We start from the raw sequence: 112,894 nt of genomic DNA on the forward strand, positions 1-112,894 counted from the left end.
CACCCTCGACCGCCGCCATCCCAAGGTGGCGGCACACGACATCCCCACAGCCCGATCCGATGTCGTACGCCGCCACCCTCGACCGCCGCCATCCCAAGGTGGCGGCACACGACATCCCCACAGCCCGATCCGATGTCGTACGCCGCCACCTTCCGGCGGACGGCGTTCTCGGGCAGGGTGGGCCGCATGGCAGATCTCGTGGACCTCGGCCCGGCCGGTGAGCGGCTGGTCGCCGTCGCGGCCAACGTCACCGACGACCAGCTCGCCGGACCGACCCCGTGCGACGGGCGTACGCTCGGGCAGCTCGTGCAGCACCTGGTGGGTCTGACGCTCGCCTTCCGGGCGGCGGCGGACAAGGAGCTCGGTCCCCTCACCGACACCAGTCCCGACGCCGCCGGTTGGCCCGAGGTCCAGCCCGGGTGGCGCGAGGCGCTCGCAGCGCAGGTGCCGGCACTCGCAGCGGCCTGGCGCGACCCCGAGGCGTGGGAGGGCATGACCCGCGCCGGCGGCGTCGACCTGCCGGGCCAGGTGGGCGGGCTGGTCGCGCTGGACGAGATCGTCCTGCACGGCTGGGACCTGGCGCGCGCCACCGGCCAGTCCTACGACTGCGACGACGCGACCGCCGAGGCGTGCATGGCCTTCGTCGGCGGGTTCGACGAGGGCGGCACGCCCGGGCTCTTCGGCCCCTCGGTCGGGGTCGGCCCCGACGCCTCCCCCTTCGAGCAGGTGCTCGCCCGCTCGGGCCGTGACCCGCAGTGGGCACCCGCGCGCCTCTGACCGGTCCACGTGTCCAGACCGCTGCGGCGGGCCGGTGACGTCGCGCCGCGCCGGTGGGACGATGCGGCATGGACGCGCTCGCCCGCGCACTCGACGCACTGCCGAAGGTCGACCTCCACTGCCACCTCGAGGGCACGATGCGCCCCGCGACGGTCGTGGACCTCGCCCGCAAGAACGGCGTCGCCCTGCCGACCGAGGACCTCGAGGAGCTCTACACCTACTCCTCGCTCGACGGGTTCCTGGCCGTCTTCTGGCTCGTCCAGTCCACGCTGGCCGACCGTGACGACTGGGCACGCCTCGCCCACGAGGCGGTGATCGACAGCGCCCGCCACGGCGTGGTCCACCAGGAGTGCTTCTTCACCCCGGCCCGCCACCTCGCGCACGGCCAGGCCCTCGCGGACATCGTCGCCGGGCTCGACGAGGGTCTGGCAGCGGCCGAGGCGGAGACCGGGACGACGTGCCGGTTGATCGCCGACATGGACCGCGCGTTCGGTCCGGACGCCGGCCGCCAGCTCGTCGACGAGCTCGTCGCGCTCCGGTCCGCCGGAGCCCGCGGCAGCGAGCGGGTGATCGGCGTCGGCATGGACTCGACCGAGCTGGGAGTCGACTCCACGACCTACGCGCCGGCCTACGACGTGGCGCGCGCCGCCGGTCTCCGACTCACCGGCCACCAGGGCGAGAACTCCACCGCGCAGCAGGTCGCCGCCTGCCTCGACGTCCTCGGCCTCGAGCGGGTGGACCACGGCGTGCCGGTCCTCGACAGCGCCGTGCTGACCGCCCGGATGGTCGACGACCGCATCCCGATCACGGTCTGCCCGACGTCCAACGTGGTCATCGCCCGCTGCTTCGACCGCCTCGAGGACCACGTCCTCCCCCGGATGCGCGCGGCCGGTCTGCTCGCGACCGTCAACACCGACGACCCGGCGTTGAGCGACCTCGACCTCGGGCGGGAGTACGCCGCCGTGGCGGAGGCCTTCGGCTGGGGCTGGGACCGGATGGTCGAGGTCGCCCTCGACGGCATCGAGGCCAGCTGGCTGGACGAGTCGGAGAAGGCGGACCTCCGCACGATGGTGGCGATGACCGACGGACCTAGGTCCTAGAAGAGCGCGTCCTGCTCGAGCTCCAGCAGCTGCTGCTTGCGCTCGAGCCCGCCGGCGTAGCCGGTCAGCGTGCCGTTGGCGCCGATGACGCGGTGGCACGGCACCACGATCGGGATCGGGTTGCGACCGTTGGCCAGGCCGACCGCCCGCGACGCAGCGTTGGTCATGCCCAGCCGACCGGCGATCTGGCCGTAGGACGCGGTCTCGCCGTAGCCGATGAGCCCGAGCTGGGTCCACACCCGCTGCTGGAAGTCGGTGCCGACCGGCGCGAGCGGCAGGTCGAAGTCGGTCAGCTCGCGGTCGAAGTACGCCGTCAGCTGCCGCACGGCCTCGGCCAGCACGGGGTGGGCGTCCGAACGCTCCCCCAAGGGGCGGCCGTCGGTCGGCTGGCGGAACGGCGAGAACTCGATCGCCACGATCGAGCCGTCACGCTCGACGATGCGCAGGTCGCCCACGGGTGAGGGCATCACGGTCCACATGTCAGTTCTCCTCGTCAGCGCGGGACGGCGCGGGGGTGTCGGGCATCAGGGTGTTCCAGAGGTGCATCAGGGCGTAGGAGCGCCAGGGCCTCCACCGCTCGGGGTCGGGCTCGAGTCCTCCGGACTCCGCGAGGTCGGCGAGCAGCCGGCGCACCGCGAGGTCGGTGGGCAGGAAGACGTCGGGGTGGCCGAGCGCCCGCATCGCGACGTAGTCCGCGGTCCAGGGGCCGATGCCGGGCAGCTCCAGCAGCGCGTGGCGTACGTCGTCGCGGTCGGGGCCGCGGTCGAGCAGCACCCTGCCGTCGGCGAGCGCCGTGGCCAGCCCGACGAGCGCCCGGCCCCGCGCTCGTGGCATCGGCAGCGTGACCGGGTCGGCGGCCGCGAGCGTCGCGGCGTCGGGGAAGAGGTGGGTGAGGCCGGGGACGTCGGTCCCGACCGGCCGGCCGTGCTCCGCGACCAGGCGGCCGGCGACCGTGCGCGCTCCGGCGACGCTGACCTGCTGCCCGATCACCGTGCGGATGGCGGTCTCGTCGCCGTCGACCTGGCCGGGCACACGCAGGCCCGGGGTGGCACGCACGAGGTCGCCGAGCGCCGGGTCGGCCGCGAGGTGGTCGTCCACCGCGCGCGGGTCGCAGTCGGCGTCGAGGAGGCGGCGTACGCGCTCGCTCGCGGCCGCGGTGTCGCGCAGGTCCTCGAGCCGGAACTCCGCGAGGACGAAGGCGGTCCCGCCGCCGGCTCGGTCCGACGTGTCGGGCAGGTCGTCCAGCTCCAGGCGCACGGTGCCGCTGCCGTGGGGCAGGTCGAGCGTCCGGGCGTACCAGCCGGGTCCGGCGACCTCCACGCCCGGCACCAGGTGGTGGGCGAGGAAGGCGTGCATCCGCCGCCCGGCGAACGGGGTGCGCACCGGCAGGCGCATGCTGACCGCGCCGGCGCTGCGGGCTCCGGCGCGCCGACCGCGGAGCTCGCTGGGCGAGGACGCGTAGATCTCGCGCAGGGTTTCGTTGAACTGGCGGACGCTGGAGAAGCCGGCTGCGAAGGCCACGTCGGTCAGAGGCAGGTCGGTCGTCTCGATGAGGACGCGCGCACTCTGCGCCCGACGGGCCCGGGCCAGCGCCAGCGGACCCGCGCCGAGCTCCTGGGAGAGCAGCCGGCCGAGGTGGCGCGAGGTGTAACCGACGCGGCGGGCCAGGCCGTCCACCCCCTCGCGGTCCACGAGCCCGTCGGCGATCAACCGCATCGCCCGCCCGGCGACGTCGGCGGCGACGTCCCACTCTGGGCTGCCGGGCGTGGCGTCGGGAAGGCAGCGCTTGCAGGCGCGGTAGCCGGCGGCGTGCGCGCTCGCCGCGGTGGGGTGGAACGTGACGTTGCCCGGCGCCGGGGTCCGCGCCGGGCACGAGGGCCGGCAGTAGATGCCGGTGGTGCGCACAGCGGTGTAGAAGACGCCGTCGAAGCGGCGGTCCCGGCTGCGGACGGCGCGGTAGCAGGCCTCGGTGTCAAGGTGCCCGGTCGGTGTCATGACCCGAGCCTGTCACCCGGGACTCGCGTTCACCAGCGGAAATCGGACACCGCCGTCGGCGGATTCCGGACACGACCGCGCGGAACGTGCTGACCTATCCGGCCGGTCGGTAGCGCCGCTCGGGGCGGCCGGCGCCGCCGTACTGCAGCCGGACGACGGCGTTCCCGCGTGCGACGAAGTGCTCGAGGTAGCGGCGGGCGGAGACGCGCGAGATCCCGACGAGGTCGGCGCACTCCCCCGCCGAGAGCTCGGCGGCGCCGCGCAGCGCGTCCAGCACCGCCTCGGCGGTCTCCGGGCTCAGCCCCTTGGGCAGGCTCGCGGCGGGCGCCGGTCCGGCGGCCGCGGAGCCGAAGACCGCGTCGATGTCGTCCTGGCCGGGCGCGCCCGAACCGGAGAGTGCGAGCTGCGCGGCACGGAAGGTCTCGAGCCGGACACGCAGGTCGTCGTAGTCGAACGGCTTGACGAGGTAGTGGACGGCGCCCCCGGACGCCGCGGCCCGGACGGTGTCGGCCTCGCGGGCGGCCGTCACCACCAGCACGCCGACGTCGTCGCCGTCGGCCCGGAGCCGTCGCAGCACGTCGATCCCGGTCATGTCGGGCAGGTGGACGTCGAGCAGGACCAGGTCCGGTCGCAGGCGTGCGATGTCGTCGAGCGCCGCCTGGCCGTTGGTGGCGACGCCGACCACGACGAAGCCCTCCGTGCGCTCCACGAACTGTGTGTGGATGCGCGCGACCATGAAGTCGTCGTCGACCACCAGCACCGTGAGGTCGTCCGTCCCGCTCACCCGACCTCCGCTCCCGGCAACCGCACCTCGAACACCGCTCCGGTGCCGTCCTCGCCGGCACGGACTCCGACCGCGCCTCCCCGACGCTCGCAGACGACCTGCACGAGCGCCAGCCCGACACCCCGCCCCTCGGTCGTCGGCGCCTTGGAGCTCCATCCGCGGCGGAAGATCCGGCCGACGTCCTCCTGTGGGACACCGGGGCCGGTGTCGGCCACCGTCACCCGGACGACGTCGCCCTCCAGGCAGAGGCGGACCTCGACCGAGGTCCCGCCGACCGACACCGACGCGTCCACGGCGTTGTCGACGAGGTTGCCCAGCACGGTGCCCACGTCGGTGGAGGCCTCCGGGTCCAGCCGGGGCAGGCTGCTGCCGTCGGCGATCCGGAGCTCGACGCCCCGCTCGACGGCGAGGCTCGTCTTGGCGATCAGGAGCGCTGCGACGGCCGGGTCCTCGACGTGGGCCAGCACGGCGTCGGAGATCTCCCGGCGGCGCCGGCTCAGGGTCCCGACGAGGCGGGAGACCTCGTCGTACTCCCCGAGCTGGACGAGCCCGGAGATGGTGTGGAGCTGGTTGTGGAACTCGTGGGTCTGGGCGCGCAGGGTGTTGGTGATCGACTCGCGTGCGCTGAGCTCGCTCTGCAGTGCCAGCAGCTCGGTGCGGTCGCGCAGCGTGGTCACCGCCGCGACGCGGCGCCCGCCCTCGACGACCGGGTTGCGGTTGACCACGAGCACCCGCTCGCCCAGCACCACGACCCGGTCGCGGATCTCGGTGTCGTCGGACAGCAGGTCCCGCACGGCAGGGTCGAGGTCGAGGTCGTCGAGCCTGCGCCCCTCGACGTCGCCGTCGAGGCCGATCAGCTCCCGCGCGCTGTCGCTCAGCACGGTGACGGTGCCGTCGTCGGCCACGGCGACGACGCCCTCGCGGATCGAGTGCAGGAGCGCCTCGCGCTGGTCGGCCAGGGCCGCGATGGCGGCGGGCTCGAGGCCTCGCGTACGACGACGGATCAGCCGCGAGAGCAGGAACGAGCCCGCCACTCCGAGGCCCAGGGCGAACCCGGCGAAGGTGAGCAGGTCCGGCAGCACGCTGCGGGCCCGCTCCGTCCACGGGGGGTACTCCTCGGCGACCATCGAGATGCCGACGAAGTCGCCCTGGTCGTCGATGATCGGCACCTGGGCCGCGATCGACGGCGTACCGAAGTCGTCGACGTCACCGGTCCACGTGCGCAGCTGCTGCACGGTGCTCGAGCCGAGGTCGATGTGCTGGTCGCGGCCTCCGAAGTCGCTGCTGACGAGGACGACGCCGTCGGGGTCGGCGAGGTAGACGCCGCTGGCCTGGACCCTGGTGCGCACCTGCTGGGTGTACGACGTCAGCGTCCCGCGCCTGCTCTCGATCCGGTCCCGCACGAAGGCGTTGCGCACGACCGGGGTGTTGGCCATCGACTCCGCCGCGGACCGCATCCGGGCACCGCGGGTGTCACGGAAGTCGGCGTCGCTCTGCTGGACGGACACGATGCTCGCCAGCGCCACGACGGCGAGGAGCACCGTCAGCTGCAGCACCAGGAACTGGCCGGCGAGCGTCGCCGGCCACCAGCGCGAGCGTGACCACAAGTTCCACAACCTCCATTGCTTACCCAACCGTGACGTCCGCCACAGGAGTCTCCCACCATCGTCACGTCGGTCCGACGACACGGACCGCCGAGAGCCGACAGATGGAGACCACATGCTGCGCCACCGGACGAGGCGGACCACCCGGACCAGGCGGTTCGCGGCCGCGCTGACGGCACTCGCCGCCGTCGTGCTGCTCGCGACCGGCTGTGGGGTGACCCGCGGGCCGCAGACCGCCAGCGACCTCACCATGCTGATCCCCAACAGCCCGGGCGGCGGCTACGACCAGACCGGTCGCACCGCCATCGCGGTGATGGAGAACGCCGACATCAGCCCCGGGTCGTTCGAGGTCACCAACGTGATCGGCGCCGGCGGCTCGGTCGCCATGACACGACTGATGAACGCCGAGGGCGACGAGCGCACCATGATGACCGCCGGGCTCGGCGTGGTCGGGTCGCTCTACTCCTTCGGCGCCCCCTACAAGCTCGACGACGCAACGCCGCTGGCGCAGCTCATCGAGGACCAGGAAGGCGTGCTGGTCCCGGCCGACTCGCCCTTCAAGACGATCGACGACCTCGTCGCGGCCTGGAAGAAGGACCCCGACTCGGTCGTCATCGGCGGCGGGTCGTCACCCGGCGGCCCCGACCACCTGTTCCCGATGCAGCTGGCGACGGCGGTCGGCATCGACCCCCGCGAGCTGCGCTACGTCGTGTACGACGGCGGCGGCCCCCTCACCACGGCACTGCTCGGCAACAAGATCGACGTCGGGTTCTCCGGGGTCGGCGAGTTCGAGGGGCCGCTGTCGTCCGGGGAGCTGCGGCTGCTCGCCGTCTCCGGCGAGGAGCGGCTCGAGGGCGAGGGCGTCAGCGAGTCGCCCACGCTCGAGGAGGCCGGCATCGACCTGGTCTTCACCAACTGGCGCGGCGTGTTCGCGCCCCCCGGCATCAGCGAGCAGCGCCGCGACGAGCTGATCGCGATGCTCGAGGAGATGCACGACACCCCCGAGTGGCAGCAAGCGCTCGAGGACAACGGCTGGATCGACGAGTTCAAGACCGGCGACGACTTCACGACGTTCCTGCAGGAGCAGGACGAGCGCGTCGCCACCACCCTCGAGGAGCTGGACCTGCTGTGAGCACACCACTCGACACCCCCACCCCCGCCGCGGACTCCCCCGGGTCCCCGCAGTCGGCACCCGGTCCCGACCGCGACCTCGCCCAGCTCGGCCTCGCCGCGCTCCTGGTCGTCGTCGGCGCCTACACCTTCTGGGAGGCCACGACGCTGCGCGTCGGCTTCGGCGACCCGGTCGGCCCGCGCGTCTTCCCCTACGTCATCGGCGCCGTCACCGTGCTGCTCGGCGTGCTCCTGGTCATCGCCACCCTGCGCGGCGACGTGCCGGAGGCGGAGGGCGGCGAGGACGTCGACCTGCGCCACCCCGCGGACTGGGTCACCGTCCTCAAGCTGGTCGGCGTCCTGCTCTTCACCGTGCTGACCATCTCGTTCCTCGGCTGGGCCGTGAGCGGCGCACTGCTGTTCGTCGGGTCGGCGTGGTCGCTCGGGAGCCGCACGCTCGTGCGTGACGTCATCGTCGGCCTCGTGCTGTCCGTGTCCAGCTGGTACTTCTTCCACGAGGGCCTGGGCGTCATCCTCCCGGCCGGGATCCTGGACGGGGTGCTCTGATGGACAACCTCGGACTGCTCCTGGACGGCTTCGGGTCCGTCCTCACCCCGGAGAACCTGCTCTACGCCGTCATCGGCGTGCTGCTCGGCACCTTCGTCGGCGTCCTGCCCGGCATCGGACCGGCCATGGCCGTGGCGCTGCTGCTGCCGGTGACGTACGGCCTCGAGCCGATCTCGGCCTTCATCATGTTCGCCGGCATCTACTACGGCGGCATGTACGGCGGCTCGACCACCGCGATCCTGCTCAACACCCCGGGCGAGTCCGCGTCGGTGATGACGGCCCTCGAGGGCAACCTCATGGCGCGGGCCGGGCGGGCCGCGCAGGCGCTGGCGACCGCCGCCATCGGGTCCTTCATCGCCGGCACCATCGGCACGCTCCTGGTCGTCTTCTTCGCCCCGGCGCTGGCGTCGGTGGCGGTCGAGATCGGCGCGCCGTCCTACTTCGCGCTCATGGTGCTGGCGATGGTCATGGTCACCAGCGTGCTCGGCGGGTCGCCGCTGCGTGGCTTCATCGCGCTCTTCCTCGGCCTCACCATCGGGCTCGTGGGGCTCGACCTCAACACCGGCCAGTCGCGGCTGAGCTTCGACCAGCCGCTGCTCGCGGACCGCATCGACGTGGTTGTCGTCGCGGTCGGCATCTTCGCCCTCGGCGAGGCGCTCTGGGTCGCCGCCCACCTGCGTCGCAACCCCGCCCACGTCATCCCGGTCGGTCGGCCGTGGATGAGCCGCTCGGACGTGAAGCGGTCGTGGGGACCCTGGCTGCGCGGCACGGCGTACGGCTTCCCGTTCGGTGCGCTGCCGGCCGGCGGCGCGGAGATCCCGACGTTCCTCTCGTACATCACCGAGAAGCGGATCGCCGCCCGCAAGGGGCACGACGAGTTCGGCAAGGGCGCCATCGAGGGCGTGGCCGGGCCGGAGGCGGCCAACAACGCCTCCGCGGCGGGCACCTTCGTCCCGCTGCTCGCCCTCGGCCTCCCCGTCACGGCCACCTCGGCCGTCATGCTGGCCGCGCTGCAGGGCTACGGCATCGAGCCCGGCCCCGGGCTGATGACCGACCAGCCGGAGCTGGTCTGGGCCCTGCTGGCCAGCCTGCTCATCGGCAACGTGCTGCTGCTGGTGCTCAACCTGCCCCTCGCCCCGGTGTGGGCCAAGCTGCTGCGCATCCCGCGGCCCCAGCTCTACGCGGGGATCCTGTTCTTCGCCGCTCTGGGCGCCTACGCCGCCAACCTGCAGGCCTTCGACCTGTTCCTGCTGCTCCTGCTCGGGCTCCTCGGCCTGATGATGCGGCGCTTCGCGCTCCCGGTCCTGCCGCTGATCCTCGGGGTGATCCTCGGACCGCTGATGGAGTTCCGGCTCCGCGAGGCGATGGCCATCTCCGGCGGCGACGTCTCGGCGCTGTGGAGCGAGCCGCTCGCGATCGTCATCTACGTCGTGGTCTCGATCGCCGTGGTCGCACCCTTCGCGGTCCGCCGGCTGCGCCCGGCACCCGCTGCGGTCGCTGCGGACCAGGGCCTCACTGCCGACGACACCCACACAGAGGAGAAGGTGCGATGAACGACGCTGCGACCGTGATCGTGGTGGGCTGGACGCCCGACGAGTTCGGCGAGGCCGCCCTGCACCGAGGCGTCGAGGAGGCGCGGCTCCGCGCGGGACGTGTCGTGGTGGTCAACGCCACCCGCGGCGATGCGCTGGTGGACGACCGCTTCGCCGACGAGGAGCAGCTGGCCCGCCTGACCAGCGAGCTGTCGACCAGCGGGGTCGAGGTCGACGTACGCCGCTCGATGGGCGCCGACGTGGGCGACCAGGTCCTCGCGATCGCCGACGACGTCTCCGCGGACCTCGTGGTGATCGGCCTGCGTCGGCGCTCGCCCGTGGGAAAGCTGCTCATGGGCAGCGTCGCGCAGCGCATCCTGCTCGGTGCGGACTGTGCCGTGCTGGCGGTGAAGCCCGCCGGCTGACCCGTCGGTCAGGTCGCCCGTCGGGCCCGGACGCCGGCGTCGCTGCAGAACCCCGTGCCGTCGCGCTTGAGGCACAGCAGCCCGAGCAGCCGCCCGCAGTCGTCGACGACGGCCAGGCGCCGGCTCCCGGCCTCGCGCAACGTCCGGCGTGCCTCCTCGGCCGCGACCTCGGCGCGCACCCTCCGCCCGCGCAGGTGCGCGTACGACAGCGCGGTCGCGCCGCCACGCGCCTGCGCCGGCAGGTCGTCGTGGACCACGGTCCCGAGCAGGGGTTCGCCCACGCGTCCGGTGACGGTGAGCACCAGCATGTGGACGTGGGCGCTGGCGAGCTGGGCGCGTGCCTCGTCGACCGTCGTCGACTGCCCGCTGACGTGGGGGCTCACCAGCATCACCTCGCCGACCGTCGGCGACGTCATGGAGCGACGATCAGTGCTTGGGGTGCGGCCTGCTTCATCCGGGTGTCGAGCCACGTGATCTGGCGGGACGTCCGGACGCCGGCGCGCTGGGCGACCTCGAGGAGGTCGCGGTCGCGGAGGCCTTGTGCCCCCTGCGCGATGACCGTCCACGTCGTCTGCACGAGCGACGCGAGCACGTGCAGGTCCTGCAGGTCGCGCAGCAGCCCGATCTCGCCCTCCCTGGTCTCGGCGAGCCCGGCGGCGTGGAGCCGCTCGGGCTCGTCGACGTCGGCCTCGCCGTAGCGCTCGATGATCGGCGCCAGTGCCTCCCGGTCGGCATCCGACCACTCGGCGAGCATCCGGCAGGTGTGGAAGACGTCGGCGACGTGCGCGTGCCCCTCCGCGACGGCGCGGAAGGAGTCCGCCAGGGTCTTCTCGCTGTGGTCGGCGAGGCCGATGTACGTCGTCAGGTGCGGCATCACGGTGCTCCCTGCTGGGCGGGGTCGAGCGGGTAGTCCGGGGTGCTGGCCGGCTGGGTGCTGGTGGTGGGTCGGCCGCCCCGGGTCGCCCGGGGGCGGCGCCGGGGCGGGGCGCGGTCGGCGTCGGGGGCGGACGCGGTGGTCGTCGGTGCCGGGGACGGCCCGTCACCGCCCCGCAACCGGGTCACCTGGCACGCAGCGGTCTTGAAGGTGGGCTGCTTCGAGACCGGGTCCCACACCGTCATGGTGAGCTCGTTGGCCAGCCTGCGACCGGCGTCCTCGTGGCCCCCGCCGACGTCGGCGCCCGGCTCCCAGTGGCCGTAGTGGAACGGCGCGAACACGGCGCCGTCCATGACGCTCCCGACGCGTGCGCGGACCTCGATCGCGCCGCGCGGCGAGGCCACGCGCACCCAGTCCCCCTCCTCGATCCCGCGCGCGGCGGCGTCCGCGGCCGAGAGCTCGACCCATGCGTCCGGCGCCGCGCGGTTGAGGTCGCCGGAGCGGCCGGTCTTCGTGCGGGTGTGGAAGTGGTAGACCGTGCGACCGGTCGTGTAGAGCAGGGGGAAGTCCTCCGACGGCTCCTCGTGGGCGGGTGTGTACGCCGTTCCCTTCAGGAACGCGCGGCCCGCGGGGTTCATCGCCCGGTGCTCGGTCTCGGTGACGGTTCCCCCGGTGGCGAGGTCGTGGCCGAAGGTCTCGCAGTAGTCGGTGTCGGTCGGGAAGACGGCGTCCGCGTAGAGCCGGTCGGTGCCGTCGGGGTGCTCCGCGTTGACCGGCCAGGGGATCCCGCTCGGCCCCTGGAGCCTGTCGTACGACAGGCCCGTGTAGTCGACCGGCCGGTCCGCCGTGATCGCAGCCCACGCGCCGAAGGCCTCCTCCGGCGTGCGCCAGCCGATCAGCGGCTGCCCGGAGCTGTTCGTGAAGCCCATCGCGTCGGCGTACATCAGGAAGATCTCGAGGTCGCTGCGCGCCTCCCCCGGCGGGTCGACGGCCTTCTCGGACAGGTGGACGGTGCGGTTGACGTTGGTGAAGCAGCCGGTCTTCTCGCCCCACCCGGCTGCGGGGAGGACGACGTCGGCGAGCTCGGCGGTCTCGGTGAGGAAGAGGTCCTGCACGACGACGAAGCACTGGTCGCCGCCGAGGATCCTGCGGATCCGCGACGACTCCGGCATGGACACCGCGGGGTTCGTCGCGGAGATCCACAGCAGGCCGATCGTCCCGGCCTCGGCGTAGGAGAAGATCTGCATCGCGTGGGTGGGTGGTGCCCAGTGCGGGATGGTCATCACGTCGACGTCCCAGGCGTCGGCGAGCTGCTGGACGTGGGCGGGGTTGTCCCAGTTCCGGAAGCCGGGCAGGTCGCCGTCGGCGCCGCACTCGCGGTTGTTCTGCGCGGTGGGCTGGCCGTTCATCTGCAGGATGCCGGCGCCCGGGCGCCCGATCATCCCGCGCAGCAGGTGCAGGTTGTGCACGGCGACGGAGGCCGCGGTGGCCTGGTGGGACTGGTAGAACCCCTGCAGCACCGTCGACAGCACGCCCTCGCTCTCACCGAAGATCCGCGCCGCGCGACGTACGTCGTCCGCGGCGACGCCGCAGATCTCGGCGACCTTCTCGGGCGTGCAGGTGTCCACCGTCGAGCGCAGGTCCTCGACGCCCAGCGTGTGCGCGGAGACCCAGTCCTCGTCGACCCAGCCGTTCACGAACAGCTCCCGGGTCAGGCCGTTCATCAGCGCGAGGTTGGTGCCGACCCGCGGCGCGAGGTGCACGCCACCCGTCCGCTCGGCCTCGAGCGCAACGAGCGTCCGTCGCGGGTCGACGCACACGATCGTCGGCGGGTCGTCCCCGCGGGTGCGGTCGAGGATCCGCGTCCAGAGCACCGACTGCGTCTCCGGCATGTTGTGGCCGTAGAGGAAGATCGCGTCGCAGTGCTCGATGTCGGTGTAGGAGCCCGGCTGCCCGTCGGCACCGAAGGACTCCTTGAACGCCGCGGCGCTGGTGGCGGTGCACAGCCGGGTGTTGCCGTCCATGTGGGGAGTGCCGAGCCCGGCCTTCCCGAGCACCGCCAGCGTGTAGTACTCCTCCAGGAACAGCTGGCCCGAGGTGTAGAACCCGTGGCTCAGCGGGCCCTTCTCCTCCAGGAGCGAGCGCGACCTCTCCACGATGCGTCCCATCGCGGTGTCCCAGTCGGTCTCGACCAGCCGACCACCGTCGCGGACCAGCGGGCGGGTGAGCCGGTCCCCCGCGCTCGCCCACGCGGTCGAGCCGTAGAGCCCCTTCGGCCCGAGCCGTCCGTGGTTCACCACGTCGGTGGCGCGGCCGCGCACGCCCACCATGCGTCCGTCCTTGACGGCGATGTCCATCCCGCAGCCGTTGCTGCACAGCAGGCACGCCGACTGCACCCATGCCTCGACGTCCCGCTCCTCCAGCCCGGGATCGAGGTACTGGTCCACGCGGGCCGGCCACACGGACCCCTTCGCGTGCGGCGTCCGCGCCCCGAAGATGTCGGCGATCCGGTCGGTCACGATCTCCTCCTGCTCCACCTCGCGTGCGCCTCCGAGCGCCGGCCCGTGCGCAACCGCACGGACCTCCAGTGCAGCACCGGGGCCACTCCCGAGTCAGACCCAGCGGGGTGAGCCCGCTGGACGAGCCCGGACCGCTCAGCTCGGCTGTCCCCGTGCCGCCCGACGCCGCTGCCGGATGAGCAGCGCGCAGGCCCCGGAGAGCAGCACCACGCCGGCCGGGACGACGACGGCGCGCAGCTCGCTGTCCGTTCCCGACGCTGCGGCGGAGGACCCGTCGGCGCCCGCCCCGTCGTCATCCGTCGCGACCCCGTCGCCCACCTCGAAGTGGATCTCGCCGGCGATCTCGTGGCCGTCGGACGACACGACGTCGTAGGTCATCGTGTAGGTCCCGTCCGGGCCGGCCCAGAGGTTCTGCCGGACCTCGGGCCCGGTCGAGGTGGCGACGCCGTTGGTGACGCTCCCGTCCGGCCCGGTGACGGTGACCTCGTGGACCTCGGCCACCGGTCCGGTGAAGGTCAGGATCGCGCGCGAGGGCAGTGCGGTGAGGACCCCCGACTCGGACGGGTCGGAGGACAGCAGCTCGTCGTGCGCGGAGGCCGGTGGCACGACGGCCCAGCCGACGGCCACCACCACGACCGCGAGCACGAGCCGCGCGGCTCGTCGCCGTGGGTCCGCGCTGCGCGTCATCGTCCGAGCCCCGCGCGCCAGGACACCAGGTCGTCCCACTGCTGGGCCAGGCGGTGCTCGGTGGCCCCGACCGGGTCCTTGAAGAAGAAGGCGAGCTCGGTGAGCGGGCCCGTCCTGCCGGCCGCGTGGGCCGCCGACACCAGTCGAGCCAGGTCGAGGACGAGCGGCGCGGCGAGCGCGGAGTCGCACCCCTCCCAGGTGAGCTGCAGGGTCATGCGGGTGCCGAGGAAGCCGTCGAACCGCACGTGGTCCCACGCCGTCTTCCACTCCCCCAGGTCCTCGACCTGGTCGATGTGCATCGGCCCGGGGACGGGCCGGCCGGCGATGGCGTCGAGACCGCTGCGCTTGGCGACCGTCTTGCTGCGGGCGGCCTCGGGGTCGGCCAGGGTCGCGCCGTCGCCACCGCCGAGGAGGTTGACGGACGTCCAGGACCTCAGCTCGAGGGCGCGCATGACGAACATCGGGGCGAGCGCCGACTTGAGCAGGGTCTCGCCGGTCTTGCCGTCACAGCCGGCCCAGGGCAGCCCGCTGCGCCGTGCGGCCTCGACCACGACCGGCAGTCGCAGGCACGGGCTGGGCGTGAACGACACGAAGGGGGCACCGGCACGGAAGGCCGCCAGGGCGTAGACCGCCCCGACCGGCAGCGTGTCGTCGACGTCGGTCATCGACTCGGGGTCGGACACGGGCGGCTGGGTGCTGGCGACGTCGACGACGACCACGCGGTCGAGCCGGTGCCGGCCGCGGAAGTCGGCGATGTCGTCGGCGAGCCGTTCGACCGCCTCGGCCACGGTTGCAGCGCCGGTGGCGGAGCCGGTGGCGTGGCCGGGGCGCACCTCGGTGTCGACGGTCTCGAGGTGGGCGCGCGCAGCCTCCACGAGGGTGGCCGGCACGACGCCGCCCGCGGCCAGCTCCTCGGCCCGCTTGGGCAGTGAGTGGGAGCTGACGTCGTGACCGCCGAAGACCAGGCCCGCGAGGGGCGGCAGGCCTGCGGGCTGCAGCTCCGGCAGCTCGGTCACGAGAGCGGTGGTCGGTGCGAGGCCATGCGCCACGGCGTACGCACCGACCACCGCTGTGGTGGCCACCGAGCCTCGCGCCCCCACGAACCACACGCCAGTCCTGGCCGTCACCTCGGGCGTGTGGGTCATGGCGTCCTCCTCGGACGATGGGCGGGGGGCACGGCAGACATCAGGGGGCCTCAGGGTCAGGACGAGGTCGAGAACGCCGCGTCGAAGGCCGCGGTCGGCGCGTCGAAGGCGAGCCGCCTCACGAACTCCAGCGCCTCGGGCGCCCCGACGAGGCGGTCCATCCCGGCGTCCTCCCACTCCACCGAGATCGGGCCGTCGTAGCCGATGGTGTTGAGCATCCGGAACGACGCCTCCCACGGCACGTCGCCGTGGCCGGTGGACACGAAGTCCCAGCCGCGACGGGGGTCGGCCCACGCGAGGTGCGAGCCCATGCGACCGTTGCGGCCGTTGCCGACCTGGCGCTTCGCGTCCTTGCAGTCGACGTGGTAGATCCGGTCCTTGAAGTCCCACAGGAAGCCGACCGGGTCGAGGTCCTGCCAGACGAAGTGGGAGGGGTCCCAGTTGAGGCCGAAGGCCTCGCGGTGGTCGATGGCCTCGAGCGCCGCGACGGTGGTCCAGTAGTCGTAGGCGATCTCGGAGGGGTGCACCTCGTGGGCGAAGCGGACACCCTCGCTGTCGAAGACGTCGAGGATCGGGTTCCAGCGGTCGGCGAAGTCCTGGTAACCGGCGTCGACGAGGGCCTGGGAGGCCGGCGGGAACATCGCGACGTACTTCCAGATCGAGGACCCGGTGAAGCCGACGACGACGTCGACGCCGAGCTTGCGCGCGGCGCGGGCGGTCATCTTCATCTCCTCCGCGGCGCGCTGGCGCACACCCTCGGCGTCGCCGTCGCCCCAGATGCGGTCGGGGAGGATGTCGCGGTGGCGCGCGTCGATCGGGTCGTCGCAGACCGCCTGGCCCTTGAGGTGGTTGCTGATGGCGAACACCTGGAGGTCGTGCTTCTCGAGCATCTCGAGCTTGGCCGGGACGTAGGACTCGTCCTCCACGGCCGCCCACGGGTCGAAGTGGTCGCCCCAGCAGGCGAGCTCGAGGCCGTCGTAGCCCCAGCCCGACGCGAGCTTGCACACCTCCTCGAACGGGAGGTCGGCCCACTGGCCGGTGAACAGGGTGACGGGGCGTGGCATGTGTGCTCCTCAGGGTGTGGTGGTGCGTTCGGCTGGTCGTGGTCGTGCTGGTGGTTCTGGTCGTGCTGGTCAGGTGGATCGGGGTGGTCGGGTGGCTGGGCAGCCGCGCGGACCGGTGCCGGGACGGAGCGCCGTGTCCCGGCACCGGCCGCTGGGGGCGGCGCCTCGCGGCGCCACCCCCCGCCCGGACGGGCGCCCGGCCACCGGGCGGACGCAGGGCCGATCCTGCGTCCGCACCGGTTCACCTCACCCGAGGGTGACGTGGTGGCCGAGCCGCCCGCCTTCGGACGTCCTCGTGCTCGGACCGGCGCCTACAGCTGGGACTTCAGCGTCCGCGACAGGCGCTTGAGAGCGAGCTTCACCTCCTTGTTCTTCACCCGCGACGCGAGCCGCTCGAACTTCTTGAGCGACCGCAGGGCCTGGCCCGCGTCCTTGCGCCGTTCGGCACGCTTGGCGGACGTCAGCTCCTTCTTCAGCTTCGCCGCCAGCTTCGGACCCACGCTGCCCTGGTCGTCGAGCCGGTTGACGAGCTTCCTGCCGGAGCCGTAGGACCCGACCACCCGGAAGGTGACGGTCTGCGACGCCTGGTTGCCGGCCGCGTCGAGGGCGGTGACCTCGAGCTCGTGCGTGCCGGGCGACAGGGACATCGCCGCGATGCGCACGGGCGCGCTGACCACCTTGCCGTCGAGCCGGACCACCTGCTCCGCTGCCCCGGACGTCGCGTCCGTGACCGTCACCCGGCCCGTGCGGACCGCGGCGACGTCGAGCTTGGCGCCGTCGGCGATGCCGTCGACGGACACGGTGGGCGCCGAGGCATCCATCTTGACGGTGAGCGTGCCGATCGCAGACGCGGTGCCGGCTGCGTCGGTCGCCCGTGCCTGGACGAGCGTGACACCGTCGGAGGTCACCTTGAACGGCGCGGAGTACGCCGTCCAGGCACCGTTGCCGCCGATGCGGTACTCCAGGTCGAGCGCACCCTTGCCGCCCGCACCCGCGAGGGAGACGGTGACCGGCGAGGTGAACCAGCTGGCACGCCCGTTGGCCGCGGCGGGCGCCGTGGTCAGGCTGACCGACGGCTTGGCCGGCTCGACCGGCTCGCCCGGACCGCTGACGACGACCTCGAGCTGGCCGCCCGCGGTGTTGCCCGCCTTGTCGGCGGCGCGGTAGCGCACCAGGTAGGTGCCCGGCTCGTCGAACGCCATCGGAGCGTCGTACGTGCTCCACTCCGCGGCGTCGCCGATCCGGTACTCGATGCCGGCCACGCCCGAGGTGGCGTCGGTGGCGGTCAGGGTGACCGTCTTGATGGTGCTGCCGGTCTCCGCCGTGGTGACGACCGGGGGCGCCGTGTCGACCTTGACGGTCTGCGACCGCGTGGTCTCCACGTTGCCCGCCGCGTCGGTCGAGCGGTACTCGACCAGGCGCTCGCCCTCACCCGTGACGGGGACCGCCAGGGTGTACGGCGTCCAGTCGCCGCCGCCGATGCGGTACTCGATCGAGGCGATGCCCGACCCAGCCGCACCGTCGGCCGCAGCCAGGGTGACCGACGGACGCGTGGTGTGCCACCCGTCCTGGCCCGTGGCCGTCGGGACGGTGATCGTCGCGGTTGGGGCGACCGTGTCGATCTTCACCGTCAGCGACTTGACCTCCTCCGCGTTGCCGCCCTCGTCGGTCGAGCGGTACTCGACCAGGCGCGAGCCCTCGCCCGTGACCTGGACGGCCCCGGTGTAGGGGGTCCAGGCGCCGCCGGCGATGCGGTACTCGGTCGAGGCGACGCCCGACCCGCCCGCCTCGTCGGTGGCGGCGAGGGTGAACGACGGCCGCGAGGTGTACCAGCCGGCCTGGCCCGTGGCACCCGGGATGGTGATGGTCGTCGTCGGCGCGGTGGTGTCCGTCGGACCACCACCGGGCTCGCAGAGGTCGTCCTCACCGAGGGTGAAGAAGTCGAAGCTGGCGGTGATGCCGGCCCCGGCTGCCTGGTTGGCGGCGGAGAGGAGGCCGATCCGCGGGTTCGTGATGCCGGTCAGGCTGTAGCCGCCCGACATGTTCGTCCACGTGTCCCCGTCGGTGCTGTAGCTGCCGAGGACCTGCTCGCCGTCCTCGCTCGTCAGCCGCAGCCAGACCGTGCTCGGGAACGTGGCTCCCAGCCCGGACGTGTTGGTCTCGACGGCCGTGCCTGCGGTCTCCCGCGCCGTCTGGATGATGTTGGACGCCGCGTTCGGGTCCGAGCTGCGTCCCTGGAACACGTGCTTCAGGTAGTTGTCGTCGTCCCCGTAGATCAGCAGGCCCGCCGACTGGTACTGCCGGTTGACCGGCGCGGTGACCTTGGTGGTCGCCACGAAGGGGCCGTCCGGGAGGTCGGTCAGCACCAGGTCACGAGCGGTGTTCGTGGTCTGGTAGAGGTCGGTGCCCTCCATGGGGATCTTCACCGAGCCGCCGGAGACCGTGAGGTTCCCGCTCGGCCGCACCACCGTCCACGGCGGGGACGTCAACGACTGACCGTTGAAGTCCTCGACGAAGCACGGCTGGGCGCAGGGCTCGGCCGTGTCGTCCGGGGTGATGGTGAAGAAGTCGAACTGTGCGTTGATGGCAGGCGTGGCCGAGGCCGCGGTGCTGCCCAGGGCGAGCAGGCCGACCTTGGGGGCGGTGATGCCCGACAGGTTGCGCGCTGCGGCCGTGGTGCCGTTCGACATGGTGATCGGGAGCCAGGTGTCACCGTCGGTGCTGTACGACGGGGTCACCGTGCTGCCGTCCGTGCTCGACATCCGCAGGTACACGGTGTCGGGGAAGGCCGCACCCAGGTTGGCGGAGTTGGACTCCGACGCCGTCCCGTTCGTCTCCTTGGCGAACTGGATGACGTTGGCCGCCTTGTCGCCGTTGGCGGCGGTGGACCGACCCGAGTAGACGAGCTTCAGGTAGTTGTTGTCGTCGCCGTAGACGATCAGGCCGCCCTGCTGGTAGCCCTTCGTCGCCGGCAGCGTCACCTTGGTCGTCACCTCGAACGCACCGGCCGGCAGGTCCTGCAGGACGATGTTCGGCGCGGTGTTGGTCGTCTGGTAGATGTCGGTCGCGGTGATCGGGATCGTCAGCATCCCGTCGGCCACGGTCAGGGACTGGTTGACCCGGACGTTGCGGTTCCACCTGGTGGTGTCGAGCTCGTTGCCGAGGAAGTCGTCGGACCGCCCGCTGAAGCAGGTGTCGGACGCCCTCCTCACCGTGATCTCGAGCGTCCTGGTGGTCCTGGCGCCCCGCGCGTCCGTCACCGTGAGCTCGACGACGTACTTGCCGGGCGTGTCGTAGGTGTGGCTGGGGTTGGCCTGCGTGGAGGTGGTGTCGTCACCGAACTTCCACGCGTAGGTGACGGGCGTGTCACCGTCCGCGTCGGTCACCGTGCTGCTGAAGGTGACCGGCAGCGGCGCCTCGCCGTTGGTGGTGCTGGCGGAGATGGCCACCGTCGGCGGCTTGTTGTCGGTGACACCGCGCCCGCTGAACTCGAGCCAGTTGACGTTCGCACCACCGGTGGTGGCGACGAAGTAGAGCGGCTGGCTCGTGGTCGTCGCACCGTTGAACGTGGTCGAGACGTTCTGGTACGCCTGCGCGCCACCCGTGTTGGGCACCGTGAGCGTGCCGATGACGGTGCCGGTGGGCGAGCCCTGGCGCACCTCGAACGCGGCTCCGGCCGTGGTCGACGCGGCCCGCATGGTGACCCCGGTGATCCCGGTGAGGTTCATGACGTCCCAGGCGAACCAGTCGCCGGTCTCGACCCCGGTCACGTTCTGGCCGCCGCCGGCGTCGGTGGTGGTCTGCGTCGCGACACCCGAGGCGCCGGCGGTGTTGTCACCGGTGCGACCGGTCTGGTCGAAGAACTCGGCCTCCTTGTGCTTGGTGTGCAGGACCACGCCGTCGACCCCGGTGAGGGCGCCGGCGACGCCGTTGCCCTTGTCGGTGTAGGTGGCCTTGATGGTGCCGAAGATGTTGGCGCCGACGTGTCCGGTGTCACCGGGCAGCGCGAGGGTGCCGGAGCAGCCGTTGTACTGCTCGTAGTCGTGCGAGTGCTGGTCGTGGCCGAGGCCGGGCTGAACGACGACCTTGCTGCAGTCGATCGTCCCGTCCTCCGGGTCGGTGACCTCGACCTCGTACTTGATGTAGTCGTCGAAGTCGAAGAAGCCACCGTTCTGCGGCAGGACCAGCTTGACCGTCGGCGCGGTGTTGCCGACCGTGATCGAGAGGTTGGTCGTCCCACTGCGGCCGTCGACGTCCGTCACGGTCAGCCGGGCGGTGTAGTTGCCGGCGTCCGTGTAGGTGTAGGTGCCGCTCGCCGTCGCCGCGTCGGGGGTGCCGTCGCCGTCGAAGTCCCACGAGTACGTGAGACCGGTGGCGTCACCGGTGTCGGGGTCGAAGGACGCCGTCCCGTCGAACTGCACCGTCAGCGGCGCTGCACCCGACGTCTTGTCGGCGGTGGCGCGGGCGACCGGCGCGCGGTTGCCCTCGACGTAGTCGATCCGGTAGATGCCGGAGTCGGTGTTGTCGCCGTTGAAGCCGCTGCCCCACTCGATCATGTAGAGGGCGCCGTCGGGACCGAACTGCAGCGCGTGCGGACGCCGCATCTGCAGCGGGGCAAGGAAGCGGTTGAGGTCGGTGTAGCCGGTGCCGTCCTGCTTCATCTGCACCGTGAAGAGCCGGTTGTTGTTCCAGTCGGCCCAGATCGCCTTCCGGTCGAAGTACTCCGGCCACTTGCGGTCGGACGCGAGGTCCGGGTCGTAGCTGTAGGTGCCCGAGGTCATCGGCGCGCCGCTCGCACCGATCTCCGGGGTGCCGGTGATCGAGGCGTTGTTGCTCTGCCACATCGTCGCGGCCTTGGCCGCCGGGAGGTTGGTCAGGCCGGTGTTGTTGGGCGAGTCGTTGACCGGGGCAGCGCAGTCGAACGCCGCGCCGGCCGTGCTGCTGGCGAAGTTGTAGTCGTTGTAGGGCGTGTTGTCGCCCACGCAGTAGGGCCAGCCGTAGTTGCCCGGCTCGTCCAGGACGTTCCACTCGACACGACCGTTGGGTCCGCGGGTGGCGCTGACGGAGCCGGCGTCCGGTCCGTAGTCGGCGACGAGGATGTTGTTGTTCTGCTCGTCGAGGCCGATGCGGAACGGGTTGCGGAAGCCCATCGCGTAGATCTCGGGACGGGTCTTCTGCTGGGTGTCGGCCGCCTCGTCGAAGAGGTTGCCGGCCGGGATGGTGTATCCGCCCTCGTCCTTCGGCGTGATGCGGAGGACCTTGCCGTTGAGGCTGTTGGTGTTGGCGGAGGTGCGCTGGGCGTCCCAGGCGCTGCGGTTGGGCCGCTCGTCGATCGGCGAGTAGCCGCCGGAGTCGAACGGGTTCGTGTTGTCGCCGGTGGCGAGGTAGAGGTTGCCGTCGTTGTCGAACTCCATCGAGCCGCCCGCGTGGCAGCACTGGTCACGCTGCGTGGGGACGTCGAGGATCGTCACTGCTGTGCCGAGCTGCAGTGTGTTGCCCGACATGGTGTACCGCGAGATGCGGTCGGTCGGCGTGCTGCCCTGCGGCGAGTAGTAGAGGTAGACCCAGTTGTTCGTGGCGAAGTCGGGGTCGAGGGCGATCCCGAGGAGACCGAACTCCTGTCCCGTGTAGACGGGGATCGTGCCGGCGGTCACCACGTTGCCGTTGGGCAGGATGATGCGCACGGCGCCGTTGCGGTCGATGTAGAACACGCGACCGTCGTCGGCGATCGCGAGCTCCATCGGGTTGGAGGTGTTCTCGTCGAGCGCGACCTTCTCGAAGCTGGAGGGCAGGGTGGCCTTGCAGTCGGAGTCCACGACGCCCGCGGCGGTCTGGATGCCGCCCAGGATGTGGCCGAGGAAGGTCGGGTCGGTGAAGGACGCCTCAGTGTGGCCCATGCCGGTGTACCAGCTGCGGCCGCCGTCGTAGTCCTGGCACCAGGCGATCGGGTGCTCGGCGCCCATCGCGCCACCGCCCGGGGCGTAGGTCGTCTCGTCGAGCGAGGCGAGGACGTGCAGCTTCTCGCGGGGGTTGGCCGGGTTGGACCGGAAGTTGTACCACTCGTCGGTGCGCTGCCAGCGCGGAGTGATGCCCTTCGTGGAGGCGTGCGCCGGGTCCTCGACCTTGACGGTCGCGGTGGGCGTGCCGTTGGGGTGGTTGTTGAAGTACGCGCCGACGAGCTGGCCGTACCAGGGCCAGTCGTACTCGGTGTCGGAGGCCGCGTGGATGCCGGCGTAGCCGCCGCCCGCCTGGATGTAGCGCTCGAAGGCGGCCTGCTGCGAGGCGTTGAGCACGTCACCGGTGGTCGAGAGGAAGATGACGACCTCGTACTGCTCGAGGTTCGCGTCGGTGAAGGCGGTGCTGTCCTCGGTCGCCGTCACCGTGAAGTTGTTGTCGGCCGCGAGCGCCTGGATGGCGGTGGTGGCCTCGTCGATGTTGGAGTGCCGGAACGCGGCGGTCTTGGAGAAGAGGAGCGCGTCGAACGACTCGTCCGCCGCAGCAGCGGCGGAGGCCTTCGCGTCCGCGGTCCACGGGACGGCGTTGCCGAGGGTGCTCTCGGCCTCGGTCGCGGACTTCTCGGACTTCGAAGAGGGCTTCGCCGTGACGTCAGGGGCAGAAGCGGTGGCGGTCGCCGGGCTCGGCGCCGCGGTGGCCGTGGAGGCCAGCCCGATGGTCGCGCCGAGCGGCAACGACACGATCAAGGCCATGGTGGAGCCGACTGCGACGCGGGAGCGCCTCTGCAGCCGCGTGATGAGTCTGTTCATCACGATCCCTTCTCTGGTGACGGATGTGCGCTCCATCGGTTCCGGGGCGGGTCCCCGGGCGTTCGGCCCTTGTCGTGCGGTCGTGCGGTCGTGCGGGTCCAGCGGTGCTGCGGTCGGGGGTGGATCGGGTGGATGGGGCGGTGTGCCCGGCGGGTTCGGCGCCCGCCGGGCCCACGGGACGTGTCAGCGGACTCCCAGCAGGTGCTCCATGGCGAGCTGGTCGAGGGCTTCCAGGCCCACGCTGCGGGTGGCGAGGCCCTCGACGTCGTACGACGCCGCGCGGAGGTCGGCGAGCGACTCGCCCTCGCCGAGGGTCGGGGTGCGCAGCGTGCCGACCTCGGCGGCCTCGAGCGCCGCGACGACGTCGGGGTCCGCGCGGAACGCCTGGACCTTGTCGCGCAGGATCAGGTAGTTGCGCATGCAGCCGCGCGCCGACTCCCAGACACCGTCCATGGCCTCGGCCCGCGGCGGCTTGAAGTCGAAGTGCACGTAGCCGTCGTAGGCCTTGCCCGTGCCGGCACCCAGGAGCGCGTCCACGGTCCAGAACGCGCCGCGCACGTTGCCCGCCCCGAAGCGCAGGTCCTGGTCGAAGCGGGGACCGTGCTGGCCGTTGAGGTCGACGTGGAAGAGCTTGTCGTGCCACAGCGCCTGGCTGATGCCGTGGGCGAAGTTGAGGCCGGCCATCTCCTCGTGGCCCACCTCGGGGTTCAGCCCGACCATGTCCGGGTCGTCGAGCTCGGAGATGAGCGCCAGCGCGTGGCCGATGGTCGGCAGCAGGATGTCACCGCGCGGCTCGTTGGGCTTGGGCTCGAGGGCGAACCGCATGTCGTAGCCCTGCTCCTTGACGTAGGCGCAGAGCAGGTTGAGCGACTCGCTGTAGCGGTCGAGCGCGGCCTGCACGTCCTTGGCGGCACCGTGCTCGGCGCCCTCGCGGCCACCCCACAGCACGAACGTCTTCGCGCCGAGCGACGCGGCGAGGTCGATGTTGCGCAGCGCCTTGGCGAGCGCGTAGCGGCGGACCTCCCGGTTGTTGGCGGTGAGCGCTCCCTCCTTGAACACCGGGTGCCCGAAGAGGTTGGTGGTCACCATCTCGACGGCCAGGCCGGTGTCGGCCAGTGCCTTCTCGAAGCGCTCGAGCACGGCGTCGCGCTTGTCGTCGTCCGGGACGAGGTCGTCGTCGTGGAAGGTGACGGCGGCGGCGCCGAGCTCGGCGAGCTTGTAGGTCGCGTCGACCGGGTCGAGGAGGTCACGGGAGCTGGGCCCGAACACGTCGGTGCCCTGCCATCCCACGGTCCAGAGGCCGAACGAGAACTTGTCCTCAGGGGTCGGGGTGTAGTCGGTCATGCGGGGATCTCCTGCCACGAATCGTTGTCAGAGCTGGTCTCGACCGCGGCCAGGACGCGTTGCACCTGGAGTCCGTCGGCAAAGGATGGGGTGGGGTCGGTGCCGTCCGCGATCGCGCGGACGAGGTCGACGGCCTGGTGGATGAAGCCGTGCTCGTAGCCGATGACGTGGCCGGGCGGCCACCAGGCGCCCACGTAGGGGTGCTCGGCCTCGGTGACGAGGATCCGGCGGAACCCGGCCGTGCCGGCGTCCTCGGTGCCGTCGAAGAAGTGGAGGACGTTCATGTCCTCGAAGTCGAACGCGATGCTGCCGCGCGAGCCGTTGATCTCGATGCGGATCGCGTTCTTGCGGCCGGTCGCGAAGCGGGTCGCCTCGAAGACGCCCATCGCTCCCCCGCGGAAGTCGGCGAGGAAGGTCGCAGCGTCGTCCACCGTGACCTTGCCGGTGCCGGTGCCGGCCGTGCCCGACAGGCCGGAGTGCTCGCTGGGCAGCGGCCGCTCGTCGACGAAGGTGCGCAGCCGGCCGGACACGCGGCTGATGGTGTCGCCGGTGATGAACTGGGTGATGTCGATGATGTGGGCGCCGATGTCGCCGAGCGAGCCGGAGCCCGCCTTGTCCTTCTCCAGGCGCCACGACAGGGGTGCCTGCGGGTCGACGATCCAGTCCTGGAGGTACTGGGCGCGCACGTGGTGCAGGGTGCCGAGGCGGCCCTCGGCGACGAGCTGCCGCGCGAGAGAGATCGCGGGGACGCGTCGGTAGGTGAAGCCGACCATGGCGCGTACGCCGTCGGCTGCCGCGCGCTCGGCTGCGGCGGCCATCGCCTCGGCCTCCTCGACGCTGTTGGCGAGCGGCTTCTCGCAGAGGACGTGCTTGCCGGCTTCGAGGGCGGCGATGACGATCTCGGCGTGGGTGTGACCGGGGGTGCACACGTCGACCAGGTCGATGTCGTCGCGATCCACGAGGGCCCGCCACGACGTCTCGGTGGACTCCCAGCCGAGGCGCTCGGCCGCCGCGCGCACCCCCTCGGGGTCACGACCGGCGACGGCTGTCATGCGGGGACGGAGCGGGAGGTCGAAGAAGCGCGGGGCGGTGCGCCACGCGTGGGAGTGCGCGGCTCCCATGAAGGCGTACCCCACCATGCCGACCGACAGGTCGCGTCGGCCGTCAGGGGCGGCGGGAGTGGTGGTCATCGGACCTCCTCGTGCAGGGCAGGGTGAAGGGAACGGGGCCGGGATGCAGCCTGCTGCGGGCGCAGCTGGGAGACGCCCTGTCGGTCGGACCGGGCGGTGGCTGCGGCGCTGTGGGTGGTGCTGGGTGCCCGTCGGGGCGGTGGCGCCGCGGCGGCTCCGGGTGGGGAGCCGCCGCGGAACCGATCAGGACTCGAAGGCCGAGTCGATGTACTGGTCGACGTTGTCGGACGTGACGACCGGGGCGAAGAGCTGGACGGTGCGGGGCACCTCGACCTCGACGAGGTCGCTCATCGCCTTCTCCTGCACCAGCAGGCGGGCGAGCTTGACGCCGTCGGCGCCCTGGGTGGACGGGTAGATGACCGTCGCCTTGAGCACGCCGTTGTCCTCCTGGATGGCGCGCATCGCGTTGGCCGAGCCGGCGCCACCGATCATGGTGAACTCGTCGCGGCCGGCGTTCTCGATGGCGGCGAGGACGCCGACACCCTGGTCGTCGTCGTGGTTCCAGAGGAAGTCGATCTTCGGCTCGGCCTGGAGCAGGTTGGCCGCGACCTCCTCACCGCTCTCGACGGTGAACTCCGCCGCCTGGCGGGCGTCGACGTCGAGACCGCACTCGGACAGCGCGTCCTCGAAGCCCTGGCTGCGGTCCTGGGTCAGCGGCAGCGAGTCGATGCCGGCGATCTCGGCGACGATGGCGTTCTTGTTGCCGTCGGCCTGCTCGCAGACGTACTGGCCGGCCGAGACACCCATGCCGTAGTTGTCACCGAGGACGGTGACGCGGGCGGCGTTGGGGTCGTCGAACTCGCGGTCGACGTTGATGACCGGGATGCCGGCCTCCATCGCCTTGAGCGCGACGGGCGTCATCGCGGCGCCGTCGAAGGGCAGCAGGACGATGGCGTCGACCTTGTCGTTGATGAAGGTCTCGACCTGGCTGATCTGCAGGTTGACGTCGTTGGTGCCCTCCGCGACCTGCAGGTCGATGTCGGGGTACTCCTCGGCGAGGTCGCGGACGTTGTTGGTGATGGCGGCCATCCAGCCGTGGTCCGCCGCAGGGGCCGAGAAGCCGATGGTGACCTGGTCGCCCTCCTCGTCGTTGCTGCCGGCGGCAGCGGCCGGTGCGGAGTTCGACCCGCCGTTGTCGTCGTCTTCGGCGGCGTCCTGGGCGCTGCCGGTGCAGGCGGCCAGGGACAGGACGGCGACCGCGCCGACCACGAGGCCGGAGTAGCGGCGGCTCTGGTGCCGTCCAAGGGGAGTGCGCAGTCGCATGTGTCGTGCTCCTTGTTCATCTCGGTCTGTTGCGTTGGTTGCGGTGGTGCGGTCGGCGCTCCGTCTGTCGTGGCGGTGCGTCGGCATGGTGGTGCGGTGGTTCCGAGTTCGGGGTGCGAGTGGTCGGCGGCCGTCGGCTACGTCGAGTTCGCGTTGCGGGCCAGGCGCTGCTGGAGCAGCACGGCGACGACGATGATCAGGCCCTTGGCGACCGCCTGGGTCGAGGTGTCCTGGTTGTTGAGCGTGAAGACGTTGCCGAGCGTGGCGAAGATCAGGACACCGACGACGGTGCCGACGATGGTGCCGCGCCCGCCGGTCAGCAGGGTGCCGCCGATGACGACGGCCGCGATGGCGTCGAGCTCCCACAGCGTGCCGTGGGTGGAGCTGCCGGTGGTGGTGCGGCTGACCAGCATGAGGGCGGCGAGGCCGCAGCACAGCCCGACGAGGACGTAGAGCATCACCGTGTGGCGGTTGACGTTGATGCCGGCCAGGCGGGCGGCCTCGGGATTGCCGCCGACGGCGAGCGTGCGTCGGCCGAACGTCGTGCGGTTCAGCAGGACCCAGCCGGCGACCGAGACGAGGGCGAAGATGATGACGAGGAGCGGGACCCCCACGATGTCGGCGGCGAAGAAGTCCTTGAAGCCGTCGACGGTCACGATCTGCGTGCGTCGCTCCGAGATGATCTCGGCGAGACCGCGGGCGGCGGCGAGCATCGCGAGCGTCGTGATGAAGGGGACCACCTTGCCGTAGGCGATCAGGACACCGTTGACGAGTCCGCAGCCTGCGCCGACGGCCAGGGCGGCGAAGACCATGACGATCCAGTGGAAGTCGGTGGCCATCGTCTGGGTGGCGAACGTCGTGGCCCACACGGAGCAGAGCGCGACGATCGCGCCGACCGAGAGGTCGATGCCCCCGCCGGTGATGACGAAGGTCATCCCGATCGCCACCACGCCGAGCGCGGAGGCGAAGCGCAGGACCGTGAGCATGTTGTCGATGCTGGCGAACCGGTCACCGGCGGTGATGACGCCGGCGGCGCAGATGAGCAGCAGCGCCACGACGAGGCCGAGGTTGCGGCCGAACGAGCCGCTCATCAGGCCTCCGCCGCCGCCTCCTCCCGACTCCGCGGCGGCGCGCTCCACCGTGACCGTGTCCTTCGAGGGCGTGACGGTGTTCTCGACCGCTCCCCTGTCCCGGCTCGTGCTCTGCTCGCTCATGCGACCTTTCCTTCCATGACCAGGTCCAGGACGCGGGACTCGTCGATCTCGCCCGCGGGACCTTCGTGCACGACACGGCCCTCACGGACCACGAGGACCCGGTCCGAGAGCCCGAGCACCTCCTCTACCTCGCTCGACACGACCACGACGGCGACGCCGGAGTCGGCCAGCGAGCGGACGAGGGCGTAGATCTCGGCGCGAGCGCCGACGTCCACCCCTCGGGTCGGCTCGTCCAGGAGCAGCACGCGGCAGTCGCGCAGCAGCCACCTGGCGAGGACGACCTTCTGCTGGTTGCCGCCCGACAGGAGGCGCACGAGGCGATCGACCCCTGCCGGACGGACGTCGAGGGACTGCGTGAGCTCGGTGGAGCGCTTGCGCTCGGCGCGGCTGTCGAGCAGCCCGAACCGGCTGAAGCGCCCCAGCGTGGACACGGTGATGTTGCTGTAGACGGCCTGGTCGAGCAGGAGGCCCTGGCTCTTGCGCTCCTCCGGGGCGAGCCCGACGCCGGCCTTGACGGCGGCCGGCACCGAGCCGCGACGCAGCTCCTTGCCGGCGACCCGGACGGTGCCCGCCGAGGGACGGCGCGCGCCGTAGAGGGTCTCGAGGATCTCGGAGCGTCCCGCTCCCACGAGCCCGGCGAGGCCGACGATCTCCCCGGCGCGCACGCTCAGGTCGACGCCAGTGAAGACCCCCGGCAGCTCGAGGCCGATGACCTCGAGGATCGGGTCGCCGGTCACGGGCGGGGCGTCGCCGCGGGGCGGGAAGACGTACTCGATCGAGCGGCCGGTCATCAGCTTGATCAGCTCGTTGGTGGGCGTCTGGTCGACGGCGAGACCGGTGGCGACGGTGCTGCCGTCCTTGAGGACGGTGATCCGGTCGCCGATCTTGCGGATCTCCTCGAGCCGGTGGGAGATGTAGACGACGGCGACGCCCTCGGCCGTGAGGTCGCGGATGACGCGGAAGAGGTTGTCGACCTCGCCCTGGTCGAGCACGGCGGACGGCTCGTCGAGGATGAGGAGCCGGGTGTCCTGGGACAGGGCCCGCGCCATGCTGACGATCTGCTGAGCCGCGGGCGACAGCCGGCCGACCGAGCGGGTGGCCCCGATCTCGGAGTGACCGAGCCGGGCGAGCAGGTCGCGCGTACGACGGAGCGTCTCACCGCGCTGGCTGAAGCCCGCGGTGCTGAGCTCGTGGCCGAGGAAGATGTTCTCCGCGACGCTGAGGTCCGGGACGAGGTCGAGCTCCTGGTAGATCGTGGAGATGCCGAGCTCCATCGCGGCCTGCGGCGTCGACAGGGTGACCGGCCTGCCCTCCCACAGGATCTCGCCCTCGTCGGGCTGGTAGCTCGCGGACAGGATCTTGATCAGCGTCGACTTGCCCGCGCCGTTCTGGCCGAGCAGGCAGTGCACCTCCCCTGCGCGCACCTCGAGCTCGACGCCTCCCAGCGCGAGCACTCCGGGGAACCGCTTGACGATGCCGCGCATGGTGAGCAGCGGGGCGTCGTTCATCACATCACCTCCAGGGTGGGGACCGCCCGGGGCACGAGCGTCGGGTCGTCGTACACGTGGTCGATGGCGACGGCGGCGGCGCCGTGCACCGCCGCAGAGAAGCCGAGGGTCGAGAGCGCGATGCGCGTGCCGCCCGCGTCGGGAGCGAGCACGCCCGCAACGAGCTCCGCCTCGACGTCGGGGCGGATCCACTCGCCGATCTCGCCGAGGTAGCCCGACAGCACGATCACGCCGGGGTTGAGGACGTTGGTGAGGATCGCGGCGCCGATGCCCACCCAGCGGCCGACCTCGTGCAGGGCGGTCAGGGTCCGCTCGTCGTCGGCGGCGGCGCGGCGGCCGATCTCCTCGACCTTGCCCTCGAGGTCGAGGACGGGCGAGCGCAGCAGGTCGTCGTCGTCGGCAGCCGCGAGCTCGATCAGGTGGCTGAGACCGATGACGGTCTCCCAGCACCCCGTGCGACCGCACCCGCACCGGTTGCCGTCGCGGTCGACGACCATGTGGCCGAACTCGCCGGCGTAGCCGCGACGTCCGGCGAACGGCCGGCCGTCGGCGACGATCCCGCCGCCCACGCCGACCTCCCCGTGGATGACGAGGATGTCGCGGCGCTCGGGGTCGCCCGGGATGGCTTCGGCAACGGCGGCGAGGTTGGCCTCGTTGTCCACCTCGAGCAGGTAGGCGGGGTCGCCGAGCCCTGCCTGCAGCAGCGTCGAGAGGTTGACGTCCTGCCAGCCGAGGTTGGCCGCGACCGAGACGGTGCCGCGGTCGTGGTCGACCAGGCCCGCCACCCCCACGACGGCGGAGACCGGGGCGGCGCCGAGGGCGGCGAGGTCCGCCAGCGTGCCCTGGACGAGCTCCACGAGCTGGTCGACCACCTCGTCGGGCTCGAGGCCGCGGGTGTCGACGGAGGTGCGCCGCTCGCTGACGACGGTGCCCGTCAGGTCGACCGCGCGCGTCGAGACGTGGTGGACGTTGATCTCGGCCCCGAGCCCGTAGGCGCCGGCGCCGTCGATCTCGACGATCGTCCCGGGCCGGCCGACGGCACCGCGCTCGGCGCTGCCCTCGCGGACCAGGCCGCGCTCGCGCAGCTCGGTGACGAGGCTGGAGACGGTGGCCTTGTTGAGCCCGAGGTCGGCGGCGAGCCGGGCCCGGGAGCGGGCACCGTCCTCACGGAGGCTGCGGAGCACGAGCGACAGGTTCGCGCGGCGTACGGTGCCCTGGTCGGCACCGCCCGAGCTGGTCGTCGACCAGCCATCCCGCACCTGCGACATCGGTCTCCTCGATCCTGGGTGTGACCTCGGTCACTTCATTAGTTTGACGGACCGCCAAACTAAATCCGTGACCGGCGTCACGTCAAGGATCGCACCACAGAAAGTTCAGGTGGTCTTGTCCAGGTGCCGCGACCGGCCTTCGGCGTAGCGCTCGCGCACCGTCGGCACAGGGTCCGACTGGTAGCGACGGGTGCCCTCGCGCACCCACTCCGGCGGGGCGTCCGCGCCCGACAGGGCCCACGCCGCCTGGCGCGCCGCACCGTCGGCGACGTACTCCCCCGGCGGCGGGACGTCGACCGGCACGCCGAGCACCTCCGCAGCCACCGTACGCACCGCCTCGGACGCGGCGGCGCCTCCCACGAGGAGCACGCGGGACGGGGTGACCCCCGTCGCGACCACGGCATCGAGCCCGTCCGCGAGGCTGCAGACGAGCCCCTCGACGCTCGCGCGGGCGAGCGCCGGCCGGGTGGCGGTGGCCAGGGTGAGCCCGTGCAGCGAGCCGGTCGCGTCGGGCAGGTTGGGCGTGCGCTCGCCCTCGAGGTAGGGCACCAGCACCAGACCGCCGGCGCCCGACGGGGCCTCGAGCGCGAGGCGCGACAACGTCTCGTGGTCGACGTCGAGGAGCCGGGCCGCGGCGTCGAGGACCCGCGCGCCGTTGAGCGTCGCGACCAGCGGGAGGAACAACCCGGTGGCGTCGGCGAAGCCGGCGACGGACCCGGTCGGGTCGACGGCCGGCGCGCCCGTGACGGCCGTGACCACGCCGGAGGTCCCGATCGAGACGACCACGTCGCCCTCCCCCGCGCCCAGGCCCAGCGCGGCGGCCGCGTTGTCGCCGGCGCCGGCGCCGAGGGCAGCACCGTTCGCCGTCGCCGCCACCTCGCCGGGCGCCACGACGCGCGGCAGGAGGGGCACGGCGCCGAAGGCGCGCTCGAGCAGGTCGGTGCGGTAGTCCCCCGTCGCGGCGGACCAGTAGCCCGTGCCACTGGCGTCGCTGCGGTCGGTCGTGAGGTCGCGCAGGTCGGTGCTCCCGGACAGCTTCCAGGTGAGCCAGTCGTGCGGCAGGCACACCGCTGCCGTGCGCCGCGCGTTGTCCGGCTCGTGCTCGGCGAGCCAGCGGAGCTTGGTCACGGTGAACGACGCCACCGGGACGACACCGACCGCCTCGGCCCACGCCCGGCCACCCTCCTCCGGTCCCCCGAGCTCGTCGACGAGGTCGCGCGCGGCGGCGGCCGAGCGGGTGTCGTTCCACAGGAGCGCGGGGCGCACGACGGCGCCGTCCTCGTCCAGGCAGACCATGCCGTGCTGCTGCCCGCCGACGCTGACCGCAGCCACGTCGTCCAGGCCCCCGGCCTGGGCGACCGCCTCCTGCAGCGCGGCCCACCAGTGGTCGGGGTGCACCTCCGTGCCGTCCGGATGGCCGGCGCGACCCTGCCGCACGAGTGCGCCCGTCTCGGCGTCGCGGACGACGACCTTGCAGGACTGGGTGGAGGAGTCGATGCCGGCAACCAGCCGGGGCCCGTCAGTCATGGGCGCGGATGCTAGCCGACCAGCGTGCCGGCACCCCGCGATCGCGGCCCGCGTCTCACGTCAGCCACCGGCCAGGTCGTCGTCGCGGTGCCGCCGGATCCGGGGCCCGACGAGCCGTGGCAGCGCGAACCGCGCACCGAGACGCTTTGCCTCCTGCCGGACCGGCTGCGCCAGGTAGTGACCGAGGATCACCCCGGACGCCAGGGCGACGGCCGTCAGGGCGGCCGTCGCGAGCTCGCTGACGCCGTCACGGCCGTCCGCGAGGAGTGCCAGGCCGCGGTAGATCGCCAAGCCGGGCAGCAGCGGCGCGATCGAGGGCACCACCACCACCAGCGGCGGCACCCGCACCCTGCCGGACACGACGTACGACGCCAGGCCGATCCCCGTGGCCGCCACAGCCGCGCCCCACGGTGCGCCGAGGTCGCGGCTGCTGAACAGCAGGGCGACCCCCTTGGCGACGGCGGCGATCCCGACCACGACCGCGACGGCCCGCATGGGCGCGTACGACGCGAAGGCGAAGGCCCCCGCCGCGATCCCGGCGCCGAGCATCGACGTGGCGGTCCCGGCGAACCCGGCGGCGCCCGGGTGGTAGGTGAGCTCGACGTCCACGAAGGTCGTGAACGTCAGGCCTCCGGCCACCCCGGCGATGATCCCCGTCGTGGCCAGGACGGCGTCCACCAGCCGGGCGCCGGCGGTCACCGGGAAGGACATGATCGCGTCCTGCATGGCTCCGACGAAGCCGACCCCGGCGAGCAGGACGATGATGCCCGCCGTCACGACCCGGGACGGGTTGACGTCGAGCGGAGTCGCAGCGGCAGCGACGGCGATCCCGGACGCGATCAGGCCGCCGGCCACCTGCTGGTAGTACGCCGGGAGCGCCTCGCCCGCCAGACGCACCTGGGTGCGGTCGATGGCGCACGCCGCGACGAATGCCAGCGCACACACGATCGCGTCGCCGCCGAGCGTGAGCGCCACCCCGGCACCCATCACCCCGAGCCCGAGCGTGACGGCCCAGCGCGGCCGGGCGTGCCCGCTCGAGACGATGCGGGCCAGCCGGATGCTGGCGTCGCGAGCGTCCACCGTGCCGTCGGTCAGGTCCTGCACCAGCTCGTCGACCAGGGTGAGCTGCTCGTAGTCGACCGGACGCCGGATCACCCGGCGCACCTGCGTGGCCGCAGGCACGTCGGCGCTCGGCTGGTGGTGCAGCGAGAGGTCGACGAACGTCACGTCCGCCGACACCCGGCGTACGCCACATGCGCGCGTCACGTCGAGCATCGCGGCGGTCACGTCCGAGGCGCCGGCACCCGAGTTGAGCAGCACCTCGCCGACGCGCAGCGCCAGGTCGAGGCTCGAGTAGACCTCGGCCGACTCAGCCGACACGACGGGACGGTCCGATCGCACTGCGCACGGCGCACACGCTAGGAGCCCGGGGACGGCGCGCGCATGGTCCGCAGCGGGTGATGTCGGCGCCCGGTCAGCACCCGAGGATGACCGGCGTGGATGGCTTCGACGTCGTGGTCCGGGTCGCGTCGCTGGCGCTCGCCTCGAGCGCCGAAGGGGTGAGCCTGATGGAGGACTACGTCCGACGGGCGGCGACGGCGTACGGGATCGACGTCGCACTCGTCGTCCTGCCGGAGCAGGTCATGGTGCAGGAGACGTCGACGGTCGCGCCGCGGACGGCCGTCGTCCGGGGCACCCCCGGCATCTTCCGCCTCGACCAGGTCGCCGACCTCAAGCGCGCCCTGGTCGACATCGAGACCGGCATGACCGTCGAGGACGCCTGCCGGCGGCTCGACGCGGTCGCCACCAGCCCACCGCCGTGGCCGTGGTGGGCCCGTGTCATCGGGGTCGCCCTCTTCTCGGCCGGCTTCGCCCCCAGCGTCGTGGCCACCTGGGGCGAGCTGGGCGCGGCCACGGCTCTCGGTCTGCTGATGGGCGTGCTGGTCGTCGCCACCGGCGGCACGCGCCTCGAGGGACTGCTCCCCTTCATCGGAGCGTTCGTCGTCACCTCGGTCGCCCTGGCGCTCTTCCCCGACCTCGTGACCACGAGCGGGGTGGCCCTCCTCGTGCTCCCGTCACTGTTCATCACCGTGCCCGGCGACACCCTGTCCGCGGCGGCAGCCGAGCTGGTCACCTTCCGGCTCGCAGCGGGCGCGATCAGGCTGGTGCTGGGGCTGTTCGTGCTCGGGCTGATCGTCGTGGGGATCGTGGCGGCGACCGAGGTCTTCGGCGAGGTCGACGCCCTCTCGGAGACGCTGCCCCCAGCCGAGCTGCCGGAGCTCGTCGTGCTCGCGGGGTGGGTGGTCTTCAGCGCCGGGCTCGTCCTCGCGTTCAACGCCCGGCCGACGGTCTTCCTGTGGCTCGTGCCGAGCGTGCTGGGGACGTACGCGCTCCAGCAGGGCGGCACCCGCGTCGCGGGGTCGGTGATCGGGACGTTGGTCGCCGGCGTCGCCCTGGGCGTGGTGGCGAACCTTCTCGACTCGGGCGGCGGGCGCCCACCGCGGCTGATCCTGGTCCTCGGCGGGTTCTTCGTCCTCACCGTGGGCGGACTCGGTGTGCGGGGCATCACGGCGGCGTTCGGCGATGACCCGGTGTCGAGCGTGCAGGACCTCGCCGACTTCGGCCTGCAGGTCCCGACCGTCGCACTGGGGCTCGCGCTGGGCGTCGTGCTGAGCGGTGCGTGGCGGACGAGGACGCGACCGGTCGGGCCTTGAGACCCGCTGGCGTACGACGACGAAGGGCCCGGTCTCGCGACCGGGCCCTTCGGGTGCTGTACCCCCGACCGGATTCGAACCGGCGCTACCGCCTTGAGAGGGCGGCGTGCTAGGCCGCTACACAACGGGGGCTTGCAGGTGCTGCTCCGAGGAGCAACGGAGGTGAACTCTAGCGGTGCTGGAGTGACGCTCCAAATCCGGGCCCGAGGGCCTGGATCTTGCTGGGGTACTAGGACTCGAACCTAGAACAACTGAACCAGAATCAGCCGTGTTGCCAATTACACCATACCCCATGGGGGTATCGGATCCTGTCCGATCAACCCACGCGGTCCGACCGTTGATCTCTGCCGAACCGACCCCGAACGTTACACGCGGGGAGGCGGCGCGGCCAAAACGGGGTCGCCCCCAGCGGGCGGCAGCGGTGCTCCCCCGACCGGCGGCCCGGTGTCGACGAGGCCCATCGCCTTGGCCACCCACGTCGCCAGCCCAAGGTAGACCAACGACTGCGTCAGGGTGGAGAGGATCGTCCACCAGCTGCTGCCTCCCTCTGCGTTGAGGGCGGTGGTCAGGTCGCCGAAGGCCAGGGCGAGGCCGAACGCGAGGAAGTTGTTGAGCACGTGCATCGCGATCGGCGCCTCCAGTCCGCCGGTGCGGATCACGAGGATGCCCGCGACGACGCCGAAGGCGAACCGGTCGAAGAAGACCGGCCAGTCCTGGGAGAGCCCGTGGAAGAGCGCGAAGATCAGCGCCGGTCCCAGCACGGCCAGCGTCTGCGAGGCTCGTCGCGCCCACACCAGCGAACCGAACGCCTGGGTGAGGTAGCCGCGGAACAGGTACTCCTCGCCCGCGGCCTGGAGGGGCGTGAGCAGCAGGATGACGACCAGGAAGTCGCGAGTGCGCGTGGTGAAGTCGTTCACCGTGCCGGCCGGCATGTCCCCGCCCTGCACCGGCAGCAGCAGCGCCACCCCGAGCGAGGCGACGAGGGCCACCACCGAGAGGCCGAGGCACACGAGGAGGTAGCGCCACCGCAGGCGTGGCGCCACCGACGACACCCACCGCGGCTTGAGCCGGTGCAGCCACCACGTGACGAGGAAGGTCAACGGGATGGCCGCGGCGATGATGACGTTGAGCAGCGCGAGCCCGGCCGGTGTGGCCTCCTGGGTCACGTCGAGGACGGCGGACGCCTCCTCGGCGGTGCTGCCCGTCCCGAGCAGCGTGACGAACGCGACGCCCCCCGCCACGAGGGGCACCACGCCGAACACCAGGACGAGGAGCAGCACCGCGCCCACGATCGAGCGCCACCAGCCGGGCCGCCCGACCCGGTGGAGCTGGTGGTAGTGCGGCCGGAAGTCGGGCGCCAGCGGTCCGGCCATGATCAGTCGAACATCGCGTCGTGGAGCCGAGCCAGCGACCGCTCGCGACCCAGCAGCTCCATCGACTCGAACAGCGGCGGGCTCACCTTGCGGCCGGAGATCGCGATGCGCACCGGGCCGAAGGCGACGCGGGGCTTGAGCTCGAGGCCCTCGATCAGCGCCACCCGCAGCGCCTCCTCGATGGCCGCGGTGCTCCAGGCGTCGAGCCCGGCGAGGGCGTCGTACGCGGCCTTGACGACGTCCTTGGCGGTGCCGTCGAGCTCCACCTCGCGCGTGAACTCGGCCTCGTCGACGAAGAGGAAGCCCAGCATCGGCGCGGCCTCGGTGAGCTTGTTGATCCGCTCCGCGACCAGCGGCATCGCCAGCTCGAGCATCTGCGCGTCGGCGTCGGTGACCGGGTCACCCACCACGCCGGCCTCCTTGAGGAAGGGGAGCACCCGGTGGGTGATCTCGTCGAGCGGCAGCAGGCGCATCTGCGATGTGTTGATCGCCTCCGCCTTCTTGAGGTCGAAGCGGGCCGGGTTGGGGTTCACGTCCTTGATGTCGAACGCCTCGACCATCTCGGCCATGGAGAAGACGTCGCGGTCCCCGGCGATGGCCCAGCCGAGCAGCGCGAGGTAGTTGAGCAGCCCCTCGGGGATGAAGCCCTGCTCGCGGTAGGCGAGGGCGTGGGCCTCGGGATCGCGCTTGGACAGCTTCTTGTTGCCCTGTCCCATGACGTAGGGCAGGTGGCCGTAGGTCGGGACCGTCTTCGCGATGCCGAGCTCGACGAGCGCCTCGAACAGCGCGAGCTGGCGCGGCGTGCTGGACAACAGGTCCTCACCGCGCAGGACGTGGGTGATCTCCATCATCGCGTCGTCGACCGGGTTGACGAGCGTGTAGAGCGGGTCGCCGTTGGCCCGCGAGAGCGCGTAGTCGGGGACGTTCTCGGTCTCGAAGGTGATGTCGCCCCGCACCGCGTCGTCCCACGTGATGGAGCCGTCGGGCATCCGGAACCGGACGATCGGCGTGCGGCCCTCGGCCTCGAAAGCGGCGCGCTGCTCGTCGGAGAGGTCGCGGCAGAAGCCGTCGTAGCCCTGCACCTTGGACCCGGCGGCCTTGCGGCGGGCGTCGACCTCGTCGTTGCGGCAGAAGCAGTCGTAGGTGTACGACGACTCGCTCAGCCGGGCGAGGACGTCGCGGTAGATGTCGCCCCGCTCGCTCTGCAGGTAGGGGCCGTGCGGGCCGCCGACCTCGATGCCCTCGTCCCAGTCGAGCCCGAGCCAGCGCCACAGCTCGAGGATCGCGTCGTAGGACTCGCGGGTGCTGCGCTCTCTGTCGGTGTCCTCCATCCGGAAGACGATCTGGCCGCCGTGGTGGCGGGCGAAGGCCCAGTTGAACAGGGCCGTGCGGACCAGGCCGACGTGCGGCGAACCGGTCGGCGAGGGGCAGAAGCGGACGCGGACGGGGGTGCTCATGCTGGTGCTCACGCTCTCTTGTTCAGCTGCGGACTGCGACGGGGTTGGTCAGGGCGCCGATGCCGGCGATCGAGATCTCCACCTCGTCGCCCACCTCCATCGGCCCGACACCCTCGGGGGTGCCGGTCAGGATCAGGTCGCCGGGCAGGAGCGTCATGACAGACGACACGTGCGCGACGAGGGTCGGGACGTCGAAGACCATGTCGGCGGTCGAGCCGTCCTGGACGACGTCGCCGTTGAGGAAGGTCTGCACCTGGCGGCCGTCGTTGAAGTCCTGCGGGTCGAGGTCGGTCTCGATCCACGGGCCGACCGGGCAGAAGGAGTCGAACCCCTTCGACCGGGTGAACTGCACGTCGGACCGCTGCAGGTCGCGGGCGGTCACGTCGTTGGCGATGGTGTAGCCGAAGATCACGTCCGTCGCCTGCTCGGCCGGCACGTCGCGGCAGATGCGACCGATCACCACGGCCAGCTCGCCCTCGTAGTGGAGGTTGCTGGTCTGCTGCGGGTAGAAGATCGGGTCGCCCGGGCCGACCACCGACGTGTTCGGCTTGAGGAACATCAGCGGCTCGGTCGGCACCTCGCCGCCCATCTCGGCCGCGTGGGCGACGTAGTTCTTGCCGATCCCGACGACCTTGCTGCGCGGGATGATCGGCGCGAGGAGGCGTACGTCGCTGAGCCGGTGCTCCTCCTCGAGGAGCTTGATCCCGGCGTAGAGCGGGTCGCCGGCGAGGGCCACCACCACCGAGTCGTCGGCCGGCTGGCCGAACTCGTCGACCTCCCCGGTGACGACGCCGAAGCGAGGCTCCTCGCCCGTGCTGAACCGACAGATGCGCATGTCCCGAGGCTATCCAACCGGGCGGAGCGCGGACGACGCCGGGAGAGGTCAGTGACCGGCGGCGCGGTGCAGCGCGGCGAGGCTGGAGGCGACGTCGTCGACGGTCGTCGACCAGTTGCTCACGCTGACGCGGAGCACGGCCTGCCCGTGCCACCGGGAGCCGGTCGTCCAGGCCGTCCCCTCGCCCAGCATCGCCTCGACCACGGCCCGGGTGCGGTCATCGTCGCCGAAGGTCGCGCACACCTGCGTGAAGTCGACGTCGTTGAGCACCTGCGCGCCCTCGATCGCCGCGATCCCCTCGGCGAACGCCGCCGCGTGGTCGCAGAACCCGTCGACGAGCTCGGCCACGCCGTCGCGTCCCAGCGCGCGGAGCACGGCCCACACGGGGAAGGCACGGCCGCGGCGGCTGATCTCCGGGACCTTGTCGAACGGCTCTCCGGCGGCGTCGTGGATCAGGTAGTCGCCGTGCATGCCCATCGCGGCGCGCAGCGCCGCACGGTCGCGCACGATCGCCAGCCCGCAGTCGTACGGCACGTTGAGGGTCTTGTGGGCGTCGGTCGCCCAGGAGTCGGCGCGATCGACCCCCGCGACGAGGTGCCGCCGCCGCGGCGAGGCGCCGGCGAAGAGACCGAACGCCCCGTCGACGTGCACCCACGCTCCTGCGTCGTGCGCGGCGGCGATGGTCTCGTCGAAGGGGTCGAAGGCGCCGGAGTGGACGTTGCCGGCCTGGAGGCACACCAGCGTGGGGCGGCCGTCGCCGGCGTCGAGGGCCGCGGCCAGCGCGGCCGGCTCGATGCGTCCCTGGTCGTCGACGGCCACCGGCTCGGGCGACCCGAGTCCGAGGTAGCGCAGGCTGAGGTCGATGGTGTCGTGGCGTTCCGCCCCCACCAGGACGCGGACGCCCGGCGAGCCGACCAGCCCGCGCTCGGCGACGTCCCAGCCGGCCCGGCGCAGCACCTCGTCGCGGCCGGCGGCGAGGCAGGTGAAGTTGGCCATGGTGCCGCCGGTGACGAAGCCGACGGCGCTGCCCGAGGGGAGGCCGAGCAGGTCGACGACCCATGCCTCCGTGACGTCCTCGACGGCGGAGTGGGCCGGGGTCAGCATCCGCAGGCCGGAGTTCTGGTCCCATGCGCTGACCAGCCAGTCGACGGCGAGCGCGGCCGGATGGGTGCCGCCGATGACGAAGCCGAAGAACCGTCCTCCGGGCATCGCCGTCAGCCCGGGCTCGCACACCTCGGCCAGCTCGTCCACCACCGCGACGGGGTCGGTCGGGCCGTCCTGCAGGTGCCGGTCGAGCCGGTCCAGCATCTGCTCGGCCGTCAGCGCCGGCGGGACCGGGCGCGCGGCGAGCGAGTCGAGCCACCCGAGGGCATGGGCGTGCGCCCGGTCGAGGCCGGCGGTGCGGTCCATGCGGGCAGTGTCCACCAGGCACGACCTCCCGCACTACCCTTGGCGCAGTGCGCGTGCTGTCGACCTCCGAGTGGCGTCCCCTCTCCGAGGCCCACGCCGCCCGCGTCGACGACTTCCTCCGGCCGCACCTCGCCCGTCGCGCCGACCAGGTCAAGCACCCGGTGCACGACTTCCTCTTCACCTACTACTCCCAGCGCCCTGCGCAGCTGCGCCGCTGGCACCCCGGCTTCGGCGTCGGGCTCGAGGGGGCGGAGGAGCTCACGGGCCTCAAGGGCTACGCCGGCGACCCCGCCTCGGTGACCACGACGTACGTCGAGTCGCAGCGTCCGCTGCTCACCCGGCTGCACGCGCTGCTGACCGCGACGGCCGCCCGCCCGCCGCAGTTCGGTTGCTTCGGCCTGCACGAGTGGGCGATGGTGCACCGGTCGGCGGAGCACGGCACGCGGCACGACTGGCCCCTCCGCCTCGGGGCCGAAGGCACGGACGCGGTCGTCGAGTCCCACCGGATCGCCTGCTCGCACTTCGACGCCTTCCGCTTCTTCACCCCCACCGCGCGCCCGCTCAACAGCCTCCAGCCGGGCCGCGACGACCGGCCCGCCTTCGAGCAGCCGGGCTGCCTGCACGCGGGCATGGACCTCTACAAGCACGCGTTCCGGCTCACGCCGATGGTCCCCAGCGACCTGGTGGCCGACTGCTTCGAGCTGGCACGTGACATCCGGGTCCTCGACATGCGCGCCGCCCCCTACGACCTCGCCGACCTCGGCTTCGAGCCGGTGCGGATCGAGACCGTCGAGGGCAAGCGGGAGTACGCCGAGGCGCAGCGCGGGTTCGCCGAGCGCGGGGCGCCCCTGCGGCAGCGGCTCGTCGAGGAGTGCGAGCGGCTGCTCGCCACGAGCCGGCCTCAGAACTCGTAGCCGAAGGCCTCGATGGTGTCGGCGAAGACCGTCGCCACCCGCTCCTTGGACGCGGGCGTGTAGAGCTCGCGGTAGTGGCCGGCCGGGCGCGCGTTGCCCTTCGCCCGCGGCAGGTCGGGCTCGCCCGGCAGGCCGAGGTGGTCCCAGACCTCGCGGAGCTCGGTGTCGAGGTTCTCGTAGCGCAGGACCCGGTCGAGCGCCATCTTGCCGCGGATGCGGTAGAGGCGGCGGTTGTTGGCGAGCTGCTCGATCCAGATCTCCTGGACGTAGGTCTCGAAGTCGGGCAGCTCGGGCCGGTCCTTGTACTTCCAGTAATAGAGGGAGACGACCGCGTCCCACGGGTTCCGCTCGATCGCGAAGGTGAAGTAGTCGGCGAACACGTCGGCGCCGACGAGGTCGCGGGTCGCCTTGGCGCCCATGTGGTTGTAGGCCTTGCGGGGCTGCGGCGGCGACTCGAAGTTCTGCGGGGCGCGGCCGCCGGCGGCCTGCCGCAGCTTCTCGTCCTCGGGGCTGATCTCGGTGATGACGTCGTCGGGGCCGCACACCTTGGACAACGCGATCTCCACGCTCGTGCCCGCCGTCTTGCGGGTCTTGAGGAAGATGAAGCGGTGCTGGTGGGACGCGATCACGGGGACGACCCTATCCGTCCCACCCCGTCGGACCGCACCACTACGGTGGGCGCCGTGACCGAGGCCCAGGCAGCGAACGGCAGGCACTTCCGCGGCGACGACTGGTACGGCGACGACCTCGGCGCCGCGCGCTTCGTCGAGTGCACCTTCACCGACGTCGACCTGTCGGAGACCACCACGTCCGGCGCCACCTTCGAGCGCTGCACCTTCCACGGCGGGCGCTTCAACGCCTCGGTCCACACCGCGACGGCGTTCGTGGGGTGCGACTTCCGGCGCACGTCGTTCTTCGACGCCACCCTCGACGGGTGCAAGCTCGTCGGTTCGGTCTTCGCCGAGTGCACCCTGCGTCCGCTCACGGTCGTGGGTGGCTCCTGGCTGGGCGTGACGATCCGCGGCACCAACCTCGCCCGCCTCGACCTCACGGGCGTCGACCTGCGCGAGGCCGACCTGTCGATGTCCGACCTCACCCTGACCACGCTCACCCGGGCCCGCCTCGACCGCGCGGTGCTCCGGCAGAGCAGGCTCGACCGCACCGACCTGCGCGGCGCCAGCCTCGACGGCGTCGACCTGGCGGCCGCCGAGCTCAAGCGGACCCGGCTCGACCTGGCCGGCGCCGTGCTGCTCGCCGAGGTCCACGGCGCGGACGTCGACACGTCGGGCTAGCCGCCCGAGGGGTCGAGGCGGGCCCGCAGGCCGTCGATGACGAGGTCGAGGCCGAGGTCGAAGTCGGGCAGCGAGTCGAGCGAGCGCTCGACGGCGCCGAGGCCGACGGCCTGGCGGGCGGTCTGTTCCTCGAAGGCGTGGCCGAACACGTAGTGGACCAGCGTGCGCGAGGCGACAGCGACCAGCTCCTCGGGCACGTCGGCGTCCGCGAGGATCTTCTCCATCTCCGCCACCGGCGCCGCAGCACCGAGGCCGAAGGCCCACACCGTCGCGACGACGTCGGCGCCGTCGGTGCAGGCGAGCATCGCGTGGCGCAGCTCCGAGCACACCTCGCGCAGCTGGTCGGGCCACTCCGATGCCGTGCGCGGTCGCGCACCTCGGGCGAGGATCTCGTCGGCGACCGCGGCGAGGAGGGCCTGCTTGCTCGGGAAGTGGTGGTAGATCGCGCTCGGCTGGACCTCGAGCTCGGCCCCGAGCCGGCGCATCGTCAGGGCGGACAGGCCGTGGGTGTCGAGCAGGGTGACGGCGTGGGCGAGCACGCCCGCGCGGCGGTGCGGCACGACGTACTCCCTCCCTCTTCCACGGTCCGGGCGAATCCCGACGCTGTTGACGCGAGGTCCCCACGACCCTAACCTGAACGCCGTTCAACTGATCACCGTTCAGGTAGAGGAAACACCCCCATGAGCACTCGCCGCAACCCCGGCACCGACGTCGCCCTGATCGCCGCCTTCGCCGCCCTGGTCGCCGTGTGCGCGCTGCTGCCGGCCATCAAGGTCGCCGGCCCCGTCCCGATCACCCTGCAGACGTTCGCGGTCCTGCTCTCGGGGGCGGTGCTCGGCATGCGGCGCGGCTTCCTCGCGGTCCTGCTCTACGTCGTCGCGGGCGCTGCCGGGCTGCCGATCTTCTCCGGCGGCGCCGCCGGCCTCGCCGTGCTGACCGGCCCCACGGCCGGCTACCTCGTCGGCTTCCCGCTGGCCGCGGGCCTCTGCGGCGCGATCGTCGAGCGGCTCCCCCGCCGCTCGCTCGTCAGCCCGGTCGCGATCTTCTGCGCCGGCCTGTTCAGCTCGGCCGTCTGCATCCACACGCTCGGCATGGCCGGCCTCGTCCTGCGCGCCGACCTGACGTGGGGCCAGGCCTGGGACGTCGACAAGATCTTCTGGATCGGCGACGTCCTCAAGAACATCGCCATGGCGCTCGTCGCGACCGCGGTGCACCGCGCCTTCCCGGGCCTGCTCGACCGGCCCGCGGCACCCGCGCCCGCCGGGCAGGGACAGCCCGAGGGCACGCCCACCGCGTGAGCGGGATCCGTCTCGAGCAGGTCACCGTCTCGGTCCCGACCCACGACGGCGAGCGCCGCATCCTCCACGAGACCTCGCTCGAGCTGACCGAGCGCCGGGTCGCGCTCGTCGGCCCCAACGGCTCCGGGAAGTCCACGCTCGCGCGACTCCTGAACGGCCTGGTCCCCGCCACCACCGGCCGGGTCGTGGTCGACGGCCTCGACGTGGCGCGCGAGGGGCGGGAGGTACGCCGCCGGGTCGGGTTCGTCTTCACCGACCCCGCCGCGCAGCTGGTGATGCCGACCGCCCGGGAGGACGTCGCCCTGTCGCTGCGGCGCACCCACCGCGACAAGGCCGACCGGCTCGTCGCCGCCGACCGGGTGCTGGCGGACTTCGGGCTCGCCGGCTTCGGCGACCGCAGCGTGCACGGGCTCTCCGGCGGCGAGGGTCAGCTGCTCGCGCTCGCCGGGGTGCTCGCGACCGGCCCGGCGATCCTGGTCGCCGACGAGCCGACGACGCTGCTCGACCTCGGCAACAGCCGCCGGGTCGGCGACCTCCTGCTCGGCCTCGAGCAGCAGCTCGTCGTGGTCACCCACGACCTCGACCTCGCCGAGCGCTGCGACCGCGTGCTGCTGGTCCGTGACGGCCGGGTCGAGCGCGACGGCGCACCGGCAGACGTCGTCGGGCACTACCGGGCGACGGCGTGAACGAGGCGTCGCACCGATGAGCGCGCAGCTCCTGGGCCTGCACCAGCCCGGCACGACGCTGCTGCACCGGCTGCCCGCCGGCGCGAAGCTCCTCGGCCTGATGGCGGCCGGCCTCGTCGTGGTCCTCGTCCACGGGCCCGCGTCGGCGCTGGTGTTCGTCCTCGTTGCCGCCGGCCTGCTGGTGTGGTCCGGTGCGCGCCTGGGCCTCACGCTGCGAGCGATGCGCTGGCTGCTGCTGACCGCGGCGATCCTCGGCGCGTGGACCGTCTGGCAGAACGGCTGGCCGCGTGCGGTCGAGGTCGTCGGCGACCTGGTCGCCCTCGTCCTCCTCGCCACCACGATCACCGTCACGACTCCGGTCGACGAGGTGATGGACGCCGTCGCCCGGGGGCTCCGCCCGCTGCGCCCCGTGGGTGTCGACCCCGAGGCGGTGGCGCTGGCGTTCTCGCTGATGCTGCGCGCGATCCCGACGACCATCGGCCTCGCCGAGGAGTCGCGCGACGCCGCCGTCGCCCGCGGGCTGGAGCGGTCACCGCGAGCGCGGCTGATCCCGTTCGTGGTCCGCGTCGTCGCCCGGGCGCACGACACCGGCGACGCGCTCCACGCGCGCGGGATCGGCGACGACTGATCGGGGCGCCCCGGCGGGAGTCACCGGATATCCGGGGACTCTCCCGCTTGTCACACCAGATCTCGGCCGACAAGCGGGAGACTCGGGTGCCAAGCTCACTCCAGCCGCTGGTTGAGGAACCACCGGTGGCCGAAGGGGTCCCGGAACACGGCCACCCGCCCGGCCGGCGGGCTGTCCTCGGGCCCGCGGTCGAGCGAGACACCCGAGGCGACCACCCGGTCACAGGCCGCGTCGACGTCGTCGACCCCCAGGTGCAGGGAGACGGCCGCACCGCGCGAGGCGTCCGGTGCGGCCACGCCCGCCGACTCGAACTCGTCCGACATCATCCAGCGGCCGCCGCCGACGGCGAGCTCGACGTGGCCGACCCGGCCGTCGTCCATCACGATCGGCTCGACGACGACCTCGGCGCCGAGCACGTCGACGTACCACTGGATCGCGGCCCGCGCGTCGAAGACGCAGAGGTACGGCGTCAGCTCGGCCATGGCGTCACTTCACCAGCCGGGGGGACGCCTGTCCACCCACGGGGCAGCCGCCTCGACCTGTGCCGCGAGCGAGAGCAGCAGCTCCTCCTCGGCCGGTCGAGCGGCGACCATCACGCCGACCGGGAGGCCGTCGTCGGTCCAGTGCAGCGGCAGCGACACCGCCGGCATCCCGGTGACGTTCCAGGCGCTCGTCCACGGGGTGAACGCCTTCTGCGCGGCGAAGTCGCGGGCCGGGTCCGCGTCGTCGCGCAGGGCGCCGACCGCGACCGGGGGGCTTGCGAGGGTGGGCGTGAGGACGACGTCGTACGGCGCCAGCGCGGCGAGGGCTGTCGCAGCGTGCTGCCGGAGCCGTCCGATCGCGAGCCCGAACTCCGGTCCGCTGACGGCGTGGCCGAGCCCGCCGAGCCAGCGGGTGAGCGGGCGGAGGCGGTCCTCCCGGCCCGGAGGCGCCGGGGAGAGCGCGGTCAGCACCGCCCAGCAGGTCTCGAAGTCGGCGACCGCCTCGCGCGAGATCGGGACCGGCACGTCCTCGACGTCGTGGCCGAGGCCCTCGAGCAGGCGCGCCGCCCCGTCCCACGCGGTCACTGCCGACGGGTGGACGTCGACGTCGGCGATGACGGGCGCGATGAAGCGTCCGACCCGCAGCCGGCCCGGCTCGCGGTCGCAGGCGCCGAGGAAGCTGCCCGACGGCGCGGGGGCCCAGAACGGGTCGCCGACGCGCCGTCCGGCGAGCACGTCGAGGAGCGCGGCGGCGTCACGCACGTTGCGGGCGAGGGTGCCTGCCGTCGCCAGCCCGACCGGGTCGCCGTAGCGCGGCGCGCCGCTGATCCGGCCGCGCGAGGGCTTGAGACCGACCAGGCCGCAGCACGAGGCGGGGATCCGGATCGAGCCGCCACCGTCGGAGCCCGGCGCCACAGGCAGCAGCCCCGCTGCGACGGCCGCCGCGGCACCGCCGGACGAGCCGCCGGCCGTGCGGGTGGTGTCCCACGGCGTGACAGCGGGCGGGGCGACGTCGGGCTCGGTGTAGCAGGGCGAGCCGAACTCGGGCGTGCTCGTCTTGCCCAGGCTCGGCATGCCGGCGACCTCGACGGTGAGGACGAGGTCGTCGGACTCCCCGGGCACGAAGTCGTCGTAGGCCGCGGAGCCGAACGTGGTGCGGACCCCGGCCGTCGGGTGGAGGTCCTTGATGCCGGTCGGGACGCCCCAGAGCGGACCTGCGTCCGCGGGGCGCCCCGACCCGGCCAGGAGGGCGGTCAGTCGGCGGGCGTGGTCGCGCGCCTGCTCGTGGGTCGTCGTGATGAACGCACCCACGGCGTCGGCGCGGCCGGCGTAGTGCTCGACCAGCTCGAGCGGCGACACCTCGCCGCGGCGTACGGCGTCACCCTGCTCGAGCGCGGTCAGGTCGTGGAGCACGTGGCCGAACCTACCCGCCGATCGACCAGCGGATCAGGTCAGGCCGCGACGTCGACCTCGTGCGCGACGAGGGCGTCGAGGGCGCCGAGGAAGCGCTGCACGGCCGCCTCGTTCTCCAGGGGGTCACCCTCGAGCGCGGGCTCGTCGACGACGATGCCCTCCACGACGACAGCGCCGGCGATGGTGGCGGAGTGGCGGGCGTGCTCGTGCGACCACTTGCCGCCGTACGGCGTGGGGGTGGCGCCGATGGCCGCGAAGGGCTTGCCGACGATGGCGCCCTGGCCGTAGGGCCGCGACAGCCAGTCGATCGCGTTGTTGAGCACGGCCGGCATGGTGCCGTTGTACTCCGGCGTCACGGCGAGCACCCGGTCGGCGCTGGCGACGGCCTCGCGGAGGGCGGTGGCGGCGGCGGGAGCCGACTCGCCGTCGATCTCCTCGTTGTAGAACGGGACGGCGTCGATGCCCTCGACGACGTCGACGGTGACGCCCGCGGGGGCGTGGTCGCGGAGGTGCTCGGCGATGCGACGGTTGAGCGAACCGGCGCGGTAGGAACCGAGGAGGACGGCGACACGGGTCTGCTTCTGGTTGGTCATGACCGTCGAAACGGACCACGGTCCGCTTCTATTCCGGTGCGGCCGAACTTTCTCCCCACCTAGGCTGAGGGACGTGACCCACCTCCTGCCGCTGGCCGACGAGCCTGCGCCGGAGCGTGCCGACGCGGCGCGCAACCGGGAGGCGATCCTCGCAGCGGCGCTGCGCCTGGTGGAGACGCGGGGGGTCGGCTGCGTGACGATGGACACGGTCGCGGCCGAGGCCGGCGTCGGCAAGGGCACGCTCTTCCGGCGCTTCGAGAGCCGCGAGGGCCTGATGGCCGCGGTCCTCAACGAGTCCGAGACCACGTGGCAGGGCAGCGTCATCTCGGGCCCGCCTCCGCTCGGGCCCGGCGCTCCCCCGATGGAGCGCCTCCTCGCGTTCGGCCACTCGCGGATGAGGGTCAACGTCACGCACGGTGACCTGATCAGAGCGGCGACAGGTCAGGACCCGGTCCGTTCCCGGGCGGCGGCGGGGTTCGCGCTCATGCACGTACGACACCTGCTCGGCCAGCTCGAGGTGACGGGCGACCTGCACTTCCTGGCGTTCGCGCTGCTCGCCCCGCTGGAGGCGATGGCGCTCGAGCAGCAGCGGGTCGACGGGGTCAGCCTCGAGCAGATCGAGGCCGCCTGGGACGACCTCGTGGCACGCGTGGTCGGTTGACCGTCGGCGTCCTCGACGTCAGCCGCCCAGCCGCTTCTTCATCGCGGCGATCTCGACCTGCTGGTCGGTGCCGATGTGGCTGGCCAGCTGGAAGATCTCGGACTCCTGGCCGCCCTCGCCGCCGGTCAGCAAGGTCTCGACCATCACCACCGCGCCCTCGTGGTGACGGATCATGCCGCGCAGGAACAGTCGGTCGAACCGCTCGCCCTTGGCGCGTGCGAGCTGCTCGAGCTGCGCGGGGGTCAGCATGCCGGGCATGTCCTGGTGGCCGGCGTGGCCGCCGTGCTCGCCGTGCATGCCCGACACCATCTCGCCGCGCTGGGTGAGCCACTTCTCGAGGAGCGCCATCTCGTCCTGCTGCGACACCTCGATGCGCTCGGCGAGCTGCGCGAGGTCCGGGTCCGCGGCACGGTCCTCCACCAGGGCGGTCATCTCGAGCGCCTGCTGGTGGTGCGGCAGCATCATCTGGACGAACTCGACGTCGGCGTCGGTGAAGGTGGGCTCGTCGACGGCCTCCGCCTCGTCCGGCGACAGCGTCTTCCCTGCCTCGCCCGGCGCGCCGAGCTGCACCACCGGCGCCGCATCCTCCTGGTCCGCCGGCGGGTCGTCGGACGTGCACGCCGACGAGCCGATCGCGACGGCGAGCCCCACGAGGAGCGCGGGCCACGGACGCGTCCGAGCGGCCCTGCTGTCGCCCCTGCTCCCCATGCGGATCTCCCACTCGTTCGGTGCTGGCTGGCTGGCTGACTGGATCCCGGTGTCGCAACTGCTCGCCCGAGGGTCTGGCGGTCCGGGTGTGACCCTCGCTACGTTGTCCGACATCGTAGGTCGATCTCGCGGCGGGCCTCCCGGTCCCGGCACCACGGCCGACCTGAGCGGGAGGGTACCCACATGTCGCGTCTGCCCCGTCCGAGCCGGTCCGTGCTGCGAGCTGCCGGGGTGATCGTCCTCGGGGCCGCGCTCCTGCCGGCGATGTCGTACGCCGCCGACCTGCCTGACCCGACCGACCCGCGCGTCGGGCTCGCGCCCGGCTACCTCCCGTGGACGGAGGCGAGCAGCAACATCGAGCTGCTCGACAACGACCCGCGGGTCGCGCCCTTCGACGCGGCGCCGGGCAACTTCGGCTTCGTGAACTCCGACCTCGCCTTCACCGGCGACACCGCGGTGGTCGGCAACTTCAACGGCTTCCAGTTCTACGACATCTCGGACCCGGAGAACCCGACGCTGAGCGGCTCCTTCGTGTGCCCGGGCGGCCAGGGCGACGTGTCGGTCTACGGCGACCTGCTGTTCATGTCGGTCGAGGAGACCCGCGGCCGCATCGACTGCGGCAGCCAGGGCGCCGCCGGCCAGGTCAACCCGGAGCGCTTCCGCGGCGTGCGGATCTTCGACATCAGCGACCAGAGCAACCCGGTCCAGCTGCCCGGCGTGCAGACCTGCCGCGGGTCCCACACGCACTCGATCGTGACCGACCCCGACGACCCGGACAACATCTACATCTACAACTCCGGCACGTCCGGCGTACGCCCCGCGGCGGAGCTCGCGGGTTGCGAGAACGCCAACGCCAACAACCCGGCGCCGGTCACCTCGGGCAACCCGACGCAGTGGCGCATCGACGTGATCAAGGTGCCGCTGGCCGCACCGCAGACGGCGGCCATCGTGAGCCAGCCGCGGATCTTCACCGACCCGGCGACGGGCGCCTACAACGGGCTGCAGAACACCACCCCGGGCACGCTCCACCCCAGCGGTACGGCGTACTCGCCGCTGCCGAACACCAACACCTGCCACGACCTGACCTCGTTCCCGGCCAAGGAGCTCGTCGCCGGCGCGTGCCAGGGCAACGGCATCCTGCTCGACACCTCGGACCCGGTGAACCCGGTGCGCCTCGACGCGGTGTCCGACCCGAACTTCTCCTACTGGCACTCGGCGAGCTTCAACAACGACGGCACCAAGGTGATCTTCACCGACGAGTGGGGCGGCGGCACGAGCGCCCGCTGCCGGGCGACCGACAAGCTCGAGTGGGGCGCCGACGCGCTCTTCGACCTCGAGGGCGACCAGATGGAGTTCGCCAGCTACTACAAGATGCCGGCCGTGCAGACCACGCAGGAGAACTGCGTGGCCCACAACTCCTCGCTGGTGCCGGTGCCGGGCCGCGACATCCTCGTGCAGGCCTGGTACCAGGGCGGCCTGTCGGTCATCGACTTCAGCGACACCGCCAACCCCGTCGAGATCGCCTACTTCGACCGCGGCCCGATCAACACCCCCAGCCCGACCGGGCTCAACCTCGGCGGCCTCTGGTCGACCTACTGGTTCAACGGCCAGGTCTACGGCAGCGAGATCGCCCGCGGGTTCGACACCTTCGGGCTGCAGACGAGCGACCTGCTGAGCGAGAACGAGCTCGACGCCGCCCGCGAGGTGCAGCTCGACGAGTTCAACCCCCAGCACCAGGAGCAGATCGTCTGGACGCCGAGCTTCAACGTCGCCGGCGCCTACTTCGACCAGGCCGTCCGCTCCGGCGAGCTGAGCGGCAAGACGCTCGACACGGTCGAGAAGCACCTCGCCAAGGCGGAGAAGCTCGACGGCCGCGGCGCCGCGGCCAAGGCCCAGCTGGCCAACGCCATCCGGGTCCTGGGCGGCTCCGGTGACCAGGGCGAGCTCAAGCAGGCGCTGCAGGAGCTGCGCGACAGCCTCTGAGCAGGGTGGGCGTCGCCCCGGTCCCCCGGGTGGCGGCGCCCCTCAGCGGTGGTGCCGGCGCAGGCCGAAGGTCAGGCCGTCGACGAGCGCGCCCCACGACGCCTCGATCACGTTGGCGCCGACACCGACGGTGACCCACGACGACTCCCCGTCGGTGGTCTCGATGAGCACGCGGGTGATCGCGTCGGTGCCGTGGCCCTGGTCGAGGATGCGCACCTTGTAGTCGATCAGCTCGAACTTCGCGACCTCGGGGAACGCCTGCCCGATGGCCTCGCGCAGCGCCGCGTCGAGGGCGTTCACCGGGCCGTTGCCCTCGCCGGTGACGACGTAGCGCACGCCCTCCGCCCGCAGCTTCACCGTCGCCTCGGAGACGGCCTCGCCGTCGGTGCGCGTCTCGGTGATGACGCGCCACGACTCGACGTCGAAGTAGGAGGGCCGCGCGCCCTCGACCTCCTCGGCGAGCAGCAGCTCGAAGGAGGCGTCGGCGGCCTCGAAGGTGTACCCGCGCTGCTCGAGCGCCTTGACCCGGTCGGTCACCCGCGTGACCAGGGCCTTCATCTCGGGCGAGCCGTCGGAGAGGTCGTAGCCCAGCTCGCGGCCCTTGAGCTCGATCGAGGCGCGCCCGGCCATGTCGGAGACGAGCAGTCGCATGTCGTTGCCGACGACGAGCGGGTCGAGGTGCTGGTAGAGGTTCGGGTCGACCTTGATGGCGCTGGCGTGGAGGCCGGCCTTGTGGGCGAACGCCGAGGTGCCGACGTACGGCTGGCGTGAGGCCGGCGGCACGTTGGTGACCTCGGCGACGGCGTGCGCGATACGGGTCGCCTCGCGCAGCAAGCCCTGCGGCAGGACGTTCCGGTCGAGCTTGAGCTCGAGGTTCGCGACGACGGTGACGAGGTCGGCGTTGCCCGTGCGCTCACCGTAGCCGTTGATGCAGCCCTGCACGTGGCTCGCGCCCGCGGCGACGGCGGCCAGCGAGTTGGCCACGGCGCAGCCGCTGTCGTTGTGGGCGTGGATGCCGACGCGGGCGCCGGTGGTGTCGATGACGTCGAGCACGACGTCGGACACCCAGTCGGGCAGCATGCCTCCGTTGGTGTCGCACAGGGCGACCACCTCCGCACCGGCCTCGGCGGCGGTGCGCAGCACCTCGAGGGCGTACGCCCGGTTGGCGCGGTAGCCGTCGAAGAAGTGCTCGGCGTCGAGGAAGACGGTCTGCCCCTCCTCGCGCAGGTGGGTGACCGTGTCACGCACCATCGCGAGGTTCTCCTCGAGCGTGGTGCGCAGCGCGAGCTCGACGTGGCGGTCGTGCGACTTGGCGACGAGGGTGACGACGCCCGCGCCGGAGTCACGGAGCGCGCCGACGAGCGGGTCGTCGGCAGCACGTACGCCGGCCCGGCGGGTGGCGCCGAAGGCAGCGAGCCGCGCGTGGCGCAGGTCGAGCTCCTCGCGGGCGCGGCGGAAGAACTCGGTGTCCTTGGGGTTGGCGCCCGGCCAGCCGCCCTCGATGTAGCCCACTCCGAGGCCGTCGAGCTGCTTGGCGATGCTCAGCTTGTCGGCGACCGAGAGGTTGAGGCCCTCCTGCTGGGCGCCGTCGCGCAGGGTGGTGTCGTAGACGTGGAACGAGCCGTGCAGGTCCATCGGAGGTCTCTCGGTCGCAGATGTGGGGCAGGGTGGGGGCAGAAAAAAACCTCCTGGGGTGCAGGAGGTCGGCGCGGCGGGGAGTCCCGTCGCGCTAGGCAATGATGATCGAGCTGATGATCGTGCTGGTGGTCACGACTTCATGGTGCCACCGATCCTGCGCCGCTGAGACGGACGTCTCGGCATCCGGTCGGCCCGCGTGCGCGCGCCCCGGGTCGCCACCCCCCACGAGCGACGCCCGGGGCACGCGATTCCCCCCAGCTGTGGGCCAAGTCCATCGCCTCGGACGGGCAGCGACCACGAACAGCGACCCGCACACTTCTCGTACAGTTCCGCTGCCTTGCCGGTTCTAACCGACCCAGGTCGCCTTGGCACCGCCGTCCTGGGACGAGTTCACGACCATCTGGCCCTCCTCGAGCGCGACGCGGGTCAGGCCGCCTCGCGGCACGGTGACGTCGCGGCCGTCGAAGAACACGAACGGCCTGAGGTCCACGTGGCGCGGCTGCGGGACACCGTCGACGATCGTCGGCTGGGTGGAGAGCGAGACGACGTCCTGGACGATCCAGCGCTCCGGCGCGTCCCGCATGGCCTGCCTGGTGGCGGACAGCTGGTCCGACGACGCCGTCGGCCCGATGACGACGTCCTCGCCGCCGGCCCCGTCGCGCGGCTTCGCCACGAGCCCGGGCAGCCGGTCGAGGGCTTCCTGCACCCGGTCGGCGTCGGTGAGGTCGTAGGTCGGCACGGAGCGCACGCGCGGCTCCTCGTCGAGGTAGTAGCGGACCATGTCGTCGACGTGGGCGTAGACGGACTTGTCGTCGGCGACCCCGGTGCCGTAGCAGTTCACCATGCCCGTCCGTCCGGCGCGCCACGGCTCGAGCAGCAGTCCCGCCACGTCGGCGGTGGGATCGGCGGGTGCCAGTCCGTCCTGCTCGGTGCGTCGGTAGACGGCGCGCACGGGGGTCCCGTCGGTCAGTCGCAGCACCTCTCCGTCGCGCCGCAGGTCGTCGAGCCGGACGAGCTCGAGGCCCGCCTCGTCGGCGAGGCGACGGTGCTCGTAGAAGGCCGAGTTGTCCGGACCGTCGGTCAGCAGCACGAGCGCGCCGTCGCCCTTGGGGTTGGTGGCCTCCAGGCAGCGTCGCAGCGCCGCGGCGCACGCGTCGAGGTCGGACGACGGCTCGACGCCCAGCACCTGCGACACGGCCTCGGACACGGCCATGGCGTACGCCATCCCCGACGGCGTGCGGACGTTGTCCTCCAGCACCAGCAGGGTGCCGTCCTCGTCGCGGACGACGTCGAACCCGGCGACCGAGATCCACGCGCCACCGACCGGGGCGCTGCCGGCGAGGTCGTGCTCGAGGTAGGGCGTGGCGTCCAGCACGTGCGCCGGGACGACGCCGTCCGCGACGCACCGGCGCTCGGCGTAGACGTCGGCGACGAAGGCGTCGAGCGCGCGGATGCGCTGCGCCAGGCCGCCGGCGAGCAGCTCCCACTCCTCGGGGTCGAGCAGCCGCGGGACGGGGTCGGCGCGGAACGCGTGACCGCCGTCGCCGCCGAAGCGGACGCCTCGCTCCTCCAGCACGGCGTTGACGCGGCGGCTCAGCTCGTCGCGCTCCGCGGCGGACGTGGGGCGGTGGGTGGGATCGGCCGGGGTCCGGTGGTCGGGCTGGTGCATCCGACCTGTCTACCAAGCGTGTGGACGACCGCTCCCCCCGAAAGGAGGGGCGCGCGGGGCGGCCGTCGGGGTCCCGGCCGCCAGATGACGAGAGCCCCCGACCGGTGGTCGGGGTCTCTCGCCCGTGGCTCACTCCGGTCGGTCGGGCTCCTCGTCGACGACCTCGCCGTCGAGGAGCAGCGGGTCCGCGTCCTGCGGGTCGTCGACCACGTGCACGGCCGCTTCCTCGGCGCCAGCGGCAGCGCCGTCGATGCCGACGTCCTCGGCGACGAGGTCCTTCTCGGTGTCGGTGCGCACCCCCTCGTCCTCGGCGACGAGGCGTCCGGCGCGCTCGCCCTCGGCGCCCTCGAGGTCGGCCTGGACGGCCTCGCCCTCGGTCGAGTCCTCGGCCACCATCGCGGCGAGGTCGCCCCGCGCGGCCTCCTCGTCGGCGACCTCGTACGGGTCGGGCTCGGCGACCTCCTGGTCGACCCGCTGGTCCAGCGACTGGCCCTGGGCCTCCTCGAGCGGGGTGTTGCCGTAGCCCTGTGCCGCCGACCACTTCTCCGGCGGCGAGTAGCCCTCGTCCAGCGGCTCCGCGAGGCCGCGGTCGTCGACCAGGCTGTCGCCCTCGCCCTGGGGCTGGTTCTCGTCGTCGACGCTGTAGCCGTGGTAGCTCTCGTTGTCGGTCGTGTCCCCGGTGACGTCCACGGCGGGATCGGTGCCGATCTCGCTGCTGATGTCGGGCTGGTCCGAGCTCATCGGTCCTCCTGCTGTCGGGTGTCTGGACCCGTCAGGTACCCAGCGCAGGCCCTGCTGAACGGCGAGGTCCGTCACAACCAGCCGGGGAGGCGTACGTCGGAGAACGGCGCCGCGTCGTACGGCGCCCAGCTGGTGCCCTGGGCCGACGCCGCGGCAGCCAGCCCGGTGCCGAGGGCCGCGACGAGCAGCGTGACGAGCAGCCACGGCACAGCGCGGCGCGCGAGCGGGTCGACGAGGCGGTGGACGGGCGAGCGCAGCCGCTCCGAGCCCGGACCCCACCAGGTCGACAGGGCGAACATCACGCCGATCACCCCGAGCGACGTCGTGAGCGACAGGGAGGCTGCGAAGCAGAGCAGGGCGACCGCGCAGGCGATGCCGGCGCTCCAGAGGAACAGCAGCAGCGCACCGCTGAGGCCGGCGACCGCGTGCCAGGGCGCGGCGAGCAGCACCTGGATGCCGTCGTACCACCTGGCTCCGCGCCGGTCGCGACGACTGCCTGCGGACGACGCGGCCAGCGAGCCGCTGCGCAGCAACCACACGGTCACGAAGAGGACGGCGAGCGCGACGTAGGGCGCGAAGGTGATGGCGCCCGCGACGACGCCACCGAGGGCGAACAACGTGAGCGTACGGCGCAGCCGCTGGCCGGTCGGCACGTGCGGCCGAGCGGGCGGTCCGTAGTCGCCGACGTACTCGGTGGAGCCGTCCGGCAGCACGCGGGTCTGCCGGTGCGGCAACGTGCCTGCGTCACCCCATCCGACGGTGGCGTGGTCGTCGTCGCCCGGTCGGTCCCAGTCGTCGGACCAGTGCACCGGCTCGTCCTCCGGCTGCGCGGACGACGGTGCGTACGACGGCGCGGTGGGCGGCGGCGTCCCGGCCAGGGCCGCCGCGGCGCTGCCGACGCGGGTCGGCGCCTCGAGGTCCTGGCGGACGCTCGCGACATACGGAAGCGTGACGGGGGCGGCTGCGCGGTCGTCGCGCTCGTCGGTCCCGTCGGGCTCGGGTGACCCGAGGTCCTCGAGCCAGTCGCGGACCTCGTCCAGGGTCGGCCGGTCGGCGGGCTCGGGAGCGAGCGCCTCCTCGATGAGCTCGAGCACCTCGGGGTCGAGGCCGGTGAGGTCGTGCTCGCCGCGCCGGACGCGGTCCATGACCGCCACCGACGGCCCGCGGCCGTAGGGGGCGCGGCCGGTGCCGGCGTAGGCCACCGTGGCCGCCCACGCATGGACGTCGGACGCGGGGGTGGCGTCGTCGCCGTAGAGGATCTCGGGCGCGAGGTAGCCGGGCGTGCCGAGCAGCCAGCCGTTCATGGTGATGCGCGAGTCCTCGGCGACACGGGCCAGGCCGAAGTCGATGAGGATCGGCGTGCGGCCCTCCATGATCACGTTGGACGGCTTGATGTCGCGGTGGAGCACGCCGACCGAGTGGACCGCCTCGAGCGCCTCGGCGAGGCAGTCGGCGAACCAGAGCAGGTCCTCGCCGTCGAGCGCCCCCTCCTCCTGCACGTGGTCGTGCAGCGAGAGGCCGGGCACGTAGCGCGTGGCGACGAAGGGGATCTCGCCGAACGGGTCGGCGTCGACGATCTCGGCGATGCGACGGCTGCGGATCCGGCTCAGCGAGCTGACCTCGCGCGCCAGCCGACGCCGGGCCTCGTCGTCACCGACCACGTGCGGGCGCAGCACCTTGATCGCCACCGGGCGCTCCCCCGGCTTCTGCCCGAGGTGCACCACGCCCATGCCGCCCTCGCCGAGGCGGGCACGCAGCGCGTAGCCGCCGACGGTCAGCCCGGGCGGCGGCGCCTTCGGGGACGTCGTCACGGCACGAGGATACGGCCGGAGCCCGGCGTTCCCCCGATCCCTGACGCCACGCCGCGCGCCGTTGTCGTACCCGTGGGTGACGATGGAGGCATGGAGGAGGTACGACGGCGCCTGGCGCGTGAGCGCGACGAGACGCTGGCGCGGTTGGCCGACCTGACCGGCGACCACGAGTCGATCGTGGCGGCCTCCCTCGACACCAACGCCGACGACGAGCACGACCCCGAGGGCGCGACCATCGCCTTCGAGCGCTCCCAGATCGGCGCGCTGGTGCGCCAGGTGCGGCACCACGCGGCTGAGGTCGACGCGGCGCTCGACCGGGTGGAGGCCGGCACCTACGGCGTGTGCGAGTCCTGCGGGGACGACGTCGGCGCCGCCCGGCTCGATGCCCTGCCCGCGGCGCGCACGTGCATCAGGTGCGCGGGGCGCGCCCCCGGCCTACGGTGACGAGCATGACCGACCTCACGCCCGAACAGCCCTACGAGAACGGCACGCGCGTCACGCTGGGCCACGTCCCTCTCGCCGTCGTGCGGCACGACGGCGTGTCCCTCGACGCGCTGCGCGACCTGTTCGACGCCGCCTACCCCGCCGTCGGCGGCCTCTTCGGCTCCGGTGCGCTCGTCCCTGCGGGCCCGGCGCTCGCGGTCTACCACGGCGACCCGCAGGACTCGTTCGACATCGAGATCGGCTTCCCCGTGGTCGAGCCGCCCGGCTCGCCGGTCACGGTCGGCGACCTCCAGGTCGTCGGCTCCACCCTTCCAGTCGGTCCTGCCCTCGCAGCGACGCACCTCGGGGCGTACGACGGATTGGGTCAGGCCTGGGGTCGGCTCGCGCAGGCTGCGGGCGCCACCCCCACCGGCGACTGGATCGAGGTCTACGTCTCCGACCCGAGCGACTCACCGACCGCCCTGCGCACCAACCTCCTCATGCCCGTCCGCGACTGAAAGGCGAGGTCCCCAGCGCTGGTCGACGAGGACCGTCTTCGCTGGTTGAGGAGCGACGAAGTCGCGTCACGAAACCTGTGTTGATGGGGGGCCATTGTCGGTGGTCGTCGGTAGAATCGAACACATGATCGAGACGCTGGCAGGCCGCGGAGCAGGTGGGGTCGAGGACCTCACCGCCCGCGATCTGCTGGCGCTCGCGCGGGACCGCAAGAGTGCCGAGGACCGCGCTGCGGCTGACCTGTTGGTCGTAGCCGCGCGCTGGGCCGACCTGCACCCGCCGGAGTCGATCCACGACGCAGCAGCCTTCACCGTCCCCGGCTCGGAGCACGAGGAGCCCATCGCAGGCGACGGTGCGCCGCTGGTCGCGGAGTTCTGCCTCGCCGAGCTCGGCGGCGTCCTCGGGGTCTCGACGACGGCAGCGAAGAAGCTCGTCGGCCACGGCCTCGAGCTGCGCCACCGCCTCCCGCGACTGTGGGCGCAGGTCCAGGCCGGACGGGTGCCCGCGTGGCGGGCCCGGGCGGTTGCGGAGGTCACCATCCACACCGCTCCGGCCCTGACTCGCGACGCGGCGGCGTACGTCGACGCGCAGGTCGCCGCCGTCGCGGGGAAGGTCGGGCCGGCGCAGCTGGACCGGCTCGTCGCCGAAGCCATCAAGCGCTACGACCTCGCCGAGGTCGATCCGGCCGCGAACCCGGAGGACGGCTACCTGTCGGTCGACCCCCGCCACGTCACCATCCACGACGACGACGTGCACTACGCCGGCACCATGCGGATCGAGGCCGAGCTCGACATCGCCGACGCCCTGGACCTCGACCGCGCCCTCGCGCGGGCTGCCGAGGTGCAGAAGGCGCTGGGGTCCGCGCTGTCCCTGGGCGCTCGACGGGCCAAGGCCCTCGGGGACCTGGCCCGGACCCAGACCGCCCTCGACCTCGCCGGCGCAGGTGCCGACCGTGAGCACCTGCCCGCCGCGCGGGAGGTCGTCCTCCACGCCCACTTCGACGCCGCCCTCTCCGGAGACACGACCGTCTTCGGTCCCGCCGGTCGGATGGAGGAGGGCCAGCGGCTGATCCTGCTCGAGCAGGTCAAGGACTGGTGCGGCGACTCCCGCACCAAGGTCACCATCAAGCCCGTCATCGACCTCAACGCCCAGCTGCACACCGCGGCGTACGAGGTGCCCGACCGGATCCGCGAGCAGATCATTCTGCGCGACCGGACGTGCGTGTTCCCGTGGTGCACCCGACCCGCCCGCGGCTGCGACATCGACCACGTCACCGAGTTCGACCATCAGGCAGAGGCGGAAGGCCGCCCACAACCCGGGCCAACCCTCACCCGCAACCTCGCCGCACTCTGCCGGTTCCACCACCGATTGAAGACCCACACCGCCTGGCACTACGAGATGACCGAGCCCGGAGTGTTCGAGTGGACCTCACCCCACGGCCACACCTACCGACGCGACCGCACCGGCACCACCGCGATCAACCAGGCCGAGCCATCAGCGGTCGATCCACCCGACCCGCCCGACGTCCCGCGCCCTCGCCGACCATGACCCCGCCCCGCACCCCACCACCAGGTAGCGGGGCCACAGGCACGTCCCCCGATCTGTGATCCCGGGTGCCTGGACGATCTCCGGCGTGCTGCGTCGTGACGGTGGGCCTTCCGCACCACTGCCGTGACAGTCGCGAAGGCGGTGCCGACCCGGCTTGCGGCCATCCGGGCCACTGCTCCGGCTTCGACGGGGCTGACTGCCGAAAGGTGGCGGCACACAACACCCCGGCCGCCTGATCCCTGTCGTCCGCCGCCACCCACCGACGCGCCGGCACTGCACGTGCCTGACGCACTCGGCCGTCCGGCCGATCCGGTGGGTGGGCGTGGGGCACTAGCGTGCACCCGTGCTCGCCCAGGTCCGATCCGTCGCGCTGTCCGTCTGGCGCCTGCCCGCGCCGCCGGACGCGCGTCCTGCCGGGCGCCTCGACCATGCCTTCGTGGGTGTCGCGGCCGTGCTCGCCGTCGTCGAGGCGACCGTGCTGCGTCCGGACCTGCCGTCGCGCTGGCTGTCGCTGGCGGGCTTCCTGGTCTGGCTGCCGACGCTGCTGGTCCGGAGGACGAGGCCGACGCTGACCGTGACGGTCTTCGCGGCGGTGGTCCTCGCCGAGCTGGTCGTCTCGTGGGCGACTGACAGAGCCGGCCCGGGCGACCTGAACACGGCCGTGGTGGGACTCCTCATCCCGTACTCCCTGGCGCGATGGGCGCGCGGCAAGGACGCCGTGCTCGGGCTCGGTCTCTTCGCGATGGTCGCGGGCACCTCGCTGCTCGCCCAGGACCTGTCCCCCGCGGACCGGATCGGCGGCACGTCGGTCATCGTCGCGGCGGTCGCGCTCGGTGCGGCGGTCCGCGCCCGCTCGATGCTGCGGACGCGCCAGCTCGACGACGTACGACGTGACGAGCGCGAGCGCCTCGCCCGGGACCTGCACGACACGGTCGCCCACCACCTCACGGCCATCGCGATCAGCGCCCAGGCCGGCCTCGCAGTGGCCGAGCGTGAGCCCTCGGCGGCGACGGACGCGCTGCGCCGCATCGACGAGGAGGCGACACGCACCCTCGCGGAGACGCGCAAGGTGCTGCGCGTGCTCCGCACGGACGACGAGGTGCCCGAGCGACCTTTGGCGGACCTCCTCGGCCTCGCGAGCGGCGGGCCCGGGCCGGTGGTGGTCGTCGAGGTCGGCGACGACCTCGACGACCTGTCCCCCACCGTCGCGGCCGCCCTGCAGCGCATCGCGCAGGAGGCGATCGCCAACTCGCGGCGCCACGCCCGCGACGCCACCTGCGTGCAGGTACGGGTCAGCCGCCAGGAGGGCGGCGTGCGACTCGTCGTCACCGACGACGGACGGGGATCGACCGGCAGCGGCGACGGGTTCGGCATCGTCGGCATGACCGAGCGGGCCGAGCTGCTCGGCGGCCACCTCGCCGCCGGCCCCGCCGCCGAGGGCGGCTGGCGGGTCAGTGCGACACTGCCGCTGGAGGAGGCCCGATGACGCTGCGCGTGCTGGTCGCCGACGACCAGGAGATCGTCCGCACCGGACTGGCGATGATCCTCGGCGCCCAGGAAGGCATCGAGGTCGTCGCGACGGCCGTCGACGGGCAGGACGCGGTCGAGCAGGCGCGTGCGCTGCGGCCGGATGTGTGCCTGCTCGACATCCGGATGCCCCGCCTCAACGGCATCGAGGCGACCCGCGCGCTCGCCGGGCCCGACGTCGCAGACCCGATGGCGGTGGTCGTGGTGACGACGTTCGACCTCGACGACTACGTCTACGGCGCGCTTCTCGCCGGGGCGCGCGGCTTCCTGCTCAAGGACTGCGGGCCCCAGCTGCTCACCCACGCGGTGCGCGCGGCGGCGGACGGCGGCTCCCTCATCGCCCCGTCCGTGACAACCCGGCTGCTGCGCAGCTTCGCCCACCGCGACACTCCCCCGCAGCCGGTGTCGCCGCTCACCGAGCGCGAGGAGCAGGTGCTCGTCGCGGTCGCCCGCGGGCTCACCAACCACGAGGTCGCCGCCGAGCTCTACATCTCGCTGAGCACGGTGAAGACGCACCTTGGCTCCCTCATGGCCAAGCTCGGCGTCCGCAACCGGGTCGAGCTCGCGCTCTGGGCCTACCAGACCAGCCGGCTCGACTGACGCGCCTGCGACCGCCGCACCAGCCACTCGGCCACGGCGAGGTTGAGGACCCACGCGAACCCCATCCCGGCTGCCTTGAGGTCACCGCCGGGCTGGTCGACGAAGAGCACCATCGGGCCGAGCACCAGCGCCTGCGTGCCGGCGCCCAGCGCGACGGCGTACGACCTCGCCATCCACCGCTGGTGCGTGCGCACGTCGCGGGCGCGGATCGCGGCGACGCCGAGCACGAGCCCGACCGCCATGAGCGTGCCGAAGAACAGCCGCAGCCACATCAGGGCGGTGTTGTCGTACGACGGGAGCCGGTCGGACACCGCCATCACCAGCCCGCTCACGGCCGCCGCCATGCCGGCCGGGAGGAGGACGCGGCCGCTCCACCGGTGCCAGCGCGGACGGCGTCGGCGGAAGGACGGCATGAACTGGAAGGCCCCCAGCACGCAGTAGGTCGTCGCCCCGATGATGTGCACCACGACCGGGACGGGCAGGTCGAAGAAGCGGGCGTTCTCGGCCGTCCGGCCAGACGAGAGGTCGACCAGCCGTGCGGCGCCCGCCGCGGACGGCACGAACGTCAGGGCCAGCAGGCTCGCGGGGATCCACCACTCACGGCGGCGGCGGGGTGCGGTGTCGGGTCGGCCAGCGGGGGCGACGGTCGTGGTCATGTCGACGAGCCTCGCCGCGCCGGACGTACGACGCATCGGCCCGCAGGCCGGACCGGGTCAGCCGATCGGCCGAGGCACGCCCTGCGACGACTCGAGGGCCTCGATCAGGGTCCGCGCGTCGTGGGGCCCGATGTGCCGGGTCTCGCCGATGAAGAACGTCGGGGTGCCGCGCACCCCGCTCTCCTCCGCCGACGCGACGTCGTGGGCGACGTGCCGGGCGAGGTCCTCGTCCTCGAGGTCCCGGAGGAACCTCTCCACGTCGAGGTCGAGCCCGGCCGCGTAGCCGACGAGGTCCTCCAGCTCGAGCTCGTCCTGGTGGGCGAAGAGCACGTCGTGCATCTCCCAGTAGCGGCCCTGCTGGGCCGCCGCCTCGGCACCGAGCGCGGCCAGCTCGGCGTGCACGTGGACCGGCAGCGGCAGATGCCGGGTGACGTAGCGCAGCCGGTCACCGAAGTGCGCGCGCAGCTCCTTGCCGACACCGCTGACCCGCGCACAGAAGGGGCACTCGAAGTCGAGGTACTCCACCAGCGTCAGCGGCGCGTCGACCGGCCCGGCGATGTGGTCGCGCGCCGGGTCGACCGGTCGGCTGAGATGGGTCGGGAGGGCCGCGTCGCGCTGGCCGAGGAAGCGGGCCGCGAAGCGGAAGGCGAGCCAGCCGGCGAGGCTCGCCAGCACGGCGGCCACCAGGACGCCGACCCGGGCCTGGTCCTGCAGCCGCGACGACTCGAAGGCGAGGCTGATGATGAGCAGCGACACCGTGAACCCGATGCCGGACAGCGCGCCGCCGGCGAGGGTGTGGCCGAGGCCGACGCCCTGCGGGAGCCGTCCCCAGCCCAGGCGCACGCTCGTCCACGCGCCGGCGAAGATGCCGAGCGCCTTGCCGACCACGAGGCCGAGCACGATGCCCCACATCAGCCGCGAGCCGAACGCGTCGCCGAGGACGCCGTCGCGCAGGTCGACCCCGGCGTTGGCCAGCGCGAAGACGGGTACGACGACGTGGCTGGTCGGGGTGTGCAGCGCCTCCTGCAGGCGCTCGTTGACCGAGATCGCGCGGGTCAGCGACCGACGGGCGGCCCGCTGCACGCCGGGCATCGGCGACTGCCGGAAGGCCCGGAAGCTGCGAGCCGCGTCCTCCACGTCGGACCGGCGCGGGTCGAGGGCGGGGACCAGGAGCCCGCTCAGCATGCCGGCGATGGAGGCGTGCACACCGGACTCGAGGGTGGCGAACCACAGCACCAGGACGACCAGCACGTAGGGCGCCGCCTGCCAGACGCCGGCGCGGTCGAGCCCGACCAGCACGAGCAGGCACGCGGCGGCGACGGCCAGGGCGCCGAGCGAGAGCTCGGCGGAGTAGACGACGCCGATGACGCTGACGGCGACGATGTCGTCGATGACCGTGAGCGTCAGCAGGAAGATCCGCAGCTGGGTCGAGACCGCGGGGCCCACGAGCGCCATCACCCCGAGCAGGAAGGCGGTGTCGGTGCCGATCACCGCACCCCAGCCGGCGGCGGCCTCCCCGGACGGGTTCAGCGCCAGGAAGATGGCGGCCGGCACGAGCATCCCCATGACGCCCGCGACGAGTGGCACCACCACGCGGCTGCGGTCGACGAGCTCGCCGATGGCGAACTCCTTGCGGACCTCGAGGCCGATGACGAAGAAGAACACGACCATGAGGCCGTCGTTGATCCAGTGGTGCAGGTCCATGGTGAGCCCGCCGTCGCCGAACCTGATCGACAGCTCGGTGTGCCACAGGTCGACGTAGGACTCCGACCAGGGCGAGTTCGCCCACACCAGCGCGATCAGGGCAGCCACCACGAGCATCCCGGCGGACCCGGACTCGGTCCGGATGAAGTCGCGCAGCGACCGCGAGCTCTGGGCCTCGAACGCCGCGGACCCCGAGCAGGAGGACTGGTCGGGGTCCGGGTGCGGCGGCTGGGTCGCGCTCACACGACCCGGTGCATCCAGCCGAAGGTGTCCTCGGCGCGACCGAACTGCATCCCGACCAGCGCCTCGCGGATCTGCATGGTCAGCTCGGTGCTGGACGGCGCAGGCGTGACGCCCTGGGGCGAGCGGAGCTCACCGACCGGCGTGACGACCGCGGCGGTGCCGCAGGCGAAGACCTCGGTGATGTCGCCGGAGGCGACGCCGTCGCGCCACTCGTCGATGGAGAACTTGCGCTCCTCGACGGCGTGGCCGAGCTTGCCGGCGAGCTCGATGATCGAGGCGCGGGTGATGCCCTCGAGGATGGTGCCGGTCTCGGGGGTGACGACGCGGCCGTCGGCGTGGACGAAGAAGAGGTTCATCCCGCCGAGCTCCTCGATGTAGCGGAACTCCTGGTCGTCGAGGAACACGACCTGGTCGCAGCCCTGCTCGATCGCCTCGCGCTGGGCGGCGAGGGACGAGGCGTAGTTGCCGCCGGTCTTGGCCGCGCCCATGCCACCACGGCCGGCGCGGGTGAAGGACTCCGACAGCCAGAGGTTGACCGGCTTCACGCCGCCCTTGAAGTAGGCGCCGGCGGGCGAGGCGATCACCATGAAGGTGACGTGCTGGGCCGGACGGACGCCGAGGAAGACCTCCGAGGCGAACATGAAGGGCCGCAGGTAGAGGGACTTCTCCCCCTCGCCCTGTCCCGTCGAGTTCTGGGGCACCCAGCGCTGGTCCGCCTGGACGAGCGCGTCGACGCAGGCGACGAAGTCGTCGACCGGCAGCTCGGGGAAGGCCAGACGCTGCGACGAGCGCACCATCCGGGCGGCGTTCTGCTCGGGACGGAAGGTCCAGACGGACCCGTCGTCGTGCCGGTAGGCCTTCATCCCCTCGAAGGTCTCCTGCGCGTAGTGCAGCACCGCGGTCGCCGGGTCGACCGTCAGCGGGCCGTAGGGCTCGATGCGCGCCGCGTGCCACCCCTCCTCCGGGGTCCACTCGACCGTGAGCATGTGGTCGGTGAAGTGCTGCCCGAACCCGGGGTTCGCGAGGATCTCCGCGAGCCGGGTGTCGTCGACCGGACGGGGGTTGGCGGTGGTGCTGATCTGCATGGGGTCAAACCTACTCAGTCTGCTCAGAGGCGGGCTGCGACGGCGTCCCCGACCTCGCTCGTACGACGGCTCGTGCCGGGGTCGCGCTCGGTGAGGTCGGCCAGCACGGCCGCCTCGATCGCGGCGGCCGCCTCGGCGTGGCCGAGGTGGTCGAGCAGGAGCGCACCGGAGAGGATCGCGGCGGTCGGGTCGGCCTTCTGCTGCCCGGCGATGTCGGGGGCGGAGCCGTGGACGGGCTCGAACATGGAGGGGGCCGTCCGGTCGGGGTTCACGTTGCCGGAGGCGGCCAGCCCGATGCCGCCGGTGATGGCGGCGGCCAGGTCGGTGATGATGTCGCCGAAGAGGTTGTCGGTGACGATCACGTCGAAGCGGGCGGGGTCGGTGGCCATGAAGATCATGGCCGCGTCGATGTGGATGTAGTCGGTCGTCACGTCGGGGTGCTCGGACGCGACCGACTCGAAGAGCCGCCACCAGAGCGACCCGGCGTTGGTCAGCACGTTGGTCTTGTGGACCAGCGTCAGCTTCTTGCGCGGTCGCTTCTGCGCCCGGGCGAAGGCGTCGCGGATCACCCGCTCGACGCCGTACGCCGTGTTGACCGAGACCTCGGTCGCGACCTCGGCCGGCGTGCCGACCCGCAGCGCACCGCCGTTGCCCGTGTAGGGGCCCTCGGTACCCTCGCGCACCACCACGAAGTCGACCTCACCCTTGTCCAGCACGTGACCGGCGAGCGGCGAGACGGATCCGGGGAAGAGCCGCGACGGACGCAGGTTGACGTAGTGGTCGAGCTCGAAGCGCAGCTTGAGGAGCAGGCCGCGCTCGAGGATGCCGGGCGGCAGGTTCGGGTCGTTGGGCTTGCCGCCGACGGCACCGAGCAGGATCGCGTCGTGCTCGCGGATCTCCGCGAGCACCGAGTCGGGCAGCACCTCGCCGGTCGCGAGGTAGCGCTCGGCGCCGAGGTCGTAGCGAGTCGACTCGAACTTCACCGGCGAGGCGACCTCGAGGACCTTGAGGGCCTCGGCGGTCACCTCGGGGCCGATGCCGTCGCCGGGGATGACGGCGAGGGTGGGGCTCCCGGTGTCGCGGGCTGCTGCGGTCTGGGCGGTCTCAGGCATGCGGCGAACGTTAGTTGTCGTCCGGCCGCTGGCCGCCGCCGTCTCGCAGGTCAAGCGCGGTCTGGACGGCGACCGCCGTGTTCTCCGCGCTGCGCGGGTTCTCCGGGTCGTGGGCCGCGGGGCCCCAGGTGTCGGGGTACATCTGGTACATCGATCTCACTCCTACGTGACGGTGTGGGTGAGCGCGAAGCCGCCGGCACCGCGGCGGGTGGGGAAGCAGGACGGCGGGGATCGCCCGGGCCCGGCTGCCGGCCGACGAGCGTGCGGGTCGCGCAGGACTGCGACGGACCCGCCGCGAAGGCGGTGGCTTCGAGCTCTGCCGAGCAGACGCTCGGCGGAGGGGCGAAAGGCCGGGTGGCGGAACCTCGTCAACGCCGAACACCGCGACGAGGTGGCCTCTCTGTCAGGCCTCGCCGCGGCGGTCGATAAGTACGAAGACGCTCCGCATGATGGGCCGACTGTACGACTGCCGGACAGCGCGCCGCACGCGGTTTCCACGAACGTGTCAGATCGTGAGATGTCGGCCCGTCCACTGGGATCCCGCGCGAGGAGTGACAGACTCGGCGACCTCATGTCTGCACCTCCCGAGCTACCCGAGATCGTCCAGCGCGCGTTCGACGTGTGCCGGCAGGCCGGCTACGTCGCGTTCTGCCGCAACGAGACCGGTCGCCTCCTCGCGACGCTGGCCGCGACCCGTGGCGGCACCATGGCCGAGTTCGGCACCGGCTGCGGCGTCGGCACCGCGTGGCTGCGCAGCGGCGTACGCAACGGGGCGCGGATCCTCACCGCCGAGCTGGACGAGTCGCTGGCCGGTGCCGCGTCGAGGATCTTCGACGACGACGCCAAGGTCGAGGTGCTCGCCGCCGACTGGAGCGTGCTGCGCGAGCACGGTCCCTTCTCCCTGCTGTTCCTCGACTCCGGCACCCCGTCCGAGGTGGGCGTCGACGCCGTCATCGACCTGGTCGAGCCCGGCGGCATCGTGGTGCTCGACGACTTCGCACCCTGCGAGTCCTGGCCGCCGATCACCTACGGGCGCGTCGACACGCTGCGCGAGCAGTGGCTCACCGACGAGCGGTTCACGGCCGTCGAGGTGATGGTGGCCGCCGACGCGTCCGCCGTCATCGCCACCCGGCGCTGAGCCCCGGCGAGCGGCCGCCGTGAGACCCCTCGCCGTCGCGGCCCCGAGCCACGAGGCGGCCGGCGCCGCGGAGGCGATCGCCCGTGCCGGCGGCTCCGCCGTCGACGCCGCCATCGCGGCCGCCCTGGTCTCGATGGTCACCGAGGTCGGGCTCGTCTCCCTCAGCTCCGGCGGCTTCGTCACCGCGCAACCGGCCACCGGGCCGGCGTACACCGTCGACGGGTGGGTGGACCGGCCCGGCATCGGCCGTCCCGCCGACGCACCCGCGGCCGAGACGTGGGACGTCTCGACGGAGTACGGCGGCGGGGTCGAGATCACGATCGGCGCGGGCTCCGTGGCAACCCACGGATCGCTCGCCGCCTTCGGCGAGGCGCACGCGCGCGACGGCCGGCTGCCGTGGGCCGAGCTGGTGGCGCCGGCGATCGACGTCGCGCGGGGCGGCTTCGCCCTCGGCTCCGCCTCGCGCTACTACCTGCGCCACGTCCACGAGTCGATCTTCGGGTGGGACCCGGCGAGCCACGCGGCGCTGCACGACGCGTCGGGCCGGCTCACCGAGGACCGGGTGGTGGTGGCCGACCTCGCGGCGACGCTGGAGCAGATCGCCACCGCGGGACCCCGCGCCCTCCACCAGGGCGACCTCGCCGACGCGATCGCGGCCGACGTCGTTGGCCGCGGCGGCCTGCTGGGGCGCGCCGACCTGGCGGCGTACGCACCGGTCGTCCGCGACCCGCTGACCACGCGCGTCGGCGGCTGGAGCCTGGCGACGACCACACCGCCGTCGGTCGGCGGCGTGGTCCTCGCAGCCATGCTCCGGCTCCTCGAGGACAGGCCGCGGGGGCCGTGGCACGCCGACGACGTCGAGCACCTGGTGCAGGTGCAGCGGGCGGTCCTCGGCCACCGGCGCGAGGTGCTCGAGGTCGCCACCGACCTCCCCGCCGCCTCGCGCGCGTGGCTGGACCGGGTCGACAGCGACCACCGGGCGGTCCTCGAGTCGGGCTCGACGGCCCACGTCTCGGTCACCGACGCCGACGGCGGCGCGTGCTCGCTCACCGTGTCGTCGGGCTACGGCGCCGGCATGATCGCCGCCGGCACCGGCATCTGGCTCAACAACTGCCTCGGCGAGCAGGAGCTCAACCCGCCCGCCCGTGACGTCGCCCCGGGCTCGCGCCTGCTGTCCAACATGGCACCGGTCGTCGGTCGGCACGACGACGGCTCGACCCTGGCGATCGGCTCGCCTGGCGCCGACCGCATCACGACGGCTGTCGCCTGCGCGCTGGCCGGTTTCGTCAACGGCGGGCTCGACCTCGAGGCCGCCGTCGCCCACCCCCGCGTGCACGTCCACCACGCCGGCCTGCCGGACGAGGACGTGCGCCGCGAGGACGAGCTGACGATGTACTTCGGCGGCGTCGGGGCCGCGCTGACCCGCGCCGACGGATCGCTCGAGGCCGTCGCCGACCCGCGCCGCGAGGGCGAGGCCCGGGTGGTCGGGATCAGCCCTCGCTCGGCGCCATCAGGTCGACGGTGAACCACGGCAGCATCAGCTGCGTGAGCGGGCCGATCGCCAGCGCGTAGACGACGGTGCCGACACCCAGGACGCCACCGAGCAGCAGGCCGATGACGACGACGGACACCTCGAGGCCGGTGCGGACCAGTCGGAGCGAGAGCCCGGTGCGCCGTGACAGGCCGGTCATCAGACCGTCCCGCGGTCCGCGGCCGAGCTGCGCGCCGATGTAGAGCGCGCTGGCCAGGCCGCAGAGCAGGACCCCGCCGACCATCAGGCCGAGCCGACCCGCCATCGCCTCCGGGCGGTCGAGCACCGCGAGGGTGGCGTCGGCGGAGAGACCGACGACGACGGCGTTGCTGATCGTGCCCAGGCCCGGCATCTCCCGCAGGGGGATCCACAGCACCAGCACGACGAAGCTGAAGAGCACGACCGCCTGGCCGAGGGTCATCGGGACGTGGCGGATGAAGCCGGAGTGCAGCACGTCCCACGGCGCGAGGCCCAACGCGCCGCGCACCATCAGCGCAAGCGAGACGCCGTACAGGAAGAGCCCGACGTAGAGCTGCGGCAGGCGTCGGGCGAGGCGTCCGGCGCGCAGCTGCGCGACCGGGCCCAGGTCGACGAGGACGCCGCGGGGGGCGGTCGTCCCGGTGGGTGCGGGGGTCGGGGTCGTGCTCGTCATGGCACGATCCTGACGCCAAGTGGCCTTGTCCGACATAGCCAATCATGGAACAGTGGCCTGCATGTCCCGTCTCGTCAGCGCCCAGCGCGTGGCCACCCTCGTCGGTGACTTCCCCCGCTCCCCCGCCTACCTCGGCCTCGCCGAGAGCCTGCGCGTGCTGATCGGGGACGGACGGGTCGGCATCGACGTCCGGCTGCCCAGCGAGCGCGACCTCACGGCAGCCCTCGACGTCTCGCGCACCACCGTGACCCGCGCCTACGAGGTGCTGCGCGAGTCGGGGTACGCCGAGGCGCGGCGCGGGTCCGGCACGTTCACCACCGTGCCCGGCGGGCAGCGCCGTGCCCACGACCGGTCGCTCATGCCCGGCACGGGCGGGGAGGACGTCATCGACCTGAACTGCGCCGCGCACTCCGCGCCGCCCGGCCTGGTCGAGGCCTACCAGCGCGCCACCGAGCAGCTGCCGGCCTACCTCAGCGGGCCGGGCTACTTCCCGCTCGGCGTGCCAGCGCTGCAAGCGCGGATCGCGGCGTCCTACGAGGCGCGCGGCCTCCCGACCGTGCCCGAGCAGGTGATGGTCACCGCCGGCGCGCTGGCGGCGGCGTCGGTGGTGGCGCAGGCGTTCACCGCGCCCGGCGAGCGGGTCGTCGTCGAGTCGCCGACCTACCCCAACGCCACCCAGGCCGTACGGCACGCGGGCGCCCGCCTCGTCGCGGCGACCGTCGATCCCGACGGCTGGGACCTCGACGCGCTGGCCGCCACGCTGCGCCAGACCTCGCCCCGGCTCGCCTACCTGATCCCGGACTTCCAGAACCCCACCGGACAGCTGATGAGCGACGACCAGCGCGAGGAGCTCGCGCGGGCCCTCGCCCGCACCCGCACGACCGTCGTGGCCGACGAGGCGCACCAGGCGCTCGCGTTGGCTCCCGGGCTGGCCGACGCCATGCCGAGCCCGCTCGCGGCCCACGCCCACGACGCCATCACGATCGGCAGCGCGAGCAAGTCGTTCTGGGGCGGGCTCCGGCTCGGCTGGGTGCGCGCGCCCCTCGCCGACATGGACCGGCTCCTGCAGGCACGGATCGGCCTCGACCTTGGGGCGCCGGTCTTCGAGCAGCTCGTCCTGGCCGACCTGCTGGACCGCGCCGACGAGGTGCTGCCGCTCCACCGCCAACGGCTGCTCACGGGCCGCGACGCCCTCGTCGCCGCCGTGCGGGAGCACCTCCCGTCGTGGCGCTTCCGCGTCCCCGACGGCGGGCTGGCCCTGTGGTGCGAGCTGCCCGAGGCGCTCGGCACCGCGACGACCGCCGAGGCCGAGCGACGGGGCGTGGTCGTCGCGCCGGGGCCGGTCTTCGCGGTGGAGGGTGGCCTCGACCGCTACGTGCGGATCCCCTGGACCGCCTCCCCCGACGACCTCACCGAGGCCGTACGCCGCCTCGCCGCCGCGTGGGAGCACGTGTCCACCGACGCCACCCGGCCGACGGCGCGCCGCGCTGCCGGCCGGGTGATGGTCGCCTAGCGGCGACCGCGTCGATCAGGACAGGTCCACCGCACGCACCGAGGCCGCCTGCATCGCTGCCTCGATCTCGGTGAGGGTGTCGGCCGGGATCGCCGAGTCGACGCTGAGCGCGACGAGGGCCGCGCCGCCCTTGTCCTGGCGCGAGACCTGCATGCCGGCGATGTTGACGTCCGCGTCGCCGAGGATTCCTCCGATGACGCCGACCATGCCGGGACGGTCCTCGTAGGTGAAGAACGCGAGGTGGGTCGTCGGCTCGATGTCCACGTCGAAGCCGTTGACCTCGACCAGCCGCTCCTTCTGCGCGATCCCCACGAGCGTCCCGCTCACCGACACCTGGGTGCCGTCGGCGAGGGTCCCGCGCAGGGTGATCAGGTTGCGGTGGTCGGGGCTCTCGGCATCGGTCACCAGGCGCACCTCCGTGCCGCGCTCGGCAGCCAGGAGCGGAGCGTTCACGTAGGAGACCTGCTCCTCCACGATGTCCGCGAACACGCCCTTGAGTGCGGCGAGCTCGAGCACCTTGACGTCGTACTCCGTGATCTCGCCGCGGACCTCGACGTCGAGCTGCTGCGCGACCTCGCCGGCCAGGGAGGTGAACACCCGGCCGAGCTTCTCGGTGAGCGGGATGCCGGGACGCACGTCCTCGGCGATGACGCCGCCCTGCACGTTGACGGCGTCGGGCACCAGCTCGCCGCTCAGCGCGAGCCTGACCGAGCGGGCGACGGCGACGCCGGCCTTCTCCTGCGCCTCGTCGGTGGACGCGCCGAGGTGGGGCGTCGCCACGACGTTCTCGAGCTCGAAGAGCGGGCTGTCGGTGCAGGGCTCGCTCGCGAAGACGTCGAGGCCGGCCGCGGCGATCTGCCCGGTCTTCAGCGCGTCGTAGAGGGCTGCCTCGTCGACGATGCCGCCACGGGCGGCGTTGACCAGGACCAGGCTCGACTTCGCGCGGGCGAGCTGGTCGGCGCCGATGAGCCCGACCGTCTCCGGCGTCTTGGGCAGGTGGACGCTCATGAAGTCGGACTCGGTGAGCAGCGTGTCGAGGTCGACGAGGCGCACGCCCATCTGCGCGGCGCGACCGGCCTGCACGTAGGGGTCGTAGGCGATGACCTTCATGCCGAAGGCACTGAGCCGCTGGGCGACGAGCACGCCGATGCGGCCGAGGCCGACGATGCCGACGGTCTTCTCGTAGAGCTCGATGCCGGTGTACTTCGAGCGCTTCCACTCACCGCCGCGGAGGGCGGCGTGGGCCGGGCTGATGTGGCGGGCTGCGGCGAGCATCAGCGCGACGGCGAGCTCGGCGGCGCTGACGATGTTGGAGGTCGGCGCGTTGACGACCATCACGCCTGCCTGGGTGGCGGCCCTGACGTCGACGTTGTCGAGGCCGACGCCCGCGCGGGCGACGACCTTGAGCCGCCGCGCTGCGGCGAGCGCCTCGGCGTCCACCTTGGTGGCCGAGCGGACCAGGATCGCGTCGACGTCGGCGATCGCCGGGATGAGCTCGGCGCGGTCGGCACCGTTGCAGCTGCGGATCTCGAAGTCCGGGCCGAGCGCCTCGATCGTGGCGGGGCTCAGCTCTTCGGCGATGAGCACGACTGGCCGGGACGTGGGCACAGGAGCGGGTGCGTTCACAGCGGGGGGTCCTCGGGTGGTCAAGGGTGTGTGCGGGGACTGCACGACGCTGTGCCCGGCCCACACTACCCGCGAGTCGGACCCGCGTCCCATCGCCCCAGCATCCGGACGTCGTACCCCGCGCCTACGATCCGGGCATGGGCGCGATGGACGACGCGGAGCTGCTCGAGGCCACGACGGTCGAGGCGTGGAGCGCGTGGCTCCGTGACCACCACGAGCAGCCGGTGGGCGTGTGGCTGGTGAGCCCGCGCCGGGCCGCCGACCGCCCCTTCTCCTACGAGGAGGCGGTCCTGGAGGCGCTGCGCTACGGCTGGGTCGACTCGACCGTCCGGCCGGTCGACGAGCACCGCTCGAAGCAGTGGTTCGCCCCGCGTCGGCGGGGCAGCATGTGGACCCGCATCAACAAGGGCCGCATCGCCCGGCTCGAGGAGGCGGGCCTCCTCGAGCCCGCGGGTGCTGCCGCCGTCGCCGTCGCCAAGGAGTCGGGCATGTGGACCCTGATGGACGACGTCGAGGACTGCGTCGTGCCCGACGACCTGGCCGCCGCCTTCGACGGCCACCCGGGCTCCCGCGAGCACTGGGACTCGTGGTCACCCTCGGCCCAGAAGCTCATCCTCACGTGGATCGTGCTGGCCAAGCGGCCCGAGACACGGGCGGCCCGGGTGCTGACGACTGCGGAGAAGGCCGCCCAGGGGGTCAAGTCGCAGCAGTGACGCCTCAGATGGCGCAGCCGTCGGGGCCGCACTCGTCGCCGGTCGCGAGGACCTCGATCTTCGGGCGGGACTCCGACCACGCGCGCTCGAGCACCTGCGTGAAGACCTCGGTCGGCTGCGCACCGGAGACGCCGTACTTGCCGTCGACGACGAAGAACGGGACGCCGCTGGCGCCGTAGGCCTGCGCCTGCGCGACGTCGGCGTGCACGTCGGACTCGAACTCCCGGGAGGTGAGCACCTCCTCGACGCGGCCGGCGTCCAGCCCCTGCGCCTGCGCGACGTCACGCAGCACGGCGTGGTCGGCGACGTTGCGGCCCTCGGTGAAGTAGGCCGCGAGCAGGGCCTCCTTCACCCGGCCCTGGAGTTCGTTGCCACCCTGCTCGTGGGCGAGGTGGATCAACCGGTGGGCGTCGACCGTGTTGAGGTGGAGCGTCTGCGAGAGCCGGTAGACCAGGCCCTCCTCGGCCGCCACCGCCTCGACCCGGTCCTGCATCTGCTGGGCGCCGTCGGGCGACTGGCCGTACTTGCGCGCCAGCATCGCCGTCGTGCCCTCCGTCGGCTCGGTGGGCGCGCCCGGGTCGAGCTGGAAGGAGCGCCAGTGCACCTCCACCTCGTCGGCGTGCTCGAACTCGGCCAGGGCGTTCTCGATGCGCCGCTTGCCGATGTAGCACCACGGGCAGACGACGTCGGACCAGATCTCGATCTTCACGCCGTCCCCAACACACGGTCTGACCTGCGTGTTCCCGGCGCACTGTGCAGTGAGTCTCCAGGAGACTCACCGGCGAGTCCCGGGCGTGTCGCGGCTCAGGGGACGACCGCGGCCCGGTGGTCGTCGCTGCGCCCGTGCAGGTCGCACGGCCTCCCCCGCTCCCTCGGGCACAGCACCCAGACGGCGCTCGCCACGGCCTTCCAGAGCCGCCACGGTGAGCCGGCGCTGACGTCGTCGCGGTCCAGGACGGACCCACCGCGGCCCTCAGGTCCCGGGTAGACCGACAGCGCGTGGTCGAGCTCCTCCTCCACGACCGGGGCGGCGGCACCCGACGCGTAGACCGCTCGGCCCGTGTAGGGCGCCACCGTGGAGTCGAAGACCACCAGGCTGACCGCGTCGTCGTGGGCGAGGTTCGCCGAGTGGCTGCTGTCGAGCGTCGAGCACCAGTAGTACGACGTCAGCCCGTCGGCCGCGAAGTAGACGGGTGACGTCCACGGACGACCGTCCGGTGAGACGGTGCCGAGGGTGAGGTAGCGGTTGGTCGCCAGCAGCTCCTCGGCGTGCGCGCGGAGGTCCGTGGGGAGCACGGGGTCCACGGCAGGCTCAGGACTCCTGGCGGCGCACCTTCGCGCGCCGGGCCACGTAGGTCACGCCGAAGCCCAGGACGAGCGCCAGGAGCACGCCGAGGTTGGCGTAGGCCCACGGACCCTCCCAGTAGGGACCCGCGGGGTCGTCGACGTACGTGCCGAGGCCGAGCGGCTCGATGAGGAAGCCCTGCCAGTTGTTCCACTCCGCATCGGTGGCGAAGTTGTTGACCACCAGTCCCCAGCCGATGACCGAGGCGCCGACCATCGTCACGACCGAGGTGACGTCGACGGAGCCGTAGCGACCCCTCGCGTCGAACAGCGCCTCGTCGTTGTAGTCACGCTTGCGCAGCGCGATGTCCGCGATCATGATCCCCGCCCACGCCGCCAGCGGGACGCCGAGGGTGATGAGGAAGCTCTGGAACGGGCCCAGGAAGTCCTCCGCGAAGAAGACCACCCAGATGGTGCCGAGGGTGAGGATGACGCCGTCGACGAAGGCCGCCGCCGGTCGCGGGATCCGCACGCCCAGCGACAGCAGCGTCAGGCCGGACGAGTAGATGCCGAGCACCGCGCCGCTGACGAGGGCGAGGATGGCGGCGAGGAGGAACGGCACCAGGAACCAGGTCGGCAGCAGGGTGCCGAGGGTCCCGATGGGGTCGGCGACGATCCCGGCCGACAGCTCCTCGGAGGAGCCCGCGAGCAGCAGTCCGAACACGACGAGCAGCACCGGGGCGATCGCTCCGCCGAAGGTGTTCCAGCCGACGATGGCCGCGCCGGGTGCGTCGCGGTGCTGGTAGCGCGACCAGTCGGCGGCGATGTTGATCCAGCCGAGTCCGAAGCCGGTCATGACCATGACGAGCGCGCCGACCATCTGCTGCGCGCTGCCGCTGGGGATCGCGCTGACCGCCGACCAGTCGATCTCGTCGAGCGTGAGAACCACGTAGACGATCGTGGCGATGCCGGTGATCCACGTCAGCACCGACTGCATCCGCATGATCACGTGGTAGCCGGCGACGCTCGCCGAGACGATGAGGAGCGCGACGACGACGGTCGCGACGACCTGCGTCGTGGTGCCGCCCGACCAGCCGAGCTGGTCGAAGATCGTGGCGGTGGCGAGGACGGCGAGGATCGCGAGGAAGGTCTCCCAGCCGATGGAGACCAGCCACGAGACGACGCCGGGCAGCTTCTGCCCGTTGACGCCGAACGCCGCTCGGCTCAGCACCATCGTGGGGGCCGAGCCGCGCTTGCCAGCGATCGCGATGATGCCGCAGAGCGCGAACGACACGACGATGCCGACCACCGTGACGACGAGCGCCTGGACGAAGGAGATGCCGAAGCCCAGCACGAACGAGCCGTAGCTGATGCCGAACACCGACACGTTGGCCGCGAACCACGGCCAGAACAGGTCGCGAGGGCGCGCCGTCCGCTCGGACTCCTCGATGATCTCGATGCCGGTCGTCTCGACTCCGAGCCGACGGGTCTGCTCCAGCCCCGACGCGGGCGTGGTCGTGTTGCTCATGACCGCATCGTCGCGCACCGAGGGCTCAGGAGCCAGCACCGACCGCCTGGTCGGGCGGTGCGAGCAGCCGCCGGTCGAGATCGGCGCCGACCACCTCGAAGTGGTCGACGTGGAGGTCCTTCTCGGCGAGCAGGTCGTCGTCGCCCGGGTAGAAGACCGCCCGGCCCGGCTCGTCGCCGGCGAAGCGTCGTACGTCGTCCATCGACCGCCACAGCGACACCGCCTCCACCTCGACCAGGCCGTCGTCGCGCGTGCGGCTCAGGACCAGCGCCCCCAGGTTGCCCTCGGTCTGTCGGTAGTCGCGAACGCCCGTCTCGTCCTGGTGACGCAGGTATGCCTCGGCGTCCGCGGCCCGGACCGCTCCTCGCCATCTGCGCAGGATCATCCGCTCGCCTCCCGCTCGTCGTGTGGGACCGACGCTAGCGGGAGGCGACCCGTCGCCGGGAGACGCGAACGGCGCGCCGGCGACCAGGTGCGATCGTCCGACGCGCCGTCCGGGCGCGGGCAGTGTCAGCGGGCCGAGGTGCCCTCGACGTAGTCGGAGTCGTGGGACTTGACCCAGGCCATCAGCTTGCGGAGCTCGCGACCGGTCTGCTCGATCGGGTGGCTCTCGGCCTTCTTGCGGAACTCGGTGAACTCCGGCGAACCGTTGTCCATGTCGGTGATGAAGCGGTCGGCGAACGCGCCGTTCTTGATGTCGGCGAGCACGTCCTCCATGTTCTTCTTCACCTCGGGCGTGATCACCCGCGGTCCGGAGACGTAGTCACCGAACTCCGCGGTGTCGGAGACCGACCAGCGCTGCTTGGCGATGCCGCCCTCGTACATCAGGTCGACGATCAGCTTGAGCTCGTGGAGGCACTCGAAGTAGGCGACCTCGGGCTGGTAGCCGGCCTCGGTCAGCACCTCGAAGCCGTACATCACCAGCTGCGACGCGCCGCCGCAGAGCACGGCCTGCTCGCCGAACAGGTCGGTCTCGGTCTCCTCGGTGAACGTGGTCTTGATGCCGCCGGCGCGCAGGCCGCCGATCGCCTTGGCGTAGGAGAGCGCGAGGTCCCAGGCCTTGCCGGACTCGTCCTTCTCCACGGCCACGAGCACGGGCACGCCGCGGCCGTCGACGTACTCGCGGCGCACCAGGTGGCCGGGGCCCTTCGGGGCGACCATGAACACGTCGACGCCCTCGGGCGGGGTGATGTAGCCGAAGCGGATGTTGAAGCCGTGGCCGAAGACGAGGGTGTCGCCCGGGGTGAGGGCCGGCTCGATCTCCTCGGCGTAGAGCTTCCGCTGGTGCTGGTCGGGGGCGAGGATCACGATCAGGTCGGACTCCTCCGCCGCCTCGCGCGGGGTGAGGACGCGCAGGCCCTCGGCCTCGGCCTTGTCGCGGCTCTTCGACCCGGGCTGCAGGCCGATCCGGACGTCGACGCCGGAGTCGCGCAGGGACAGCGCGTGGGCGTGGCCCTGGCTGCCGTAGCCGATCACCGCGACGTTCTTGCCCTGGATCAGGCTCAGGTCGGCGTCGTCGTCGTAGAACATCTCAGCCACTGGGGGCTCTCCTTCATGGGTTGGTGCTGCGGTCAGTTGGCGATTGCGGAAACGGGAGCGGGTACGGCGACCGGGCGGTGCGTGCGCTCGCTGATCGAGCGCGAGCCGCGTCCGATCGCGACCATGCCCGACTGGACGAGCTCGCGGATGCCGAAGGGCTCGAGCACGCGCAGCAGGTCGGCGAGCTTGTCGGCGTTGCCGACGGCCTGCACGGTCACCGCGTCGGGTGCGACGTCGACCACCTTGGCCCGGAAGAGCTGGACGGCGTCGAGCACCGCGCCGCGGGTGGCGGCGTCGGCGCGGACCTTGACGAGGAGCAGCTCGCGGTTGACCGACCCCGGACCGTCGAGCTCGACGATCTTGATGACCTCGACGAGCTTGTTGAGCTGCTTCGTCACCTGCTCGAGCGGGGACTCGTCGACGTTGACCACGATGGTCATCCGCGACACCTCGGGGTGCTCGGTCGGGCCCACCGCCAGGCTGTCGATGTTGAAGCCGCGGCGGGAGAACAGGCTCGCGATGCGGGCGAGGACGCCCGGCTTGTTCTCGACCAGCACGCTGAGCGTGTGCTTGTTCGTGGTGCTCATGCCCGGACCTCCCAGTCGTCCTGCACGTCCTCGAACTGGGGCGCCAGGTCGCGGGCGTACTTGATCTCGTCGTTGCTCGTGCCGGCGGCCACCATCGGCCACACCATCGCGTCCCGGTGCACCCGGAAGTCGACCACGACCGGCTGGTCGTCGATGGCCATGGCCTTCTCGATGGTCGCGTCGACCTCGTCGGGCGACTCGCACGCCAGGCCGACGCAGCCGTAGGCGTCGGCCAGCTTGACGAAGTCGGGGATCCGCTTGGAGTGCAGGTCCGTGTTGGAGTAGCGCTCGTTGTAGAAGAGCGTCTGCCACTGCCGCACCATGCCGAGCGACTCGTTGTTGATGATCGCGACCTTGATCGGGATGTCGTTGATCGCGCAGGTCGCGAGCTCCTGGTTGGTCATCTGGAAGCAGCCGTCGCCGTCGATCGCCCAGACCGTGCTGTCGGGCCGACCCACCTTGGCGCCCATCGCCGCGGGCACCGAGAAGCCCATCGTCCCGAGGCCACCGGAGTTGATCCACGTGTTGGGGTTCTCGTAGCCGACGAAGTGGGCTGCCCACATCTGGTGCTGCCCCACGCCGGCGCAGTAGACCGCCTCGGGACCGGCGATGGCACCGAGCCGCTCGAGGACGTACTGCGGCGCGAGCGAGCCGTCGGTCGGGGCGTCGTAGCCGAGCGGGTACTTCTGCTTGACGCCGGCGAGGAACGCCACCCACGCCTCGTAGTCGCCGTCGGCCCCCTCGGCCTGGAGGAGCGCGATGAGCTGGGAGATGACCTCCTTGCAGTCGCCGACGATCGGGACGTCGGCGTGCCGGTTCTTGCCGATCTCGGCCGGGTCGATGTCGGCGTGGACGACGAGCGCCCCGGGGGCGAAGGAGTCGAGGTTGCCGGTCACGCGGTCGTCGAACCGCGCACCGAGGCTGATGATCAGGTCGCTCTTCTGCAGGCCGGCGACCGCGGCGACCGTCCCGTGCATGCCCGGCATGCCGAGGTGCTGCGGGTGGCTGTCGGGGAACGCCCCGCGCGCCATGAGCGTCGTGACGACCGGGATGCCCGTCAGCGCGGCGAGCTGCGCGAGCTCCCGCGACGCGCGGGCCCGGATCACGCCGCCGCCGACGTAGAGCACGGGCCGCCGGGCCTCGCGGATCAGCCGGACGGCCTCCTTGATCTGCTTGGAGTGCGGCGTCGTCACCGGTCGGTAGCCGGGGAGGTTCAGCTCGTCGGGCCAGGCGAACGTCGTCTGCGCCTGGAGCGCCGACTTGGCCACGTCGACCAGGACCGGCCCCGGACGGCCGGTCGAGGCGATGTGGAAGGCCTCGGCGATGGTGTGCGGGATGTCGGCCGGGTCGGTGACCAGGAAGTTGTGCTTGGTGATCGGCATCGTGATGCCGCGGATGTCGGCCTCCTGAAAGGCGTCGGTGCCGATCATCGAGGCCCCGACCTGCCCGGTCACGGCCACCATCGGCACGGAGTCCATGTGGGCGTCGGCCAGCGGCGTGACGAGGTTGGTCGCGCCGGGACCCGAGGTCGCCATGCAGACGCCCACCCGGCCCGTCGCGGCGGCGTAGCCCTGGGCGGCGTGCCCGGCGCCCTGCTCGTGGCGGACCAGGATGTGCCGGATCCGCGTGGAGTCCATCAGGGGGTCGTAGGCCGGGAGGATGGCGCCGCCCGGGATGCCGAAGATGTCGGTGACACCGGCCGCCTCGAGGGACGTGACCAGGCTCTGTGCGCCCGTGACCGACCCGCTTCCCTGTGCGCCCTGCTGCGTCATGTCCTTCTCTCCTGCGTGTGCTGTGTCCGGCGATGAGCCCATGAAAAAACCCCTCGGCCCGGTGGGCGACGAGGGGTGACGCGCGTGCGTTGGCCGACTGGCCTCAGCTCACGCGTCGCGTGCGTACAAGAATCTCGGTGCGCATGCGACAACCGTCGTCGCCGGGGTGGTCCGGCGTCAAGCAAGTGTGACAGGCGTCCCAGCATCTGGAACGCGAGTCTCGCGATGTGGCATCGCGCGCCGCGACGGAGCGGTCAGGAGCGACCCGAGCGGGTGCAGACGCAGTGGCGGTTGCCGTCGGCGTCCTCGAGGACCCAGTAGGACGGGGCGAAGCGGTCGCTCACCAGTCGTCCCCCGGCCTCGAGCGCCGCCTGCACCCGGCGCTCGCCCTCGTCCTCGGCGACCCACACGTCGAAGTGCCACCGCTGCTCGTGGTCCTGCTCGGGCAGGGCGGGGTCGTCCTCGCTGGGCTCGTTCGGGCCCTGGAACCACAGGCCCGGCACCTGCCCGCTGGGGTCGACGGGCTCGCCGTGCTCGCCCACCCTGCCGCCGAGGAGCGCGGCGTAGAAGGGCGCCAACCGCTCCCCTGCCGCGGTGTCGAGGCCCGGCTCGACCTGGGTCAGCCCGGCGACGTCGGCCTCGACGCCCGCGTCTGCCGCGAAGCCGCTGATCCGCCGCGCGAGGTCGACGTCGCGGCTGGTGATGCCGCCGACGTCGTGGCTGGAGAGGGTGACGATGACCTCGGGGTAGGTCAGCGAGACGTCGGGGTGGTGGTCGGCCTCCTCGGCCGCCGCGCCGATGCGGTCCACCAGCGCGAGCCCGGTGGCGAAGTCGCCGGTGCGGAAGCGGGCGCGGATGCCGGTGAGCAGCAGCCGCCAGTCGTCGAGACCGTCCGTCTCGCGGACCTGCTGCGCGGTGAGCTTCTGCTTCGGGTCAGCCATGCGATCGACCCTGCCACGCCGCACCGACAGCGGCCACCCCTCAGACGAGGGTCTGGGTGATCTCGCGGGTGTCGCCGTCGACCACGACCCGGACCAGCGCGCCGTTGACGAGCGGCAGGTGCGGCGGCACGTGCCCGATCTCGAGGTCCCACACGATCGGCAGGTCGAGGCGGCCCAGGGCGTCGAGCACCGCACCGCGCTGGGTCAGGTCATCGTGGTCCGGGGCGTTGGTGCGGCCGACCAGCACGGCGGCTGCCCGGTCGAACCACCCCGCCAGCCGCAGGGCGTGGAGGTAGCGGCAGATGTTGATCGCGTGCTCCTCGCACGCCTCGACGTAGACGATGGTGGGCTCGTCCAGGCCCTCGGCCCACGCGCGCACGTCGCCGTACGGCGTGCCGGCGAGGTTGGCGATCGTCTCCACGCAGCCCCCGACGAGCCGGCCGGTGACGTCCAGGCGACCACCGCCCTCGACCTCCCACCGGCCCTCGCCGACGTGTGCCCACTCGGTGGCCCGCGCGTCCTCCTCGAAGCGGACCCACTCGGCGACGAGCCCGGAGTCGCGCTGCACGAAGGGGCCGGTGCCGCCGGCAAGGTCGAGCCAGTGCAGCAGGCCGTCGGGGACGGCGTACGGCGTGTCCGCGAGGTTGTCGCCGTGGAGCGTGGCCCAGCCGAGGCGGGTGGTGAGGGGCACGAGCACGGTGGACATGTCCGAGTAGCCGACGATCCACGTGGGCTCGGCGTCGGCGAGCGCGTCCCAGTCGAGCAGGTCGACCATGTCGATCGCGGTCTCGCCACCCCACGGCGGCACCACGCAGTGGATGTCGGGGTCGGCGAGCATCCGGGTCAGCTCGGCTGCCCGCTGCGCCGCGGGGGCGGAGGTGAGGCCGTCGCCGTAGAGGCACTCCCCCACCACGACGTCGTACCCACGACCGCGCAGCCAGTCCAGGGAGAAGTCGATCCGCGCCGCCGAAGGCCCCTCGACGCCGGCGGACGGCGCGGTCACCGCGATGCGGTCGCCGGGGCGGAGCGGGGCCGGGAAGCGGGGTGGTCGGGCCATGGTCAGAGTCTGTCACTGTGTGTCCATGGGTTTCGGTGACGCGGTGCAGCAGGCCATCCACGCGGGGACGGGGGTCCCGCGCCTCTACGTCGCGGCGACCAGGGCGGGCCTCGGGCCATCGGAGGCGTTCGAGGTGCTGCGGATCTCGCAGGCCGCCCTCCAGGCTGCTGCGAAGCACGGCCGCGGCGTCCCCGGCCGCACCAACGCGATGCGCCACTTCATGTGGCAGGCGACGCTCACCGCGCGCTTCGGGCTCGAGGCCGCCCGCTCGATCGCGCAGGCCCAGGAGGCCGGCTCGCCCGCCCGGCGCGACTCCCGGGTCGACCAGCAGAACAACGCGACCGGGCAGGCGTACGGCAGCGAGCACGCCGCCGAGCTCGCCGCGCTCTCGCCGTCCGAGGCGATGACCAGCCTGGTCCCCGTCGCGCTCGGGCTGTGGGAGTCGGGCGAGCTGGTCTGGGTACGCGGGCGGCAGGGCGGCCGCTAGGTGTACTGACCACACAGGTTAGGCACGAGGTGGCGTCGGGCCTGCGGCAGTATGGCCACATGGGGGAGATCGAACGCTGGCACCTGGTGCGTGACGACGGCGAGCACACCGTCGCTGTCGAGCGGGGTGCGCTCGTCCGGGAGGCCGTCTGGACCCATGACGGGGTGGAGGTGGGGAGGACGAAGACCTCCGACGAGACGATCGTCGTCGCGGCGAAGGGTGCCGAGGGGGCCGTCCGCCTGAAGTTCGGGATGACGGGACCGGCACGTCGCGTCACGCTGCACGACGCCGAGACCGAGGCGCACACCGGTCTCGGCGGAACCGACTTCGAGCCCGAGGCCGGGTCGAAGGCGGCGCAGCGCGCCGAGTGGATCGGCCGGCACCCGAACCTCCACACCGCACGACAGACCGCCCTGGCTGCCGCAGGCGTCGGCGTACCGATCCTGCTGGTCTGGCTGCTGACGCTGGTCCCGTGGCCGAGCGTGGACGTCCCGTGGCCGGACGTCGACCTGCCCTCGATCCCGTGGCCGGACCTGCCGTCCATCCCGTGGCCCGACATCACCCTTCCCTCGATCCCGTGGCCCGACGTCGACCTGCCCGACCTGCCCGGGTGGGTCGACACGGTCCGGAAGCTCGCCATCCCGGTCCTGGTCGCGTTCTTCATCGCGCGGGGCGAGGTGAAGCGTCGACGGAAGGCCGAGGAGAAGCGGGCCGCCGAGGTCGCCGAGGAGACCGCTACGGACGACTCCACGCGGTGAGGCCGACCCGGTCGTGCTCGCCGCCGGGCCACACCGCGCGCACCACGCCCGCCGCTGCCAGCGCCTTGCGGCAGCCCGGGCAGGGCGGATCGGTGATGTAGGCGGTCGCGCCCTTGGTGTCGCGCGTCGCGAACAGCAGCGCGTTGACCTCGGCGTGGATGGCGATGCAGAAGCCCTCCGTGCCCGGCCGGTCGTAGTCGCCGAGCCCGGGTACGACGTCGTACCCCAGCTGCCCCCGCGGGCACGCCCCGGCCAGGCAGTCGTCCTCGCCCGGCGCCGCCCCGTTGTAGCCGGTCGCGATGATGCGGTGGTCGATCGTCAGGACCGCGCCCACGCGGCGACGCGTGCACTTGGCCCGCGCGGCGACGGCATCGGCGATGCCGAGGAAGTAGTCGTCCCAGCCGGGGACGGCGTGTCCGGTGCTCCCGGTGCTGACAGCGCTCACGGGAGCACAGACTGCCCGATCTCGCCCGGGTTGCAGGCCACTTCCCAGCGGAATCCGTCGGGATCGGCGAAGTAGCCGGAGTAGCCACCCCAGTCGCGCTCGCTCGCCTCGCTGACGTGCGACGCCCCGGCGGCACGTGCCTGCTCGAGGACGGTGTCGACACCGTGCGTGGTGGCCAGGTTGTGGGACAGGGTGAACGGGGGTACGCCGCCGCGCGTCGGCGCCTCGCCCACCTCGGCCACGAACCCGCTCTCGGCCCACAGGCTGAGCACGACCTTCTCCGCGACCTTGAACATCAGCACCTCCCCCGGCACGTGGAGCTCCGGCTCCCAGCCCAGGCCCTCGACGTAGAAGCGCCGGGTGGCGTCGAGGTCGGTCACGACGAGCGTGATGAAGCTGACGCGCTGGTCCATCTCAGGCCTCCTGCTGGTCGGGTCGGGGCGCCCGGGCCGCGAGGCGGGTGCGCTGACCGCCCCGGTCGTCGAAGTTGGCGTCGTCCAGCCACGCGTCGAGCGCTCCGCGCACCCGTGGCCACTCGCCGTCCGTGATCGAGAACCAGTCGGTGTCGCGGTTGCGGCCCTTGTAGACGACCGCGTTGCGGAAGCGGCCCTCCCAGATGAAGCCGAGCCGGAGCGCTGCCCGGCGCGACGGCGCGTTGAGGCTGTCGCACTTCCACTCGTAGCGCCGGTAGCCGAGGTCGTCGAAGACGTGGCGCATCAGGAGGGCCTGCAGCTCGGTCGCGGCGCGGCTGCGCTGGAGCTGGCGCCCGAGGGCGATCCCGCCGATCTCGATCGAGCCCATCGCGGGGTCGATGCGCATCAGTCCGCAGAAGCCGGCCGCCCGGTCGGTCTCGGTCGGGACGATCGCGAAGAACACCCGCTCGTGGTCGGTCGCGAGCTGGTCGACGAGGTCGGCCATCTGCTCGCGGTCGCGCGGGCGCTCCCAGGCGAGGTAGGTCCAGACGGGGTCGTCCCCCGCACGGCAGAGCGCGGCGAGGAGGTCGTCGACGTGCTGCGGACCGATCGGTTCGAGCCGGACCCCTCTCCCCTCGAGGACCGTGTCCCTCGCGGGCGCCGCCGCGCCCGTCCACTCCACGGGGCGGCCCAGGGGCTGGCCGTGGTCGTTGGTCGCCCGGGTTCGCGTCGCCGAGAGCCGCACCCCCACCGGTCCGGTCATCGCAGCGCCTCCGCGACGGCCGCGATGCCGCGCTCGACCTCGTCGAAGGAGGTCGACAGCGGGGACAGGCCGATCCGCAGGCCACCGGGGTCGCGGTAGTCCGGGATGACGTCGCGCTCCCACAGCAGTGCGGTCACCTCGCGCATCCGGTCGTGGTGGAGCGTCACGTGGCCGCCACGCCGCTCCGGGTCGCGCGGCGAGGCAAGGGTGACCTCGGGCAGCGTGGCGTCGGCGAGCTCGACGGCGTACGACGTCAGGGCGACGGACTTCGCACGGATCGCCTCGATGCCGGCCTCCTCCACCAGGGCCAGCATGTCCTGCATGGCGACCATCCCGAGGATCGGCGGGGTCCCCGAGATGAACCTCCGCATGCCGGGAGCCGGGGTGTAGCCCGGCCCCATCAGGAACGGGTCGGCATGGCCCATCCAGCCCTGGATCGGCTGGGTGAGGTCGCCCTGCAGGCGGGCGTTGACGTAGCCGAAGGCCGGCGACCCGGGCCCGCCGTTGAGGTACTTGTAGGTGCAGCCGACGGCGAGGTCTGCGTCCCACTCGTCGAGGGCGACGGGCACCGCGCCAGCGGAGTGGCACAGGTCCCACAGCACCAGCGCACCGGCGTCGTGGCTGATCCGCGTCAGCTCGTGGGCGTCGGCGAGCCACGCCGAGCGGTAGGCGACGTGGTTGAGCACCACGAGGGCGGTGCGCTCTCCGACCGCCTCGCGGAGCTGGTCGGCGGTGACGCCCTCCGAGGTGTCGACCTCGATCCACCGCAGCGTCAGCCCGCGCTCGGCGGCGACCCCCTCGGCGACGTAGCGGTCGGTCGGGAAGTTGTCGGTGTCGATGACGATCTCGGTGCGGCCGGGGTCGGTGCGCACCGCGTGGTCGACGGCCGCGCGCATCAGCTTGTAGAGCCAGACGGTCGTCGAGTCGCCGACCGCCGTCTGACCGGCCGCCGCGCCGAGGCAGACGCGCGCCAGGTCGTCCCCGAGCGTCGTCGGCAGGTCCATCCACTGCTCGTCCCACCCGCGGATCAGGCGCCCACCCCAGTCCTGCTCGACGAACCCGGCGAGGCGATCTGCCGTGGCGGCCACGGGTCGACCGAGGGAGTTGCCGTCGAAGTAGACGAGGTCGCTCGACGCTCCCACGAAGCGGTCGCGGAAGCGGGCGAGGGGGTCTGCGGCGTCGAGCTCTGCTGAGGTGCGGGTCACCTGCGCAACCTACCGAGTCAGTAGCAGACCGCTCCGTGGGCGGCGCTCTGGACGACCTTGCGGTACTTGCCGAGGACGCCCCGGGTGTACTTCGGCGGGAGGGGCTCCCAGCCCTCGGCCCGCGCGGTCAGCTCGGCCTCGTCGACGTGCAGGTCGAGGGTCATGTTGGCCACGTCGAGGGTGATCCGGTCGCCGTCGCGGAGGAACGCGATGGGACCGCCGTCGCTCGCCTCCGGGGCGATGTGGCCCACGCAGAGGCCGGTGGTGCCGCCGGAGAAGCGGCCGTCGGTGATCAGCAGGACGTCCTTGCCGAGGCCGGCGCCCTTGATCGCGCCCGTGATGGCGAGCATCTCGCGCATCCCCGGCCCGCCCTTCGGGCCCTCGTAGCGGATCACGACGACATCGCCGGCGGTGATGGCGCCCTCGGCGAGCGCGTCGAGCGCCTTGCGCTCGCCGTCGAAAACCCGGGCCGTACCGGTGAAGGTGGAGTCGTCGAAACCGGCGCTCTTGACCACCGCCCCCTCGGGCGCGAGCGAGCCCTTGAGGATCGTCAGTCCGCCCGTGGCATGGATCGGCCGGTCGAGCTGGCGGAGGATCTCGCCGTCGAGCGGCTTCGGGTCGAGGTCGGCGAGGTTCTCGGCCATCGTCTTGCCGGTGCAGGTCAGCACGTCGCCGTGGAGGTGGCCGGCATCGAGCAGGGCGCGCAGCAGCACCGGGATGCCGCCGACGCGGTCGAAGTCGGTCCACACGAAGCGACCGAACGGCTTCATGTCCGCCAGGTGCGGGACCTTCCGGCCGATGCGCGTGAAGTCGTCGAGGGTCAGGTCGACCTCGGCCTCGCGCGCGATGGCGAGCAGGTGCAGCACTGCGTTCGTCGAGCCTCCGAGCGCCATCGCCATCGCGATCGCGTTCTCGAACGCGGGGCGGGTCATGATCTGGCGGGCGGTGATGCCCTGGCGGAGCATGTTGACCACGGCCTCGCCCGACTTGTGGGCGAAGCCGTCACGACGGCGGTCGACAGCCGGCGGGCTCGAGCTCCCGGGGAGGGACATGCCGAGCGCCTCGGCGACGCTGGCCATCGTGTTGGCGGTGTACGCCCCGCCGCACGCGCCTTCGCCGGGGCAGATGGCGCGCTCGATCTCGTCGACCTTCTCACGGCTGATCTTGCCGGCCAGGCAGGCGCCGACGGCCTCGAAGGCGTCGATGATCGTGACGTCCCTGCCGTCGACCTGGCCCGGCATGATCGTGCCGGCGTAGAGGAACACGCTGGCCAGGTCGAGCCTCGCGGCAGCCATGAGCATGCCGGGCAGCGACTTGTCGCACCCGGCCAGGAGCACCGAGCCGTCGAGGCGCTCGGCCATCATCACCGTCTCGACCGAGTCGGCGATGACCTCACGGCTGACGAGGGAGAAGTGCATGCCCTCGTGGCCCATCGAGATGCCGTCGGAGACCGAGATCGTGCCGAACTCCAGCGGGAACCCGCCGCCTGCGTGCACACCGTTCTTGACCGCCTTGGCCAACCGGTCGAGCGACAGGTTGCAGGGGGTGATCTCGTTCCAGCTCGACGCGACACCGATCTGGGGCTTCTCCCAGTCGTCGTCGCCCATGCCGACGGCGCGCAGCATGCCCCGTGCCGCCGCCTTCTCGAGCCCGTCCGTGACGTCGCGACTGCGGGGCTTGATGTCGGGTCCGTCGGCTGCGTGGGTCATGCCTGCAGGTTAGTGGGCGCTCCCGCCGTCGATGCGCGGTGTCTCATCCGGATCCTCGGCTCCGTCAGGCCGCGGACGGCCGGCCCCGTGCCTCCCGTCGCTCGTCCAGGAACCGCACCTCGGCGACGAGCTGGTGGAGCGCCGGATGGTCGTCAGGGGTGCCGTGCAGCTCGCGCTCGACCCTCTTCCAGAACGGCGAGAGTCGGTAGCGGATCGCCGGGTCCCCTACCCGCCTCGACCGGTCGCGCCACGAGAACGCCTCGACGGACGTCATCGCGCGCAACCTTCGCGGGACCGACCATCCCGTCGCCCGCAGGTCGACGTGCGCCGGATAGCGTGGCCAGGCAGTCCCAGGCCGATGCGTCGATCTCTCCCGTGCTGCCCTTCGGCCCCTCGCCTCCCCCCTCCGCCCTGCGTGCCGGTGAGTCCCTCGGAGACTCACCGGCAACTGCCGACGGGGAGTGGTGGGACGCGGCCCCGGGACCCTTGAGTCGCTCAGAGACTCACGGGCAAGGGACGCCAGCCGAGGGGTCAGGCGTCGCGCTCGGCCTGGGTCTTGAGGTCGGCCAGGCCACGGTCGAAGTCCTTGGCGATCGCCTTGTCGAAGAAGAGCTTGCCGGCCACCGACATGATCGCGCTGCGGGTGCCCGTCATCGTCCACGTGACGTCGGTCGACTCCCCGATCGAGGCCAGGTCGAAGCGGGTGACGTTGGTGGCCTTGAACGGCTTGAGGAAGACCAGGTCGACGACGACCGAGGTCGGGGTGGACCCGGTGATGGTCATCTCGCCCTCGCCGGCCCTCTTGTTGCCGGCCCAGCGGTACGTCGACCCGACGCCGTGGTCGGGGCCGGAGTACTCCCGGCTCATGTTGGCGTCCAGGTCCTCCCAGGGCGACCACTTCTGCCACTCGCGGAAGTCGTCGAGGAGGGCGTGGACCCGGTCCGGCGGCGCGTCGACGCGGATGCTGCGGGACAAGGAGAAGTCGGCCATGGCGTGAGGGTAGACCTCAGATCCGTGCAGCACGGACGACGAGGACGTCCGGCAGGTCCTTGTGGATCTCCGACCACGTCTCGCCCTCGTCGGGCGAGGCCCAGACACCGCCGTTCCGGCCGCCGAAGTAGAGGCCGGGCCGGTCGTGGTCGTCGGCGCACAGCGCGTCACGCATCACGGCGGTGTAGTAGCCGTCCGGCAGGATCCCCTCCCCCAGCGGTTCCCAGGACGAGCCGGCGTCCGTGGTGCGGTAGACCCGCGCCTTGCCGTCGACCGGCCAGCGGGCCTCGGCCCCCGTGATCGGGAAGTTGTACGCCGTGTCCGCCCGGTGGGGGTGGGCGACCATCGCGAAGCCGAACTCGGTCGGGAGCCCCGGAGCGATGTCCTGCCATGACGCGCCGCCGTCGTCGGAGCGGTAGACGCCGCCGTGGTTCTGCAGGTAGAGCCGGTCCGGGTCGACGGCGTCGCGGGCGACCTTGTGCACGCACTGGCCGAACTCGGGGTAGTTGCGCTCGCCGGGGAAGAACTCCGCCTTCACCCCCGTGTTCGACGCCTTCCAGGACGAGCCGCCGTCCTCGCTGGCGTACACCCCGCCGGTGGACAGCGCCGCGAGCACGCGTGAGGGGTCCGAGGGGTGCGGCAGGATCGTGTGGAAGGCCTGCCCGCCGAAGCCCTCGTTCCACTCCGGTCGGTGCGGGTGGTCCCAGAGCCCGCGGACGAGCGAGAACGTCTCGCCCCGGTCCTCCGAGCGGAAGATCGCGCCCGGCTCGGTGCCGGCCCAGACGAGGCCGTCGCTGCCGTTCGCCGACGGCCCGGGCGTCAGCTGCCACACGCGAGCCAGCGTGGCGCCGGTGTCCTCGGGGAAGCGGGCGGCGCCGTTGGGGGTCCCGTCCCACGTGGCGCCGAGGTCGTCGGAGCGCCAGACCTGCGGGCCGAGCCAGCTCGACGAGGCACCCGCGAGCAGCCGCGGGGCGTTGCCGCGGGTGTCGACCATGACGGAGTAGACCTCCTCCATCGGGAAGTGCGGCCCCGCCCAGTCCCACGAGGTCCGGGCCTCGTCCGAGGTCCCGAGCCACATGCCCTTGCGGGTTCCGACCATGAGCAGGGTGCGCGACATCGGGGCCTCCACGACGGCGAGTTGGGTGACTATTCCGATTAGGAACACTACTCTCGGAAGACGATGAGTCAAGACGTCCCGGTGACGGGCTACGCGATCCTCGGCCTCCTCACGTTCGGCGACGAGCTGACCGGCTACGAGATCAAGCAGCGCGCCGACATCACCCTCCGCTTCTACTGGGTCGCGCCTGCGATGAGCCAGATCTACACCGAGCTGCGCCGCCTCACCGGCCTCGGGCTCGTGCGGGCCGACACGCGTCCGGACGGCGGTCGCGAGGTGACGACGTACGCCATCACCGAGGCGGGCGAGCAGGCGCTGAAGGAGTGGATGGACCGGACGCCCGCCGGGTTCCCCGTCCTCAAGCACACCGTGCTGCTGCGGCTGCTGATCGGCCACGCGAGCGAGCCCGAGCAGACCCGGCGCATGCTGGTGGACTACCTCGCCGAGCTGGACCGGGCCACGACCGACCTCGCGGAGGTCAGGGAGGCGCTGCGTGGCGCCGACCAGCCGGGCGAGCCGTTCCGGTTCCCCTCGCTCGTCGCAGACTGGGGGCTCGACTACTTCGCGGCCGAGGGCCGCCACGCCCGCCGCGCGCTGGACAGCCTCGAGGAGGGCGCGGCGGGCTGAATAGTCTTGGCCAGTGACCCAGCGACCGAGCCCGACCCTGCTCGGACCGGTCGGCCTGGTCCTGGTCGGGATCCTCTCGGTCCAGCTCGGCGCGGCGATCGCCAAGGGACTGTTCGGCGAGATCTCCCCCACCGCGATGGTGTGGTTGCGACTCGTCACGAGCGCGCTGGTGCTCGCCGCTGTCGCGCGGCCGCGGTTCACCGGCCGGACGCAGCGCGACTGGCTCGTGGTCCTCGCCTTCGGCGCCAGCCTCGCGACGATGAACTGGGCGATCTACCAGTCGTTCTCCCGGATCCCGCTCGGCATCGCCGTGACGATCGAGTTCATCGGCCCGCTGTCCCTGGCACTCCTGGGCTCACGACGGGCGCGTGACCTGCTGTGGGTGCTGCTGGCCGCGATCGGGGTCGCCCTCCTCGGCTTCCAGCGGACCGGGCTCGACCTGGCCGGCGTCGCGTACGCCCTGCTCGCCGGCGCCGCGTGGGCGGCGTACATCCTGCTCAGCGCGAGCACCGGGCGGCGGTGGGCGGGCTTCGACGGCCTCGCCGTGGCGAGCATCGTCGCCGCGGTCGCGATGACGCTGCCCGCGCTGCTGACCGCGGGTACGTCGCTGTGGGACGGTCGCGTGCTGCTGATCGGTGCCCTCGTGGGAGTGCTCAGCTCCGTCATCCCCTACAGCTGCGAGCTCGTCGCGCTGCGCAGCCTCCGGCCCGCGGTGTTCGGGATCCTGATGAGCCTCGAGCCGGCCGCGGCGGCGCTCGCCGCGATCGTGGTGCTGCAGGAGCACCTGTCCCCGCTCCAGTGGCTTGCCATCGGGTGCGTCGTCGCCGCGTCGATCGGGGCGACCCGCTCGGGAGCGAACCCGAGCGAGCCACGGGGCCGTCACGACGACGACCATTCGGCGACGCACGGCACACTGGCCACATGACGGGGGCGACATGAGGACTGACATGCGATCGCGACTGGCCCTCGGTGCGCTGGTCCTCACTCTCGGTGCTGCCTCGGGTTGCTCCAGTGACGGCACCGACGAGGAGCCGATCCCGCGCGTCACCCAGCCCACCGACCTGCCCAGCCAGCCGACCCCGTCGGACACCCCGTCCGACGACGGATCCGACGGGTCCGGCCCCGACGGGTCTACCGGCGGCCCGCCCGAGGTGGTCGATACGCTCGTCGAGGGACTCGAGGTGCCGTGGGGGGTGGACTTCCTCCCGGACGGCGACGCCGTCGTCACCGAGCGGATCTCCGGGCGCGTCGACCGCGTCACGACGGACGGCGAGGCGACGACTCTCGGGACCCTTGCGGGCGCCGTCCCCCAGGGCGAGGCCGGCCTGCTCGGCGTCGCGGTGTCCCCCGACTTCGAGACCGACCGGACGCTGTTCTTCTACCTGACCACCGACACCGACAACCGGGTCGTCCGGGCGGAGCTCGACGGCTCGCGGCTCGGGAGCACGACGGTCGTCCTCGACGGCATCCCCGCCGGCTTCATCCACGACGGCGGGCGGATCGCCTTCGGACCGGACGGCTACCTCTACGTCACGACGGGCGAGACCGGCGACCCCGAGCTGGCCCAGGACCCGGACAGCCTGGCGGGGAAGATCCTCCGGATCACCCCCGACGGCGACCCCGCACCCGGCAACCCCGACCCCGGCTCGCCGGTGTGGTCGCTGGGCCACCGCAACGTGCAGGGCCTGGCCTGGGACGACGAGGGACGCCTCTGGGCCTCGGAGTTCGGCGACTCGGAGTGGGACGAGCTCAACCTCGTCGAGAAGGGTGGCAACTACGGCTGGCCACGGGTCGAAGGCGTCGGAGGCGACTCGTCGTACGTCGACCCCCAGCTGGTGTGGCCGGTCGACCAGGCCTCGCCGAGCGGGCTGGCGTACGCCGACAGGCACCTGTGGATGGCGGGCCTGCGGGGCCAACGGCTGTGGCGCATCACCGTCTCCGGCGACGGCAAGGCCACCAAGCCGCGTGCCTTCCTCACCGAGCGGTACGGCCGGCTGCGCACCGTGGCCGCCGCACCCGACGGGCTGCTCTGGCTGACGACCTCCAACCGCGACGGCCGCGGCGAGCCCACGCAGGCCGACGACCGGATCGTCCGGCTCCAGCCCTGAGCCCCAGCCCTGAGCCTCAGCCCGGACGTACGACGGCGCGGCGGGCCGCCCGGCGCAGCGTGGTGAGGATCGCCGGGCCCAGCACCGCGATCGCGATGCCGGTGGTGATCGCCCGGCCGGTGTCCCAGCCGCCGGTCGAGGTCAGGAGCGTGTAGACGAGGAACCGGTGCCCGTTCTCCAGCACTGGCGCGCCCGCCACGTAGGCCAGCGCGCCCTCGTGGCCCGGGACCACGATGCCGAGGGTGAACGGCCAGAAGCTGAGGTTCATCAGCATGCCGTAGAGGTAGGACGCGACCACCGCGTAGACGATCAGCATGACGATCTCGGCGCGACCGCTCACCCGCCGGGGCAGCAGCCCCGCGAACATGCCGACCCAGGCCGCGCAGATCATCTGGAAGGGCAGCCAGGGCCCGACGCCCGCGGTCAGCAGGGCGGAGGCGAACAGCGATGTGCAGCCGAGCACGAAGCCGAACCCGGCCCCGAACACCCGGCCACCCAGCACGAGGAGGAAGAAGACCAGCTCGATGCCGGCCGTACCGGCGCCGAGCCCGCGCATGACGGCGTTGATCGCGGAGAGGACCCCGAGGACGGCCAGCACGCGCGAGTCCATGCCGCCCTCCCCCATCTCGGCGAGCACGACGACCATCACGAGCGGGAGCAGCGCGAGGAAGATGAACGGCGGCTCGACCCGGTCGCCGGGCTGGGCCACCAGCAGGAGCGGCCAGCACAGCATCATCAGGCCGCCGATGGAGGCGAGGACCAGGACCGCTGCGGTCCGCGGTCCGATCGGCAGGGCGACCGCTGGCGGGGTCGTGGCCCGGGTGCGCTCGAGGATGCTCATGGGCGTCCCGCTCCCGCTCGCGCCATCGCCGCCGCGACCTCCTCGACGACGAGCCACGGCGGTCCGAGCACCTTGGTGACCTGTGGTGCGAAGGACGGCGACTCGGCGAGCACGCGCCGTGGCGTGCCGTGCGACACGATCTCGCCCTCGGCCATCACGACGACCTCGTCGGCGACGTGGGCCGCGAACTCGACGTCGTGGGTGGCCAGGAGCACGGCGTGGTCGTCCGCGGCGAGGTCGGCGACGATCCGCGCCAGCTCCGCCTTGCCGGCGTAGTCGAGGCCGCGGGTCGGCTCGTCGAGCAGCACCACCGGCGGCCGGGCCGTGAGGACGATGGACAGCGCGAGCGCGAGCCGCTGTCCCTCCGAGAGGTCGCGCGGGTGGATGGCGTCGTCGACGCCCGGGGCGAGCCGGTCGAGGAGGCCGCGGCAGGTCCCGGGACCGGCCCCGGCTCCCAGGTCGGCGGCGGCGCACTCGTCCGCGACCGTCTCGAGGTAGAGCAGGTCGGCCGCGGTCTGCGGCACCAGCCCCACGCGCGTACGACGCTCTGCCGGCGCGAGGTCGGACGGGTCGTCGCCGGCGACGTCGACCGTCCCCGACCGCCTCCTGCCCGTGCCCTGCAGCGCCCAGATGAGGCTCGACTTGCCCGAGCCGTTGCGACCCATGAGGACCGTGACCTGCCCCGAGGACAGGGTGAGGTCGACCCCGCGCACGGCGACGTGCGAGCCGTGCACGACCGTCACCCCCCGCGCGGCCAGAAGAGGGTCGGCCACCGGTGCCGCCGGCGGCTCGGGCGGCACCATGTCGGGCAGCGAGCGGGCCTGGCGGCGGGCGTCGCGCACGGTCAGCGGCAGCGGCGCCCAGCCCGCGAGGCGGCCGAGCTGGACGAGAGGGGGCGCGACGGGCGAGTCGACCAGGATCCGGTGCGGCTCGTCGACCCGGATGCCGCCGTCGCCGGTGACGAGGCAGATCCGGTCGGCGAACGGGACCACGCGCTCGAGCCGGTGCTCGGCGAGGAGGACGGTCAGGCCGAGGTCGTGGACCAGGCGCGTGATGGTCGCGAGGACCTCCTCGGCCGCCGTCGGGTCGAGCGCGGAGGTGGGCTCGTCGAGGACCAGCACCCGGGGATGGGTGGTCAGCACCGCCCCGATGGCGACGCGCTGCTGCTGTCCGCCCGAGAGGGTGCGGAGGTCCCGCGAGCGGAGGTCGGCGATCCCGAGCAGGTCGAGCGTCTCCTCGACGCGGCGCCGCATGGTCTCCGGGGCCGTGCCGAGCTGCTCCATGCCGTACGCCAGCTCCTCCTCGACCGTGTCGGCGACGAACCCGGCGAGCGGGTCCTGGCCGACGTAGCCGACGAGGTGGGCCCGCTCGCGCGGCGGCTGGTCGACGATGCTCCGCCCGTCGAGCAGGACGTCTCCGCTGAGGACGCCGCCGGTGAACCGCGGGACGAGACCGGTGACGATGCCGAGGAGGGTGGACTTGCCGACGCCGGTCCGGCCCGAGACGAGGACCAGCTCCCCCTCCTCGAGGGAGAGGTCGACGCCGTGCAGCACCTGGTGCTCGTCGTAGCGGAAGCCGATGTCGCGCAGCTCGATCACGCCGTGCCCGTTCATGCCATCACCTCGCGTCGGACTGCGGCGGTGGCCGGGACGGGGGTCGCCACCGCGGGCAGGGCGCCGAGCACGCCGAGCGCGAGGGCGAGCGGCGACAGGTACGGCACCACGGCCACGCCCGGGTAGGCGACGAGGACCTGCGTGTGGCTGACGTACCAGCCCAGCACGGCGACGGAGACGCCGACGCCCACGGTCAGGAGCTCGGCTCCGCGCCACGGGTCGGGGCGGTAGCGGGTGCGCTGGACCCGTCGCCCGGCGCTGACCAGCCCGACGACCGCGACCGCGACGCCCGCGGCCAGCATGGGCAGCGCGAGGACCTGCGGGGCCGTCGGGTCGAGCCAGGCGTACGTCCCGACGCAGATGCCGACGAGGGCGAGCAGCAGCAGCGACCCGGTCACCCACCGTTCGCGGACGGTCGCGCCGCCCGAGCGGCCGTAGCCGCGGGTGTCCATGCCGGCCGCCAGCGACAGCGAGCGCTCGAGCGCGTCCTCGAGGACCGGCACCAGGAAGCGCCGGAGGCGTCCGACCCCCGTGGTCGCCCCACCGCGCAGCGCCTGCGCGGCCCGCACCCGACGGGCGCTCTCCGCGAGCTGCGGGAAGATCGTCACCGCGACGACGAGGGCGGTGCCGATCTCGTACAGCGCCGGCGGCACGGAGGCGAGCACACGCTTGGGGTTCGCCAGCGAGTTGGCGGCACCCACGCAGATGATGATCGCCGCGAGCCGGAGCCCGTCGTAGAGCCCGGCCAGCACCGCCTCGCTGGTCACCGGGCCCAGAAGCCGGATCCCGGCCGCCCAGTCGGGCAGCGGGATCTCGGGCAGGTCCAGCAGCACGTGGCCGATCTCCTGGCCCCCGAACACGATCCGGAAGACCACCCGCATCACCACGGTGAACACGGCCAGGAGGACGTAGAGCCGGAACGACCGGCCGAAGGGGTGACCGGACCGACGTGCCATCACCACCACCGTCGCCGACCCCATGATGAGGAGGAGCAGCAACGGGTTGGTGGTGAGCGAGGCCGCCGTGGCCAGCCCGATCGCCCAGGCCCACCAGGCGAGCGGATGCAGGTCACGCGGCAGGGTCGCCGGTCCGGTCACAGCGCGTCAGACCCCCCGTCTACGACGCGCGACAACCGCGCTGACCGCGATCGCGACCGCGAGCAGCACGAGCACGCCCCAGGTGAGTGCGGCCGGGACGCGGGCGGGACCGTCCGCGTCCGGTTCGGCCGCCTCGGAGGACGCGTTGGACAGTGAGTCTCCTGCAGACTCACCGGCCGAGGCGGAGGGGTCACCCCCGCCGCTGGTCGGCGAGTCGCTGGGAGACTCACCGTTCTCCGAGCCGTCCGCCGACCCCTTGCCGCCCTTCTTGCCCTCGCCGTCGCCGGCCTTCCCCGAGCCGGAACCGCGCCGTGAGTCTCCTGGAGACTCACTGGCCAGCGGCGACTCGGAGGCCGACGGGGAGGGCGAGCCAGAAGGCGACGAGGACTTCGTGGGCGAGCTGGACGACTGGCTCGACGACGGGCTCGAGCCCGAGCCGCCCGAGCCACCGGAACCGCCGGAGCCGCTGGAGGGCGACGAGGACGGGCTGCTGGACTGGGAGCCACTGCCCGATCCCCCGTTCGAGCCGCTCCCCGAGCCGCCGCCGGATCCCGCCGTGCCACCCGAGCCACCCGAGCCACCCGAGCCACCGCTCGGGCTGGGCGAGGACGTCGGCGACGACGTCTGGGACGGCGTCGACGTGGGCGACGGAGACGACGTCGTCGTCACGGGCGGGGCGACGCCGGGCGGGACACTCGTCGAGGCCGTGCGGTCCTGCTGCCACGACCACCCGACCGAGCCGCCGGCGGGAACGGTGAGGGACCCGACGCCGTAGGACGAGTAGGTCCAGGACGCCTTCGACCCGTCCGCCCACCACAGGCCCCAGTAGGCGTTTGCCGGCGAGGCGTTGACGCACGGGTCGCTCGTCGGCACGCCGTTGACGCGGCACACGAACCCGGGCTGGCGGGTCGCGTAGGAGATGCCGACACCGACGGAGGCGAAGATCGCCGCGGCGCTCTTGCCGCCGCCGTCGGCCGAGCAGGCGGTGATGGTGCCGCCACCGAGCTCGCGGTAGTCGACCACGACGCTGACGCCGCCCGAGGACGCGCACGTGGCAGCACCCGCCGCGGGGGCCGACCCGAGGACGAACCCCGGGGCGGCCACCAGCAGGAGCGCGGAGAGCACACGGCGCACGGCGTACGTCGTCATCGCAGCGTCACGCTCGTCGAGCCGGAGCGCAGGGCGGGAAACTGACCCACGGCGCGCACACGCACCTTGGCCCGGCCGTCCGGCAGGGCGACGCGGGTGACGAACCGGCCCTTGGCGTTGGCACGGCCCTTGGCGAGCGTGCGGCCGGCGACGACCACCTTCACCTTCTCCTTGGCGCCGAGACGGCGGACCAGCACGCGGGTCCGGGGGCCGTCGCCGGCGACGGCGGAGACCTTGAGGGTTCGCTTGCCGAGCACGCGGACGGCGTCGCCGACCTGGCCGTCGGAGCCCACGAGCACGTAGTCCGCGGTCGTCGTGGCCTTGGGGAGGGTCACCTTGCGGGTCAGCACGCCGTCCGATGCTGCCACGACCGTGGTGTCCGACAGCCCGGGACCGCGGAGCACGAAGCGCGCGCCCGGGGCGGCGCCGAGCACCTCCAGGTCGGCCTTGCTGCCGGCCTTCTTGAATCCCGTGGGCCCGGCGAGGCGGACACCGGAGACCGATCCGAGGGCGGTCACCGCGGGCTTGGCCACGGTGACCGTGTGCGTGGTCGAGCCGTCACGGCCGGTGAGGGTGTACGTCGCGGGGCCCGTCGTGGCGGGGAGGACGACCTTGCCGGTGAGGGTGCCGTCACCGGTGACGGCAACGCTGCGGCTGCCGTTGATGCCGGGTCCGGTGAGGCAGAACCGGTCGCCCGTCTTCGCCCCGGTGACGGCGAGGCTGATGGACGAGCCGGACTGGGTGCCGGTGGCGCTGACCGTGAGGCCGGTGACCGAGCCGCGGACGTGCGTGAGTCCGGCAACGGCCTGGACGGTGGCCCGACGCCACTGGTCGCGCGCCTCCACCGTGATGCCCTGGGTCTTCGCGGTTGCGAGGGTGTCGGCGGAGTACGCCAGCGCGCCCTCCTCGCCGGCGAGCGGGGAGCCAGCGGGCTGGGGGCCGACCTGCAGCGAGGCGACCCACTCGGCGGCGCGACCGGCCTGCTCGCACCTGCCGGCGGCAGCGAGGGCACTCGCGGCGAGGCCCGTGCTGTTCGTGTTCGAGTCAGGCGTGAACTCGCTGCCGATGAAGGAGCCGTCGGTCTTCTGCGTCGCCACGAGCCACCCCACGGCCTTCGCGATCGCGGCGTCGACCTGGGCCGAGCGCGATGGGATCGCGGCGAGCTGGGCCACGACGAGCGCGGTGGTGTCGGTGTCGATCCCGTCCGTGCCGTCCACGCAGCCCTGGTCGGCGGCGTCCGGGTCGGAGTTGAAGAAGATCCGGAAGAAGCCGGCCGAGCACTGCTGCTTGAGCAGGAAGTCGGTGACCTCGCCCGCACGCGCGGACCCGGCGACCGCGAGGCCACGCGCGGCGAAGGCCTGGCCGAACGAGTTCGCGTAGTCGGCGCCGGTGAGCTGGTCGGCGAGCCGACCCCGGCTCGGGCCGCTGGTCGTGACGCGGTCCTCGACCTGGCTGACCAGGTCGTACCCGCCGTACGACCTCGCGTCGGCGCCGCTGACCTGGGCGAAGACGAGCGCCTTGGCCAGCGAGCCGGAATAGAGGTCCTCGGGCACGCCGTAGTCGACGCCGCTGACGTAGCTGTCGACGTGCGGGCCGAGGGCTTGGCGGATCTGGCGCACGAGCGCTTGGTCGCCACCGACCTCGTCCATGCTGATGCCGATGTCCACGGTCAGGCCGTAGTCGTCGAAGTCGAACTGGTCGTTGTGGACGATCCCGCTGGTGAGCTGGGTGGCGAGCCACCCGGTGCCGGCACGGGCGGCGCTGGTGGCAGGGACGTCTGTCGCGGCCTGGGCCGCGGGAGCGAGCAGGGGCTGCGCCAGTGCCGACGCGGCAACGGTGAGGGCGAGACCCGACAGGGCGGTCCTCGACGCGGAGAACTTCATGGTTCCTTCCCTCGCTGCGACAACGAGGGAGGCGGAATGCACCGGCTCGCCCCGCTGCATTCCTCGACAGCGATGGTGATCAAGACGCGTCGAGGCGGGTGTTCCGGCTCGCACGGGATCGCTCCCGTGCCCACGGTTGCGGGTCAGCGCCGGAATCAGACCGGCTTTCCCCAGCTCGGGCGTGTGTGGTGCCGGCCCGGGCGGGCTCGGCCTGCGAAGCGTAACCCCCGCCGGTCCCGGCACGCACCTCGGCCCGGCGCCACGAGACGAGTTCCGTGGACGCCGGGCCGAGGGTGGTGGAGCCGGTGTGGTGCTGGTGGTGCGTCAGGCGTGCATCAGTTGCGCACGCGCAGCGACGTACGAGCCTCGTCGTCCGAGGTCTTCACCAGGCCGACGCGCCGCTGGTTGCCGGCGGGCAGCTGGAGCTTGCGGACGATCTTGTCACCGGTCTTCTTGCCCTTCACCCGGACGAAGTCGCCCTTGACCTGGAGGCAGGCGCTCTCGCTCGGGGCGAGGCCGAAGACCCGGAACTGCACGCGCTCGCCGGCACGGGCCTGCTTGCGCACCGACACGATGCGGAGCTTGTCCTTGCTGGCCGGCGAGAACTGCAGGCCGAGGATCGCCTGCGCGGTGGCACGGCGCCACTCGTCACGGGCGTCGGCCGGGATGCCGCTGGTGGTGGAGGCCTTCACCCGGTCCTTGCGGTAGGCGACGGCACCCGTGTCCTTGGTCAGCGCGGTGCGGCACTTGTACTTGTCGACCGGCTGGTTCTTGCGGACCCACAGCGCGGCCTTGAGGGCAGCGTCGCGGTTCTTCAGCAGCCCGAGGGCGTAACCACCGATCGCGGTGGTGTTGGTGTTGATCTTGCTCACCGGCGCCGCGGCGCGGAACGCACCGCTGCCCCGCTGCCGGTCAGCCAGCCAGGTGCCGGCCTTGGCCAGGGCACCCGTGACGGCCGCGCTCTTGTCGCCCGACTCGACCAGGTTGATCACCGCGAGCGCGGTGGCGTCCGGGTCGGCCTCGCTGCCTGCCGCGCCCTCGGTGCACGACTGGTTCGGCACGTCGGCCTTGGCGAAGTCGGCACGGAAGTAGCCCGACGCGCACTGCTGCTTGAGCAGGAAGTCGCGGGCCGCGGTGGCCTCGGTCGAGCGGGCCAGGGTGAGGGCGCGCACGGCGTAGGACTGACCGACCACGTTCGCGTAGTTGCCGTACTCCGACTTGTCGAAGATGCGCCCGGCGAACGCAGCCGCCTGCGGCTCCGCGGTCGGGTCCGCGGGCACGTTGGCGGTGCGCTCCTCGAGGCGCGTGATCAGGTTGACGCCGCCGTAGCTGGTCGGGTTCTTCTTGGCGACCCGGGCGAACGCGGCCGCCTTGGCCAGTGCGCCGGCGTAGGACTCCTTGGTCCCGTCGCCGACGTACTCGGCGATGCGCGGCTCGAGCGAGTTGTTGATCGCCGTGACGGTCCCGCTCTGGCTGGAGACGGTCGCGAGCGCCATGCCGGTGTCGATGGTGAGGCCGAAGTCCGGGCCCGACGAGCCGACCATGAGGCCGTCGCGGAGCTCTCCGGCGATCCACTCGGCCGCGATGGTCGAGGGGGTGCTGTCGGTGTTGACCGCGGCCTTGGCGGACCGCAGCGCGGACGAGGGCTCCGCCGAGGCGGGCGGAGCGGCGAGTACGCCGACCCCCAGGGCTGCGGTCGACAGGGCGACCAGAGCCGTGCGGACGGGTCGAATGCGATGGTGCATGACTTCCTTCCCGCTCGCCGAGGTCGTCCACGACCGCATGCTGCGGCCGACCGCTCCCCCGATGCTGCGAGCGTTGGTTGGTGATGTGACCAGTGGGACTCGCCAGCACACTAACAAGTTGTCTAGACAGCGTTCCGGGTGGATGTTCCGACCAAAGTAGGGGTCAGGAGAGCTTCTCCAGGATCAGCTCCCGGACCCGCCCGGCGTCGGCCTGCCCGCGCATCTCCTTCATCACGGCGCCGATGAGGGCGCCTGCGGCGGCGACCTTGCCGTCGCGGATCTTGTCGGCGACGTCGGGGTTGGCGGCGATGGCGTTGTCCACCGCGGCACCGAGCGCGCCGTCGTCGGACACCACGGCCAGCCCGCGCTTCTCGACGACCTCGTCGGGGGTGCCCTCACCTGCGAGGACGCCCTCGAAGACCTGGCGGGCGAGCTTGTCGTTGACGACCTTCTCGTCGACCAGCGCCTGGATGCGGGCCACGTCGGCCGGGGTGATCGGCAGGTCGACGATGTCGACGCCGTCCTCGTTGCTGCGGCGGGCGAGCTCGCCCAGCCACCACTTGCGGGCGGCCTGCGGCGCCGCACCCTCAGCGATCGTCTCCTCGACCAGCCCGAGCGCGCCGGCCCCGATGGTGTCGCGCATCTCCATGTCGCTGAAGCCCCACTCGGCCTGCAGCCGCGCGCGGCGCACGGTCGGGTTCTCCGGCAGCGTCCCGCGCAGCTCCTCGACCCACTCGCGGCTCGGCGCCACGGGGACGAGGTCGGGCTCCGGGAAGTAGCGGTAGTCCTCGGCGTCGGACTTCTCGCGGCCGCTCGTGGTGATGCCGGTGTCCTCGTGCCAGTGGCGGGTCTCCTGCAGGATCGAGCCGCCGCCGCTGAGGATCGCGGCGTGGCGCTGCATCTCGAAACGCACCGCCCGCTCCACCGAGCGGAACGAGTTGACGTTCTTGGTCTCCGTGCGGGTGCCGAGGACGCCGCTGCCCTTGGGCGAGAGCGACAGGTTGACGTCGGCGCGCAGGTTGCCCTGGTCCATCCGGGCCTCGGAGACGCCGAGCGCCACGATCAGCTCGCGCAGCTGGGCGACGTACGCCCTCGCCACCTCGGGCGCCTTCTCGCCCGCGCCGAGGATCGGGCGGGTGACGATCTCGATGAGCGGGATTCCGGCGCGGTTGTAGTCGACGAGGGAGTGGTCGGCGCCGTGGATGCGGCCGGTGGCGCCACCGACGTGCAGCGACTTGCCGGTGTCCTCCTCCATGTGGGCGCGCTCGATCTCGACCCGGTAGGTCTCGTCGTCCCCATCCTGGTTGGGCACTGTGACGTCCATGTAGCCGTCGAAGCAGATCGGCTCGTCGTACTGCGAGGTCTGGAAGTTCTTCGGCATGTCCGGGTAGAAGTAGTTCTTCCGGGCGAACCGGCACCACTCGGCGATGTCGCAGTTGAGCGCGAGGCCGATGCGGATGGCCGACTCCACCGCCTTGCCGTTGACCACCGGCATCGCGCCGGGCAGCCCGAGGCAGGTCGGGCACACGCCCGCGTTGGGCTCGCCACCGAAGACGGCCGGGCAGCCGCAGAACATCTTGGACGCCGTGTTGAGCTCGACGTGGACCTCGAGCCCGAGGGCCGGGTCGTAGGCCGCCAGGACGTCGTCGAACGCCATCACGTTCTCGGTGCGGGTCGCGGTCATCGCGCCACTCCTTCCAGGACGGGTGCCTTGTCGAGGAGCGGACCGCCCCACTGGTCGGCGTACAGGGCCTCAAGTGCGGCACCGACGCGGTAGACGCGGTCGTCGGCGAGCGCCGGGGCGAGCACCTGGAACCCGCTGGGCAGGCCGTCCTCGTCGGCGAGCCCGTTGGGGACGGAGATCCCCGGTACGCCGGCGAGGTTGGCGGGGATGGTGGCGAGGTCGTTGAGGTACATCGCCATCGGGTCGTCGAGCTTCTCCCCCAGCTTGAACGCCGTGGTGGGTGCGGTCGGCGAGACGAGCACGTCGACGTCGGCGAAGGCGGCGTCGAAGTCGCGGCTGATCAGCGTGCGGATCTTCTGGGCCTGGCCGTAGTAGGCGTCGTAGTAGCCGCTGGAGAGCGCGTAGGTGCCGAGGATGATGCGGCGCTTCACCTCGTCGCCGAACCCGGCGTCGCGCGTCGCGCGCATGACCTCCTCGGCGCTGGGGTCGCCCTCGGGCGTCACCCGCAGGCCGTAGCGCATCGCGTCGAACTTCGCGAGGTTGCTGGACGCCTCGGCCGGGAGGATCAGGTAGTAGGTGGCGAGGGCGTGCACGAAGGACGGGCACGACACCTCGACGACCTCGGCGCCTGCCTTGACGAGCAGGTCGACCGACTCCTGGAAGCGCGCCATCACGCCGCCCTGCCAGCCCTCGCCGGCGAGCTCGGTGATCACGCCGACCTTGACGCCGCTCATGTCGCCCGTCGAGCCGGCCTTCGCCGCCTCGGTGAACGACGGCCAGTCCTGCCGGATCGACGTCGAGTCGCGCGGGTCGTGGCCGCCGATCACGTCGTGCAGCATCGCGGCGTCGAGCACCGTCCGGGTGACCGGTCCTGCCTGGTCGAGGCTGTTGGCGAGGGCCACCAGCCCGTAGCGGGAGACGCCGCCGTAGGTCGGCTTCACGCCGACGGTGCCGGTGACGGCGCCGGGCTGGCGGATCGAGCCGCCGGTGTCGGTGCCGATGGCGAGGGGTGCCTCGAAGGCGGCGACGGCTGCCGCCGAGCCGCCGCCAGAGCCGCCCGGGATGCGCTCGAGGTCCCACGGGTTGCGGGTGGGGCCGTAGGCGGAGTGCTCGGTGGAGGAGCCCATCGCGAACTCGTCCATGTTGGTCTTGCCCAGGATCGGCAGGCCGGCCTGGCGCAGCCGCGCGACGACGGTGGCGTCGTAGGGCGGCACCCAGCCCTCGAGGATCTTGGAGCCACACGTGGTCGGGAGCCCCCGGGTGGTCAGCACGTCCTTGACCGCGACCGGTACGCCGTCGAGCGGGCCGCGTGCCTCGTCGCGGGCGCGGCGGGCGTCGGAGTCGGCGGCGTCGGCCAGGGCACCGTCGCGGTCGACGTGCAGGAAGGCGTGCACGGCGCCGTCGACGGCGTCGATCCGGTCGAGGTGGGCCTCGGTGAGCTCGACGGAGGTGACCTCACCGGCGGCGAGACCGTCGGCGAGCGCGGCAGCGGTGCTGCGGGTCAGGTCGCCCATCACGCCTCCTCGCCGAGGATCCGCGGGACGGAGAACCGCTGGTCCTCGACAGCAGGGGCGCCGGACAGCGCCTCCTCGGCCGTCAGGCCCGGCACCACGACGTCGTCGCGGAAGACGTTGGTCAGCGGGAGGGCGTGCGAGGTGGGCGGCACGTCGTCACCTGCGACCCCGTTGATGGAGGCCACCGACTCGAGGATCACGCTCAGCTGGGGCGCCAGGTGGTCGAGCTCGGCGTCGGAGAGGTCGATGCGGGCGAGCATGGCCAGGTGGGCCACCTCGTCCCGGGAAATCTCGGGCATGGGGTTGATCCTAGGTCCCCGGCCGGCTCGCTCCCGCCCCCGGTCGGGACCGCGGTCGGATCGTCCCGCCTGCCCGGGATCAGCGCCCCATGTGCCGGGAAGTGCCCTCGGACGAGCGTCGTCAGCGCGGCGACGGACCCTCCGACGCCACGGCGGAGGAGATGGCGATGCGGGCACGGTGGACGACGGCGACGGTGGCGGCGACGGTGGCGGCGGTGCTGGTGACGGGGTGCGCGTCCGCCGCGCGGACGGGCACGGACGCGGTCGACGGGGCGGCGATCGGCCTCCCGCGGGAGCAGGCGGACACCGGGACCGACACCGAGCAGACGGAGCAGGCGGAGCCCGAGCCGACCCCCGAGCCGCGCGGCTCGGAGGACTGGCGCCTGACCCGGCAGTCCCTCCACGGCGAGGTCGCGGCCTACACCACCCACGCCAGCGGCGTCCCGGGCACGCAGGTGGGCCTCAAGGTGTCCACCACCGAGGGCGGCTGGGAGGCGGCGGCGTACCGGATCGGGTCGTACGCCGGTGGCACCGGGATGTTCGTCTGGGAGTCCGGCTTCCGGCGGGGCCGGCAGCAGCCCGCGCCGCGCTACGCGTCGTACGAGCGGCGCACGGTCGTCGCGCCCTGGGACCGCGACCTGACCGTCGACACCTCGTCGTGGACGCCCGGCTTCTACGTCTTCCGGCTGCGCACGGACACGGGGTGGGAGACCCAGGTGCCGTACGTCGTGACGTCCGAGACCGCGGAGGGCACCGTCGCGCTGGTCGCACCCGTCACCACGTGGCAGGCCTACAACGAGTGGGGCGGCTACAGCCTGTACGCCGGCGCCAACGGCGACAGCCCGAGCCACGCCGTGAGCTTCGACCGGCCCTACAACGGCGCCACCGGGGCCAACGACTACCGCACCGCGGCCATCCCGGTCGTCGTGCGCGCGGAGAGCACCGGCGTGCCGCTGTCGTACTTCACCAACGTCGACCTGCACACCACGCCGACGTCGCTCGCCGGCGCCCGAGGCTACGTGTCCATGGGGCACGACGAGTACTGGACCAACTCGATGCGAGACGCCGTCCTCGGGGCCCGCGACGCCGGGACCAACCTCGCCTTCCTCGGCGCGAACACCATGTACTGGCGGATCCGGCTGGAGCCCGGCGACGAGGGTCCGGCCCGCGTGGTCGTCGGCTACCGGCACTCCGCCCACCTCGACCCGCTCTACGCCCAGGGGTCGGTCGACGCAACGGCGATGTTCCGCGAGCCGCCCGTGCCGCGCCCCGAGCACGACCTCCTCGGGATGCAGTACGAGTGCTTCCCCGTCGACACCGACTACGTCGTCGCCAGCCCCGGCTGGTGGGGCTTCCGCGGCACGGGCGTGCGCCGCGGCGACCACGTCCCGGGACTCGTGGGCCCCGAGGCCGACCGGGTGTACCCAGACGGCCGGCTGCCGCGACCGCTGCAGGTGCTGAGCCACTCGCCGTACTCGTGCCGGGGCGTGACCACCACGACGCAGTCGGTGTACTACACGGCCACCTCGGGTGCCGGGGTCTTCAACGCCGGCACCCTGCGCTGGGGCTGCGCCATGGTCGACCGGTGCGAACGCCCGCTGGGCCCCGTCACCCGGGAGTTCACCCGGACGGTGACCGCCACCCTGGTCACCGAGTTCGCCCGCGGCCCGGTCGGCGCACGACACCCGGCCCGGGACAACGTGGAGGCGTTCGACCTCTCCACCGTCAACACGGTCCCGGCGAGCTGAGACAGGCAGCGCTGCGTCGGTCATGATGATCGCCATGGGCCCCACTCGCCGTCGCGCCTCGTGGACCGCGCGCGTCGGCGTCGCGGTCCTGGCGACGGCGCTCGCGACCGGGTGCTCGGACAACGGCCCGCCCGACGACGAACGGACCCCGACGGCCCAGTCGGCCGCGCTCCGCGTGCAGACGGTCACCGGGGCCGAGCGCCTCGACGAGAGGACCCGCGCCGAGATCGAGGGCGCCGTCGGCGACGCGCTCTCCGACTACGTGGTGGCCGCCTTCCTCGGCGACTTCCCCCGCCAGGAGTTCGTCCAGGCCTTCGAACCCTTCACCAGCGTGGCCGCCCGCAAGGCCACCCGCGACATCGACCTGCTCACCGCGGCCACGGCGCGCGACGCGACCGCCGTGCGCGCCACCGCCCTCGACGCCAGGCTCTCGTTCCTGACCCGGACGGAGGAGGTGCTCGGCGGGACGGCCGCGGTGCACTTCGCCTTCGACGCCACCATGGGTGACGGCACGACCCGAGAGCTCGAGCTCGACGGACGGTTCATGCTCGAGCCCGACGACGACGGCACCTGGTCGATCTTCGGCTACGACGTCAGGTTCGACGACGGCGACGAGACACCGGCCGAGGCGGAGTCATGATGCGGCGACCGAGGTGGGTGCGGCGCGCCACCACGCTGGCGGCGCTGCTCGCCGGGGCCACGCTGGTCGTGCCGGCCGCCTCGGTGCACCCCACGAGCATCAGCCTGACGACCGTCGGCACCGCCAAGGCCGTCGACGCCGGCGACGGCATCGTCTGGGTCCTGGCCCTCGGCTCGGAGGCCGCCGCCGGGGACGACGTGACGACGGGCCTGACCGACGCCATCCAGCTCGTCGGCGTGCACCTCGACACCGGCCGGGCCGTCGCGATCGGCCTCCCCCGTGACCTCTACGTCGAGATGAGCGACGGTCGCGCCCGTCTCAACACCGCGCTGCGCGACGAGGGGACGGACGGGGTCGCGCGCGAGGTCGACGACCTGCTCGGGATCGCGCCCGACGTGGTCGTGGTGACCGGGTTCGAGGGGTTCCTGTCGATGATGGGCGCCGTGGGCGACGTCCACGTGGACTCGCCGCTGGCGTTCACCACCGAGGAGGGCGACGTCCACGTGCGACGCGGCCGCAACACCTTCGACCCCGACGAGGCGCTCTACTACGCCCGCACCCGCGAGACGCTCCCCGGCGGGAGCGACTTCGAGCGAGCGGCCAACCACCAGCGGCTGCTCCTCGGGGTGCTCGAGCGGCTGCGCGGGGCCGAGGACGAGGCGGGCTTCATGGAGGGGGTCGCGCTGTCCGCGCTCGGCGGGCTGCAGACCGACATGACGCCCTCGCAGGTCTACCGGCTCGTGCAGGCGCTGACCACGGTCGACCCGCGTCGTACGGACTCCTGCATCATCGTGGGCACCTTCGGGGTGGAGAGCGGCGCCGCGGTGGTCTATCCCGACATGAGGCAGGCCCGCGCCGTCGGGCAGGACGCCCAGGACGACGCGCGGCTCCAGGGCGGTTGCCGCGACGGGTCCGGCTGACCGACCCGCCGCTGCTCAGCCCAGCCCGGCCTCGCGCGCCTTGACGATCGCCTGGGCACGGTGCGCCACCTGCAGCTTGGCGAAGATGTTGCTGGCATGGTTGCGGACCGTCTTGACCGACAGTCCGAGCTGCCGGGCGATCTCGCCGTTCTCCTTGCCCTCCGCGATGAGGCCGAGCACGACGCGTTCGCGCTCGGTGAGGTCGGGGAAGGCGTCGGCGACCGGCCGGTTGCGCACCCCGAGGAAGTAGTCCATCACCCGGTCGGCGACACCGGGCGCGAAGATCACCTCGCCGGCGCCCACGGCCTCGACCGCACGCACGATCTCACCGCGGCGCGCACCCTTGAGCAGGTAGCCCCGGGCTCCGGCCCGCATCGCGGCGAAGACCGACTCCTCGTCCTCCATCATCGTCAGGACGAGCACCCCGATGTGGGGCGAGGAGGCGACGATCTGCGCCGTCGCGTCGATGCCGTTGACCCGGGGCATCTGCAGGTCCATCAGCACCACGTCGGGCTGGAGGTCCAGGGCCAGCGCGATGGCCATCGCGCCGTCGGAGGCGGTGCCCACCACCTCGACGTCCGGCGTCGCGGCCAGCAGGGCCTCCAGGCCCCGCCGGAACTCGTCGTGGTCGTCGGCGATCAACACCCGGTGGTTCTCCATCGGCTCCTCCTCGCTGTCAGCCCTGGTCGAGCGGCAGCCGCACCTCGACCACGGTGCCGCCACCGGGGCGGTCCCCGGCCTCGAACGACCCGCCGAGCTCCTCGGCGCGCTCCCGCATCGAGGACAGGCCTACACCCGGGCGACGGTCCACAGCCAGTCCCGATCCCGTGTCGGTGACGTCGATGTGCAGCTCACCGTCCGTCCGCGCCAGGCGTACGACGCAGCCGTCGGCGCCGCTGTGGCGCTGCACGTTGGTCACCGCCTCGACCACGATGCGGTAGGCCGCGACCTCCACCGCGGCGGGGAGCGGCTCGATGTCGTCGGCGGCCTCCACCGTCCACGGCACCCCTGTGCCGGCGGAGCCGTGCTCGGCGGCGCGGTGACGCAGCGCCGAGACCAGGCCGAGCTGGTCCAGCGCGGGTGGACGCAGCCCCTCCACCAGGCGACGGACCTCGCCGATGCCCTCACGGGCCTGGTCCGAGAGCCGCGACACCAGGCTCGACGCCTGCTCGGGGTCCTCGTCGATGAGGTCGGAGGCCGCCTCGAGGCGCATCGCGAGCGACGCGAGGGAGGGTCCGAGCCCGTCGTGCAGGTCACGCCGGAGCCGCCGCCGCTCCTCCTCGCGGGCAGCGACCAGTCGCTGGCGGGAGAGCTGGAGCTCCCGGTTGACCGTGACCGCCTGCACGAGCGCACCGACCTGGGTCCCCACGTCCTCGAGGAGCCGCTGGTCACCCGGGCCGAAGGGGTCGTGACCGGCGTCGACCTCCACCCGCAGGTGTCCCACCGTGGTGCCGCCGACCGAGAGGTCGACGGTCGCGGGCGTGCCCGTCGGAACGCCGATCTCGGCGGCGATCGGCCCAGAGCTGGGCGTGGCCAGCACGTCGACGGCCGCGTACGAGAGGTGCAGGCGACGGGCGAGCAGCTCGAGGGCCTCCCGCAGCGCGTCCTCGGGCGCGGTCATCGCGTCGAGACGCCGCAGGTCCGACACCACCCGGTGCGGGAACTCCCGGTCGCCGTAGACCACGCGGCGCACGGTTCGCTGGACCACGACACCGGCGGGCAGGAGCAGCAGCGCCAGCAGGCCGCCGGCCAGCATCGAGCTGGCGGAGATGTCCGCCGCCGCGTCCACCGCCCGCACGGCACCGGCGAAAGCAGCTCCCACCACGACCAGCACGAGGGCCTGGACGAGCCCGCGGCGGACCCGCGGCTCGATCTCGCCGAGGTGGTAGCGCCCCGTGGCCACGGCGACACACGCCACGGCGATCCCGCCACCGAGCAGGACGAGGAGGTCCTCGCGCAGCACCGGCGCGCCGGTGAGGAGGTCCGGTACGGGACCGAGCACCAGCCAGGCGCCGACGCCCGCGCCGACGCCGAGGAGGGCGAGCCTCGTGGCGAGCACGTCGGAGCGCCCTCGCGCCCGGAGGTGGGCCAGCGTCGCGATCACGAGCAGGGCCGGGACCGTGGCCCAGAGGGCCGGTGCCCAGACGGTCGCCAGCACCGCCTGCAGCTCCAGCGCGGAACCGGCCCCCTCGGAGAGTGCCGCCACCCAGACGGCGTACCCCACCGCGGGGGCGGCGAGCAGCGCCGCTGTCAGCCACCGTCCGCGGCCTTCGGGCTGGGTCAGCAGCGCGACGGCGATCATCAGCGCCACCAGGCCGACGGCGGCCATCACCTCGCCGACGACCGCGGGCCAGGTGCCGCGCGCACCGGCGAGGTCGACGACGCCGAGGCCCAGCGGGGTGGAGGTCAGCGTCGAGGGCAGCAGTGCGGCTGCGGCGAGGAACGCCCACGCGGACCTCGCCGACGGCCTCGACCAGAAGGCGAACGATCCCAGCGCGAGCAGCAGGACGGGGAGGAGCACGACGTGCGGGGCGGCTCGCACGGCCGCGGCGAGCGGGTAGCGGTGGAGCGTCACGTCGACCTGCTGGATCAGGTCGAGCCCCGTGCCCGTGCGCCGGACCTCGTAGCGCACGACGTCGCCCACCTCGCGTCGTACGTCGTCGGAGTCGCCGACGCCGTCGGCCCAGTCTGCCAGCGTGCGGCCGTCGACGGCCTGGACCTCGTCTCCGGGTCGCAGCGCGGTCTCGCCGTAGGTGGCCCGCACGCGGACCGTCTCGTCCCAGCGCACGCCCGCCGACGGCAGCAGTCTCGAGGAGAGGCTGGTGCCGTCGGACGGCCCGGCCAGCAGCGCGAGGACGGTCCAGCAGACCGGCACCGCCCAGGCCACTGCGAGCACGAGCAGCCTGCTGGTGCGCGCCATGGAGGCATCGTGCCCTCGCCCGCGGCCGGGGGGAAGCAGCCGCGCTGGCCGCGGGTGTCAGGCGGGGCCCGCAGCCTCGGTGTGCTCAGCAGCTGGAACGCTTCTCAGCGGCCTTGCAGGTGTCGTTGCCGCCGCGCCCACGGGCGATGTCGAAGCCCTTGCCGCCGTCGAGGCGGTCGGGCTCGTCGGAACCGGTCAGCACGTCGGCGCCGCCGCGTCCGTAGAGCTTCACGCGGTAGTCGGGGTTGGCTGTGACGATCTCGCTGTCGTTGCTGCCCTTGAAGATCGACAGCGCCCGGGCCGGCAGGACCACGTCGCTGAAGCCGGTGACCTTGCCCTCGAGCGTGTAGGGCTGCAGGCCGCGGATGGTCGTCCTCCTGAGCTGGTCGATGCGCAGGGTCGGCTTGAGGGCGGGGTTGGAGCTCGGCAGGAGGCGCAGCTTGTCCTGCCCGCCGTAGCCCTTGGCCATGAACCCGGACTCCGCTGGGAGCGGGAAGGTCATCGTGTCGCTCCCGCTGCCGCCGCGCCACACCTGGTGGCTCTCCGACGCGGTCGACAGGACGTCGCCTCCGCTGCCGCCCACGAAGGTGTCGACGCCGACGGTTCCGACCAGCTGGTCGTCGCCGGCGTCCCCGAACAGCCGGTCGTTGCCGAGGGTCCCCGAGGCGTCGGCGGTGATCGTGTCGTCGCCGCCACGCCCGAAGATCGTGTCGTCGCCGCCGCGCGCGGCGATCACGTCGGCCTTGTTGGTGCCCTTGACGGTGTCACCGAGCGGCGTGCCCACGAGCCGGATGCCGCCGTCGAAACCGGTCACGGTGTCGTTGCCGTCGGCGGCGATGGGGACGGTGCCGGCGGCGCGGAAGTCGACCACGACCGGCGCCGGGGCGTTGACGTAGGTGAGCCCGTCGAGGACCACGGAGGTGCCGTCGCTGGCAGGGCGGGGGTCGTAGCCGAGGTCGATCGTGTCGTCGCCGGCGCCACCGGCGATCGTGTCGCCCTTCTTGACCACGCGGCCGAACTGGTCGAGGCGCACCAGGTCGGTCTCGCCGTAGAGGCGGTCGTTGCCCTCCCCGCCGAGGATCGTGTCGGCGCCGTCGCCCCCGCAGACCACGTCGTTGCCGCCCAGGCCCCGGATCGTGTCGTTGCCGCCGCGGGCGACGACCACGTCCCGCCGCGGGGTGCCGGTGATCGAGTTGGCCTTGTCGTTGCCGACGATCGTGGCCTTCAGGCCCGCGCAGCTCGGAGCGGCGTGGGCGGTCGGCGCGACCGCGAGGGGGACGGCGAGGCCGGCCGTCGCGATGACGGCGGGCACGAGGTGGCGGACGAGGCGCATGCAGGCTCCCGGGAGGTGGTGTGTCGTTCCGGGGTTGATGACCGCGATGGCGGGGCTTCAAACCTCCCCGACGTCGCACGGGGGTCAGCCCAACGCGTCGGGCCCCTTCGCGAGCAGCAGCGTGAACTGGTCCTCGTCGAGCACCGGGACGCCGAGCTGCTCGGCCTTGTCGGCCTTGGAGCCGGCGTTGTCCCCGACCACGACGTAGTCGGTCTTCTTCGACACCGACCCCGCCGCCTTGCCGCCGCGGCTGATGATCGCCTCCTTGACCGAGTCGCGGGTGTAGTGCTGCAGGGAGCCGGTGGCCACGATCGTGAGCCCCGCGAGGGTGCGGGCGATCGAGGAGTCGCGCTCGTCGGCCATCGACACCCCGTCGGCCTCCCAGGCGTCGACGATCGCGCGGTGCCAGTCGACCTCGAACCACGCGATGACGGCCTCGGCGATCGTCGGGCCCACCCCCTCGGCCGACGCGAGCTCCTCCTCGGTCGCCGCGCGGATGGCGGCCATCGACTCGAACTCCTGCGCCAGCGCACGCGCCGCGGTGGGGCCGACGTGGCGGATGGACAGCGCGACCAGCACCCGCCACAGCGGCACCTGCTTGGCCCGGTCGAGGTTGGCGGCCAGTCGCTCACCGTTGGCGGAGAGCTGCGGCCCGTCCTCGCCCTTCTTGGGCGCCCGGGTGAACAGCGGCGCCGTGACCAGCTGGTCGCGGGTCAGCGAGAACAGGTCGCCCTCGTCGGTGATCACGCCGGCGTCGATCAGGGCAGAGGCCGCTTCGTAGCCCAGGCCCTCGATGTCGAAGGCGCCACGGCCGGCCACGTGGAAGACCCGCTCGCGGACCTGCGCCGGGCAGTGCTGGTGGTTGGGGCAGCGGAGGTCCTTGTCGCCCTCCTTCTGCTCGGCCAGTCGCGTGCCGCAGGACGGGCAGTCCTCCGGCATGACCCACTTCTCCAGGCCCTCGGGGCGCAGGCCGAGCACGGGCCCGACGATCTCGGGGATCACGTCGCCCGCCTTGCGCAGCACG

101 protein-coding genes and 2 tRNA genes (1 of these 103 cut by a window edge) are annotated in these 112,894 nt (G+C 72.6%); 31 read left to right on the plus strand and 72 right to left on the minus strand.

Annotation, left to right across the window (positions count from 1 at the left end; genetic code table 11):
• The first annotated feature begins 186 nt into the window (after positions 1–186).
• Positions 187–777 carry a TIGR03086 family metal-binding protein gene (locus tag AC3A3L_RS09820; protein WP_487639847.1) on the plus strand — a complete coding sequence of 197 codons (591 nt, stop codon included), beginning with the start codon at positions 187–189 and terminating at the stop codon, positions 775–777.
• Positions 778–845: 68 nt separating this feature from the next.
• A complete protein-coding gene (gene add / locus AC3A3L_RS09825; RefSeq protein ID WP_487639848.1) occupies positions 846–1,877 on the plus strand; it encodes an adenosine deaminase in 1,032 nt (343 codons plus the stop codon).
• Here the strand turns inward: add and AC3A3L_RS09830 are convergent.
• The 4 genes from AC3A3L_RS09830 to AC3A3L_RS09845 all read right to left on the minus strand — a co-directional run bounded on the left by AC3A3L_RS09830 (position 1,874) and on the right by AC3A3L_RS09845 (position 6,263).
• Positions 1,874–2,356, minus strand: a complete 483-nt coding sequence (locus AC3A3L_RS09830) for a methylated-DNA--[protein]-cysteine S-methyltransferase (protein ID WP_487639849.1) — start codon at positions 2,354–2,356, stop codon at positions 1,874–1,876. The genes add and AC3A3L_RS09830 overlap by 4 nt on opposite strands.
• A 1-nt stretch (position 2,357) precedes the next feature.
• A complete protein-coding gene (locus AC3A3L_RS09835; protein ID WP_487639850.1) occupies positions 2,358–3,872 on the minus strand; it encodes an AlkA N-terminal domain-containing protein in 1,515 nt (504 codons plus the stop codon).
• Positions 3,873–3,966: 94 nt separating this feature from the next.
• Complete coding sequence (locus AC3A3L_RS09840; protein WP_487639851.1) at positions 3,967–4,656, minus strand: response regulator; 690 nt, start codon at positions 4,654–4,656, stop codon at positions 3,967–3,969.
• A complete protein-coding gene (locus AC3A3L_RS09845; RefSeq protein ID WP_487639852.1) occupies positions 4,653–6,263 on the minus strand; it encodes a sensor histidine kinase in 1,611 nt (536 codons plus the stop codon). Before AC3A3L_RS09845 ends, AC3A3L_RS09840 begins: the two co-directional genes overlap by 4 nt.
• A 112-nt stretch (positions 6,264–6,375) precedes the next feature.
• On the opposite strand from AC3A3L_RS09845, the gene AC3A3L_RS09850 reads away from it, so the two are divergent.
• From AC3A3L_RS09850 to AC3A3L_RS09865, 4 genes are read left to right on the plus strand one after another with little or no spacing between them, the layout of a single operon-like run.
• Positions 6,376–7,392, plus strand: a complete 1,017-nt coding sequence (locus tag AC3A3L_RS09850; RefSeq protein WP_487639853.1) for a Bug family tripartite tricarboxylate transporter substrate binding protein — start codon at positions 6,376–6,378, stop codon at positions 7,390–7,392.
• Positions 7,389–7,937: a tripartite tricarboxylate transporter TctB family protein gene (locus AC3A3L_RS09855; protein ID WP_487639854.1), complete on the plus strand. Its 549-nt coding sequence runs from the start codon at positions 7,389–7,391 to the stop codon at positions 7,935–7,937. The genes AC3A3L_RS09850 and AC3A3L_RS09855 overlap by 4 nt, the downstream gene beginning before the upstream one ends.
• Positions 7,937–9,490, plus strand: coding sequence for a tripartite tricarboxylate transporter permease (locus AC3A3L_RS09860; RefSeq protein ID WP_487639855.1), 1,554 nt, complete (start codon positions 7,937–7,939; stop codon positions 9,488–9,490). Before AC3A3L_RS09855 ends, AC3A3L_RS09860 begins: the two co-directional genes overlap by 1 nt.
• Entirely contained in the window at positions 9,487–9,894 is a 408-nt protein-coding gene (locus AC3A3L_RS09865; protein WP_487639856.1) for a universal stress protein, read from the plus strand. Before AC3A3L_RS09860 ends, AC3A3L_RS09865 begins: the two co-directional genes overlap by 4 nt.
• Positions 9,895–9,902: 8 nt before the next feature.
• On the opposite strand, the gene AC3A3L_RS09870 is transcribed toward AC3A3L_RS09865, so the two are convergent.
• From AC3A3L_RS09870 to AC3A3L_RS09940, 15 genes are all read right to left on the minus strand, one after another.
• Positions 9,903–10,310, minus strand: a complete 408-nt coding sequence (locus AC3A3L_RS09870) for a CBS domain-containing protein (RefSeq protein WP_487639857.1) — start codon at positions 10,308–10,310, stop codon at positions 9,903–9,905.
• Positions 10,307–10,768 (minus strand): hypothetical protein, encoded by a 462-nt coding sequence (locus tag AC3A3L_RS09875; RefSeq protein WP_487639858.1) that lies wholly within the window; start codon positions 10,766–10,768, stop codon positions 10,307–10,309. The genes AC3A3L_RS09870 and AC3A3L_RS09875 overlap by 4 nt, the downstream gene beginning before the upstream one ends.
• Positions 10,768–13,287 (minus strand): molybdopterin oxidoreductase family protein, encoded by a 2,520-nt coding sequence (locus AC3A3L_RS09880; protein WP_487639859.1) that lies wholly within the window; start codon positions 13,285–13,287, stop codon positions 10,768–10,770. Before AC3A3L_RS09880 ends, AC3A3L_RS09875 begins: the two co-directional genes overlap by 1 nt.
• Positions 13,288–13,422: 135 nt before the next feature.
• Positions 13,423–13,974 carry a copper resistance CopC family protein gene (locus AC3A3L_RS09885; protein ID WP_487639860.1) on the minus strand — a complete coding sequence of 184 codons (552 nt, stop codon included), beginning with the start codon at positions 13,972–13,974 and terminating at the stop codon, positions 13,423–13,425.
• Complete coding sequence (locus AC3A3L_RS09890; protein WP_487639861.1) at positions 13,971–15,119, minus strand: inositol-3-phosphate synthase; 1,149 nt, start codon at positions 15,117–15,119, stop codon at positions 13,971–13,973. The genes AC3A3L_RS09885 and AC3A3L_RS09890 overlap by 4 nt, the downstream gene beginning before the upstream one ends.
• A 56-nt stretch (positions 15,120–15,175) precedes the next feature.
• A complete protein-coding gene (locus tag AC3A3L_RS09895; RefSeq protein ID WP_487639862.1) occupies positions 15,176–16,183 on the minus strand; it encodes a sugar phosphate isomerase/epimerase family protein in 1,008 nt (335 codons plus the stop codon).
• 311 nt (positions 16,184–16,494) lie between these two features.
• Positions 16,495–22,947, minus strand: coding sequence for a ThuA domain-containing protein (locus AC3A3L_RS09900; protein ID WP_487639863.1), 6,453 nt, complete (start codon positions 22,945–22,947; stop codon positions 16,495–16,497).
• 183 nt (positions 22,948–23,130) lie between these two features.
• Entirely contained in the window at positions 23,131–24,291 is a 1,161-nt protein-coding gene (xylA, locus tag AC3A3L_RS09905; protein WP_487639864.1) for a xylose isomerase, read from the minus strand.
• A complete protein-coding gene (locus AC3A3L_RS09910) occupies positions 24,288–25,481 on the minus strand; it encodes a Gfo/Idh/MocA family protein (RefSeq protein WP_487639865.1) in 1,194 nt (397 codons plus the stop codon). The genes xylA and AC3A3L_RS09910 overlap by 4 nt, the downstream gene beginning before the upstream one ends.
• Positions 25,482–25,664: 183 nt before the next feature.
• Entirely contained in the window at positions 25,665–26,744 is a 1,080-nt protein-coding gene (locus AC3A3L_RS09915; protein ID WP_487639866.1) for a substrate-binding domain-containing protein, read from the minus strand.
• A 137-nt stretch (positions 26,745–26,881) separates the two neighbouring features.
• Positions 26,882–27,958, minus strand: a complete 1,077-nt coding sequence (locus AC3A3L_RS09920; RefSeq protein WP_487639867.1) for an ABC transporter permease — start codon at positions 27,956–27,958, stop codon at positions 26,882–26,884.
• Positions 27,955–29,466 carry a sugar ABC transporter ATP-binding protein gene (locus AC3A3L_RS09925; RefSeq protein WP_487639868.1) on the minus strand — a complete coding sequence of 504 codons (1,512 nt, stop codon included), beginning with the start codon at positions 29,464–29,466 and terminating at the stop codon, positions 27,955–27,957. Before AC3A3L_RS09925 ends, AC3A3L_RS09920 begins: the two co-directional genes overlap by 4 nt.
• Complete coding sequence (locus tag AC3A3L_RS09930) at positions 29,466–30,734, minus strand: ROK family protein (protein ID WP_487639869.1); 1,269 nt, start codon at positions 30,732–30,734, stop codon at positions 29,466–29,468. Before AC3A3L_RS09930 ends, AC3A3L_RS09925 begins: the two co-directional genes overlap by 1 nt.
• 105 nt (positions 30,735–30,839) lie before the next feature.
• Entirely contained in the window at positions 30,840–32,261 is a 1,422-nt protein-coding gene (gene xylB, locus AC3A3L_RS09935; protein ID WP_487639870.1) for a xylulokinase, read from the minus strand.
• A gap of 60 nt (positions 32,262–32,321) precedes the next feature.
• Entirely contained in the window at positions 32,322–33,641 is a 1,320-nt protein-coding gene (locus tag AC3A3L_RS09940; protein WP_487639871.1) for a threonine/serine exporter family protein, read from the minus strand.
• Positions 33,642–33,757: 116 nt separating this feature from the next.
• On the opposite strand from AC3A3L_RS09940, the gene AC3A3L_RS09945 reads away from it, so the two are divergent.
• Positions 33,758–34,975: a threonine/serine exporter family protein gene (locus tag AC3A3L_RS09945; protein ID WP_487639872.1), complete on the plus strand. Its 1,218-nt coding sequence runs from the start codon at positions 33,758–33,760 to the stop codon at positions 34,973–34,975.
• A gap of 59 nt (positions 34,976–35,034) precedes the next feature.
• On the opposite strand, the gene AC3A3L_RS09950 is transcribed toward AC3A3L_RS09945, so the two are convergent.
• The 6 genes from AC3A3L_RS09950 to AC3A3L_RS09975 form a co-directional block, all read right to left on the minus strand.
• A tRNA-Glu gene (locus tag AC3A3L_RS09950) sits at positions 35,035–35,107 on the minus strand.
• Positions 35,108–35,196: 89 nt separating this feature from the next.
• Positions 35,197–35,268: transfer RNA gene (locus AC3A3L_RS09955), tRNA-Gln, on the minus strand.
• A gap of 72 nt (positions 35,269–35,340) precedes the next feature.
• Positions 35,341–36,348, minus strand: coding sequence for a CPBP family intramembrane glutamic endopeptidase (locus AC3A3L_RS09960; protein ID WP_487639873.1), 1,008 nt, complete (start codon positions 36,346–36,348; stop codon positions 35,341–35,343).
• Positions 36,349–36,350: 2 nt separating this feature from the next.
• A complete protein-coding gene (gltX, locus tag AC3A3L_RS09965; protein ID WP_487639874.1) occupies positions 36,351–37,817 on the minus strand; it encodes a glutamate--tRNA ligase in 1,467 nt (488 codons plus the stop codon).
• A gap of 10 nt (positions 37,818–37,827) precedes the next feature.
• Positions 37,828–38,640: a fumarylacetoacetate hydrolase family protein gene (locus AC3A3L_RS09970; protein WP_487639875.1), complete on the minus strand. Its 813-nt coding sequence runs from the start codon at positions 38,638–38,640 to the stop codon at positions 37,828–37,830.
• Positions 38,641–38,688: 48 nt separating this feature from the next.
• Positions 38,689–40,050 carry a pyridoxal phosphate-dependent decarboxylase family protein gene (locus AC3A3L_RS09975; RefSeq protein ID WP_487639876.1) on the minus strand — a complete coding sequence of 454 codons (1,362 nt, stop codon included), beginning with the start codon at positions 40,048–40,050 and terminating at the stop codon, positions 38,689–38,691.
• 47 nt (positions 40,051–40,097) lie between these two features.
• On the opposite strand from AC3A3L_RS09975, the gene AC3A3L_RS09980 reads away from it, so the two are divergent.
• Positions 40,098–40,964, plus strand: a complete 867-nt coding sequence (locus AC3A3L_RS09980; RefSeq protein WP_487639877.1) for a 3-methyladenine DNA glycosylase — start codon at positions 40,098–40,100, stop codon at positions 40,962–40,964.
• Here the strand turns inward: AC3A3L_RS09980 and AC3A3L_RS09985 are convergent.
• Positions 40,952–41,593, minus strand: coding sequence for a sulfotransferase family 2 domain-containing protein (locus AC3A3L_RS09985; protein WP_487639878.1), 642 nt, complete (start codon positions 41,591–41,593; stop codon positions 40,952–40,954). The two genes, AC3A3L_RS09980 and AC3A3L_RS09985, sit on opposite strands and share 13 nt — an antisense overlap.
• A gap of 54 nt (positions 41,594–41,647) precedes the next feature.
• Between AC3A3L_RS09985 and AC3A3L_RS09990 the strand changes: the two genes are divergently transcribed.
• Positions 41,648–42,256 carry a pentapeptide repeat-containing protein gene (locus AC3A3L_RS09990; protein WP_487639879.1) on the plus strand — a complete coding sequence of 203 codons (609 nt, stop codon included), beginning with the start codon at positions 41,648–41,650 and terminating at the stop codon, positions 42,254–42,256.
• Here AC3A3L_RS09990 and AC3A3L_RS09995 read toward each other — a convergent pair.
• Complete coding sequence (locus tag AC3A3L_RS09995) at positions 42,253–42,816, minus strand: TetR/AcrR family transcriptional regulator (protein WP_487639880.1); 564 nt, start codon at positions 42,814–42,816, stop codon at positions 42,253–42,255. The genes AC3A3L_RS09990 and AC3A3L_RS09995 overlap by 4 nt on opposite strands.
• Before the next feature lie 120 nt (positions 42,817–42,936).
• Between AC3A3L_RS09995 and AC3A3L_RS10000 the strand changes: the two genes are divergently transcribed.
• Genes AC3A3L_RS10000 through AC3A3L_RS10010 form a run of 3 tightly spaced genes read left to right on the plus strand, consistent with a single transcriptional unit; the run spans position 42,937 to position 44,868 of the window.
• Positions 42,937–43,554: a biotin transporter BioY gene (locus AC3A3L_RS10000; protein ID WP_487639881.1), complete on the plus strand. Its 618-nt coding sequence runs from the start codon at positions 42,937–42,939 to the stop codon at positions 43,552–43,554.
• Positions 43,551–44,240 carry an energy-coupling factor ABC transporter ATP-binding protein gene (locus AC3A3L_RS10005; protein WP_487639882.1) on the plus strand — a complete coding sequence of 230 codons (690 nt, stop codon included), beginning with the start codon at positions 43,551–43,553 and terminating at the stop codon, positions 44,238–44,240. The genes AC3A3L_RS10000 and AC3A3L_RS10005 overlap by 4 nt, the downstream gene beginning before the upstream one ends.
• Before the next feature lie 16 nt (positions 44,241–44,256).
• Positions 44,257–44,868, plus strand: a complete 612-nt coding sequence (locus AC3A3L_RS10010) for an energy-coupling factor transporter transmembrane component T family protein (RefSeq protein ID WP_487639883.1) — start codon at positions 44,257–44,259, stop codon at positions 44,866–44,868.
• 95 nt (positions 44,869–44,963) lie between these two features.
• Here the strand turns inward: AC3A3L_RS10010 and AC3A3L_RS10015 are convergent, their stop codons facing one another.
• The 3 genes from AC3A3L_RS10015 to AC3A3L_RS10025 are packed head-to-tail and all read right to left on the minus strand — an operon-like array spanning position 44,964 to position 47,356.
• A complete protein-coding gene (locus AC3A3L_RS10015; protein WP_487639884.1) occupies positions 44,964–45,350 on the minus strand; it encodes a VOC family protein in 387 nt (128 codons plus the stop codon).
• A 9-nt stretch (positions 45,351–45,359) separates the two neighbouring features.
• A complete protein-coding gene (locus AC3A3L_RS10020) occupies positions 45,360–46,763 on the minus strand; it encodes an amidase (RefSeq protein ID WP_487639885.1) in 1,404 nt (467 codons plus the stop codon).
• 38 nt (positions 46,764–46,801) lie between these two features.
• The gene (locus AC3A3L_RS10025) at positions 46,802–47,356 is read right to left on the minus strand and encodes an NADPH-dependent FMN reductase (protein ID WP_487639886.1); all 555 of its coding nucleotides are present in this window, start codon (positions 47,354–47,356) and stop codon (positions 46,802–46,804) included.
• A 73-nt stretch (positions 47,357–47,429) separates the two neighbouring features.
• Between AC3A3L_RS10025 and AC3A3L_RS10030 the strand changes: the two genes are divergently transcribed.
• Complete coding sequence (locus AC3A3L_RS10030; protein ID WP_487639887.1) at positions 47,430–48,017, plus strand: TetR/AcrR family transcriptional regulator; 588 nt, start codon at positions 47,430–47,432, stop codon at positions 48,015–48,017.
• An 18-nt stretch (positions 48,018–48,035) separates the two neighbouring features.
• Here AC3A3L_RS10030 and AC3A3L_RS10035 read toward each other — a convergent pair whose 3' ends face one another.
• Positions 48,036–48,725 carry a DUF305 domain-containing protein gene (locus AC3A3L_RS10035; protein WP_487639888.1) on the minus strand — a complete coding sequence of 230 codons (690 nt, stop codon included), beginning with the start codon at positions 48,723–48,725 and terminating at the stop codon, positions 48,036–48,038.
• A gap of 183 nt (positions 48,726–48,908) precedes the next feature.
• On the opposite strand from AC3A3L_RS10035, the gene AC3A3L_RS10040 reads away from it, so the two are divergent.
• A complete protein-coding gene (locus tag AC3A3L_RS10040; RefSeq protein ID WP_487639889.1) occupies positions 48,909–50,708 on the plus strand; it encodes an LVIVD repeat-containing protein in 1,800 nt (599 codons plus the stop codon).
• Between the two features lie 42 nt (positions 50,709–50,750).
• On the opposite strand, the gene cimA is transcribed toward AC3A3L_RS10040, so the two are convergent.
• The 4 genes from cimA to AC3A3L_RS10060 all read right to left on the minus strand — a co-directional run bounded on the left by cimA (position 50,751) and on the right by AC3A3L_RS10060 (position 56,567).
• On the minus strand, positions 50,751–52,343 hold the full coding sequence (gene cimA / locus AC3A3L_RS10045; protein WP_487639890.1) for a citramalate synthase: 1,593 nt from the start codon (positions 52,341–52,343) through the stop codon (positions 50,751–50,753).
• 349 nt (positions 52,344–52,692) lie between these two features.
• The gene (locus tag AC3A3L_RS10050) at positions 52,693–54,015 is read right to left on the minus strand and encodes a circularly permuted type 2 ATP-grasp protein (RefSeq protein WP_487639891.1); all 1,323 of its coding nucleotides are present in this window, start codon (positions 54,013–54,015) and stop codon (positions 52,693–52,695) included.
• Between the two features lie 129 nt (positions 54,016–54,144).
• Positions 54,145–54,756 (minus strand): DUF5709 domain-containing protein, encoded by a 612-nt coding sequence (locus AC3A3L_RS10055; protein WP_487639892.1) that lies wholly within the window; start codon positions 54,754–54,756, stop codon positions 54,145–54,147.
• Between the two features lie 71 nt (positions 54,757–54,827).
• On the minus strand, positions 54,828–56,567 hold the full coding sequence (locus AC3A3L_RS10060) for a serine/threonine protein kinase (RefSeq protein WP_487639893.1): 1,740 nt from the start codon (positions 56,565–56,567) through the stop codon (positions 54,828–54,830).
• 90 nt (positions 56,568–56,657) lie between these two features.
• On the opposite strand from AC3A3L_RS10060, the gene AC3A3L_RS10065 reads away from it, so the two are divergent.
• The 5 genes from AC3A3L_RS10065 to AC3A3L_RS10085 all read left to right on the plus strand — a co-directional run bounded on the left by AC3A3L_RS10065 (position 56,658) and on the right by AC3A3L_RS10085 (position 61,181).
• On the plus strand, positions 56,658–57,011 hold the full coding sequence (locus AC3A3L_RS10065; protein WP_487639894.1) for a TraR/DksA family transcriptional regulator: 354 nt from the start codon (positions 56,658–56,660) through the stop codon (positions 57,009–57,011).
• A gap of 5 nt (positions 57,012–57,016) precedes the next feature.
• A complete protein-coding gene (locus AC3A3L_RS10070) occupies positions 57,017–57,508 on the plus strand; it encodes a GyrI-like domain-containing protein (RefSeq protein WP_487639895.1) in 492 nt (163 codons plus the stop codon).
• Between the two features lie 124 nt (positions 57,509–57,632).
• The gene (locus AC3A3L_RS10075) at positions 57,633–59,054 is read left to right on the plus strand and encodes an HNH endonuclease signature motif containing protein (RefSeq protein WP_487639896.1); all 1,422 of its coding nucleotides are present in this window, start codon (positions 57,633–57,635) and stop codon (positions 59,052–59,054) included.
• 343 nt (positions 59,055–59,397) lie between these two features.
• Positions 59,398–60,540 carry a sensor histidine kinase gene (locus tag AC3A3L_RS10080; RefSeq protein ID WP_487639897.1) on the plus strand — a complete coding sequence of 381 codons (1,143 nt, stop codon included), beginning with the start codon at positions 59,398–59,400 and terminating at the stop codon, positions 60,538–60,540.
• Positions 60,537–61,181 carry a response regulator gene (locus AC3A3L_RS10085; RefSeq protein WP_487639898.1) on the plus strand — a complete coding sequence of 215 codons (645 nt, stop codon included), beginning with the start codon at positions 60,537–60,539 and terminating at the stop codon, positions 61,179–61,181. Before AC3A3L_RS10080 ends, AC3A3L_RS10085 begins: the two co-directional genes overlap by 4 nt.
• Here AC3A3L_RS10085 and AC3A3L_RS10090 read toward each other — a convergent pair.
• From AC3A3L_RS10090 to AC3A3L_RS10110, 5 genes are read right to left on the minus strand one after another with little or no spacing between them, the layout of a single operon-like run.
• On the minus strand, positions 61,157–61,837 hold the full coding sequence (locus AC3A3L_RS10090; RefSeq protein WP_487639899.1) for a DUF2306 domain-containing protein: 681 nt from the start codon (positions 61,835–61,837) through the stop codon (positions 61,157–61,159). The two genes, AC3A3L_RS10085 and AC3A3L_RS10090, sit on opposite strands and share 25 nt — an antisense overlap.
• A 57-nt stretch (positions 61,838–61,894) precedes the next feature.
• Positions 61,895–63,784, minus strand: a complete 1,890-nt coding sequence (nhaA, locus tag AC3A3L_RS10095) for a Na+/H+ antiporter NhaA (RefSeq protein WP_487639900.1) — start codon at positions 63,782–63,784, stop codon at positions 61,895–61,897.
• Positions 63,781–64,869: a branched-chain amino acid aminotransferase gene (locus tag AC3A3L_RS10100; protein WP_487639901.1), complete on the minus strand. Its 1,089-nt coding sequence runs from the start codon at positions 64,867–64,869 to the stop codon at positions 63,781–63,783. Before AC3A3L_RS10100 ends, nhaA begins: the two co-directional genes overlap by 4 nt.
• 23 nt (positions 64,870–64,892) lie before the next feature.
• Positions 64,893–65,981 carry a 3-isopropylmalate dehydrogenase gene (locus tag AC3A3L_RS10105; protein WP_487639902.1) on the minus strand — a complete coding sequence of 363 codons (1,089 nt, stop codon included), beginning with the start codon at positions 65,979–65,981 and terminating at the stop codon, positions 64,893–64,895.
• Positions 65,982–65,991: 10 nt separating this feature from the next.
• Positions 65,992–66,132, minus strand: a complete 141-nt coding sequence (locus AC3A3L_RS10110; RefSeq protein WP_191196616.1) for a hypothetical protein — start codon at positions 66,130–66,132, stop codon at positions 65,992–65,994.
• Positions 66,133–66,552: 420 nt separating this feature from the next.
• On the opposite strand from AC3A3L_RS10110, the gene AC3A3L_RS10115 reads away from it, so the two are divergent.
• Both AC3A3L_RS10115 and AC3A3L_RS10120 read left to right on the plus strand, forming a co-directional pair.
• Positions 66,553–67,119: an O-methyltransferase gene (locus AC3A3L_RS10115; RefSeq protein WP_487639903.1), complete on the plus strand. Its 567-nt coding sequence runs from the start codon at positions 66,553–66,555 to the stop codon at positions 67,117–67,119.
• 19 nt (positions 67,120–67,138) lie between these two features.
• Entirely contained in the window at positions 67,139–68,644 is a 1,506-nt protein-coding gene (locus tag AC3A3L_RS10120) for a gamma-glutamyltransferase (protein WP_487639904.1), read from the plus strand.
• On the opposite strand, the gene yczE is transcribed toward AC3A3L_RS10120, so the two are convergent.
• Positions 68,610–69,302 (minus strand): membrane protein YczE, encoded by a 693-nt coding sequence (gene yczE, locus AC3A3L_RS10125; RefSeq protein WP_487639905.1) that lies wholly within the window; start codon positions 69,300–69,302, stop codon positions 68,610–68,612. The two genes, AC3A3L_RS10120 and yczE, sit on opposite strands and share 35 nt — an antisense overlap.
• A gap of 61 nt (positions 69,303–69,363) precedes the next feature.
• On the opposite strand from yczE, the gene yczR reads away from it, so the two are divergent.
• The gene (gene yczR, locus AC3A3L_RS10130; RefSeq protein WP_487639906.1) at positions 69,364–70,815 is read left to right on the plus strand and encodes a MocR-like transcription factor YczR; all 1,452 of its coding nucleotides are present in this window, start codon (positions 69,364–69,366) and stop codon (positions 70,813–70,815) included.
• Positions 70,816–70,830: 15 nt separating this feature from the next.
• Here the strand turns inward: yczR and serA are convergent, their stop codons facing one another.
• Entirely contained in the window at positions 70,831–72,402 is a 1,572-nt protein-coding gene (serA, locus tag AC3A3L_RS10135; RefSeq protein ID WP_487639907.1) for a phosphoglycerate dehydrogenase, read from the minus strand.
• Between the two features lie 176 nt (positions 72,403–72,578).
• Between serA and AC3A3L_RS10140 the strand changes: the two genes are divergently transcribed.
• On the plus strand, positions 72,579–73,154 hold the full coding sequence (locus tag AC3A3L_RS10140) for a YdeI/OmpD-associated family protein (RefSeq protein ID WP_487639908.1): 576 nt from the start codon (positions 72,579–72,581) through the stop codon (positions 73,152–73,154).
• A 4-nt stretch (positions 73,155–73,158) separates the two neighbouring features.
• Here the strand turns inward: AC3A3L_RS10140 and AC3A3L_RS10145 are convergent, their stop codons facing one another.
• The 9 genes from AC3A3L_RS10145 to AC3A3L_RS10185 form a co-directional block, all read right to left on the minus strand.
• Complete coding sequence (locus tag AC3A3L_RS10145) at positions 73,159–73,863, minus strand: DsbA family oxidoreductase (RefSeq protein ID WP_487639909.1); 705 nt, start codon at positions 73,861–73,863, stop codon at positions 73,159–73,161.
• 95 nt (positions 73,864–73,958) lie between these two features.
• Positions 73,959–74,450 (minus strand): pyridoxamine 5'-phosphate oxidase family protein, encoded by a 492-nt coding sequence (locus tag AC3A3L_RS10150; RefSeq protein WP_487639910.1) that lies wholly within the window; start codon positions 74,448–74,450, stop codon positions 73,959–73,961.
• 16 nt (positions 74,451–74,466) lie between these two features.
• A complete protein-coding gene (locus tag AC3A3L_RS10155) occupies positions 74,467–75,966 on the minus strand; it encodes a purine-cytosine permease family protein (RefSeq protein WP_487639911.1) in 1,500 nt (499 codons plus the stop codon).
• Between the two features lie 25 nt (positions 75,967–75,991).
• Positions 75,992–76,351 carry a hypothetical protein gene (locus AC3A3L_RS10160; RefSeq protein ID WP_487639912.1) on the minus strand — a complete coding sequence of 120 codons (360 nt, stop codon included), beginning with the start codon at positions 76,349–76,351 and terminating at the stop codon, positions 75,992–75,994.
• 125 nt (positions 76,352–76,476) lie between these two features.
• Entirely contained in the window at positions 76,477–77,505 is a 1,029-nt protein-coding gene (ilvC, locus tag AC3A3L_RS10165) for a ketol-acid reductoisomerase (protein ID WP_487639913.1), read from the minus strand.
• Between the two features lie 32 nt (positions 77,506–77,537).
• Positions 77,538–78,092 carry an acetolactate synthase small subunit gene (gene ilvN, locus AC3A3L_RS10170; RefSeq protein ID WP_487639914.1) on the minus strand — a complete coding sequence of 185 codons (555 nt, stop codon included), beginning with the start codon at positions 78,090–78,092 and terminating at the stop codon, positions 77,538–77,540.
• Positions 78,089–79,864 carry an acetolactate synthase large subunit gene (locus tag AC3A3L_RS10175; RefSeq protein WP_487639915.1) on the minus strand — a complete coding sequence of 592 codons (1,776 nt, stop codon included), beginning with the start codon at positions 79,862–79,864 and terminating at the stop codon, positions 78,089–78,091. Before AC3A3L_RS10175 ends, ilvN begins: the two co-directional genes overlap by 4 nt.
• 254 nt (positions 79,865–80,118) lie before the next feature.
• Positions 80,119–80,805 (minus strand): 4a-hydroxytetrahydrobiopterin dehydratase, encoded by a 687-nt coding sequence (locus AC3A3L_RS10180; RefSeq protein WP_487639916.1) that lies wholly within the window; start codon positions 80,803–80,805, stop codon positions 80,119–80,121.
• Between the two features lie 40 nt (positions 80,806–80,845).
• The gene (locus tag AC3A3L_RS10185) at positions 80,846–81,862 is read right to left on the minus strand and encodes a S66 family peptidase (RefSeq protein WP_487639917.1); all 1,017 of its coding nucleotides are present in this window, start codon (positions 81,860–81,862) and stop codon (positions 80,846–80,848) included.
• A gap of 25 nt (positions 81,863–81,887) precedes the next feature.
• Between AC3A3L_RS10185 and AC3A3L_RS10190 the strand changes: the two genes are divergently transcribed.
• Together AC3A3L_RS10190 and AC3A3L_RS10195 are read left to right on the plus strand one after the other, a co-directional pair.
• Entirely contained in the window at positions 81,888–82,349 is a 462-nt protein-coding gene (locus AC3A3L_RS10190; RefSeq protein WP_487639918.1) for a DUF6973 domain-containing protein, read from the plus strand.
• A gap of 59 nt (positions 82,350–82,408) precedes the next feature.
• Complete coding sequence (locus tag AC3A3L_RS10195) at positions 82,409–83,107, plus strand: hypothetical protein (protein WP_487639919.1); 699 nt, start codon at positions 82,409–82,411, stop codon at positions 83,105–83,107.
• Here AC3A3L_RS10195 and AC3A3L_RS10200 read toward each other — a convergent pair.
• From AC3A3L_RS10200 to AC3A3L_RS10235, 8 genes are all read right to left on the minus strand, one after another.
• Positions 83,085–83,552, minus strand: a complete 468-nt coding sequence (locus AC3A3L_RS10200) for a deoxycytidylate deaminase (protein ID WP_487639920.1) — start codon at positions 83,550–83,552, stop codon at positions 83,085–83,087. The genes AC3A3L_RS10195 and AC3A3L_RS10200 overlap by 23 nt on opposite strands.
• Positions 83,549–83,965, minus strand: coding sequence for a VOC family protein (locus AC3A3L_RS10205; protein ID WP_487639921.1), 417 nt, complete (start codon positions 83,963–83,965; stop codon positions 83,549–83,551). The genes AC3A3L_RS10200 and AC3A3L_RS10205 overlap by 4 nt, the downstream gene beginning before the upstream one ends.
• Position 83,966: 1 nt before the next feature.
• On the minus strand, positions 83,967–84,728 hold the full coding sequence (locus AC3A3L_RS10210; RefSeq protein ID WP_487639922.1) for a GNAT family N-acetyltransferase: 762 nt from the start codon (positions 84,726–84,728) through the stop codon (positions 83,967–83,969).
• Complete coding sequence (locus tag AC3A3L_RS10215; RefSeq protein ID WP_487639923.1) at positions 84,725–85,933, minus strand: kynureninase; 1,209 nt, start codon at positions 85,931–85,933, stop codon at positions 84,725–84,727. Before AC3A3L_RS10215 ends, AC3A3L_RS10210 begins: the two co-directional genes overlap by 4 nt.
• A gap of 17 nt (positions 85,934–85,950) precedes the next feature.
• Positions 85,951–87,642 (minus strand): dihydroxy-acid dehydratase, encoded by a 1,692-nt coding sequence (ilvD, locus tag AC3A3L_RS10220; protein WP_487639924.1) that lies wholly within the window; start codon positions 87,640–87,642, stop codon positions 85,951–85,953.
• 64 nt (positions 87,643–87,706) lie between these two features.
• Positions 87,707–87,916 (minus strand): hypothetical protein, encoded by a 210-nt coding sequence (locus AC3A3L_RS10225; RefSeq protein WP_487639925.1) that lies wholly within the window; start codon positions 87,914–87,916, stop codon positions 87,707–87,709.
• 257 nt (positions 87,917–88,173) lie between these two features.
• Positions 88,174–88,632, minus strand: a complete 459-nt coding sequence (locus AC3A3L_RS10230; protein WP_487639926.1) for an SRPBCC family protein — start codon at positions 88,630–88,632, stop codon at positions 88,174–88,176.
• Positions 88,633–88,648: 16 nt separating this feature from the next.
• On the minus strand, positions 88,649–89,749 hold the full coding sequence (locus tag AC3A3L_RS10235) for a WD40/YVTN/BNR-like repeat-containing protein (protein WP_487639927.1): 1,101 nt from the start codon (positions 89,747–89,749) through the stop codon (positions 88,649–88,651).
• Between the two features lie 63 nt (positions 89,750–89,812).
• Between AC3A3L_RS10235 and AC3A3L_RS10240 the strand changes: the two genes are divergently transcribed.
• Genes AC3A3L_RS10240 through AC3A3L_RS10250 form a run of 3 tightly spaced genes read left to right on the plus strand, consistent with a single transcriptional unit; the run spans position 89,813 to position 92,484 of the window.
• Entirely contained in the window at positions 89,813–90,376 is a 564-nt protein-coding gene (locus AC3A3L_RS10240) for a PadR family transcriptional regulator (protein ID WP_487639928.1), read from the plus strand.
• Positions 90,377–90,389: 13 nt separating this feature from the next.
• Positions 90,390–91,301, plus strand: a complete 912-nt coding sequence (locus AC3A3L_RS10245; protein WP_487639929.1) for an EamA family transporter — start codon at positions 90,390–90,392, stop codon at positions 91,299–91,301.
• Between the two features lie 22 nt (positions 91,302–91,323).
• Positions 91,324–92,484, plus strand: a complete 1,161-nt coding sequence (locus AC3A3L_RS10250) for a PQQ-dependent sugar dehydrogenase (protein WP_487639930.1) — start codon at positions 91,324–91,326, stop codon at positions 92,482–92,484.
• 16 nt (positions 92,485–92,500) lie between these two features.
• On the opposite strand, the gene AC3A3L_RS10255 is transcribed toward AC3A3L_RS10250, so the two are convergent.
• From AC3A3L_RS10255 to gatC, 9 genes are all read right to left on the minus strand, one after another.
• Positions 92,501–93,325 (minus strand): ECF transporter S component, encoded by an 825-nt coding sequence (locus tag AC3A3L_RS10255; protein ID WP_487639931.1) that lies wholly within the window; start codon positions 93,323–93,325, stop codon positions 92,501–92,503.
• Positions 93,322–94,938 carry an ABC transporter ATP-binding protein gene (locus tag AC3A3L_RS10260; protein WP_487639932.1) on the minus strand — a complete coding sequence of 539 codons (1,617 nt, stop codon included), beginning with the start codon at positions 94,936–94,938 and terminating at the stop codon, positions 93,322–93,324. Before AC3A3L_RS10260 ends, AC3A3L_RS10255 begins: the two co-directional genes overlap by 4 nt.
• Positions 94,935–96,035 carry an energy-coupling factor transporter transmembrane component T gene (locus tag AC3A3L_RS10265; protein ID WP_487639933.1) on the minus strand — a complete coding sequence of 367 codons (1,101 nt, stop codon included), beginning with the start codon at positions 96,033–96,035 and terminating at the stop codon, positions 94,935–94,937. The genes AC3A3L_RS10260 and AC3A3L_RS10265 overlap by 4 nt, the downstream gene beginning before the upstream one ends.
• Positions 96,036–96,041: 6 nt before the next feature.
• The gene (locus AC3A3L_RS10270; RefSeq protein ID WP_487639934.1) at positions 96,042–97,184 is read right to left on the minus strand and encodes a hypothetical protein; all 1,143 of its coding nucleotides are present in this window, start codon (positions 97,182–97,184) and stop codon (positions 96,042–96,044) included.
• Positions 97,181–99,067, minus strand: coding sequence for a prenyltransferase/squalene oxidase repeat-containing protein (locus AC3A3L_RS10275; RefSeq protein ID WP_487639935.1), 1,887 nt, complete (start codon positions 99,065–99,067; stop codon positions 97,181–97,183). The genes AC3A3L_RS10270 and AC3A3L_RS10275 overlap by 4 nt, the downstream gene beginning before the upstream one ends.
• Positions 99,068–99,402: 335 nt before the next feature.
• On the minus strand, positions 99,403–100,812 hold the full coding sequence (locus AC3A3L_RS10280; protein WP_487639936.1) for a prenyltransferase/squalene oxidase repeat-containing protein: 1,410 nt from the start codon (positions 100,810–100,812) through the stop codon (positions 99,403–99,405).
• Positions 100,813–100,975: 163 nt separating this feature from the next.
• Positions 100,976–102,496: an Asp-tRNA(Asn)/Glu-tRNA(Gln) amidotransferase subunit GatB gene (gene gatB, locus AC3A3L_RS10285; RefSeq protein ID WP_487639937.1), complete on the minus strand. Its 1,521-nt coding sequence runs from the start codon at positions 102,494–102,496 to the stop codon at positions 100,976–100,978.
• The gene (gene gatA / locus AC3A3L_RS10290; RefSeq protein ID WP_487639938.1) at positions 102,493–104,010 is read right to left on the minus strand and encodes an Asp-tRNA(Asn)/Glu-tRNA(Gln) amidotransferase subunit GatA; all 1,518 of its coding nucleotides are present in this window, start codon (positions 104,008–104,010) and stop codon (positions 102,493–102,495) included. The genes gatB and gatA overlap by 4 nt, the downstream gene beginning before the upstream one ends.
• Complete coding sequence (gene gatC, locus AC3A3L_RS10295) at positions 104,010–104,309, minus strand: Asp-tRNA(Asn)/Glu-tRNA(Gln) amidotransferase subunit GatC (RefSeq protein WP_487639939.1); 300 nt, start codon at positions 104,307–104,309, stop codon at positions 104,010–104,012. The genes gatA and gatC overlap by 1 nt, the downstream gene beginning before the upstream one ends.
• 167 nt (positions 104,310–104,476) lie before the next feature.
• Between gatC and AC3A3L_RS10300 the strand changes: the two genes are divergently transcribed.
• Genes AC3A3L_RS10300 through AC3A3L_RS10310 form a run of 3 tightly spaced genes read left to right on the plus strand, consistent with a single transcriptional unit; the run spans position 104,477 to position 107,617 of the window.
• Positions 104,477–106,057 (plus strand): N,N-dimethylformamidase beta subunit family domain-containing protein, encoded by a 1,581-nt coding sequence (locus AC3A3L_RS10300; protein WP_487639940.1) that lies wholly within the window; start codon positions 104,477–104,479, stop codon positions 106,055–106,057.
• Between the two features lie 34 nt (positions 106,058–106,091).
• The gene (locus AC3A3L_RS10305; RefSeq protein ID WP_487639941.1) at positions 106,092–106,697 is read left to right on the plus strand and encodes a hypothetical protein; all 606 of its coding nucleotides are present in this window, start codon (positions 106,092–106,094) and stop codon (positions 106,695–106,697) included.
• Positions 106,694–107,617 carry an LCP family protein gene (locus tag AC3A3L_RS10310; protein ID WP_487639942.1) on the plus strand — a complete coding sequence of 308 codons (924 nt, stop codon included), beginning with the start codon at positions 106,694–106,696 and terminating at the stop codon, positions 107,615–107,617. The genes AC3A3L_RS10305 and AC3A3L_RS10310 overlap by 4 nt, the downstream gene beginning before the upstream one ends.
• Positions 107,618–107,632: 15 nt before the next feature.
• On the opposite strand, the gene AC3A3L_RS10315 is transcribed toward AC3A3L_RS10310, so the two are convergent.
• The 4 genes from AC3A3L_RS10315 to ligA all read right to left on the minus strand — a co-directional run.
• On the minus strand, positions 107,633–108,277 hold the full coding sequence (locus AC3A3L_RS10315; protein WP_487639943.1) for a response regulator transcription factor: 645 nt from the start codon (positions 108,275–108,277) through the stop codon (positions 107,633–107,635).
• A gap of 16 nt (positions 108,278–108,293) precedes the next feature.
• Entirely contained in the window at positions 108,294–110,537 is a 2,244-nt protein-coding gene (locus tag AC3A3L_RS10320; RefSeq protein ID WP_487639944.1) for a sensor histidine kinase, read from the minus strand.
• Between the two features lie 85 nt (positions 110,538–110,622).
• Complete coding sequence (locus AC3A3L_RS10325) at positions 110,623–111,870, minus strand: calcium-binding protein (RefSeq protein ID WP_487639945.1); 1,248 nt, start codon at positions 111,868–111,870, stop codon at positions 110,623–110,625.
• 84 nt (positions 111,871–111,954) lie between these two features.
• Positions 111,955–112,894 carry the 3' end of an NAD-dependent DNA ligase LigA gene (ligA, locus tag AC3A3L_RS10330; RefSeq protein WP_487639946.1) on the minus strand. Its footprint extends 1,184 nt past the window's final position, so 940 of the gene's 2,124 nt are visible here — the last part of the coding sequence; the start codon falls outside the window, past its right edge — the gene reads right to left on this strand; its stop codon occupies positions 111,955–111,957.

Source organism: Nocardioides sp. Soil_C_8, from assembly GCF_057656315.1.

What these genes read in the sequence shown, in the direction of transcription:
- AC3A3L_RS10075 (WP_487639896.1), top strand. Translation starts at nt 57,633, where the DNA reads ATGATCGAGACGCTGGCAGGCCGCGGAGCAGGTGGGGTCGAGGACCTC.
- ilvN (WP_487639914.1), bottom strand. Translation starts at nt 78,092, where the DNA reads ATGAGCACCACGAACAAGCACACGCTCAGCGTGCTGGTCGAGAACAAG.
- AC3A3L_RS10310 (WP_487639942.1), top strand. Translation starts at nt 106,694, where the DNA reads ATGATGCGGCGACCGAGGTGGGTGCGGCGCGCCACCACGCTGGCGGCG.
- AC3A3L_RS09960 (WP_487639873.1), bottom strand. Translation starts at nt 36,348, where the DNA reads ATGGCCGGACCGCTGGCGCCCGACTTCCGGCCGCACTACCACCAGCTC.
- AC3A3L_RS10015 (WP_487639884.1), bottom strand. Translation starts at nt 45,350, where the DNA reads ATGGCCGAGCTGACGCCGTACCTCTGCGTCTTCGACGCGCGGGCCGCG.
- AC3A3L_RS09860 (WP_487639855.1), top strand. Translation starts at nt 7,937, where the DNA reads ATGGACAACCTCGGACTGCTCCTGGACGGCTTCGGGTCCGTCCTCACC.
- AC3A3L_RS10175 (WP_487639915.1), bottom strand. Translation starts at nt 79,864, where the DNA reads ATGACGCAGCAGGGCGCACAGGGAAGCGGGTCGGTCACGGGCGCACAG.
- add (WP_487639848.1), top strand. Translation starts at nt 846, where the DNA reads ATGGACGCGCTCGCCCGCGCACTCGACGCACTGCCGAAGGTCGACCTC.
- yczR (WP_487639906.1), top strand. Translation starts at nt 69,364, where the DNA reads ATGTCCCGTCTCGTCAGCGCCCAGCGCGTGGCCACCCTCGTCGGTGAC.
- AC3A3L_RS10270 (WP_487639934.1), bottom strand. Translation starts at nt 97,184, where the DNA reads ATGACGACGTACGCCGTGCGCCGTGTGCTCTCCGCGCTCCTGCTGGTG.
- AC3A3L_RS10280 (WP_487639936.1), bottom strand. Translation starts at nt 100,812, where the DNA reads ATGCACCATCGCATTCGACCCGTCCGCACGGCTCTGGTCGCCCTGTCG.
- AC3A3L_RS09875 (WP_487639858.1), bottom strand. Translation starts at nt 10,768, where the DNA reads ATGCCGCACCTGACGACGTACATCGGCCTCGCCGACCACAGCGAGAAG.
- cimA (WP_487639890.1), bottom strand. Translation starts at nt 52,343, where the DNA reads ATGGACCTGCACGGCTCGTTCCACGTCTACGACACCACCCTGCGCGAC.
- AC3A3L_RS09890 (WP_487639861.1), bottom strand. Translation starts at nt 15,119, where the DNA reads ATGACCCACACGCCCGAGGTGACGGCCAGGACTGGCGTGTGGTTCGTG.
- AC3A3L_RS10140 (WP_487639908.1), top strand. Translation starts at nt 72,579, where the DNA reads ATGGGCGCGATGGACGACGCGGAGCTGCTCGAGGCCACGACGGTCGAG.
- xylA (WP_487639864.1), bottom strand. Translation starts at nt 24,291, where the DNA reads ATGACCGACTACACCCCGACCCCTGAGGACAAGTTCTCGTTCGGCCTC.
- AC3A3L_RS09930 (WP_487639869.1), bottom strand. Translation starts at nt 30,734, where the DNA reads ATGTCGCAGGTGCGGGATGGCTGGTCGACGACCAGCTCGGGCGGTGCC.
- AC3A3L_RS09925 (WP_487639868.1), bottom strand. Translation starts at nt 29,466, where the DNA reads ATGAACGACGCCCCGCTGCTCACCATGCGCGGCATCGTCAAGCGGTTC.
- AC3A3L_RS10255 (WP_487639931.1), bottom strand. Translation starts at nt 93,325, where the DNA reads ATGAGCATCCTCGAGCGCACCCGGGCCACGACCCCGCCAGCGGTCGCC.
- AC3A3L_RS10160 (WP_487639912.1), bottom strand. Translation starts at nt 76,351, where the DNA reads ATGATCCTGCGCAGATGGCGAGGAGCGGTCCGGGCCGCGGACGCCGAG.
- yczE (WP_487639905.1), bottom strand. Translation starts at nt 69,302, where the DNA reads ATGACGAGCACGACCCCGACCCCCGCACCCACCGGGACGACCGCCCCC.
- AC3A3L_RS10240 (WP_487639928.1), top strand. Translation starts at nt 89,813, where the DNA reads ATGAGTCAAGACGTCCCGGTGACGGGCTACGCGATCCTCGGCCTCCTC.
- AC3A3L_RS10260 (WP_487639932.1), bottom strand. Translation starts at nt 94,938, where the DNA reads ATGAACGGGCACGGCGTGATCGAGCTGCGCGACATCGGCTTCCGCTAC.
- AC3A3L_RS10210 (WP_487639922.1), bottom strand. Translation starts at nt 84,728, where the DNA reads ATGACCGGACCGGTGGGGGTGCGGCTCTCGGCGACGCGAACCCGGGCG.
- AC3A3L_RS09900 (WP_487639863.1), bottom strand. Translation starts at nt 22,947, where the DNA reads ATGAACAGACTCATCACGCGGCTGCAGAGGCGCTCCCGCGTCGCAGTC.
- AC3A3L_RS09970 (WP_487639875.1), bottom strand. Translation starts at nt 38,640, where the DNA reads ATGCGCATCTGTCGGTTCAGCACGGGCGAGGAGCCTCGCTTCGGCGTC.
- AC3A3L_RS10195 (WP_487639919.1), top strand. Translation starts at nt 82,409, where the DNA reads ATGGGGGAGATCGAACGCTGGCACCTGGTGCGTGACGACGGCGAGCAC.
- AC3A3L_RS10225 (WP_487639925.1), bottom strand. Translation starts at nt 87,916, where the DNA reads ATGACGTCCGTCGAGGCGTTCTCGTGGCGCGACCGGTCGAGGCGGGTA.
- AC3A3L_RS10320 (WP_487639944.1), bottom strand. Translation starts at nt 110,537, where the DNA reads ATGGCGCGCACCAGCAGGCTGCTCGTGCTCGCAGTGGCCTGGGCGGTG.
- AC3A3L_RS09865 (WP_487639856.1), top strand. Translation starts at nt 9,487, where the DNA reads ATGAACGACGCTGCGACCGTGATCGTGGTGGGCTGGACGCCCGACGAG.
- gatA (WP_487639938.1), bottom strand. Translation starts at nt 104,010, where the DNA reads ATGGGCGACCTGACCCGCAGCACCGCTGCCGCGCTCGCCGACGGTCTC.
- AC3A3L_RS10010 (WP_487639883.1), top strand. Translation starts at nt 44,257, where the DNA reads ATGAGCGCGCAGCTCCTGGGCCTGCACCAGCCCGGCACGACGCTGCTG.
- AC3A3L_RS10315 (WP_487639943.1), bottom strand. Translation starts at nt 108,277, where the DNA reads ATGGAGAACCACCGGGTGTTGATCGCCGACGACCACGACGAGTTCCGG.
- AC3A3L_RS10085 (WP_487639898.1), top strand. Translation starts at nt 60,537, where the DNA reads ATGACGCTGCGCGTGCTGGTCGCCGACGACCAGGAGATCGTCCGCACC.
- AC3A3L_RS10180 (WP_487639916.1), bottom strand. Translation starts at nt 80,805, where the DNA reads ATGGCTGACCCGAAGCAGAAGCTCACCGCGCAGCAGGTCCGCGAGACG.
- AC3A3L_RS09820 (WP_487639847.1), top strand. Translation starts at nt 187, where the DNA reads ATGGCAGATCTCGTGGACCTCGGCCCGGCCGGTGAGCGGCTGGTCGCC.
- ilvD (WP_487639924.1), bottom strand. Translation starts at nt 87,642, where the DNA reads ATGACCCACGCAGCCGACGGACCCGACATCAAGCCCCGCAGTCGCGAC.
- AC3A3L_RS10035 (WP_487639888.1), bottom strand. Translation starts at nt 48,725, where the DNA reads ATGGGGAGCAGGGGCGACAGCAGGGCCGCTCGGACGCGTCCGTGGCCC.
- xylB (WP_487639870.1), bottom strand. Translation starts at nt 32,261, where the DNA reads ATGACTGACGGGCCCCGGCTGGTTGCCGGCATCGACTCCTCCACCCAG.
- AC3A3L_RS10050 (WP_487639891.1), bottom strand. Translation starts at nt 54,015, where the DNA reads ATGCACCAGCCCGACCACCGGACCCCGGCCGATCCCACCCACCGCCCC.
- AC3A3L_RS10230 (WP_487639926.1), bottom strand. Translation starts at nt 88,632, where the DNA reads ATGGCCGACTTCTCCTTGTCCCGCAGCATCCGCGTCGACGCGCCGCCG.
- AC3A3L_RS09870 (WP_487639857.1), bottom strand. Translation starts at nt 10,310, where the DNA reads ATGACGTCGCCGACGGTCGGCGAGGTGATGCTGGTGAGCCCCCACGTC.
- AC3A3L_RS10235 (WP_487639927.1), bottom strand. Translation starts at nt 89,749, where the DNA reads ATGTCGCGCACCCTGCTCATGGTCGGAACCCGCAAGGGCATGTGGCTC.
- AC3A3L_RS09830 (WP_487639849.1), bottom strand. Translation starts at nt 2,356, where the DNA reads ATGTGGACCGTGATGCCCTCACCCGTGGGCGACCTGCGCATCGTCGAG.
- AC3A3L_RS10105 (WP_487639902.1), bottom strand. Translation starts at nt 65,981, where the DNA reads ATGCCTGAGACCGCCCAGACCGCAGCAGCCCGCGACACCGGGAGCCCC.
- gatC (WP_487639939.1), bottom strand. Translation starts at nt 104,309, where the DNA reads ATGCCCGAGATTTCCCGGGACGAGGTGGCCCACCTGGCCATGCTCGCC.
- AC3A3L_RS10090 (WP_487639899.1), bottom strand. Translation starts at nt 61,837, where the DNA reads ATGACCACGACCGTCGCCCCCGCTGGCCGACCCGACACCGCACCCCGC.
- AC3A3L_RS09835 (WP_487639850.1), bottom strand. Translation starts at nt 3,872, where the DNA reads ATGACACCGACCGGGCACCTTGACACCGAGGCCTGCTACCGCGCCGTC.
- AC3A3L_RS09885 (WP_487639860.1), bottom strand. Translation starts at nt 13,974, where the DNA reads ATGACGCGCAGCGCGGACCCACGGCGACGAGCCGCGCGGCTCGTGCTC.
- AC3A3L_RS10100 (WP_487639901.1), bottom strand. Translation starts at nt 64,869, where the DNA reads ATGCAGATCAGCACCACCGCCAACCCCCGTCCGGTCGACGACACCCGG.
- AC3A3L_RS10110 (WP_191196616.1), bottom strand. Translation starts at nt 66,132, where the DNA reads ATGTACCAGATGTACCCCGACACCTGGGGCCCCGCGGCCCACGACCCG.
- AC3A3L_RS10275 (WP_487639935.1), bottom strand. Translation starts at nt 99,067, where the DNA reads ATGAAGTTCTCCGCGTCGAGGACCGCCCTGTCGGGTCTCGCCCTCACC.
- gatB (WP_487639937.1), bottom strand. Translation starts at nt 102,496, where the DNA reads ATGACCGCGACCCGCACCGAGAACGTGATGGCGTTCGACGACGTCCTG.
- AC3A3L_RS10250 (WP_487639930.1), top strand. Translation starts at nt 91,324, where the DNA reads ATGCGATCGCGACTGGCCCTCGGTGCGCTGGTCCTCACTCTCGGTGCT.
- AC3A3L_RS10300 (WP_487639940.1), top strand. Translation starts at nt 104,477, where the DNA reads ATGCGGGCACGGTGGACGACGGCGACGGTGGCGGCGACGGTGGCGGCG.
- AC3A3L_RS10305 (WP_487639941.1), top strand. Translation starts at nt 106,092, where the DNA reads ATGGGCCCCACTCGCCGTCGCGCCTCGTGGACCGCGCGCGTCGGCGTC.
- AC3A3L_RS10040 (WP_487639889.1), top strand. Translation starts at nt 48,909, where the DNA reads ATGTCGCGTCTGCCCCGTCCGAGCCGGTCCGTGCTGCGAGCTGCCGGG.
- AC3A3L_RS10155 (WP_487639911.1), bottom strand. Translation starts at nt 75,966, where the DNA reads ATGAGCAACACGACCACGCCCGCGTCGGGGCTGGAGCAGACCCGTCGG.
- AC3A3L_RS10065 (WP_487639894.1), top strand. Translation starts at nt 56,658, where the DNA reads ATGGAGGAGGTACGACGGCGCCTGGCGCGTGAGCGCGACGAGACGCTG.
- AC3A3L_RS09920 (WP_487639867.1), bottom strand. Translation starts at nt 27,958, where the DNA reads ATGAGCGAGCAGAGCACGAGCCGGGACAGGGGAGCGGTCGAGAACACC.
- AC3A3L_RS09850 (WP_487639853.1), top strand. Translation starts at nt 6,376, where the DNA reads ATGCTGCGCCACCGGACGAGGCGGACCACCCGGACCAGGCGGTTCGCG.
- AC3A3L_RS09910 (WP_487639865.1), bottom strand. Translation starts at nt 25,481, where the DNA reads ATGACCACCACTCCCGCCGCCCCTGACGGCCGACGCGACCTGTCGGTC.
- AC3A3L_RS10000 (WP_487639881.1), top strand. Translation starts at nt 42,937, where the DNA reads ATGAGCACTCGCCGCAACCCCGGCACCGACGTCGCCCTGATCGCCGCC.
- AC3A3L_RS10325 (WP_487639945.1), bottom strand. Translation starts at nt 111,870, where the DNA reads ATGCGCCTCGTCCGCCACCTCGTGCCCGCCGTCATCGCGACGGCCGGC.
- AC3A3L_RS10190 (WP_487639918.1), top strand. Translation starts at nt 81,888, where the DNA reads ATGGGTTTCGGTGACGCGGTGCAGCAGGCCATCCACGCGGGGACGGGG.
- AC3A3L_RS10185 (WP_487639917.1), bottom strand. Translation starts at nt 81,862, where the DNA reads ATGGCCCGACCACCCCGCTTCCCGGCCCCGCTCCGCCCCGGCGACCGC.
- AC3A3L_RS10055 (WP_487639892.1), bottom strand. Translation starts at nt 54,756, where the DNA reads ATGAGCTCGGACCAGCCCGACATCAGCAGCGAGATCGGCACCGATCCC.
- AC3A3L_RS10025 (WP_487639886.1), bottom strand. Translation starts at nt 47,356, where the DNA reads ATGACCAACCAGAAGCAGACCCGTGTCGCCGTCCTCCTCGGTTCCTAC.
- AC3A3L_RS09975 (WP_487639876.1), bottom strand. Translation starts at nt 40,050, where the DNA reads ATGGACCGCACCGCCGGCCTCGACCGGGCGCACGCCCATGCCCTCGGG.
- AC3A3L_RS10115 (WP_487639903.1), top strand. Translation starts at nt 66,553, where the DNA reads ATGTCTGCACCTCCCGAGCTACCCGAGATCGTCCAGCGCGCGTTCGAC.
- AC3A3L_RS10205 (WP_487639921.1), bottom strand. Translation starts at nt 83,965, where the DNA reads ATGGACCAGCGCGTCAGCTTCATCACGCTCGTCGTGACCGACCTCGAC.
- AC3A3L_RS09915 (WP_487639866.1), bottom strand. Translation starts at nt 26,744, where the DNA reads ATGCGACTGCGCACTCCCCTTGGACGGCACCAGAGCCGCCGCTACTCC.
- AC3A3L_RS09895 (WP_487639862.1), bottom strand. Translation starts at nt 16,183, where the DNA reads ATGCCACGCCCCGTCACCCTGTTCACCGGCCAGTGGGCCGACCTCCCG.
- AC3A3L_RS10070 (WP_487639895.1), top strand. Translation starts at nt 57,017, where the DNA reads ATGACCGACCTCACGCCCGAACAGCCCTACGAGAACGGCACGCGCGTC.